The organism is Reinekea sp., from assembly GCF_046710285.1.
In the GTDB taxonomy this organism is placed as follows: domain Bacteria; phylum Pseudomonadota; class Gammaproteobacteria; order Pseudomonadales; family Natronospirillaceae; genus Reinekea.
This window is the reverse complement of record NZ_JBKEGY010000004.1, coordinates 1-115,343: the sequence shown is the minus strand read 5'-3', so window position 1 is coordinate 115,343 and position 115,343 is coordinate 1. Positions and strand designations below refer to the sequence as shown.

Here is a 115,343-nt window from a genome sequence, read left to right as displayed (position 1 = left end):
ATATTTTTTAGCCGTTTCTAAAATATCAGCTGCGGTTACCTTACCTTCGAGGTTTTGCTTGTCCCACAGTAGTATCTGAGGAGGTACAAAGCCAATATAACCAATTTTCACTACATGCTTATTTCCAGCTCGGTCGACTACTGTTTTTTCCTCGATAACATATGGAGTAAATAAATGCTCACCATTTTTAACACCATTCCAACAGCCATTAGCATCTGCGCAATAAACGTTGGCATTAATGTACTGAAAATCGGCACCAGAAATAGAATTTCTTAAAAAATCCAAACCATAGTTAAACTCGTGATTGCCAATATTACCAACGCTGTAACCAAGCTGATTCATGGCTTTATAGGCCGGATGAACCTGGCCTTCCGTTAGCCCAACTTTCGCCATATAGTCGCCCATTGGGCTACCTTGCAACAAATCACCATTGTCGACCAAAACATAGTTTTTACTTTGCGCTGCGGATTCATGGATAAGTGAGGCAGTACGAGCAAGACCAATCGTCGGGTCTACTTTTCCAGCGTAATAATTGTAATCCATAATATTGGTATGAAGGTCCGTGGTTTCCAACACCCGCAGGTCAACGGTAGCAGCAAAGCTGACAACGCTTACTGCAGTGGTCAAAACCGAGAACATAAAGATAGATTTTTTATACATGAGAGGTCCTATTTTTATAATTAATTAGTACTTTTTAGGCAATAAAGACTAGTTGAAGTATCGACCAGATACTTAACCATAAGGTCAGAATATGCCTAAAAACACCTAAAGTCACACTAAGTTTAATGAAAAATTTATTACAGTATTGGTTTGTTGAATTGACGGACAAAGCAAGGAAAATTAGTGTATAACTGGATTCTTCAAAAGGTTGGCTTCACAATGATGCACCAAGGCTCACAGTTAGATTTAACTACCTTCAATAACCAACTTGCCTGCATTACCAACGACTGTTTGGATGCAACCTCAACCTTCACGAACTATCTAAAAGTCGTGTTTACCTATGGGTCTGTAACTTAGCATGCTTTCTTCCAATCCAAACCCTTCACCCTATATCGGGCTAGTGAGCTCAATTATTGCGTCTTGTTTGTTCGCCCTACTGCCTTGGTACGTTCATTTATATCCGGTGACTGAATATAGCGGCAATGAATTTGCCGCTCATAGAATAATTTGGAGTACCGTGCTGATGGTTTTTGCCCTTAGCGTAGCTCGTCAACTGCCCTTACTGTTTTACCACTTAAAAGATTGGCGTGCATGGCCGCGCGTCATGCTCGGTTCAATGCTCGTCGGCTTACAGTTTTGGTTGTTTCTTTGGGCTCCGGCAAATGGGTTTACCCTTCCACTTGCACTTGGTTACTTTTCTCTTCCCTTAGTATTAGTACTCATAGGTCGTTTCTTTTACAGCGATTCTCTCAATACACTGCAATGGATAGCCGTTTGTCTAGCAGGGTTAGGTGTCGCCTACGCCTACATCATGACAGATGGTCTGTCATGGATAGTTTTAGTCGTTGCATTGGGATACCCGCTGTATTTTGTTTTACGACGGCATTACCCTTTGCCCAGCCATATCGCGTTTTCACTTGATAACTTCTTCTTACTGCCCATTGCCCTAGCTTATCTATATTTTGGCCCAAGCATTCCCGCAAATGTCGACTTTGTACAACCACCGTTAATTTTTTATATCGGTCTTGGCGTGGCAGGCGCAGTACCCATGCTACTGTTCCTATTGGCCTCACGCCGACTCACTATGAGTATGTTTGGCCTAATGAGCTATCTAGAACCGGTATTAGTCTTCATCGTCGGTTGGGCTTTAGGGGAGCGCCTGGAAGCCAATCAATTGCCAACTTATCTGTTTATTGTGATGGCCGTGGTTATGTTGGGGCTTGATGGGGTTAGGAGGGTTAGGAAAAAGACAGTTTAAAAAAGCTGCAAGCTTTCAGCGGCCAGCTGTCAGTGAGAGGTTCAAAGCGGTGCTGTGGTGAGCTTGGGTGGTTAATTTCTATTGCTCGGGAATCTGAGGCATGGATGCCGAAGTTTAGCGGTGCAAGGAGGCACGAAAAGCGACCGAGCAATAGGAATTGACCTCTCTAGCGTTGTTTGTGTGGGCTGCGGGCTGCGGGCTGCGGGCTGCGGGCTGCGGGCTGCGGGCTGCGGGCAAAAATCATAATCAGGAGAACTTATATATAAAACCACTACCAATACTTGCTTTGCACCTATTTTACTTACAACTGGCAGCAATAAACTTGCAGCTTTCCCCCCGCCCATTTTTTTGAACTTACCCAAAGCCCGCAGCCTAAAACCGCCCTAAAAATACCGTGCGGTATCAATTGTTTTTTTCTAGTACAATAGCCGAAAATTTTTTATGAGCAGTTGTTATGCCTTGGTTACAGATCAAAATTCCAACAATGCCGAAATATACCGAAGTACTTGAAGACGCGATGTTACTGGCGGGTTGTACGGCGGTAACGCTGATAGACACCGACGACCAGCCGGTTTTTGAGCCTATTCGGGGCACAACGCCGTTGTGGGAACATACCACACTGCAAGGGCTGTTTGAGGAAGATGTCGATGCGCAACAGCTCGTAGAAACACTTCAGCAACTTATAGAATCTGAACAGCTTAAAACCGGCGAGATCAGTACTGAGATACTGGAAGACAAAGATTGGGAACGCGAATGGATGGATAACTTCCAACCCATCGCCTGTGGCGATCGCTTGTGGATAGTCCCTTCTTGGCGTGATGCACCCGATCAAGAAGCAGTTAACTTACGGCTTGATCCAGGTTTAGCCTTTGGCACGGGTACACACCCTACTACTTTTTTATGCCTGCAATGGTTAAACGACCATATCAAAGGCGATGAGACTGTACTAGATTATGGCTGTGGCTCAGGCATTTTAGGGTTATCAGCGTTGTTGTTGGGCGCTAATCATATGGATGGCATTGATATTGACCCACAAGCCATTACTGCAACAGAAAATAACGCACAAACAAACAACTTAGCGACAGAGCTTTTCCGCGTAACCACCGAAATAAGCGAACTAGCCGAGCAATATGATGTCGTCGTAGCAAACATCTTAGCTGGGCCATTATGCGACATGGCCGAAGCCATTTGTCATCGCCTAAAACCCGATGCACCGCTAGTGCTCTCGGGCATTTTGTCACACCAAGCCGTGAGCGTGGTTGACGCCTACGAACGCTGGATTAGCTTTGATCCGATCAGTGAATTAGACGGCTGGGTGCGTTTAAGTGGCCGAAAACGCCAATCGAAAGGTTTTCAGCCTACCGACAATGGGTTAATCTTAGAGCTTTCTTAAAGTTCGTGCGCTAAGCTTCGGATTTTTATAGGATAATGTTCGTCATGGACGCGAAGGATACGATATAAAATGGCAGAATCATTCATAACCCAATGCCCACATTGTGGCACCTCATTTCGAGTGAGGACAGAACAGTTAGCCGTGGCTAATGGCTCTGTGCGTTGTGGTGCCTGCCTGCAAGTATTTAGCGCGCGCAACCATGTCGTCACCACCTCTATACCGTCACAAACGGCAGGAAAAGCAGCCCCGGTCGCAAAAAGAACAGCGCCTAAACCCGCTATTCCAAAACCGACAGCACCCAAATCGCCAGTACCAAGGCCGACTGCAAAACCTGCCGTTAAACCTAGGCCTAACCCAGCACCTATGCGCAAAGCGCCACCCAAACAAGACACCAGCCGGTTTCCTACCGATACCGATGATGACGCAGAATTCTTATTTGCTGCTGATGACGATGATGATGAATTCTTATTTGCCGCCGACAGTGACGATGACGAATTATTCGATGAAGATGAGCAAAACGACGGCCTCGGTGAGCTATCAGATAGCTTTTTAAATCTGAATAACTCAAACCCGCCACAAAAGAAAGTTGATCATTTTCAATCCGAAACGCATTCGTTAAATAAAGAACTATTCGCTGAAGACGAAGATGATGAAGACGAGAGCTGGGCTGAGTCCATGCTCGAAGAGATCGAAAAAGAAAATGTATCACTAAAGAAGCCTGCCGTTTTCGAATCGCGCAATGTTTCAACTAAACAGAGCCAATCAGAAGCACACAATGCAGCGATGAAACGCTCTGCCCTATTTGTCGACTTAGAGTCTGGCAATACTCAAAGGCCTACAAGCGCCTCACAAGTGGTCAATCAAGCCAGCCAAGAGCTCGACCTAGATTTTCACTTTGAGGAGCGCCTAAGTCGTTTACGCCCGCTTGGATGGCTTGTCGTTGCCCTATTCATTGTCATACTATTTGCGCAATTTGCATGGTTACAGCGAGATACCTACGCCCGAATGGATCAATGGCGGGGTCTATACGCCCAAGCATGCGATGTTATTGGGTGCGAATTACCTGATCAGGTCGATGTCGAGCAAATCCGGACCTCAGTAATTGTTCGAGATCATAAGAACACGGCACTTAAAGATATTAAAATGGTCGATATTGTGCTCACTAACCGTGCTCCGTTTAAGCAACCTTTCCCAGAAATCCTGCTACAGTACTCTGACGTGAACGGTAAAGTAGTCGCTGACCAAAGCTTTTTGCCAACTGATTATTTAAAAGGCGAAATGACCGGTGTAATGACAATGCCTTTGAACACTCGAGTTTATGTCTCTATCCCAATAAAAGCACCGGCTAAGAGCGCCGTTAACTACCAGTTAATTTTAAACCCAATTTCTCAGTAGGCACTAATAAAGTAGTGCTAAGCTATTGAAATTTAAATAATTCTACTGAAACACTGTTCACCGAAGCCTTGTGGCAACGGTGAACAAAAAAGCGCAAAAAAAACCACTCTTTCTGCTTCTCAAGCTTTCAATCAGGGCCAAGACTCGCTATTATTCCGCGCCCTTGAGTTGAGCAAAAAATAAACGATCATACGTGTTTAGCATTGGCCCTTATCAAATAAGTCAACCTACCGTATTAGCACCCATGGCGGGCGTGACGGATCAACCGTTTCGCAAGCTCTGCAAAGCTCAAGGTGCTGGTTTAGTCGTTTCAGAAATGGTTACCAGTGATACTCGGCTGTGGAAAACGAATAAATCTCGTTGGCGCTTAAACCATGACGGCGAGGCCGAGCCTATCAGCATTCAAATTGCCGGCGGCGAAGCGAGCATGCTTGCACATGCCGCGGCACAAAATGTCCAGATAGGTGCTCAGATTATTGACATTAATATGGGCTGTCCTGCTAAAAAGGTCTGCAATAGAGCCGCTGGCTCGGCCCTAATGAAAGATGAAGCGCTGGTTAAAGAAATTTTAACCGCTGTCGTTGCAGCGGTAGATGTACCGGTAACCTTAAAGATTAGAACTGGTTGGTGCACTCAGAGCAAAAACGCACTAACGATAGCAAGAATGGCAGAAGATCTGGGCATACAGATGCTGGCCATTCACGGTAGAACGCGTGACGAAGGCTATAAGGGTGATGCGGAATATAACACCATTGCACAAGTTAAAAGCGCCTTATCTATACCGGTGCTTGCGAATGGCGATATAGATTCGCCAGAAAAAGCCAAACAAGTGGTTACAGACACCAACGTAGACGGTGTCATGATTGGTCGAGCGGCTCAAGGTAACCCTTGGATATTCAACCGCATCAATCATTATTTAGAGTCAGGTATTCTTATTCCAGACCCTAAGCCAAGCGAAGTTTATACAATGTTAAGTGGTCACCTCACAGCATTGCATGAGTTTTATGGCGAATATATGGGCGTTCGAATCGCCCGAAAACATTTAGGTTGGTATTTAAAGGCTCATCAGGCCGACCCAAGTGCAATGAAACAACTTAATCGGTTAGAGACTGCGTCCGAGCAGTTGCTAGCCATCGATACAATTTTTGAACATCTAGAAACATCTAAGGATACTGCTGCATGACTATCGAAATTGTTGCGCCAACAACAGAAACACATGAATCACTTCAACTGCACGCTGCCAGCGAGAACCCACAAACTCTGCGTGACAGCGTAGAAATAGCGATGCGCAATTATTTCGCACATTTAGACGGTCAAGACGTTTGTAACGTGCACCAGATGGTATTAACGGAAGTTGAAGCCCCTATGCTTGAAGCGGTTATGCGTTACTGCCGGGACAATCAAACCAAAGCGTCTCATGTTTTGGGCCTCAATCGAGGCACACTGCGCAAAAAGCTAAAGCAATACGGCTTACTTTAAAGCACAGCACAAAGGCGACTTCGGTCGCCTTTGTTGTTTATAGCACCCTAACTTATTGACCGACTACTCAGAAACTATATTTCGAGGACAAAATGACCCAACCTGTTAACGTAGTGACCCCTAAGCGAGCGCTTATCAGCGTCTCAGATAAAGCCGGCATTGTTGATTTTGCACGTGAGTTACACCAGCGCGGTGTTCGCCTTATCTCAACTGGGGGTACGTTTAAGCTATTGAGCCAACATGATATTCCAGTCACCGAAGTTTCTGATATTACTGGTTTTCCTGAAATGATGGATGGCCGAGTTAAAACACTGCACCCGTTAATTCATGGCGGTATTCTAGGTCGCCGCGGTCAAGATGAAGATGTTATGACGCAGCATAATATTGAGCCGATCGATATGGTCATTGTTAATCTTTACCCTTTTGCAGAAACCATTGCAAAAGAAGACTGCATCTTGGCGGATGCAATTGAAAATATCGATATTGGAGGCCCAACCATGGTTCGTTCTGCAGCTAAGAACCATAAAGATGTCGCCATTGTCGTTAACTCGTCTTCCTACTCTGAATTATTGGCGCAATGGGACGAACTGGGTGGTTTAACTCAAGCAACCCGCTTCAATTTAGCGCGTTTAGCCTTTGAACACACAGCTAAATACGATGGTATGATCGCCAATTACTTAGGCACCATTCCTGCGGAAACCGAATCGAATGCCACTCCAGCACGACGTGAATTCCCCGACACGTTCAACAGCCAGTTTAAGTTAAAAGACATTATGCGCTACGGAGAAAATCCACACCAAAAAGCGGCATTCTATGTTGAAGAGGGTGTCGTTGAGCCGGGTATCTCAACTATTACAACCTTACAAGGCAAAGCCCTTAGCTTTAATAACATTGCCGATACCGATGCAGCTTTAGAGTGTGTAAAAAGCTTTGATGAGCCGGCATGCGTCATTGTTAAGCATGCTAATCCATGCGGCGTCGCAACCGGTAAAAACCTAACAGAAGCCTATCAACGTGCTCTTTCTGTTGATACGACATCGGCTTTCGGTGGCATAATTGCCTTTAACCGTGAGCTGGATACCGATGCTGCCAATGCAATTATAGGTAAGCAGTTTGTTGAAGTTATTATCGCTCCGTCTGTCAGTGCTGAAGCGGCCGCAATTGTGGCTCAAAAGCCCAATGTTCGACTACTCGCATGTGGCCAATGGACAAACCGAGTTCCTGCCTTAGATTACAAGCGCGTCAATGGCGGTTTATTACTGCAAGATCGTGACTTAGGTATGGTCACTGAATCAGATTTAAAAATTGTTACCAAGGTGCAGCCTACGGCCACTCAAATCCAAGATCTGATGTTTGCTTGGAAAGTCGCTAAATTTGTTAAATCGAATGCAATTGTGTATGCAAAAGATGGCCTCAGTACGGGCATCGGCGCAGGACAAATGAGCCGAGTTTACAGCGCCATAATTGCAAACATTAAAGCAAAAGATGAAAATATAGATATCGCAGGTTCTGCAATGGCATCTGAAGCCTTTTTACCGTTCCGCGACAGCTTAGATCAAGCTGCAGAGATAGGTGTTACCGCTGTCATTCAGCCAGGAGGTAGCATGCGTGACGATGAAGTCATTGCCGCTGCAGATGAGCACGGTATCGCCATGGTCTTTACCGGTATGCGTCATTTCCGTCATTAATAAGGAATGTAATAATGAATGTACTAATCTTAGGCAATGGCGGCCGTGAACACGCCCTTGCCTGGAAAACGATCCAATCTCCAAACGTCGATAAGGTGTTTGTTGCACCAGGTAATGCTGGCACTGAAAGCGAGCCCGGCGTGGTCAATGTCGATATCAGCGCAACTGATTTCCCTGCATTAATTGAGTTTGCACAGAAAAACCAAATTAATCTGACCATCGTTGGCCCTGAAGCACCCTTGGTAGAAGGCGTGGTTGATGCATTTGAAGAAGTAGGGCTCACCGTTTTCGGCCCAACTAAGGCTGCTGCGCAATTAGAAGGTTCTAAAGCCTTCACTAAAGACTTTTTGGCTCGTCATAATATACCAACAGCCTTCTACGGCGTATTTACCGAAGAACAGCCTGCTATTGCTTATATTGAAGAAAAAGGCGCGCCCATCGTTGTTAAAGCCGATGGCTTAGCAGCGGGCAAAGGCGTTATTTTGGCGCAAACCAATGCAGAAGCCATAACTGCAGTGAAAGATATGCTCTCGGGTAACAAATTCGGTGATGCCGGTGCCCGTGTTGTCGTTGAACAGTTTTTAACAGGCGAAGAAGCCAGCTTCATCGTCATGGTTGATGGTGAAGACGTGCTAACACTTGCTACCTCGCAAGATCACAAAGCTCGTGATAACGGTGATTTAGGTCCAAATACCGGAGGAATGGGTGCTTACTCCCCTGCTCCTGTTGTCACACCAGAAATTCACGACCGAATCATGAACGAAGTCATTCACCCAACCGTTAAAGGTATGAAAGCTGAAGGTAATCGCTATCGTGGCTTCTTATATGCCGGCATTATGGTTGGAGCAGACAACACACCTTATGTTTTGGAATATAATTGTCGCTTCGGCGACCCTGAAACCCAACCTATTATGATGCGTTTACAATCCGATTTAGCCGCCTTGTGTATTGCTGCTGTGAATGGTGAATTGTCAACAATGGATGCGCAGTGGGATGAACGGGCTGCCGTGGGTGTTGTTATGGCCGCGGGCGGTTATCCATTTGATTATGAAAACGGTAAGCGAATCACCGGCATTCCTGAAGCAGAATTAACCGGCGCTAAGGTTTTTCAAGCGGGAACGGCTAAAACTGACGCTGGTGTTACTGTAACCAATGGCGGTCGTGTTTTATGTGTAACTGCATTAGGAAATACAGTAGCCGAAGCTCAAGAGCGTGCTTACCAAGGCGTCAGTGCGATCCAATGGGATGAAGTCTACTTCAGAACCGATATAGGCCATAAAGCCATAAATCGCTAATTGGACTTAGGCACCATAAAATAGAGCTGTTGCAACACTGTGGCCTATTTTATGGTGTATTTTGCCCACCCATTTTTAGTTATACTGTCGGTTACTTTCTTCCGGTTAGTTTGTCATGATGCGTTCGATAGTTTTAGCATTGTTGTTATTTACGTACTTTGCACTGCCAACTTGGGCCAATACCTTCCAAATCAGTCAAGGGAACATTGATCACAATATATCTGAATATAGTGATTACTTTAGTGACCCGAACGAAGCCTTTTCTTATGTTCAGGTGCAGCAATCTACTTTCGAAAATAAATTCACACCCGTTCATAACGAATATTTGCGCCGAGGAATACTCCAAGAGCCGACTTGGTTACGAATCCGCCTAGCTAACAACACAGGAAAAATACAAAAACTTCATTTAACTTTAGATGGTCCACACATTGATAGGGCCGATCTTTATGTCAGCCATCCTTATGATGTTTTTAAGCGGCAAAGCACTGGTTCAAGCATTGCCTATGAAGACAGGCCCTTCCCTCTTGGCAACTATGTTTTTCCGATTGAACTTTACCCAGGGCACCACGAACTCATTTTATTCATAAAAAGTGCAGAGCCCGCCAATTTAAAACTTAAATTAAGCAATGAAAAAATTGCAATTACACACCTGTCTTCAACTTTATTGTTTCATATTTCAACCATCTCATTTTTATTCATCATGAGCATTGTCGCTCTTTTTAGCCTGATAAAATTTCGAACAATGGTGAGCTTTTGGGGTATGGCACTGAACGTTGGCTTTATACTGAGTATTTCAGGTTGGACAGGAATTATGTCAACTTGGTTTCCAAACTGGACGTTTATTGAAATTCGCGCTGAGAATGTCGGCGCCTTTATTATTCTCGGCACCTATGCTCGGCTCATCTCCGAAATTCGTAGTGAAAGGCATATTACTTGGATAAAAGACGCTCTAAAGTTGTTTGCCTATTTATTGGGCGTTTTTGCTGTATTTGCTGTGATATTACAAAATTTTTTAGCCGCACAAGCTATTGTTGCGCCTGTCGCGACAGTCATGATTGGGTTGTTTTGGATTATCAATCAGCCCAAGAGCCAAACTGAACGCATGCTAATTTTTGGATTTTTTAACCTAGCAATCTACTTTTCAACCACCACACTAGTGATGTCTGGGATATTTCTACTCAGTGAAACAACGTTTTTTATTCTCAGAATCACCTCTATGTTAGCCGTGGCCAGTACTTTGTGGTCGGCTTGGATAATTTCTAGCCATAGATTGGACCGAGTTGCGGTTGAAGGTATGAATATGCCTAATATGCACTGGCCGCTACTACGTAAAATCAACCACGATATTCGCGGTCCCATTAACGGCGTTTTGGGTATGACCGAACTATTACAAGACACTACGCTTTCCGCTCATCAACAGGAATACATTAATACGGTACAGGCTGCTGGCTACTCACTTTTGCGTGAAGCAGATCAGCTACAAAACTTGATACGCATTGGATTAAACCGCATACCTGACAGCGAAGGTGAATTTGATCTCTACGATTTAATTGAAGATACGTTACAGCCATTTTCTCGAGTAGCGCACAACAAAGGTGTGGAACTGGTTCTTGACATCATGCCTGAAATACCAACTTACTATCGTGGTAATGCCCACATTATCGGCCAAGTGCTTTCTAACGTTGTTGAAAATGCCATTCAATACACCGAGCATGGTGAAATCTTAATTCAGATAAAACCTTGGCAACAAAACCGTATTCGCTTTAGCATTACTGACACAGGGCCTGGTATTTCCAAAGATGCCAGAAGCCAGTTGTTTGTATTTCCGAATCAAGACAACATTAACCACTCCTCCGATGTACATATTGGTTTGCCAATTAGTAAATACTTAGTTGGTATTTTGGGTGGCCAACTTACCTTGAGCAGTGAGCTGCGTATGGGTACAACGGTTTGGCTAGACATTCCACTCACCGAGGTTCCGGCGTCTGAATCAACTATGCAACAACCCAGCTTACCGCTTGATAAGTTTCGTTTAATGGTAGTTGACGACAACTTAACCTGCCGCAAGGTGATTGAACATGTGGCACAAAGTTGGCGAATGACGGTACTAAGCATGAGCAATGGTCAATCAGCTCTGGCCAATTTACACAATGAATATCATAAGGGTGAGCCTATTGATATCCTCATTGTTGATCAAAATATGCCATCCATGTCAGGTGTCGAATTAGTTCAACGTATTCGCCAAGACTCTAGTTTAAATAGAGACATTGTTGTGGTGATGATGTCTGGCGCTGATGAAGTCGCCAGCCAAGTTAACGAGAAAGATACGGGTATTAAATACGTGCTCTCTAAACCCGTTTCTGCTCGAGCTTTAAGAGATACGCTCAACTTGGCACACGCTGAAATACTTAAAAACAAAGAGGCTAGAAATGTTAAGAAATCTCACTTTTTCTGATCGGTTCATAAGCCATTTAGATAACGCTCTGAAAACTCTTACGCCAGGGGCAGTGAATGCCAAAGCCCAGCGCCCAGGTCTTGATGAGATCAGCGATCTATCAGAGGATATGCGTAATCATATTGCGGGTTTAATGCGAATAAATCATACCGGAGAGGTTTGCGCCCAAGCGCTCTATCAAGGTCAATCACTAACCGCCAAGTTGCCCGATATTCGTGAAAAAATGGACTTAGCTGCAGAAGAAGAACTTGACCACCTAGCTTGGTGTGAAGCTCGACTTAAAGAGTTAAATGCGCGAACTAGCTTACTAAACCCATTATTTTATGGATTGTCTTATGGAATGGGTGCTGCGGCGGGCTTAGCGGGAGATAAATGGTCGCTGGGGTTTGTCGCTGCGACTGAAGATCAGGTTAGCATGCACTTAGAAGATCATTTGCATCAAATACAAGAACAAGACCCACGCTCTAGTTTGATTATTGAGCAAATGCTAGAAGATGAAGCTAGACATGCGCAATCGGCACTAGACGCTGGCGGCACTGTTTTTCCGAGTGCCGTTAAGTCTTTCATGACGGCTATTTCTCAAGTCATGACCAAAACAACCTACCGAATTTAGCGTGTATCTGGCGTAACTCTCAAAATCTCATCAGCCGTTGTTAAACCAGCGGCTATTTTTCGTGCACCAGAGAGCCTTAAGCTTAACATCCCTTCTTTAATGGCATGCTTACGAAGGGTTTGTGGGTCGCAACCATCATAAATTAGATCAGCCAAAGTGTCGCTCATTTCAAAACTTTCATAGACCCCTGAGCGGCCTAAAAACCCGGTATTTCTGCATTCTAAACAACCCACAGGCCCATACACTTTAGCCGGTTTTTTAGCACTCCAAGGCTTAACGAGTTGTTGCCATGTGCGGTCTTCGAGGGTTTCTTCGGCTTTGCAATGAGGACACAATGTACGAACTAAACGTTGTGCCATCACACCCAATAGCGTGGATTTAATTAAATAACCGGGTACGCCCAAGTCTAGCAGCCGTGTCACCGCCGAAGGCGCATCATTGGTGTGAACCGTAGACAACACTAAATGACCTGTCAACGCGGCTTGAATTGCCATTTGAGCGGTTTCAAGGTCACGTATCTCACCAATCATAATAATATCGGGGTCTTGCCGCATTAACGCTTTGATCCCCGAAGAAAACGTTAAATCTATATTGCCTTGGATTTGCATTTGGTTAAAGGCGGGTTCAATCATTTCAATTGGGTCTTCAATAGTGCAAACGTTGACCTCTGAAGTTGCTAAACTTTTTAACGTGGAATAAAGCGTTGTCGTTTTACCCGACCCGGTCGGCCCTGTGACCAAAATAATGCCATTGGGTTGCTTGATCATAGATTGCCAATGTTGCAAATCTTCATCAAGTAAGCCTAGCTGGTCAAAAGTCTTAAGCAGTACTTCAGGATCAAAAATACGCATAACCAACTTTTCACCAAACGCTGTCGGTAACGTTGATAAACGTAATTCAATTTCTTGCCCATCGGGGGTTTTAGTTTTTACTCGGCCATCTAGCGGCTTGCGCTTTTCGGCTATGTTCATTCGACCAAGAATTTTTAACCGGCTAACAACGGCCTGACCCACTTGAATGGGTAATTGATAGACCGTATGTAAAATGCCATCAATACGAAACCTTATATGAGAATGCTCTCGTCGAGGTTCAATGTGGATATCGGACGCTCTTTGATCAAAAGCATACTGAAACAACCAGTCAACAATATTAACAATGTGTTCATCATTGGCATCAGGTGACTTTAAACTACCTAACTCAATGAGTTGTTCGAAGTTTCCTATGCCTTGGCTACGCCCTTTGCCTTTAGCACCGCTCACTGAGCGATTTAAGGCATAAAACTCTAAACCATAACGTTCAATGTCTTGAGGAACCGCTAACACTTTTTCAATTTTGCGGCGGGTCACTTGCTCTATGGTTTCTTCCCAACCGGTAACCATAGGTTCACTGGTGGCAATTTGTACGGTGGTGTCAGTTTGCTTAAGTGGAAGTAAATGATAGCGCTTAGCGTATTCAAACGACATGATTGAGGCGATTGACTCGACATCAACTTTAAGTGGGTCGATATGAACATAAGGCATACCCAAAGACTCACCTAACCATTCGTAAATTGCAGCCGCGGTTAGTTTTTTACTGGGATCTTTAGCATCTTCTAACTGCATTGCATCTAGCTGATTAACACTGTGCAGATCTGCTGATCGAGATTTAGTCCGAGCCGATTCGAACGTTTTTTCGCTGATTCGGCCCGAAGTTAGTAAGTTATCGAGTAACTCATCTACACGTAACAACCCCGACAGTAACTTCAAGCATGAACCTCTATTTCATCTGCATTGCGAAATAGACGTCCCGCTAACTGCTTTATGTCGCGTAGCAAGACTGGTTTACTGCGAGCCCAACTATGCACACTGGCTTGCTCTTCTAGTGGCAAATCATTTATCCAATCTTTTAATCGAGCCATGACTTCCATCGCAGACAAGCGGGATAAATTATCTTCTAATGCTTCTAGTGGGGCACGTAACTCACCCAATTCTTTACCATAAAAGTGATCAAAATAACGACATAGCATTAATAAGCGATGAACCGCAGGTGTTTGCGCCAACGCATTGCTCACGCTGCCGGCAAAACAATCCATTTGCACTGCATTCATGGCTTTCGATAAATAACGATCTAATCCGTCGACTATGGCTAATTCTGCTTTAGCGCGTTGTTGAACTGTTTGTTCTTGGCGCCACTCACGCCGATGCAACCATGCCGTTAATGACAGCATTCTATGCCCCAACAGCGGGTTTTCTTGTAGCACGGTTATTGCCGATAAGGCTCTTTTGGCTTTGCTTTGCTGCAAGCTGATCGCAAGATTTGCAGGGTCTTCCAATGCATGTTGAGACAGTTCAAAGCAGGCTGGCCACCACGACAAAATGGGTTTCAATGACTGTTCAATCCAATGTATTTGGGCTTTTACGTAAAATTGCTGATCTTCTGGAATAAGATCTTGAAACCATTCAACCTGCGCATCTAAATTGCCTAATGTTAATAGCACATGATTTAAGTACTTCCATTCTCCTGTTGACCAGTAACCTTGCCAGTAACGTTGAATTTTTTCTAGTTCATAACCAAACAGCGCACAAAACGCACTTTCCATGCTTTGCTGTGGCACGATATTCGGTAAAGCCACTGCAACATCAGAATGATCTTGATATAAACGGTAACCTCGCTCTGCTTTAGAAATATCTGATGGCATGATCGCCACAGATTTACTAATTTCTAGTGATAACTCCAATAAATCATTTATATCACCATTTTTAAGCTCTAATTCTAACTCAGAAATTGTATCGGTTTTGTCGCCAACGCTGATGACACCCTGATCGAGCACCAGCTCTATCAGAGACTGACCAAAGTTCACCATCCAACGAGTGCGTTGGAAGTCTGTTTTAAACAGTGGAGTCAACATGGTTACATCGACGCTTTCAGGTAACGCTTTGGCAGGAAATAGACTTAAATCGAGGCTAGGTCCCTGTATCGGATATTCCCATTCATCACGCTTGTGCAATCCACCGACATTATGTCCCTTTGATTTCAAGGTTTGAACGTAGCCAACGGGTAGCTTACGGATGCGAAGTGCCGTGCCCTGGCTTGTCAGTGCTAATTCAGGCGTATCAAAATAGGTATTTTCTAGGGCCGATATATCACTGTCTATCCCTTGCAGCACCGGAACCGCTTTGAAATTGTTGATCGCGTCTGCAGTGATCGATAACTTTAATTCAATTTCTTGTGACATGACTACAGCTCTTTAAATGACGATTTTTATAATTATTGTCAAAACAGTCGATGGCTCAGTGCCACCTTCTATCTGACCACGGGTTATATCTATAAGTTAACCACATTCTACGTGGAAAACTGACATAAAAAAGCCCTCAAACGCACAGAAATCCGCATTAAATCCAACTTTAAGCTAAATTCAGTTGTTATGCCAATTCAATAATCGTATGACTGTGACTTATCTCAACGCCGCCACGTTCCAACATAATGGATGCACTGCAATACTTTTCAGCCGATAGTTTTACCGCTCGCTCAACTTGAACAGGCTTAAGGTTGTGACCAGAAACGGTGAAATGTAGATGTATCTTGGTAAAGACGGCTGGCACCGTTTCGGCTCGCTCTGCTTGTAATTCGGTTTTACAGTCGATTACGTCTTGGCGACTTTTCTTTAAAATATTAACCACGTCATAAGAGGAGCAGCCACCTAAGCCACAAAGAATCATCTCCATTGGACTTGGGCCCTTAGCGTTGTCGCCATCTTTGGCTGCGCCATCTAGAAATCCCTCGAAGCCGCTATTCGTCGTATACGAAAAGGCTTTGTCTCCGGCCCAATTAAGTTCTGCTTTCATGATTGCTCCTAAGAAAATTAATAACAGCCGTTTACTTGACGTAAATCTAGAGTCGCTCGGCTTTTTCACTGTATTAAAACATGCATTTATGTTAAACCTAACTACACTTGTATCTACTGGGTTTTTACGAACTTTCACTAAAAACGGGAAGTGCGTCAAACATCCAGTGATTGGGCATGGTCAGACTCTTTATTATGCCGCATAATGCTTTGAAATAACCGTTTTAGCACAAATCAGTCTTAATACATTAGTTTTATGGCTTGCTAATTAAAGAATTGGAATTCATTACGAATGGTCACTAATACTCTCGAACATAAACATTTAGATTATTTCTTATCTCAGTGTCACCGTCGTCGTTACCCATCTAAGACTACCTTGATTTACGCTGGCGATAAAAGCGATTCTCTTTACTATATTATTAAAGGGACTGTTTCCGTCATTATTGAAGAAGATGATGGTCGCGAAATGATCATGGCTTATCTGAATGCGGGGGATTTCTTTGGTGAGATGGGCCTCTTTGACTCAATGAATTCACGCTCTGCTTGGGTTAAAACCAAGACAGAATGCGAAGTTGCAGAAATATCTTATTCTAAATTCCGAGAAATCACCCATAACGATGGCCGAATGCTGTACTTTATTGGTGAACAAATGGCGACTCGCCTTCGAAACACCACTCGTAAGGTAGGCGATTTAGCCTTTTTAGACGTTACTGGTCGTGTAGCTCGCACCCTACTTGATCTCTGTAAACAGCCAGATGCGATGACTCACCCAGACGGCATGCAAATTAAGATCACGCGACAAGAAATTGGTCGTATTGTTGGCTGCTCACGTGAAATGGTTGGTCGAGTATTAAAGGGCTTAGAAGAGCAAGGTTTAGTCTCGGTTAAAGGTAAAACCATGGTCGTCTACGGGTCCCGCGAATTCTTTACCGACGGAAACTAAGCCGTTTTACTCCTTTGTAGGTAGCTAAGCCATTTAGCTACCACCTTTCTTTGCTTACCTTATATTGCATTGACCTGAATCAACCTCAAAAACAAAGCCTTCGTTAAAGTCCCTTAACATTAAAGCAGTGATACTGGAGACAACTGATGACACAACCAAATCAATGGTATGTGCCTTGGGATGAAGAGTTAATTCGCAAATACGATATAAACGCCCCCCGCTATACCTCATACCCAACGGCTGTACAATTTACTACATTGCAACCCATTGAGGTCGAAGGGCATTTAAGCCAGCAAATTACCAATGTCTCTGCGTTATCACTTTATATTCATATTCCGTTTTGTGAGCACATTTGTTTTTACTGCGCATGTAATAAAATCGCCACCAAAGATCGCGAGCGCCCTGATAAATACCTAGATATGCTTGAACGCGAGATGGCTATTCAAGCCCATAATTTCGGCCAAAGACCCATCACCCAGTTACATTTGGGTGGTGGAACACCAACTTTTTTAACCATTGCTCAAATGACTCGCCTACTCGATTTGATTTCAATCTATTTTGAGTGGGACCCTGAAGTACATCCGGGGGAATTTTCTATTGAGCTCGATCCTCGTGAAACCAGTGATGACATGCTGCTATTATTACGTAGTCGTGGCTTTAACCGAGTGAGCTTTGGCGTTCAAGATTTTAACCATGACACGCAAGTTGCAATTAACCGAGTACAGTCTTTTGAATTGGTTGAAGAAAAAGTAAATAGAGCTCGTGAACTTGGCTATACCTCAATTAACTTTGACTTAATTTGTGGACTGCCAAAACAAACATCAGCTAGCTTTATAGAATCATGGAAAAAAACTCTGCAGCTCAGCCCTGACCGCATTAGTCTCTATAACTATGCACACTTACCAGAGCGTTTTAAGCCACAACGTCGGATTGATCCAAAAACCGTTCCCATCGCAGATGAAAAACTCACTATTTTACGTGATAGCATCGAACTATTACAAAAAGAAGGCTACATTTACATCGGCATGGATCATTTTGCTAAACCAACCGATGAGCTCAGTAAGGCACTAGAAGCAGGCACTTTACAGCGTAATTTCCAAGGTTATTCCACTCATGCCGAAACCGATATGCTCGCATTAGGGGTCTCTGGTATTAGCCAAATTAATGGAGCTTACTTGCAGAACCATCACGAAGTCGCCCCATACGAAGCCCTCATTGAGAAAAAGCAACTCGCCATTAAACGCGGTATTTTCTTAAACGATGATGATAAAATTCGCCAATGGGTCATTGGCCAACTGGCATGCCAAGGCCGCTTGTCTTTAACGGAGTTATCAGAAAAATTTAATATTAACGCAGTTGAATATTTCGATGCAGAATGGCAACGCATGATCGAACTATCAAAAGATGACCTCGTTACCATTAATGAAGATGTAGTCACCGTTCGTCCGCTTGGGCGATTATTATTACGTCCTATTTTATTAGCCTTTGATGCTTACTTTAACGAGCAAACGTCCCAGCGTTTTTCTAAAGTTTTGTAATCATCCTTACCTTTTATCGTTTAAGCGTAGCTCCGTGTTACTAATTAAACGGTAAAGGGTAATAAAACCCTCCCGATTCCACAAAAAACCTCGCATTTGTTTCTACCTTTTAATACAGTCGTCATTGTTTCTATTATTGAACTTAAAGAGTATTAAATGGACTTCGTCACCAGCTTCAGACTCAGCGCACCTTATATCCATGCTTATCGCGGTAAGACCACTGTACTGTGGCTGCGCAGCAAGGTGTTAGATCAAGCTCGGTTGGCGGCGATTGTTAGTGATATGGCGCTTCTAAACAGTTTAGGCTTACGCCTAGTGGTCTTGTTTGATGCCCATCAGGAACAGTCGAATCCATCGCCTAATGTTCAAATAGACCCTGACGAAATGCGTAATATTACCGCTGAAATTGGCCAGCGTCGTTACACCATGGAAGCCATGTTCAGCCAAGGCTTGACCAACTCGCCCATGCACGGTGCTAATGTCAAAGTTGTTAGCGGTAATTTTATTTCTGCACGTCCAGCCGGTGTCGTCGATGGTATCGACTTAATGGCACAAGGCCGAGTTCGTCGTATTAATCATTTAGCCATTCGAGAGCACTTAGACAACCAGACCTTGGTGTTAATTCCCCCTATTGGATATAGTATTACAGGCGATGTTTTATTTTTATCACCTGAGTCATTGGTCGTCGATGTCGCCCAGCAACTCAATGCCGACAAAGTCGTTATCGTTGGCGATAATACCCATGACTTAACCGATGGACAAAAAGAAATCAGCATCGAGGCATTAGAAGAAGCCACCAGTAAGCTCGACCCTAACAGCAGAGGCGTATTGGAATTACAAGTTGCGCTTAAAGCCAGTCAAGCAGGAATTCCTCGCTGTCACCTTATCGACGGTAATGAAGATGGCGCTATACTTAGTGAGTTATTTACCCGTGACGGCGTGGGCACCTTAATTGCTCGTGACCATTACGACACGTTCCGTAAAGCACGCATTACCGACGTATCTGGCATCTCTGCGTTATTAAAGCCACTCGAAGACAAACAGATTTTGATCAAACGCGATCAAGAAAAAATAGAAAGCGATATTGAGCATTACTTAGTCAACGAACGTGATGGAATGATCATTGGCTGTGCTGCGTTTTTCCCGCTTTCCGACAATATTGCTGAAGTAGCGAGCATTGCCGTGCATCCCGACTACCAAAAAGGCGGTAGAGGGGACGCGCTTCTCAAAGCGGCAGAACGTGAAGCCAGAAAAGCAAAAATAGCTCAGATTTTTGTACTCACAACACAAACAGAACATTGGTTCTTAGAGCGAGGCTTTCGCTCAGCAACGGTTGCTGAATTACCTGAAAACAAACAACGTTTGTACAATATTCAGCGCAATTCAAAGGTCTACTTAAAATCGTTGACCAGTTGACAATATTGGCCTACAGCCCCATCATGCTGGGCGAATTTACGTTGGAGCTCTCATTTGAATTTTATCGATTCTATACGCCTACGTTGGCAGTCAGGCACCCAAGTTTGTGTCGGACTCGATCCTTTTATTGATCGCTTTCCAACATCATTCTCAGGTCAGCCTGACGCGATTTTCGAATTCAACAAAGCTATTATTGACGCCACAGCATCCTTTGCCTGTTGTTTCAAACCGCAGTTTGCTCACTACGCCGCAGAAGCAGCCGAGCAACAACTAAAACAAACGATAAACTACATTAAACAACAACACCCGAATGTCCCAGTGATTCTCGATTCTAAGCGTGGCGATATTGGCAGTACTGCGACCATGTACGCACGCGAAGCCTTTGAGCACTATGCAGCCGATGCCGTCACCGTAAACCCTTATATGGGCAGCGATACCGTATTGCCATTTGCTCAATACCAAGACCGAGGTGTTATTGTACTTTGCCGAACTTCAAACCCATCTGCGGGGGAGTTCCAAAACCAATTAATCGATGGCGAACCTCTGTTCATACATGTTGCACGAAAAGCCCAGCAGCTCTGGAATGAACATGGCAACATCAGCTTAGTCGTTGGCGCGACTGCAGCAGAAGAAATGGCGAGCATAAGAGCCGCCGCTCCTGACCTGCCGTTTTTAGTCCCCGGTATTGGTGCTCAAGGGGGTGATTTAGAGTCGACCGTTCAAAACGGTAGCTTTGCCAATGGCCAAGGTTTGATGATTAATTCTTCTCGACATATTTTATATGCATCACAAGCTGACAACTTTGCTGAAGCAGCTGCGCAAGAAGCAAAAACACTGCGTGACCGCATTAATCAAGTGAGCCTCAAGACTGTCTGATGTCGTGAATGAAGAAAAAAATAACCAAGCCACTGTGAGTATTCTTAAATTTTGGCAGCGTATCTTTCGCCGCCATCCACTATTGCTTGGTTTTATTTCTTTCTTGTTTACTATCGTGATTGGCTTTTTAATCACAGATACCATCGCACCTGTCCATTTACAACCAAAGCATGTTAGCCAAATAATTTTAGCTGACAACGGCACGCCATTGCGAGCCTTCCCAGATGCCTCTGGCGTTTGGCGCTACCCTGTCACAGTCAATGAGGTATCGCCGCTCTACATTGAAGCGCTGCTAAATTATGAAGACAGGTATTTCTATCATCACCCTGGTATCAACCCAGTTGCGCTCACGCGTGCGCTTTGGCAATGGCTAGCCAATGGTCGCATCGTCTCCGGTGGTTCAACGCTTACAATGCAAGTCGCGCGGATTCAATACCCAGAAAAACGCACACTTATTGGTAAATTCAAAGAAGTGGTTCGTGCACTGCAATTAGAATTGCATTTCAGCAAAGATGAAATCCTGACCTTCTATTTAAATCACGCGCCTTTCGGTGGCACCATCGAAGGGGTGCATGCGGCGTCGTTGTCTTATTTTGGCTACGATGCAAAAAGCCTAACCCATGCTCAGGCAGCTTTGTTAGCCGTTTTACCTCAAGCGCCATCACGCTACCGCCCAGATCGACATCCAGAAGCCGCAACCTTAGCGCGCGATAAACTGCTAGATAGACTGGAAACATTAGGCGTTTGGACAGCTGATACTGTACTTGATGCAAAAATGGAAACGATTCAGGCTGTTAATATCGAGCGCTATCAAAATGCGCCTATTCTAGCTCGGCGGTTAACATTAAATTCCGAGCAGCCGTTAATCAAAACCCATATTGATTTGAGCTGGCAAAGCGTCGCGCAGCAAAGGCTGTATGACTACGTACAAGGTATTGATGATGCAGCTTCAGCCGCCACACTCATCATGGATAACAAAACAGGTGCGGTAAAAGTTTACGTCGGCAGTGCTGATTTTAGTAACCCGCTGCGTGACGGCTATGTCGATATGGTTCAAGCCATTCGCTCACCTGGCTCGACACTCAAGCCATTTATTTATGGTCTAGCCATTGACCAAGGGCTCATCCACAGCCATAGCTTATTGATGGATGTTCCGTTGCAGTTTGCCGATTACCAGCCACAAAATTTTAACGGTGGATTTCGTGGTCCGGTCACCGTTGCCTTAGCCTTGCAGAAAAGCCTGAATATTCCAGTCGTTCAAGTACTTGAAAGGCTGGGTCCCGCTTACCTCTACTTAGCTCTACAACAATCAGGCGCCAACTTACAATTACCGACTGCCGAGCCACCTACTTTATCTATAGGTTTAGGTGGCTTAGGTACTAACTTGGAATCACTGGTTAGTCTTTATTCTGCGTTAGGCAATGATGGTGTTGCCGTAACGCCTGTTTATATTGATTCAGATCGCTCTGCAGCCTCAAGTCGCTTACTCAGCCCAGGTGCAGCATGGACGATCCGGAAAATACTTCTGACCGCAGACAACGCGCCAAAAGGCCTTGCCATCAAAACAGGAACCAGCTACGGTAATCGAGACTCTTGGGCCATAGGGGTTTCTGAACAATACACCCTAGGGGTTTGGGTCGGACGTCCAGATGGCCAACCCATCGCTGCCCATCACGGTCGTCAAACGGCGGTGCCGTTATTAATGCAACTAGCGAGTATGCTGCCTAGAACTTCGTTAACACCGCGTAAACCGGACTCGGTAAAAGAAGTTGAAATCTGTTGGCCAAGTGGTCGAGTCAAAACTGACTTACCTTGCGATGTTCAGCACTCTGCTTGGATAGTCAATGCAACCATTCCTCATACATGGATGACGACCCGTAAAGAAGACCAAGCCTTTAATGCCTCAGAACAAACCATTCGGGTTGCCATTGACTCTGGCCTTAGCGTACCTTTTGGTTGTGAAGTTCAAAGCGTTGATAAAGCGGTGTCATTATGGCCTTCTCAGCTACAGCCTTGGTTGCCGCCTGCTTTCCAATCTACGACAAAAATCCCAGCGTTTGACTCTCGTTGTCCGAATCAACTTATGGATGTTAACCGCTTACCATTAAGGCTCTCGGGCATTGAAGAGGGTGATGCCTTGATGATTTCAAGCCAAACTAAAAAAGCCGTCAAGGTTTTTGCCCAAGGCGGTCAAACACCGTACAATTGGTACCTAAATGGACAACTAGCCAACAACTCGGCGAGTTCGTTTACCTTTATTGCCCAAGCTCAAAATCAATATGAACTGATCGTGACTGACCGTAATGGACTTATGGCAAGGCGCACCCTAGACGTTTTTTCGCAAGCGTCGCCTTGAGGTTAATAATTCCGCTAAGGTCATAGAAAATTTATATTATACGGCTAAACTAACAGCCAGTTTTATAACGTTTAAAAGGAAACCACCATGTTGAAAAGGACTGCGCTGGCAGTTGTTACGCTCGTCGGCTTAATAATGGCAAGTTCGAGCTTTGCTGACTTTTATGCTTCAAAGGTTGCTGAGTCGAGTTATGACAATGCACCCGCCCTAATTATTCGTTTTACCGAAGCGGTCAATGAGTCAGTTGATTTAGCCAACTTCGTCAAGGTCATTCCTGAACTTGAGAACGGCAGCAATTGGTTAACCTTAGATGAAGGCTACAGCTGGACTTTACCCTTCGTTGAGCCTAATACAAAATATCGCGTCATTATTGATGACCGTGTTACCTCAAAAAACGGCAACCTATTTGATGTTAGAGACCTAACAATAGGCAATGTAAAGCTCCGCTCTAACAACTGGACAGTCAACACAAAGCAACTTATACCGTCCGCTTCTTTTGCGCAGTCAGGTCAGTACCTATCTGGCAAACAGCAAAATGAAATCCCCATCACTGCGGTCAACATGAATGCCGTTGAACTCGATGTTTTCCGAGTCCGCGATGAGCAACGTGACAAATTTTTAGCAGATACATTTTACAATGGCCGTATTTATTACGATGATTTAACTCGGTTAAATAGCTGGGCAGAGCTGGTGCACACAGCGCATTATGACTTTGATCTTCAAAAGCATACCCGCACGACACTTAACTTAGACCTAAGCCCTGCTCTAAACAAACATAGCGATGGCATCTACGTTGCGGTACTGCGTAAGCCAGGACAATACGATTATCAACACGACACGTTATTTTTCACCCGTTCTGATATCGGTTTACACGCGAGATTCTACAAAGATGAAATACAGGTCTTAAGTCATAACTTAACAACGGGTAAACCAACAAAAGATGTCGAGCTAACCTATTACTGGCGTGGCAATGGCAACAATACTCAGCAACATCAAAATGGTTTTACAGATGTATCAGGCGAACATCGCCTTAATTCGAACATGAAACCAAATCTAATTGTTGCCCAGTACAATGACCAAGTGAGCTTTATTCGAACCGAAAGCAATCAACTCGATTTATCTTCTTATGGCAACAGCCCTACACGCCATCAAGAACTGCAACCATTCATCTACGGCCCTAGAGACTTATATCGCCCAGGTGAAACCGTCGAGATCAACATGATCTTAAAAAACTATGACGGCATCACCACCAAAACTCCCCCTATGCCGGCTGCCTTGTATGACTCTCGTGGTTCAAAAGTTAAGAACTTCACTTGGCGCGCAAACAATGACGGCCATTATTTATTTGAATTCGAATTAGGTGACAGTGCCCCGACGGGTGATTGGTCATTTGTGTTACCGAACAGCCAATTGTATCAAGGCGATTACACTTTCAAAGTTGAAGAGTTTTTGCCTGAACGTCTTGCTCTTGAGTTTTATGATGGCGAATATGAAAAATATCGTTATCTTGAGCCAGATACAGCAACGGTGCCTATCCAAGCCGATTACCTATACGGCGCACCTGCTGATGGCAATCGAGCCAATGGTATTGTCACCGTTACCGCGGCCACTAATTTATTTGAGCAATGGCAAGACTACAGCTTTAGTGACCCGACTAAATCAATACAGCGTCAAACTCAACAACTTGGTGATATCAATCTCGATAAGCTTGGTTATGGTGAACTTGAAATTCCAGACTTATGGTCTGAGCTAGGCATTCCATTGAATTACCGCGTAACAGCTAGTGTGTTTGAGCAAGGCGGCCGCCCTATTACGCGCAGCCAATCTGTCATTCAATTACCCAATACGAATGCGCAGTACGTGGGTGTTAAACGGGCATTCAAAGAACGACCTAAAGCAGATCAAAAAGCTAAATTTAATCTGATCAGCGTTGATAGCGATGGCATAGCACAAGAAGATCAAGTTTCGATTTCGTTGGTGCGTAAATCGCGTGATTATTATTGGTTCTATGACAATGACAACGGTTGGAATTGGCGCTACAACGCCGATGTCTATGTTGCATTCTCGCAAAAGTTGACTATTCCAACAAACGGTATTGATATCGAATTGCCATTGCAATGGGGTGATTATGAGCTCGAAGTTACTTCAGCTTCAGGCATGAAGACCGTTCACCCTTTTAGAACTCAATACAGCTGGCAAAACTCTGGTACGGCTTCTATGCGTCCAGAAGTGATTGATATTGTTTTAGACCAAGATCACTACGAACCGGGCTCTACCGCTAAAATCCAATTTAACAGCGCAACCGCTGGCCAAGCTACGCTGCAAGTTGAAAACACCAATGGCATTGCTCATTCTCATAAGTTCACAGCCAACCAAGGTCTTAACCACATTGAACTAAATGTGGATCCTAACTGGGATCGACACGACTATTATGTATCGATCATGGTGATTTCTCCCGCCGACCAAGTCGATGAAGTGGCGCCTCAACGTGCGTTAGGTATTAGCCATTTACCCGTACAACGTAGCAATAGCGTATTTGATGTTTCCATCAATGCCGCTGAGAAAATTGAGCCTAATAAAATCGCGCGTGCAGAGTTAATCGTCAATAATGTTAGCGTGGCCGAAGGGCAAAAAGTTTGGGCGACTATGGCGCTAGTTGATTTAGGTGTTCTGAACATCACCCGATTTAAGCGACCAGAGCCTGAGTCATTTTTCTATTCAGCCAAACGTTTTGAAACTCAGTATTATGATATGTACGGTAACATCATCAATAACTTGGGTTATAAAACTTACGCACAAAGCTTTGGCGGCGGTTTTGATGATACCGATGATCAACTCAGTCGAGGTGGTGATAAACCTAAGACTGACGTACAAATTATTTCTTACTTCTCTAAGCCTGTTGAAGTGATCAATGGCAAAGCGGAGTTTGAATTTGATATCCCTGCATTCAACGGTCGCGTCAAATGGATGGCCGTCGTTTGGTCAGATGAAACCGTAGGCAGTGCAGAACAAGAAACTACTATTGCCGATAAACTCGTCACTCAATTATCCATGCCTCGATTCTTAGCCATGGGTGATTCTTCTGAACTCACATTAGACGTGCATAATTTATCGGGCAGCGAACAACAGCTAGACATCAACATTCATGTCACTGGCTCGGTTACCGCGAACGATTTCCATTTAACTCAATCATTCGACGATAAACAGAAACATAGCCTGCGAGTTCCTATCCAAGCGGTAGATTATAACGGTGTTGGTACCATTGCTATCGACATCAGCAACGGTGACGATATTCATACCACGAGGCAATGGACTATTGGCACGCGCGCACCTTATCCAATTCAGACCAACATTGTTCGTGAAGTTATCGACGCTCAACAATCATGGGCACCCAATATTGATATTTCTAATTTAATAGAAACAACTGTTTCCGCTCAGGTCACCTTATCTGATAGGCCAGCCATCAACTTTAGCAGTCATCTAGAGTACTTGTTAAGCTACCCTTATGGCTGCTTAGAGCAAACCACCAGTTCAACTTACCCGTGGATTTTGATTGATCAAGCCGCCTTTGACGCGCTTAATTTAGAAGCCGCTTTTAACACTCGTTTTAAAGAGCCTTTTTCTGAATCATTCCGCTTAGCACAAATTAAAAAAGGTGTTGATCAGATATTGACGAAGCAAAAAAATGATGGCGGTTTTGGCTATTGGAATAACAGCTCTCAAACTTCTATGTGGGGTTCGGTTTATGCAACCGAGTTGTTAGTCGATGCTCGTAATATTGGCTACAGTGTTGATACAGATAGAATCAACAATGCCCTTAAGTACTTAACTAAAATGCTCAAGGGCAACACCAATGATGACATTTGGTCAGACGATGCCAACTACTATCAGATAGCGTATCGGTCTTATGCCGCGATGGTATTAGCCAAAGCAAACCAAGCCAACTTAAGTGATGTTCGTCGCCTCTACGGCACGCTGCAAAGCGAAAAAGTAACTCAGTCGAGCTTACCTTGGATGCATTTAGCCGTCGCCTTAAAACTACTAGGAGATGATCAGCGTGCTGATGAAGCTGCCTTAGAGTCTTTGTCTCAGTCGCGAACTGGACAATTTTACTATGCAGATTATGGATCACCCGTGCGCGATACAGCTTTAACGTTAGCATTGGCTATGGAGCACGGCTTCGACTATGGCAACCAACCTTCTCAACTGGAAACAGCACTACAAACTCGACGCTGGTTCAGCACTCAAGAGCGAATAGCCTTGGCGAAAGTGGGTAAGTTTTATGCGGAATCTGGTGCAACTTGGCAGGCGTCGTTGGTCACCACTGATTTTAATCAGGCCATCAACCAAACAACCCCATTCAACACCTTAATCAACGGTACTCAGCTCAACTCGATTACGTCTATTGATGCCAAGGATAAAAAGGTTTACGCCAACATTGCTTGGAATGGCGTATCGGCAGAAGCCCCAGAAACGGCCTCAGCAGGCATGAGAATCAATAGAAATTTCTATGACCTAAATGGCAATCGAGTCGACTTTACTGATCCAGTGACCTCGGGCGATTTATTCATTGCCAAGATCACTTTACGCAGCGAAGAACTGCGTTACCCAGAAGCACTGTTGGTAGACTTGTTACCGGCTGGTTTTGAACTTGAAAACCAAAACCTACTCAATGCATCGGTTAATTTAGATGAAATAGAAATCGACGGCGACAACGTCGGGAACTACTTCCGCAGTTATCAAGTTGTTTATGAAGAGTATAGAGATGACCGCTACGTGGCTGGTGTGAACTTATCTACTTGGACAGACACCAAGCTGTTTTATTTAGTTAGAGCCGTTACGCCTGGCACCTATAGCTTTCCGAACAGCATGGTTGAAGACATGTACCGCCCAGAGTACTTTGCGATCAGCACAACGCCTGCAATATTAACCGTTGTGCCAGCTCTATAAACTTACTGGATCAGACCTTATCTATTGATAAGGTCTATACAACAAAAAAACCGCGTATATTCTACGCGGTTTTTTGTTTAATTCAGTCAAGCAACTGCATTAACTACCCTACTTGTTCGCCTTTAGCTTGCAAGTCAGCATGATAACTTGAACGAACCAGCGGCCCAGAGGCAACGTTTTCGAACCCAAGTTCCATACCAAATACTTCAAGCTCTTTAAACTCATCAGGATGAACAAAACGCTCTAACGCCAAGTGGTGCTTCGAAGGCTGCAAATATTGACCTATAGTAACCATATCGACTTTGTGTGCGTATAAATCACGCATCACATCTTTAACTTCTTCGATGGTTTCACCTACGCCGACCATTAAGCCAGATTTGGTTTTGATCTCAGGCTTGCGCTCTTTCATTGCTTTTAGCAGGTCAAGCGAATGTTGATAATCGGCGCCAGGACGTACTTTTTTATATAATGACGGTACGGTTTCTAAATTATGGTTAAAAACATCGGGTGAATCAGTCTCCATAATATCAACGGCAACTTCTAATCGGCCGCGGAAATCTGGCACCAAAGTTTCAATGACAATACCTGGAGAATGTTTACGTACAGCCGCGACACAATCGGCAATGTGTTGAGCGCCACCATCACGCAAATCATCGCGGTCTACAGAAGTAATAACGACATACTTTAAGCCCATTTCGCCAATGGCTTTAGCGAGTTCTTCAGGCTCTTTCTCATTAAGTGCATTTGGACGTCCATGTGCAACATCACAAAACGGACAACGGCGCGTGCAAATATCGCCCATGATCATAAACGTTGCGGTACCGTGGCTGAAACACTCACCAAGGTTTGGGCAATTCGCCTCTTCGCAAACCGAATGAAGGCTATGATCACGTAGTTTTTTCTTAATGTTGGCAACTTCAGGAGATGCCGGAATGCGAACTCGAATCCACTCTGGCTTTTTCAACATTTTTTCAGTAGGGATAATTTTAATCGGAATACGATCTGTTTTATCCGCGCCACGTAATTTAACGCCTTGCTGCTTTTTAGGCTTTGCCGGTTTTGATGCTGTATCAGTCATTGAGTATCCCACTTTGGTTGCATGGCAAGTACCTGGCAAAATTCATCGACCCATTGTTGTTTAATAAGAGCCATGTCAGGGGTTGCTGTAAATTCATTAAGTTGCGTCATTTCTAGTCCTGCGTAACCACAAGGGTTAATGCGTAGAAATGGCTCTAGATCCATATTGATATTGAGTGCCAGCCCGTGAAAACTTTTACCCTTTTTAATTCTTAAGCCAAGTGAGCATATTTTCCGCTCTTCCACATAAACACCAGGAGCATCGGCTTTCGGTGCTGACTTAACATCATAGTGAGCAAGTGTATTAACAATACTCGCCTCTAGCGCACTAACCAGCTTACGAACGTCAGAGCCAATTCGAGTCATATCTAACAGCACATAGGCAACTAATTGTCCTGGTCCGTGATAAGTCACTTGACCACCCCGATCGACTTTTACGATAGGGATATCTCCCGGGTTCAGTATATGCTCTGCTTTGCCCGCTTGGCCCTGAGTGAAAACAGGTTCATGCTCGAGCAACCAAATTTCATCAACTGTTGTTTCATCGCGCTCTAACGTGAAGTTTTGCATCTGCTGCCAGGTTTCAAGATATGAAACCTGGCCTAAATCTCGAATAATTACCGGTAACTCACTCACCGTTAAAGAACCATTTTTACCATAGAGTTGTTTTTTAGCTCTTCAAATAGGCTGGCAAGATCGGCTTCTTTTTCTATATGCATTCTAACGGTCAGACTCACGAAACGTCCGTTTTTACTAGGTTGCTCGGTAAAAGAACTCGGCGTTACTCGACTATCAAATTTCGTAAGCACACTGGCAACAAAACCTCGGTACAGTGGCGTTTCATCGCCGACGACCTTAATCATGTAATCGGCACAGGGAAATACTATCTTTGGTGCTTTATCGCTGTTGATATCAGTTACTTGCATTGTTTCAACCTGAAAATATGTTTGAGAAAAATAGTAATATTAGATCCCAAATACGAGCAAAGAAGCCCGCTTGCTTTATCTCTGTTAAGGCAACAACTTTGTGACGAGAAACCTCTTTACCGCCTACCGACACAATCATTTCACCCATGACTTGACCTTTTTCAATGGGGGCTTTGATCACAGATTCAATGTTAATCTCTGTTTTTAATGTCTCTTCTGCACCACGAGCGATGGTCAGCTTTAAATCATCGGCAAGACCCATAGAAATTTCTTTTTCTGCGCCACCCCAAATTCGAGAGGTATAGAGTGTTTCGCCTGCCTCATGAACATCGACAGTGCGGAAAAAGCGGAAACCATAAGTCAGTAACTTTTGTGTTTCTTGCGCCCGAGAGTCTTCTGAGCGCGCGCCCATGACCACACTAATTAAGCGCATCCCATCTCGCTTAGCTGATGCCGCCAAGCAATAGCCAGCTGCATCTGTATGGCCTGTTTTCAACCCATCAACATCAGGATTAGTGCCTAACAACCGATTACGGTTTGGCTGGGGTGCGACTGGGCCATATTTAAAACTGCGTTCAGAATACAGAGGATAGAATTCGGCGTTATCGTAAATAATGGCTCGTGATAACTGCGCTAAGTCATAGGCGGTAGAATGGTGCGGCATACCATCTTTTGGCGGCAAACCAGATGAGTTTGCAAATATGGTATTTTGCATCCCCAATTTCTGCGCATATTTGTTCATTAATTGAACAAACAGATCTTCAGTACCGGCTACATGCTCTGCCATAGCGACAGATGCATCATTACCAGATGGAATAATAATTCCGCGCAACAAGTCTTCTAAACTGACAAGCTTACCTTCTTGAATAAACATTCGAGAGCCTGGCATACGCCATGCTTTTTCACTGACCAGAGTTTCATCTGTCAGCGACATACGACCTTCAATAATTTCACGTTCAGCGATATAACTCGTCATTAGCTTAGTTAAGCTCGCTGGCGGCAACTGCTCATGTTCGTTCACTGCAACCAAAATTTGCTTAGTTTCAGCATCCATCAAAATATAGGATGTAGCAGCCAACTGAGGGGCAGCGGGAATTAGGGGTTCAGCGATAACCATAGATAATACTGAACACAAACCCACTAGACCAATACGCTTCATTCGAAGATGAAAACTCACAAATACTCCTTAACTTCACCAATTAAAAAACGAAGCTAATAATGCCTTCGCTTGAATACAAAAATCGCAGCTATTGTAGCAGCGATATTAAATTTTACACCCTACCAGTGGTAGGGATATGACTGACTGTCTTATGCTATTTTTAAGGCTTGGCAACTAATAATGGTTTACCGAACTCTTGCCCCGTATATTTTTGCTGCAAGGTGATCGCTTGGTCATATTTTACCGGCCCAATACGAACACGATAATAGGCATCTTTGTATACCCCTACCTTTTCATTCACTTCAGATTTAAGCCGTTGCTGTAAATTTTGAGCAGAATCTTTCGAGCTAAAAGCACCCACTTGCACGAAATAGACAGATTGATCGAGAGACTCACCTTCTAAAACCTCAACCTTCACTCGAGCAGTACCCTTATCGACATAGCCTAATTTTACTGCTCCAGCGTAAGAGAGATCGATAACACGTCCACCGTGGAAAGGTCCACGGTCATTCACTCGAACATCAATAGAAATGCCGTTATCTAAATTCGTAACTCGCACCCAGGTAGGTAAAGGTAAGGTTTTGTGTGCCGCACTAATTTTATACATATCGAAGGTTTCACCATTCGACGTGCTGTGTCCGTGGAATTTTTGCCCATACCAAGAAGCTAAGCCTTCTTCTTCAAAGCCAACCGAACTGGCCATAATACTATATTGCTTACCGTTTACCGTATAAGGGCTTTTATTACCGTGTCTGCTAAGGGGTTCTTTACGTGGCGTCGTCGTATTAATATCACTTGCGGCCATTGGACTATCGGGGCCTTTGTCTTGTTTTAGACTATAACGGCCTGCATTGCTGACCTCGCTCATAGCATCATGAGACACATACTGACTAGAACACCCCACCAAAAACAGCGTGGCGACAAACATTGAAAACGGGAGGAACCTATTCACACTCACCTCAATTTACTCACTAGTTGATATTGCGTCGGCCAATTGAACCACCGCCATTGTATAAGAAAACGAACGATTATAACGCGATACCACCCAAAAGTTTTTATAGCCTAGCCAATATTCTGGGCCATCGACACCTTCGAGGCGCACAGGAAAAACTAAATCATCATCTTTGCCTCTGAATTTTGGCGTCCACCCTTGCGCTTCAAGCTGCTTGAGTGTTCTGTCGCGGTCAAAGTTATTCAACTTAATCTGATCCGACTCCTGGGCTGAAATGACCGCTGTATAGATGGCTCCATTGCGTTGCCAGCCATTTTCTTTTAAGTAGTTGGCGACTGAACCAATGGAATCAATAACATCATTCCAAATATCAATATCACCATCGCCATCATGGTCTACCGCATAGGCGACGTAGCTAGTTGGCATAAATTGAGGATAGCCCATGGCACCCGCGTAAGAGCCTTTGGTTTCTAACGGGTCCATTTTTTGATCACGCATAATCAACAAATAGCGAATCCACTCTCGCTGAAAATAATCTGCCCGACGGCCTTCCGTCACGGCTAAACTACCGAGGGAGTCAAAGGTTCGGTATCGACCACGAGATTCGCCATATCGCGTTTCAATACCAATGATGGCCGTTATAATACTACTGGGAACACCATATTTTTCTTCGGCACTCTTAAGGTCGCTCTGATATTTTTTAGCAAATGCTTGACCATTGCGAACCATTTCTTTGGTTACAAACATCGGCTTGTATTGCGTATAGCTTTTTTGCTTCTCAGCAGGTGCAGATAGATTTGTCACAGAAGCCTGTCGATACTTGCCTTCACTCATCCAGCGTTCGACTTCGCTACGCTCAAAGCCATGCTCATCGACTAAGATATCGGAAATTATTTCAGTACGTGGAAAGCCATTAAAGTTTTCTGCATGCGCCACACTAATGACAAAAACTAATCCTAAAAACACTGTTTTCATTGTTAAAATACCCTGATACAAAATAAATATTACAATGACCATACCATAGCCCCTGTATTACTGAATGGCGATAATCTTTACCGTTACTAAAAACAACTATTTATGGTGATGCGTGCTAATTGACATCAAAATTCCAAAACTCGCCAACAAGGTCACAATTGAGGTTCCGCCGTAACTCACCAGCGGCAGTGGTACACCCACTACCGGCAATAGACCACTTACCATACCAATATTGACGAAGATGTAGATAAAAAATGTTAATGACAGAGAGCCCGCTAACAAACGTGAAAAGTTATCTCTAGCATTCATTGAGATCACCATACAGCGAAAAATGATAAAGGCATAAACTAGCATCAACACTAAAACACCTATAAAACCAAACTCTTCACTTAATACCGCAATTATAAAATCTGTGTGACTCTCAGGTAAAAAATCTAACTGCGACTGGGTGCCTGACAAAAAACCTTTACCTTGCAGGCCACCCGATCCTATCGCTGTTTTAGACTGAATGATATTCCACCCTGCTCCGAGTGGATCGGACTCTGGGTTTAAGAAAGTGAGCACTCGTTGCTTTTGATAGTCTCGCATAACGAATAGCCACATTGCAGGTAGAGATCCTAATGCGAGCACACCCGCACCGGCTATAATTTTCCAGCTCAAGCCCGCTAAAAAAATCACAAAAACGCCCGAAGCCGCTATGAGTAAGGAGGTGCCCAAGTCAGGCTGTTTTAATATCAGCAATACAGGTAAAAAGAGAATAATGGCCGAACCAAGAATATGTTTAAACTTAGGCGGGACGCCATAACGAGAAATGTACCAAGACATAATAATTGGCACAGCTAGTTTCATCAACTCTGACGGTTGAAATCGAAACAGCCCCGGAATTTCAAGCCAACGCTGAGCACCTTTTGCACCTGCGCCCATCACCAATACGGCTACCAGTAATCCCAAACCAAAAACGAATGCAACGCCACCCCATTGCTGAAAAAACCTTGGGTCAAATTGGGCAATAATGACCATCCCAGTAACGCCAACAAGCAATCGCACACCCTGTCGAATCACCGCACCCATATCGCCACCTGATGCGCTATACAGTATGAACAAGCCAAGAAAAGATAAAACACTTAGGCCTAGCAGTAACATAGGGTCGATATGCATCCGATACCAAAACGACGCTTTTCTTGAGAAAGTTTTATCTGCATCATGCCTAACAAAATCATTGAGCATTAGGTTTCTCTCTTAAAAGATATTCATCCATGAGCTGCCTAACCATCGGCGCTGCAACCGAACTACCGCCACCGCCGTTTTCGACGACGACCGCAATAGCAATTTTTGGATCTTCAACGGGCGCAAAGGCAATGAATAATGCGTGATCTTTCAAGTGGTCCGGCACATCGCCCAATGCTTCGCCATTTTCATCGCGCTGAATTTGTGCGAGCTGAGCGGTTCCTGACTTGCCAGCTATGTTATAAGCCGATTGGTAGCCCGCACGCCTTGCCGTACCTTTGGTACCGTACATAACTTCCATCATAGCTTTATTCATTTTATCCCAATGTGCTTCATCGTTAAGTGTAATATCAGGTAATGCCTGTTCAGGTAACTCCATTAATGATTCATTGTTACTGTGTAGAATTAATCGTGGAAGTGTCCACTTCCCCTTTTCGGCAAGAACCGCTGTTGCAATAGCGAGTTGCATCGGGGTTGCTAGCATATAGCCCTGACCAATACCTAAGTTAACCGTATCCCCGGCATACCATGAAAAACGATGTCGATCTTTTTTCCAGTCTCGAGTTGGATTAATCCCTGTAAACGGGTTATACACATCCCAACTTGTTTCCTGACCGAAGCCAAACTTTGCCAACATATCGTGAATTGGCTCAAGTGTGAGTCGATAGGCAATATCATAAAAATAAGTATCAACAGATTCTGCAATAGCATCCTCCATATCCACTAAACCATGACCGCCGGTTTTCCAATCTCGATACAATCGTTCATCATTTGGCAGCTGAAAAGAGCCGGTAGATTTATACTTGGTGTTCCAGTTAATAACACCTTCGTTAACCGCGGCTAGGCCAATAAAAGGCTTAAGCGTAGACGCAGGCGGGTATTGACCTCGAATGGTGCGATTCAAAAACGGCTTATCAGGTGAATCACGCAATTCGTTATATAGGGCAGTTGGGAAGCCAGTCACATATAAGTTCGGATCATAGCTAGGTCGACTCACCATCGCTAAAATTCCGCCAGTCTCTGGCTCGATGGCAACAATGGCACCTTTCTTCCCCTCTAACAGCTCATAAGCATAACGCTGCAATTCACTGTCTAAATGCAAATGAATATTTGCCCCGGGCACTGGCGCTTTCTTTTCGATGATATTAATTATACGACCACGTGCGTTGGTTTCTACGCGTTGATAGCCAGCCTGACCTAATAACTCAGCCTCATATTCTCGTTCAACGCCCTGCTTACCAATAAAACGAATACCCGCATAAGCACCTGAATCTAAATTTTCGAGTTCGTCGGTATTTATTCGTCCAACAAAGCCAATGACATGAGCAAACGCCTCAGATTCAGGATACTGTCGGATTAATTCAGCTTCGACCTGCACGCCTTCTAAGAAAAAACGCTCTGCCGCTAAAACCGCTATTTCATGCTCAGTGAGTTTTATCTTTAATGGTACAGGGTCGAATGGTCTGCGTTGCTGGGTTAAGCGTTGATAAAACCGCAAAACTTGATCGTCTGTGAGATTAACCAGTGTCTTCAGCTTATCAATAAGCTCATCAACATCATCTGTTCGTTCGATTACAATGCTTAAAGTATGACTGGGTAAATTTTTAGCGAGCAACTCACCATTTCGGTCATAAATTAGCCCTCTAATGGGTGCAATAGGTAAAACCTCTAAGCGGTTTCTATCAGAAAGCGAGTCATACTTTTCATGATCTAATATTTGTAAGTAAAAAAAACGTGATAGCAATAAGAGCAACACGAATGAAACAATAAAGAAGGCGAAATTCATCCGCCCCCTAAACAAACGTTGCTCGACTTCTTTATTATTTAACGAAGCAAATGTAGGCATAGTTATTTATGATACGGATGATTTTGAGTGATGCTCCAAGCGCGATATAGTTGCTCAGATAACAACACTCTAACCAAAGGGTGAGGCAGGGTTAAATTTGATAAACACCACTTTTGATTTGCTCTCGCTAAACAGCGAGGATCCAAACCATCAGGCCCCCCTATAAGAAGCACCAAATTGCGAGCCTGCTCACGCCATTGTTGTAATTGCTCAGATAATTCTACAGTTGACCATGCTTTACCTGCTAAATCTAGGGCGACGACATGGTCTTCAGGCTTTATATGGGCCAGCATAGTATCGCCTTCTTGCGCGATTGCTATTTCGGTACTCGCACTTTTCCCGCGTGCCCCCAGCGCTAAAGCCACAAACTCAATGGGAATGTCTCGTGGCATACGTTTTAAATAGTCGCCAGCGCCATCACTTACCCATTTAGGCATTTTTGGACCAACCGCCAATACACGAATCTTCATACCTTAAACCGAGTCAGGTGTAAGTCCAGACCAAAGTGCCTCAAGATCATAGGCTTTACGGGCTTCAGGTAACATTACGTGTAAAACCAAGTCGGTAAAGTCGAGTAATACCCAGTCTGAACCTGCTTGACCTTCTTGGTGATGGCTGACGTAACCTTGCTTTTTTAAGCTTTCAGCTACTGTTGTAACAACGGCAGCGATGTGTCGAGTAGAGGTACCAGAGGCAATGACAAGCGTGTCCATCAAATCGGTTTTATCACGTACATCTATGACTTGGATTTCGGTAGCTTTAATATTTTCTAACGCTTCAACGACGCTATTTAATAGGTCACTGTCGTGTGCATTTTTCATGTTTTATTTCCGTAAATTAGAACCAGGCCTAAGCCATATAAAGTTCGTGTTTTTCAATATAGTCAGCAATGACCTTAGGAACGGGTACAGGCTGCCGATTAATGTTCTGCCGTATAGCCGAAGAGGCCACTGGCATATCTATCGTTTGATCAAACCAAAATGAACCCGAGGCTGCGCTCCATAATTGCGAATGACTCGCCAGCTTCGTCAACCCCAGTTTGTTGTTTAATTCTTTCTCTCCAGCCCGATTGATAACCCAAAAGTTCAGTGTTGATACTAAAGTGCTCACCTGATGCCATTGACTCAATGAGTTAAACGCATCGGTACCCAAAACCCAGATCCGTTTAACTGGCACCACATCTTGTTTTTTTAACTCAATGATTGTTTCAGCAGTATAACTGATCCGGTCACTAATCATTTCTATATCATCAATTAGTATTCTGCTCGCAGCTGGCTGAGTATCTCGCCACTTCTCCAGCATAGCCAACCTATCTAAATTTGACGCCTGAGCTTGTTGCTTCAAGGCTGGTTGCGAACAGGGAATGATACGCAACACAGACTCCCTTGACTTTGTTTTTGCTAATATATGATGACATATTGCTTCATGGCCATTGTGAAACGGATCGAAGGTACCGCCATACAAGCACTCAGCAGAGCTAGGATTCACGAATATGCCCATCACCAAATACGACGTATTTTTGTGACGTTAAGCCAATTAGGCCGACCGGTCCACGAGCATGTAACTTATCTGTTGAAATGCCAATTTCAGCACCAAGACCGTATTCAAAACCATCTGCAAAGGCCGTTGAGGTGTTAATCATCACCGATGATGAATCGACAGCACGCAGAAACTTGCGAGCCGAGGTATAGTTTTCAGTGACGATAGAATCTGTATGGTGACTGCCGTATTGGTTGATATGTGCGACCGCAGCATCAAAAGATTCAACCACCTTTATGGCCAAAACTGGCGCGATATACTCTAAAAACCAATCTTCTTCTGTAGCGGCGTTACAGTCGATCAAGTCTTGCGTCAACTCACAACCCCGTAGTTCTACGCCTTTTTCTGAGAATAATCTGGCTAATATTGGCAAGCACTCTTGCGCTTTATCAACATGAACAAGCAAAGTCTCCATCGCGTTACACACCCCATAACGACGTGTCTTGGCATTTACGGCGATTGGGTAAGCTTTGTCGAGATCGGCATCGATATCAATATAGACATGGCAGTTACCGTCTAAGTGTTTAATCACTGGAACTTTTGCATCTGCACTGATTCGTTCAATGAGGCTTTTACCGCCGCGAGGCACAATAACATCGACAAATTCAGGCATAGTAATCAGCTGATGAACGGCTTCGCGATCGGTTATTTCAACCACCTGTACTGACGTTGCTGGGAGCATGGCGGCATCTAAACCGGTACGAATACACAAGGCTAAGGCAGTGTTTGAGTGAATCGCTTCGCTGCCGCCTCGTAGAATAACCGCATTACCAGATTTCAAGCATAAACTAGCGGCTTCTATGGTCACATTCGGACGCGATTCATAAATGATTCCGATCACCCCTAATGGGACTCGCATTTTACCAATTTGAATCCCACTTGGACGATATTCCATTTCTGTAATGCCACCAACAGGGTCTGCTAAGCCAGCAACCTGTTTTAAACCCTCAATCATGGAGTCGATACGAGCATCCGTCAGTGCCAATCGGTCTAGCATTGCAGGTGTTAAACCCTTTGCTTCCCCTGCATCTAAATCGAGTTGGTTGGCTTGTTTTAACTGCTCGCGGCTCTCATCGATGGCTTGAGCCATCGCGACAAGTGCGCTATTTTTTTGCGCAGTTTCACAATTGGCTAAATGCCGTGACGCATCTCGGGCTTGTTGTCCGAGCTTGGTCATATATTCAGAAACATTCATGGTCATAAATCTACTACACTCATAAGAAGCTCCAGTATACCTGCACACGAATGCAGACTCCACGTTGCTATAGAGGATAAAAAGGAGTAAAACACCGCCAGTTACGAATTTGACCAATTTTTTACCCACTTTAGGGTCTATTTTATGGTTCTTACTTAATGGAATGGCTTACAAACTCTCCTTGGCTCATTTTAGCTGGCATCGCCTTGGCTGCGTTTTTAGAGTCCTTAGCTGTGGTTGGCATTATTGTGCCAGGCATCGTATTGCTATTTTCTTTAGCTGCGCTCGCTAACAACGCAAACATCCACATTGCATTGGTTTTATTTTATGGTGGAATAGGTGCCGCAACAGGCGACCTATTAAGCTATGCCATTGGCAACAAACTGAAGTTTCATCTATTTGAAGGTACATGGTTCGCTAAGCATAAAAACTGGATAGACCAAGGTGCTTGGTTTATTGAAAAGTGGGGCTGGCTCAGCGTTATAATTGGACGTTTTTTAGGGCCTTTACGACCTATAATTCCGCTACTAACGGGCGCGCTAGGTATGGCGCCCAGTCGCTTTATTCCGTTAAGCTTACTTACTGTATTTATGTGGGCCCCCGTTTACTTACTACCGGGCTACTATACTGGCGAATTAGCCGATTTGTGGCAGCTACAACCGCTCGCGGATCGCTCACTGATGATCTTTGTCCTGTCAATTATGAGCATAGCCACCGCCGCCCTTGTGATTTACCACCACACCCACCCCGAGCAGATGTTAATTAGGGGCTGGCTGACCCGAGACCAAGCTGACCGCTGGCCCATTCAATCGAGCAACCTTGCTCTTCTGTCAGTCATTATATTCACCATAATTTATTTTCAGGCACCCCTTGAAAGAGATTTGGAGTTTCACCAGTGGTCAATTGATTGGCAAACATATCAGATGACTCAGTTTTGGAGCTATATCGCAAAAATGAACCACGAAAGCTTAGTCCTTATCTTAATCAGCTCAATTACATTTTGGTTGATTCTAAGCAAAAAAGTGAGCTTAGCTTTTATTACAATGTCAGTATTCGCAGTTTTATCGCTAGCCGCAGCCGCCATAGAAGCATATGCACCAATAGAAAAAGAGTTCACACACTTAGGTGCAACGTCCTCCCTCATCTATTTAATTGCGTTTATTGCTAACCTTTACAGCAACAGCTTACATGGCCTTAAACGCTGGCCAGGTTATTTGGTGTCTTTCGGCTTTATGCTGACGTTTATTATAAGCCTAATATGGACTGACCAAGTCAGTGCCTCTGCTGGAATAGCGAGCCTATGCCTAGGGCTCTTATGTAGCGCCCTAGTTCGCATCCTATGGAAAGCACTACAGCTAAGCCTTTATGTGCCAAGACCTGGCGGCATTACCTGCTTGCTATTTACGATCACGGTCGCGTTTGCGGCTATTGCATAACTTAATTTGCATTATTTGAGCGCACATTGACTACTGGACCAAATTGCGACTGTCGATACACCTCTGTCGCGGAGCTGCTGATCCATTGCCCTATGCGCCTATCACTTAATGAGATCGATTCCGGTAACAAGAACCACTGCTCATAAACTCGACCATGAGCAATCCAGTGTTTATCGCCACAAACGATTGAAAGCTCCGACACCAAGGCTGGGTGCAACGCACGTATTCCAACCTCGCCTTCTAAATTTACCACCAGACACATCTGTGCATTGACACGCAGAACGTGCTCGCCAAAATACACACCTACTTTAGGGTCGAGCTCTGTAGGAACAAATTGAGCCAAGAAATGAATGCGCCGAGAACGGTTAACTTTATCCATTGAATCTTATCCTTGATATTAATGCATTACGCACAACTGCCTTGATGTGCGCTCCAACCTGGAACCATTATCTTAGCAAATATCGCTTCGATTACTAGGAGACTAATGTCTAAGCGTGCGCTGAGTCACTTTAACTTTCAGCCACCTATTTGTGACTATCAAAAAAAAAGGAGTGATCAATAGATCACTCCTGTCAAAAAATACAACGCACAACCATGCTTACAGGTTTTCACCTGGTTCCAAGGGGAACAGCAATAAGATACATCAACCTCCCCTGCAAATCCACCCTTTATTGCGTACTTCTTTAATTAGCGTAATTTCGCTATTAGAGTAAATTCGCTAATTGGACTTCAAGAAATCGAATGGAACTTACGTTTAGAGGTATTTATCTCAACAATGCTCAGTTTAAAAGCTTATTTCGATTGTCATTAGCGATCAAGCTAACTAAAATTCATTCGCTACTGGCGAAACTAGGTTTGTAATGGAAATTAATAGCGAAAGTCTAAGATTTATACTTGGTGTCAAACTAAAGCAGTTTAGACTGACCGAGGGTTACTCTTTAAAGCAATTGGCTGAACGGACCAATATGTCTGTGTCTTATCTAAGTGAAATCGAAAAAGGTAAGAAATACCCCAAGCCAGAAAAAATCATTCAATTAGCACAAGGCCTAAATAGGACCTTTGATGAACTGGTGTCATTGCAACTTGATGACGAGCTTAACCCATTGTCTGCGTTATTAAACTCGCCAATTCTGAAAGATTTCCCTCTGCAACAATTCGGCATTGGCTTGTCTGATGTATTTGACCTCGTCAACGACTCTCCAAGCAAAGCCGGTGCATTTGTGCGCACTTTATTAGAAATCAGTCGTGGTTACGATATGAACGTTGAGCATTTTTTACTGGCTTCACTACGTTCCTACCAAAAAATGCATCTAAATTACTTTGAAGAGCTTGAAGCGGTCGCTAATGACTTTCGCAACCAAAATCGTATTCCACTCACCAGTGGCGTCAGTCAATCTTGGTTAGAATCGATACTTCGTGATGAGTTTCAATGCACCGTCGAATATGACGATTTTTCCAAACATCCAGATTTACAATCTTTGCGCTCTATCAATCCAAGTCCGCGTAAGCTTTGGATTAACTCTCAACTAATGCAACAACAAAAGAAATTTGTCTTGGCCCGTGAAATTGGATACCGCATTTTACGCCTAAAAGAGCGAGCTAAAACATCATCTTGGATAAAAGTAGAAACCTTTGATCAGGTCATCAATCACTTCAAGGTGTCTTACTTTGCAGGTGCACTATTAATACCTGAAAAGCGTATAATTAAAGACATCGGCATGTGGCTTGAAAACAGCCGTTTCGATGGCCCTGCGCTAGCCAAGCTGATGGGTGAATATGACGCAACACCCGAGATGTTCTTGTATCGGCTCTCACAGGTTATGCCGACACACTTTGGCGTCACTAAAATGCATTATATGCGTATCAATCACCCGGTTGGCTCCGACGTATTCCGAATTACCAAAGAATTAAACCTAACCAATGTATTTATACCACGAGGTATTGGCCCTGGTGAGCACCATTGTCGCCGCTGGGCTGCAATAGCCGGTTTACAACAACTAGATACTGAAGCAATTGGCGAAGGCAACGTAAGTGTTTTAGCCCAGCGCAGTACATTTACACACCAAACTAAGACCTTTTTTAACGTAGCGGTAGTCCGTGAAAAATCGCTCGGTGACAGTACAAATACCGGTATGACCCTTGGCTTTCTCATCGACGACAACTTTAAATCTAAAGCAAAGTTTTGGGCTGATGAAGCGGTGCCTAGCGTGCACGTTAATGAAACCTGTGAGCGCTGCCCAATTGAAGACTGTGAAAGCCGCGCCAAAGAACCTACTATTTATGATGAAAAGAACAAGCAAAAAAAGCGTGAAATCGCGCTTGTTAAATTTATGGAAGAGCATAAATGAGCCAAGCAGCAAAACCCAAACAACCATTGAAATTGCGCTCTCGGTTAGTCAGTAGCCATCAAATCAATGTAACTAATGACACCATAGATGCATTTTCAACTCAACTTGATACAGCCATTGCTCAAGCACCGGCACTTTTTAAGTCCGCGCCGAGCATTTTGGATATCAGCGAATGCCCTGCAGATTTTTCAGATCAATTACTGCAAGATCGTATCAATGTTTGCCGTGAAAAAGGCTTAGTCCCATTCGCACTGACCAGCACCTCCACTGAGCATCAAGCACTTGCGAACACGGCCGGGTTTGCCTGGGTTGAAGCAAAAGCGACTAGAAAAACTTCATCACCAAAAGAAACACAACCCGCTATTGTACAAACCAAAGTCATTTCAACACCGATACGCTCAGGGCAACAAGTTTATGCGAAGGATGCTAACTTGTTAATCACCAGCCAAGTCAGTGCTGGTGCTGAAGTCATCGCTGACGGCAACATCCATATTATGGGCGCATTACGTGGCCGCGCCATCGCCGGCGCTCAAGGTCTGACCAGCAGTGAAATCGTTTGCCAAGTCATGCAAGCAGAATTGATTGCCATCGCCGGCAATTATTTAGTACAGGATGACTTCCCGAAGGGAGATGGGGGGGCTCGTTGTTATCTCGACGAGCAAAAGCTAAACATTGATTATATTTAGTACGCATTTGAACAGGTCGCTTAGTTGCTTTAATCTAAGACCTATTATTTAGTTTTCACATTAAAAGGATATTCTTTTGGCTAAGATCATTGTGGTTACCTCGGGTAAAGGCGGTGTTGGCAAAACCACTACTAGCGCAGCTATTAGCATGGGTTTAGCACTTAAAGGTCATAAAACCGCTGTATTAGATTTTGATATCGGCTTACGCAACCTCGATATTATTATGAATTGTGAGCGCCGAGTCGTTTACGATTTTGTAAACGTGGTACAAGGTGACGCAACTCTTAAACAGGCGCTCATTAAAGACAAGCGCTGTGAAAACCTGTTTATTTTACCAGCTTCGCAAACACGCGACAAAGACGCACTCACCAAAGAAGGCGTTAAAAAAGTCCTCGACGACCTCAGTAAAGACTTCGAATACATCATCTGCGATTCTCCAGCTGGGATCGAACACGGCGCTCAAATGGCTATGCATTTTGCTGATACCGCCATTGTTGTGACCAACCCCGAGGTTTCTTCAGTGCGAGATAGCGATCGTATTCTGGGTATCCTGCAATCAAAGAGTCATCGTGCAGAACAAAACCTTGACCCGATTACTGAACATCTATTAATTACCCGCTTTGATCCAGTACGTGTTGAGCGCGGCGAAATGTTAAACATAGCCGATATCGAAGAGATTTTGGCTGTAAAACTACTAGGTGTCATTCCCGAAAGCCAAGCGGTTCTAAATGCATCAAACAAAGGTGTTCCTGTTATCCTGGACGACAAAAGTGATGCAGGCCAGGCCTATGAAGACACTGTTGCTCGCTTACTTGGCGAAGATAGACCACACCGATTCCTTGAAGCTCAGCGTAAAGGGTTTTTAAAGCGAGTATTTGGAGGCTAACATGATGGCACTAAAAGATTTTTTCAGCCGAGATAAAAAAGAAAATACCGCTTCATTTGCGAAAGAGCGCTTAAAGGTCATCGTCGCGCATGAGCGTAATGCTCGTAACGCGCCAGACTACTTGCCTGCCCTGCAAAATGAAATTTTAGATGTAATCCGTAAATACGTTGAGATCGAACACGATCAATTACAAATTGATCTAAACGATGATGGAAACTACTCTATACTGGAGGTTAACGTAAATTTGCCAAAGTAATGTACAACCACCGTCACATCTGCGCGTACTAACTTGGGGGCTAAAATGAAATCATTATTGTTAACTCTGTTGTTCGTGGCGTTCAGCTCATTGGCGGGCGGTAACTCTCTGCCCGACAAAGTCGTCTATGCAAACAGCGACCAGGAATGGTTTCCAATCTTTTATCAAGACTCAAACGGAGAGTATAAAGGCATCTGGCAGGAACTAGTCGAAGAGCTTTTCATTGACATTCTTGATACTGAGCTGATTATTACGCGCCAACCTTGGAAAAGAGCCCAATCGGATGTTCGTTTGGGCAAAGCCGACATCCTGATAACCTTAGGCACTGAAGATCGCCTTACCTACTCCACTCCGGTCACTGGCAAGTTTTTCAGTATCACCTTTAATTTAATGTACTCTAAAAACCATCCGCAAAGCGCGCAAATACGAAAAATAGAAACACTCAATGATATTAAGCAGCTCGGCTTAACCTTGGTATCTACTCATGGTAATGGCTGGTATGAAGAGAATGTTAGCTCAATTGGTATACCGACTGAATACGTCAAAACGGATGAGCAACAAATCCGGTTTTTGCTTGCGAATCGAGCAGACGGCCTAATAGATTTTCCACTCACTCTGATGCCTATTCTGGACAAACTAAAGGCTCGTGACGAGTTCTTATTTAGTGAAACAACATTTTTAGAAACCAAGTTTCAAATTTTCGTCAGTCACAAAAGTGAATGGATTAACCATCTCGATGCAATCGAAGCTGGCCTTGAAACATTAAATCAAAAGCCTAAGTAAAAAGAAATGCTAGACCCATGTCTAGCACTGTCTAGTTTGCCACTATTGTACGTCGGCTAAATTATCCAAATACTTTTCAGCATCAAGTGCAGCCATACAGCCAGTGCCCGCGGATGTTATTGCTTGGCGATAAATATGATCCATGACGTCGCCTGCGGCAAATACACCTTCAACACTGGTCGAGGTTGCGCCACCCTCTGTGCCTGATTTCACCTTAATATAGCCATCTTTCATTTCTAGTTGATCTGCAAAGATACCGGTATTGGGTGAATGTCCAATGGCAATAAAGCAACCGTGCAAGTCGATTTCTTTTTTGCTACCATCTTCAGTGCTTTCTATGCGTACACCGGTAACGCCCATGTTATCACCTAAAACTTCATCAAGCGTGCTGTTCCAGTGCAATTCGACCTTACCTTCAGCAGCTTTGGCCATCAATCGGTCTGCTAATATCTTTTCACTGCGGAAACTATCACGGCGATGAATGACATGTACTTTGCTTGCGATGTTGGCTAAATATAATGCTTCTTCAACCGCAGTATTCCCGCCACCGACAACACAAACCTCTTTATTGCGATAGAAAAAACCATCGCATGTTGCACAGGCAGAAACACCCTTGCCTTTAAAAGCTTCTTCACTCTCTAGCCCAAGGTATCGAGCACTCGCACCCGTACAAATAATTAATGCATCACAGGTATAGGTACCTTGATCACCGGTTAAGGTATAAGGCTTTTTAGATAAATCGGTGGTGTTTATATGATCAAAGATAATATTAGTATCGAAACGCTCTGCATGCGCCTTCATGTCTTCCATAAGCTCTGGACCTTGAAGTTCGGCATGGCCACCAGGCCAGTTCTCGACTTCAGTTGTGGTCGTCAGCTGACCACCCATTTCCATCCCAGTGATAACCACCGGCTTTAAGTTGGCGCGCGCGGCATAAATTGCGGCCGTGTAACCCGCAGGTCCCGAACCGAGAATAATTAACGAATGATGTTGATTGCTCATAATGAGAACCCCTGAACAGGTGATTTTTAATTTGTGTATAGAATGGCGACTGTTGAAAAAGAATCAAGCCATAGTTTGCCTATAGACTTGATATTTTCAGGCTATGATCGCTATCAAAACGTATTCATTACTCTACAAACGGTTGCTTTTTCTTCTTTATGGTTCCAAAGCCATCGCTTTGAGCTGCACGCTCTGGTTGCTTGTCTTTACTTTGCTGTGGGGTTTTTGGGCCCTTACCTTTTGGCTTAGCCTTCAACTTTGCCTTTTCTTTCAGTTTAAGCTTTTTCGGGCTTAGTTTAACTTTTTTCTTGGTGCTGGCCGCTTTACCACTGGCTTTCACTTTTTTAGGGCCTTTGTAAGTACCCTCAACTTCTTTTATTTTACGATGCTCTAATTCCACTTTGATGTACTTTGAAATACCTGCTTTCAAATTCCACTCATTGTGAGAAATCAAAGAAATTGCCAAACCCGTTGCCCCAGCTCGGCCTGTTCGGCCAATGCGGTGAACATAATCATCGCCGTTACGTGCCATATGGAAGTTAATCACTAAATCAACACCCGATATATCAAGCCCACGTGAAGCAACATCGGTAGCAACCAACACTTTGGTATTTCCCGTGCGGAATGATTGCATAATAGAAGTACGTTCCTTCTGATCTAGCTCGCCATGAATAAAGGCGGAGTTTCCGGTGTGCCCACTGATAAACTGCCCTAACCGTGCGGTAGACTCTCGACTATTAGTGAATACTAGGGCCTTTTCAAAGCTTTCGTTGGCTAACAACCACAACAAAATACGTTCTTTATGGCGATCATCATCAGCCAACACATATTGTTGGTGAATGGCTTTATTTTCGTCACGAACGGTCTCAAGAATAATTTTCTCAGGGTTAGTAAGCACCTGCTCGCCTACTTTAATGATTTGGCGTTGCTTAAGGGTGGCCGAGAAAAATAGAGTTTGTCGTTCGATATCGCATTGCTCGACAATACTAAGCACGTCTTCCGTAAAGCCCATATCTAACATACGGTCGGCTTCGTCTAACACCAGTACTTCAAGATCAGCGAAATCGGTTGCGCCTTTATCCATATGCTCAATGATACGGCCTGGTGTGCCAATAATGATTTCTGGGTTATCTCTTAAAATAACTTTTTGGTAGTTATAGTCTTCACCACCAATAATTAAGCCGGTCTGCAACTTAGTATAAGACGATAGCATCTTGATCTGTTTAAAAACCTGCTTCGCCAGCTCACGAGTTGGCACCAAAATTAAGGCTCTTGTGCCCGTATTACGAGGAGATTTCTGCAATAGTCGGTCAAGTATAGGCAATACAAACGCAGCCGTTTTGCCACTTCCGGTTTTAGCACTCACCATTAAATCTTGCCCATATAAGGCAGGTGGAATAGTCGCTACCTGAACAGGCATGGGCGTGGTGAAATCGTTTTTATCGAGTGCTTTTAATAAGCGCTCATTTAAGCCTAAATCGGCAAAAGATACTGGTTCAGTCAAGATCGTCTCAAAATTTACATTATAATGGGCTATTTTAGCACAGCCCGCAGAGGAACGACTCTATTTTAGCTGCAAAACTGAACACAGATTCCTTGATTCTCGCCTGATCTACGATAAAGTAAGGCGAACATGGAATACTCTCTAATCCATCTTACCTAAGGAATGAATCATGGATTTACAAAATCTCGTTACTGGTATCGCTAATACGGCGATTGAATGGCTACAAACTAACATTTTAAGCTTAGTACTCGCCCTGGCCATATTTTATATCGGTCGCATGATCGCTCGATTTATTGCCACCTTAGTACAAAAGGTCATGATTCGCGCGAGCGTTGAAGCCATTTTAATCGACTTTGTCGTCGGCATCGTTCGATCGGTGCTGATTTTATTCGTCATTATTGCTGCCTTAGGTCAATTAGGTGTCGATACAACGTCACTAGTTGCCTTACTCGGTGCCGCAGGTATCGCTGTAGGTTTAGCATTAAAAGACTCACTGCAAAACTTTGCGTCAGGCGTGATGTTAATTTTATTCCGCCCTTTCAAAGCAGGCGACTTCGTAGAAGCTGGCGGCGCTACAGGTGTGATTGAAAAGATCTCTATCTTCTCTACTCTCATGCGAACAGGTGATAACAAAGAGGTTATTATCCCAAATGGCAACATCTATGGTGGCAACATTACTAACTTCTCAGCGCGCGCGACACGTCGTGTAGATATGGTTTTTGGTATTGGCTATGACAGTGATCTAAAGAAAGCGAAAGAGCTACTACAAGATATCATCAGCAAGGATGAGCGCGTACTTAGTGAACCGGCACCGGTTATTGCTGTTTCTGAGTTGGCTGATAGCTCTGTAAATTTCATAGTTCGCCCGTGGGTAAACTCCGCTGATTACTGGGGCCTATATTGGGACATGCAAGAGAAGGTTAAACTAAGCTTTGATGAAGCCGGCATCTCAATTCCATTCCCGCAAATGGATGTACATATCGCTAAATCAGAGTAAGTAGTTTTAGCAAATGGCTCGAGGGCGTATTCATCCAATACGCCCTTTTTTTTGACTCAAGAAGAGAACCACATGGCTAGTATTGTATTTAGATTAAATAACGTTCCAGAGCATGAAGCAGATTTAGTTCGTGCATTACTGTTAGAAAACGATATTGATTTTTATGAAACAGATGCTGGACGCTGGGGCATTTCTATTGCGGCCTTATGGGTAAAAGAAGATCAAGACAAGCTAAAAGCACGAGCGCTAATTGATGACTTTCAAGTGTTGCATAGCCAAAATATGCGAGCACAATTTCAGGAAGATCTTGATGCAGGAAGAGTGCCTAGCTTTTGGCAGTTGTTAAGTAAAAGCCCTGTTATGGTCATCACCTATTGGGCACTGATAGCAGTTGTCCTGTTAATCACTATCGTGCCCATTTATCGGTTTTTTAACAGTTAGGTTCTAAAACGAGTCAATTGTGCTTGCACTGCTAGACCCAAAGCATCGAGTTCCTCAGCTTGTTGGTGCGCTGCGGTTACGTTAGAAGCTAACTCATGTGCTGCTTCTTGGATTGCTTGGGTAATACGATTAATTTCATCTGTTGCTAAATTCTGCTCTTGTGAAGAAGAAGATATGCTCAAGGCTTGATCTTTAATTCCTTGGATCACTAAATTAATATTCGCTTGACTGACAGAAACCTTATTTGCCGCTTCCATTGTGTTCTCTACCAATGATTTAGCTCGACCCATTTGAGAAACTGCAGCTTGCGTTTGAGTTTTCAGAGCTTCTATCATAGTTTGTATTTCACCCGTAGCCTCATGGGTGCGCCCAGATAGCGCCCTCACTTCATCCGCAACCACCGCAAAACCTCTACCTTGCTCTCCCGCACGCGCAGCTTCGATTGCAGCGTTTAATGCCAATAAATTCGTTTGCTCCGCAATACCTTGAATTGTCGCTAAAATGGTCGCAATTTGTTGTGCATGTTGATTTAACTTATCAATTACGTCAGTTGTCGTATCTATCTCATGCGTAAGCTCACCCATTTGGGCTTTGTTTTGATTAGCATTATTTTCGCTGGCTTGGGTTTCTTTTTGAGCGTTTTCTGCAGCCTCGGCGGTATGAGCAGCATTCTCTGCTACTGAAGCAGCAATAGCAGACATTTCGTGAATGGCGGCGGCTACTTGAGCGATCTCACTTTGCTGCTGATGAACTTGATTGTTATTCTCTGTTGAAACCTGATGAGATTCTTTTGACAATACTTGCATTTGTGCAGCCGAATCAATGACTTGAATGACCATCGAATGAATCGACTCGATGAAGTTATTAAAATAGCGACTTAACTGACCTAATTCATCTTCACTTGTCACAGGTATGCGCCGAGTTAAATCTGCATCGCCCGAGGCTATATCACGCATAGATTTCGCTAAATTAGCAAGTGGAGCGAGTGATACTTTAATCATAATAATTAACACGACTGCAACTACAACCAACGTAATAACGGATAGCAATAAGGTTTGTACAATGAGCTGGCTTAGTCCAGACAATGCATCAGATTTCTGAATGCTTATTATAACTCGCCATGGAGTGTCTTTAATCGCATAGCCCGCTACCAGCATAGCCTGCCCAGAATTAGTGACCTCTGAAATCTCATCCGTTACCTTACCTCCTTGGAAAATTTCATCGATACTTTTGCCTATTAACTCAATATTTTTATGAACAAGAACATTATTGCTAGCGTCCACAAGCATCGCTTGCCCGGTTTCACCAAACTCAAGATTAACAACACTGTTTACCACGTCTGTCATGGCAATATCTGAAGCGATAACACCGTTGCTTACCGCTTGTGCAAAAGACATTACCAACTCACCGCTCGCGGCATCGACATAAGGTGCAGTAAGGATAGGATCACTCGATTTTACTGCATCTTGATACCATGGCCGGGTCCTTGGGTCGTAATCTGCGGGTAGGTCTACAAAAGGCTGAATGATCATCTTGCCTTGTTCAGAGCCTAGATACATATAAAGAAAGCCACCAGCCTGGGCGCCTTGAAGTAAAACATCATTTAGCTGGGAGGAAGTTGTAAACTGTCCTGTAGAATTTAGGACAGCAAGTTTTGAAGACTGCCAAGCGTCGATCGAACGTACCAGGGTCTGGCCCGCTGTGTTAATTTCATATTGGACGGTATTTTCTAGTAACGTTTTAGATTGTTGGAAGCCAATCACACCGGTGATCACTTGCATAATAAGTACGGCAAATACCGTACCTATCGTTAATTTCAATTGGATGGTTAATTTTTTCATGACCGCTAGCTCTATTAACATGATTACGAATAAGCATAGCGGTTAGATTTGAAACTTCCTGTTATTTTAAAAAAACCTAGCTGTTCAGTATGATCACTTGAACGAAGTTCTAGTTAAGAACTCTCGCTTTTCACCATCGCTTTTAGTGCCGTTTTTAAGCGCTATCATTTGGTTCTTGCGACCTAAAAGTCGTAACTGTACGAGTCGCTCCCATAACAATGCTGAGCGCTCACCTTTTTTCCAAGTTTTCTTGAACAAGTACTTGGCTGCCGCTACCGCGTCTGGGCTTTGCTGTGCAATAAGACCAGCTAATTCAGTGGCCGTTGCTACCGGGTCATTGCTAATTTTACTAACAAGATTGTACTCTTTGCCTTCATCGGCGCTAAACACTCGGCCAGTCATGGTCAGCTCTTGTGCGATATCTAAAGAGGTTAAGCGTGAAAGATGCACCATACCGCTCATATCAGGAATTAAACCCCATTTCATTTCCATAATTGAAAACTTCGCGTCTGGCGTCGAAATACGGTAATCACAAGCTAAGGCTATTTGCATGGCGCCGCCAAAACAGTTGCCATGTATCGCCGCGATAACAGGGATAGGTAATTGCTGCCAAACTAATGCCGCACGCTGAAACATGTTCTCTTTGCGCCACGGTAGTTTCAAAAAGAACCTCGGGATCATGCTTGGGTTTTTCGTCAGATAGGCAAAATCAAGGCCCGCACTAAATGAAGGCCCTGCGCCTGATAAGATGACCGCTCGGATTGATCGATTTGTTCTAATGGACTTAGCCGTGCTCACTAACGCTTCAAACATATCACGGTTCAAACCGTTATGCTTTTCGGGACGGTTTAAGGAGACAAAAGCAAGTGCGCCCTTGTATTCAACTTTCACACTGAGATTTTCTGACATTCTGTTTCTACTTATTATTAATGTATAGAATTCATAGTACCAAGAGTATGTCATTAAACCGAACGAGTTTTAATGCGCTAGCTAAATACCCAATATTCGGCATCAATATCCAAGGTTTCGTTTTCAACTATTTGATATACAGGTGACTCTGCTAACTTAGGATATTTAGCGATATAAGCTTGGGTATTTATAATTAAATCACCTTCGTCTTCTTGCAGCGCAATACTGTCATCGTTAATAGCTTTTAAAAGGCTTTTCTTTTGTCCGTTACTCACGGCGATATCTTGAATACTCATAACGATCCTATTGTGGTTGTGTTGCTTACTTTGTAAAGGCCATACTAACACGGACTGTTAAACCCTATGTACAACTTAATAGCGATTATGCCTCACCAAAGACTTCAGCCGGTTTACACTGTTAAATCAAAGATTGTTTTAGCAACGTTACTAATGCCTCAATGCTGCGCATACGAGTGTAATTTGGCCGAATAATGAAGGCCAAACGCCGATGCGGACCAGGTTCATTTAAGTGAATTGCTGACAATTCGCTATTCTGAGCGATGAGTGATTTAAGCGCCATCTCAGGTATTAAAGTGGTGCCCATTCGACCAAGGACCATTTGCACCAAGGTGTTTAAACTGGTCGCACCAAAACCATGATTAGCCGATTGAGGGGGTAAACGACAAGCCGCCAAAGCGTGATCTTTCAAACAATGCCCTTCTTTGAGCAACATCAAATGACTTGAGCTCAACTCATAACTGGTAACCTCCGCCTGGTCGGTAAACTGCTCTCCCTTTAATGCCACCCAGTAAAAGTCCTCTTGCCAGAACTCCATACTCAGTAACCCATCGCACGGGTAAGGCATGGCAATAATCGCAGTGTCTATTTCGCCGCGCCTGACCATCTCCACTAAGACATGCGATTGTTCCTCGACAATATTGAGTTTGGCTGCTGGGTATTGTTCATTTAAATGAGGAAAGACCTTAGGTAATAAAAATGGTGCAATGGTCGGTATAACACCGATAGTTATAGGGTAAGTCAGCGGCATCTGCTGATTTTCAGCAATAAATTCTAATTCATCTAATTCAGCCATGATGCGCTGCGCTCTGACCAGCACGTCTTTACCCTGCGGAGTCACCAGTACTTTTTTATTATCGCGTTCAAAAATATTGAAGCCAAGCTGCTGCTCCAGTGTGGCGAGGGCCGTACTGAGTGCTGACTGACTGATATTACAAGCTTCTGCGGCTCTTTTAAAATGCAGAGTTTTTTCCACGGCCAATGCGTAATAGAGCTGTTTCGTTGAAATCATGAAAATTCCTCCATCAATCTACGATCTATTTATTAGATCATTATCTTCCACTCAATCAATTTTAACAAACTTCCTACTTCGCTTAAACTGGCTTCAGTCAGTAAGACAAACCCAAATTAGAAACAACGGAGGCCACCATGGCACTTATTAATACTCAGATTAAACCTTTCAACGCAACTGCATTCAAAAACGGCGAATTCATTGAAGTGTCAGAAAAAGACACTCAAGGTAAGTGGTCAGTATTCTTCTTCTACCCAGCAGATTTCACATTTGTGTGCCCAACAGAGCTTGGTGATTTAGCAGATCACTATGAGGAATTCCAAAAGCGTGGTGTTGAAATTTATTCGGTATCAACCGACACCCATTTCACCCACAAAGCATGGCATGGCTCGTCAGATACTATTGGTAAAATTGAATACACCATGATTGGCGACCCTACCGGTGACATTACTCGTAACTTTGAAGTTATGCGTCCTGGCCAAGGCTTAGCAGATCGCGCCACCTTTATCGTTGACCCAGAAGGCACCATTCAAGCCATGGAAATCACTGCTGAAGGTATTGGCCGAGATGCACAAGACGTATTGCGCAAAATTAAAGCTGCACAATATGTTGCCGATCACCCAGGTGAAGTTTGCCCAGCAGCGTGGAAAGAAGGTGAAGCCACTCTGGCTCCGTCTCTTGACCTAGTTGGAAAAATCTAAGCAACCTAGCAAATACAAAAACGGGGGCACCCTTGGTGCCATTGCTGTCCCATAGTTTAGAAGCGGTCCATTGCTTGGAATTCGGGTGTTTGAAACATGAATGTTTCAACCAAGCCCCCATGGATGGGTTTATGGCGACCGAAATTTCAAGCGATGGGCCGCTGAACGCGGCTAAGCTGTGAAATATTTATGAGACAGCTGTACCTTGATGCCTCTCGTTAATGACTTAATAAATTAAGGAGCACTGTTGTGTTAACAAATGATATTTTACAAGCGGTAAAAAGTTATACCGCTACCATGAAAAAGCGCGTCAACTTTGTTCTTCAAACAGGCAAGCATGATAAGCGCGATGAGCTGGTTAAATTCCTATCGGAAATAGCCAGTGTCAGTAATAACCTAGAACTCATTGAACAAGAAACCGATGGCCTTTTACGCAGCCCCCTTAGCTTTTTAATAGAAGCAGACGGAGTTGATACGGGTATCCGCTTTTCGGGTATCCCAAGTGGCCATGAATTTAACTCATTAATTTTGGCCGTTTTACATGCCTCAGGTACCGATTTAAAACTCGATGACAGTATTAAAAGTATTGTTGCTCACGTCACGGGTGAATTCAAATTTGAAGTATTTGTGAGCTTAAGTTGCCACAACTGCCCAGACGTTGTGCAAGCCCTCAACCAATTTGCCATTATCAACCCAAACATTAGCAGTGAGATGATTGACGGCGGCCTTTACCCTGAGCTGATTGCCGAGCGCGATATTCAAGGCGTACCGAGTGTGTATTTAAATGGCGAGTTATTTGCTAACGGCAAAGTCGATGCGGCACAACTTATTGAAAAATTAATGCAGCATAGTGAAGCACCCGTAAAAAGTGAATCGACGTTACCCCTGCAAGATGTAACCGTTATTGGCGGTGGCCCTGCCGGCGTTAGCGCGGCAATTTACAGCGCCCGTAAAGGCTTAAAAGTAACCTTGATCGCAGACCGAATTGGTGGTCAGGTAAAAGACACTATGGGCATTGAAAACTTTATTTCTACGATCCAAACAACAGGGCCTGAGCTTTCGAAATCACTACACGCCCACATGAAAGAATACGACATTACCGTTAAAGAATTTTTAACGGTATCCGAGGTTATTCCAGGTGACATAAAAACCATCATGCTCAGCTCAGGTGAGGTAATACAAACCAAAGTCGTCATAGTGGCTACAGGAGCCAAATGGCGTGAACTTGGTATTCCTGGCGAAAAGGAAAACATTGGTAATGGCGTGGCTTATTGTCCTCATTGCGACGGGCCTTTTTTCAAGGGCAAAGACATTGCTGTAGTCGGCGGTGGTAACTCCGGTATAGAGGCCGCTTTAGATTTGGCCGGCATAGTAAAGTCGGTGACAGTATTTGAATTTATGCCAGGATTAAAAGCAGACAAAGTACTGGTCGATAAAGCTCAAGCGAAAGACAACATTACTATATTAAAGAACGTTGCAACTAAAGAAGTCATAGCATCATCAGGTAAGGTGTCTGCGATAGATTATATTGATCGAGCAACCGATGAAACCAAACGCGTTAACTTAGCAGGTGTGTTCGTGCAAATTGGCTTGGTTCCAAACAGTGGTTTCTTAGGTGACCTAGTCGATAAAACACCTTTTGGTGAAATCATCATCGATGAAAAATGCCATACCTCAACCGAAGGTATCTACGCGTGCGGCGATGTAACAACCGTCCCTTATAAACAGATCATTGTTTCTATGGGTGAAGGCGCCAAAGCAAGTTTAGCGGCCTTTGAATATTTACTAACGCAAGGTGACGAGCTTGAAGCGAAGCACAAGGAACAACTAGCCGCAGCCTAGTTAAATAGGAATTACCGAGCGCCCTTATAGCGGCGCTCAGGACGACCCACTTGGCCATAGCTAATTTCAGCAATGGCCTCATTAGTGCCAACTAAAAACTCTAAGTAACGTCTTGCAGTGGTGCGCGACGCGCCAATATTCTGGCCAACTTCTTCAGCATTAAAATCTTGATTTAAATTCAAAATATCTCTGACTTTATCGAGCGTCAGTGCGTCTATGCCCTTTGGTAACCGGGTGGTCGATTTCGGTTTTCTTTCAGCGTTAGAGATCAAAGAGTCGAGTTGATCTTGCTGCAAAGAATTTAAACTATTTAAACGTTCTAAGTGGTGTTGATAGTTTTTAATCGCCTCTTCTAAACGCTCAAACACCAGTGGTTTCAAGATGTATTCAAACACGCCTGAACGCAGTGCACTACGCAGAGTATCTACTTCTTTTGCTGCGGTAATTAAAATAACATCGAGCGGTGAGTTTTCTGCTCGCCATTGGCGCAGCAGTTCGAGCCCGTTACCATCAGGTAAATAGACATCTAGTAAGACTAAATGCGGCTGAAATACCTCTATAATGGTAGTTGCATCTTCAACACTGTGTGCAATGCCGACTAGCTCGACGTTTTCAATGCGCTCCAAAAATCTTTTTTGAATTTCGGCAATTTTGGGGTCATCTTCAATGATGGCAATTTTCAATAGAATCATGACTGCTTCGCGCCCATTATTTTTGGTAAGTATAAGATGAATCGAGAACCATTTGAATCAAGGTTTTCTATATCGATATGACCTTGACACTGCTGGATGATATTTGCAATTAAATACAAACCAATGCCATGCTCTCGACCCGACTTACTGCTGTAACCCTTGGTGAATATTAAGTCTTTAATATCTGCCGGAACACCAGGCCCTTCGTCTTGAACCTCAATAATTACGTCTTGACCAATATCAGTAAAGCTAACTCTCACTTCACCACCAGGCCCTCTAAAACCTAGTGTTGCTTCTAACGCATTATCAATTATGTTACCCAGAATGGATGCCAACTGATCTTGGGTAATATTTTTTGGTAAGTCTGCAAGCTCGCTTTCGTTGTCTATACGCAGACTTAGACCCATCTCTTTAGCACGGTTAAATTTGCCCAATAGGCAACCGGCGATCACAGGGTTAGGTGTGGCTCTCACCAATAAGGTAATAAGCGCTTGATGATCTTGAGCTTCGCGGCCAATTAAGGCTAAGGCGTCTTGCTTCGCATCTAACTGTATAAGCCCCGCGATGGTGTGCAATTTATTAGAATATTCATGCGCTTGGCTGCGTAAGGTGTCGGCATATTGTTCAATTTTGGTCAATTGCTGACTGATCGCATCAACTTCATCGCGCGACCTAAAACTCGATACCGCGCCTATGATTTGACCTTCAAAGGTAACCGGTAAGCGGTTAACAACAAGCTGTTTATCTTGCAACCAAACTTCTAAATCAAATTGTGGGACACCTTGGGTCATCAACTCGACCAACTTGGTATCTGGAAGTACTTGCTCAATATGCAAGCCTTCTAGTTGCGTGCCTCTATCTAGGCCTAAGGTTTCGATCGCGCGCCGGTTAAATGTCGTGATGATACCATCGCGGTTTATCGCAATAATACCTTCAACCACAGATTGTAACGTGGCTTCTTGCTCTTGAAATTTGCGCGCTATTTCTTCAGGTTCTAAACCAAAAATTTCTCGTTTCAAGCGCCGTGCAATAACGATTGCCGCAACGACACTGCCTAAAATAGCGGCCACTAAAACCAACGTTAGCCAAGTAGAATAGGTCCGAATTGTCGACTGCACCTGCGATAACGAATACCCGACCGACACAATACCAATAATATTCTCACCAATCTGATCATAAATGGGTGCTTTACCGCGCGTTGAGTACCCTAAACTGCCCTGGGCTTTATCAATATAGGCTCGGCCTTGCAGCAAGGCAACTTCCCCAGTATCGCCATCATCATCAGCCATCGACAATCCCAGTTTTGCAGGATTGGGGTGCGCCAATCGAATACTGTTTTTATCACCTAATACAATGAACAAGGCATCATTGGTTTCTGCTAAGTCTTTAGCCAGTTGATTCAACAATACTAAGTTGTTGCCTTCGATGCCATGGATAATGGAAGGCGCAGAAGCTATGGTTTTAGCCACACTTAAGGCACGCTGACCAATCTCACGATCTAAAGAAACAGATAAATTCACCCAAGCAAAACCGCCGATCAGTGCCGCTTGCAACAAGGAGATAAAACTCATAGACCACATGAGACGGGTACCCAACTGCAGCTTGCGTACCTTAAATAGACTAAAGCCGTTCATTGATTCACTTTTTATTGTTATTTGACTTATTAACTAGCTTACCAAAAACCACCTCAAAATACCCCGTGAACTTTATGAACAAAATGGACAATTGGTTCTTAAAGCCCACTAAGCCCATAAGCTTTGGATCGTAGTTTTCTCGAAGTAATCTTTACCAACCTGATCAACAGGCAATTATAAAAATAATGAGGAACTACAATGAAAAAGAAACGTACACTCAAAGTAGCATTAGCAACCGTTCTAGGTTTATCGGCAACGCTTGCCTCTGCTTGGGAACCTTCAGGTAAAGTTGACTGTATCGCACCGGCAAACCCAGGTGGCGGTTGGGATTTTACCTGTCGTAGCGTGGGTAACGTACTGGAAGAATTAAACTTAGTCCCTGCAGCAGTACAAACGACTAACATGGCAGGCGCAGGCGGCGGTGTTGCTTTTGCTCACGTTCTTGGCAAGCGCGGCAGCGACGATCAGCTATTAGTTGCGGCTTCTACAGCAACCACAACTCGATTAGCTCAACAGCAGTTCGCGGGTATGGACGCAAGCATGGTTAAGTGGGTCGGTGCTTTAGGCGCTGACTACGGTGTTATTGCCGTCAGCAAAAACTCTAAATACCAAGATCTAAAAAGCTTAATGGCAGCAGCAGCTGCAGACCCACGTTCAGTTAAGTTTTCTGGCGGTTCTGCAAACGGCGGTTGGGATCACTTGAAAGTATTGATTGCAGCGAAAGCAGCAGGCGTATCAAACCTTCCACAAATCCCTTACTTGTCATACAACAATGGCGGTGAAGCAATCACTCAAGTAGTTGGTGGTCACGTTGATGCTTTTACTGGCGACATCTCTGAAGCAGCAGGTTTCTGGGAATCAGGTGATTTACGCATTATTGCAGTGTTAGCAGAAGAGCGTTTACCGGGTAAATTCAGCACCATTCCGACTGCTCGTGAGCAAGGTATTGAAGCACTTGGGCCAAACTGGCGCGGATTCTACATGCCTAAAGGTGCCGATAAAGCCGCTCAGAAATACTGGGTAGATGCAATCGATACACTCTATTCTTCTGATGAGTGGAAAGCTGTTATGGCGAAAAACGGCCTAATACCTTTCCACCCTAAGGCGGATGAATTTGAAGCGTTTGTTACACAGCAAGTAGCAGACATTGAGCAACTTTCACGTGAAATCGGTTTATTAAAATGACTTTAAACGGGGATCGGCTCTTTGGCCTGTTCCTGTTCGTGATCGCCCTAGCCTATGGCTGGGCGTCACAACAGTGGCCAGAACCATTTGGCAGCCATGAAGCAGTAGGACCAGATACTTTTCCAATGATACTTTCAGTAGCGTTATTGCTTTCAAGTATCGCATTGATGTTTAAACCTGAGCCAAATAGTGTTTGGCCTAAAGGTAAAACTTTATTAGAAATTGGTTATGCCATCATTGCGCTGATTGCTTACGCAGTATTGTTGGAGCCACTGGGCTTTATTCTCAGCACTTTGGCTACGGTGACCTTTTTAGCTTGGCGCATGGGCGGTAGCGTTAAAATGTCCGCACTGATTGCGCTTTGCGCAGCCATAGGCGTTTTTCTACTATTTAACAATTTACTCGATTTACCCTTACCGTTAGGTTTGTTGGAGATGAGCTAGTGGAAACTTTTCAATTTTTACTCGATGGCTTTGCTGTCGCGTTAACCCCGACCAACCTGATGTATGCCCTCATTGGTGCATTCGTCGGTACGTTAATCGGGGCATTACCGGGCTTAGGTCCTGCCAACGGTGTCGCAATTTTAATACCGTTAGCCTTTTCATTGGCATTGCCAGTTGAAACAGCCCTTATTCTTCTGACATCTGTTTACGCAGGTGCGATGTACGGTGGACGTATTTCGTCTATTTTGCTTAACATTCCTGGTGATGAACCGGCAATGATGACCTGCTTAGATGGTTATCCCATGGCCCAGCAAGGTAAGGCGGCAGAAGCTTTAGCGATTTCGGCCATCGCCTCATTTGTAGGTGGTTTATTAGGCACCATCGGCTTAATCTTTTTAGCTCCCGTGTTGGCTCGGTTTGCATTAACCTTTGGTCCTGCGGAATATTTTGCTTTGTTCGTGCTTGCCTTTGCAACCTTAGGTGGCATTACCGGTAAAAACCCGACAAAGACAATAATTGCTGCGGTAATTGGCCTGATGATTTCGACAGTCGGCATGGATATCTCAACAGGTATTCAACGCTATACTTTTGGGCAGTTAAAACTCTTTGAAGGTATCGACTTCATATTAGCGATCGTAGGCTTATTCGCTATTTCTGAGCTGCTCTTGTTTATTGAAAATAAAGCAAAAGGCCCCGGTAAAAAGATTATTGTCGGTAAGCTTAACCTAACCTTTAAACAAATATTTAAGCTCATTCCAACAACCATTCGTGGCGGCTTTATTGGCTTTATTGCCGGTGTATTGCCTGGCGCGGGTGCTTCATTGGGTAGCTTTGTTAGTTATACCATTGAGAAAAAAGTTGTCGGTAAAGATGGCAAGTTTGGCGAAGGTGATGAACGCGGGGTAGCAGCCCCTGAAGCCGGTAACAACGGTGCCTCATCGGGTGCTTTAGTTCCAATGTTGACGTTAGGCGTGCCTGGAAGTGGGACTACCGCTGTTTTGCTGGCTATGTTGATCTCATTAAACATAACACCCGGCCCACTCATGTTTACGCAACACGCTGATGTGGTTTGGGGGGTAATTGCTGCTTTGTTGATCGGTAACTTTTTACTGCTAGTGTTAAACATTCCACTGATCGGTGTGTTTGTTAAGCTACTCTCTGTGCCGACTCACTTCCTATTACCTATTGTCACCATGGTGGCGTTTGTTGGTATTTATTCGATAAGCCACAGCCCGTTTGACTTAAAGTTCATGGTCGCCTTTGGTATAGCGGGATACTTATTCCGTAAGCTAGAGATTCCATTGGTGCCTATTATCTTAGGGATGCTACTTGGACCTGAAATGGAAAAGAACCTAGCACACGCCATGGTTATTTCAGATGGCAACTGGTTAGTTTTCTGGCAGAGCCCATTAGCCATTAGCATTTGGATCATCGCAGCAGCAGGTTTAATACTGCCAATGATATTCGGGCGAAGAATTCGCACCAAAATGCAGAACCCGACGATCGACTAGTTAATAAAAAATGTTGTTTTATTAATTAGAGTTAAAGCCATCGTAGTAATACGGTGGCTTTTTTATTGGCTGGGTTATTTAAGCCTCGACCACGTTCAGCTGATATGTCTCGTTAAGCATCAACCCAACGGGCTTTAAATGACTCACCAATAACAATAACTTTGTTTGGCTTAAGCTAGTTAGCTTTATCACTAACCGTTGACTGGTTGCCTCATCTAACCCTTCGAAGGGCTCATCGAGTAATAGAATCGGCGCTGTTGATAAATAAGCGCGCGCTAGGAAGAGGCGCTTTTTTTCGCCACCTGACACAGGCAAGCCTTGGGTGCCTAGCCAAGTATTCAAGCGCTCTGGTTTGGCCCAGTGCGAAAGTTCGGCCCATTCTAATGCTTGAAGTAAATCGTCGTTGCTAACCTCTGGGCTAGCCAATTTTAAGTTCTCGGCTAATGTAGCTGAAAACACATGTTCGTGTTGCTGCACATAATGAAACAAAGACTGTCGTTGTGATGTGGTCAATAATTCTAGGCTTTGATCGTTGACGGTTATTTGCCCGCTGTAGCTTAGCTCACCTGTCATTGCGTCGAACAGGCTTGATTTTCCGACGCCGGTTGGTGCATCAATTCGGAACAATCCTGTTGCTGGAAAACTCGCGGTGAGCGCTGGCCCTTCATGCTTACCCCGTGTCCAGGCAAAGCTTTGTAGTTTTAGGGAGCTAAAAATAAAATCAAACTTACTTTGCGTTTCAATTTTTGGCTTCGCGAGTTCAGATGTACTTGCAAATAAATGCTGAGAGGTTTGCGTGAGCCTATTCTGAGCAAATTGTGCTTGCATCAGCGGTTGTAACCAATCTCGTGCTGATAATAAAATCATGAAGGCAACCACCCAATACGATGCATTTTCAATAGCCTCAAGCTGGAAGAATAATACTGAGGTGAACACCAACGCAACCAATGTAATTGCATGTTCCGCTGCTCGTTCGACAGTGTCAGCCTGAATACGTTGGCGCGCTGTGATCTTCGCTTGTGTTTGAATAGCCTGGTGTGAAAAAGCTGATTGCGTGAAGTGCCACAAAGTAGAAACATGCAGCCACTGCCGTTGCTGATTCAAATAGGTGTGTTGTTGATTGAACTCTCGCACTATTGCATTTTTGTGCAACCATGAAAACCCGACCAATAACACGGCAGAAACTAAGCATAGGGCTACCCAGCTAACTAATAGCTTGGGCCACCAAAGTGCAAACAATAAGCCGATGGCCATGGCAACCGATAACGCGCTGACCGTGGGTGAGGTAACTGTACTCCAGCGTGCCGCTATTTGTTCAGTTTGCTGCTGCAGTGCTTGCCCTGTTTCACTTTGGGTTAAGTTCTTTTGTTTATAGAAAATAGCACCTAATACATTCGCGCGAAGGTTTTTTAGGATGCGTAGCAACAACAGATGAGACAAGTACTTTTCAAAATAGCCTGAAGAGATACGTGCCAAGGCAAAAAAACGAATAACTGCCGCAGGCACCATGTAGTTGAAGCCCGCTAACACCCCTGCGTGACCCGCTATAGCACAGGCTGCAATGAACCAGCCAGAGAAAAAAAGCAATGACAATTGCGAAAGCATATTGATTATAAACAATAGGAGACTCAAAAATTTTTGTTGCCACATTTTCATAACTCAGTCTCGCTTAAATGCCCTTGTTCAGACAACCACCATTGCTTATTGAATGCTTGAGTAGGCATTGCCCGATGGCTAATCCAAATAGAGGTACGGGGTTGAGTCACCTTAACTAACACTTCGAACAGTTCATCTTGTTCATGCTCGGTTAAATGTGCAAAGGGTTCATCGAGTAATACGAGAGGTACATCAAAAATAATAATGCGCGCTAAGGCCAGCTTTTGTTTTTGGCCACCAGACAAATTGGTGTGTTCATCCAAAGGCGTATTAAGCCCCGCGGGCTGACTTTTTAACCATTGCCCTAAACCAATGTCATTAATGGCTTGGATAATTTTAGTGTCATCAACTTCGCCTAAGCTCAAGTTATCACGTACCGTTCCGGCGAAAAACACCGGCTGTTGTTCTAAGTAGAAAACGCTTGTTTGCAATGCACTGAGTGATGCCACCGTTTGACTGTTTAATACGATATTTCCTGAAGTCTGTCGCAACCCTGCTAGCGCATCAAACAACACCGTTTTACCGCTGCCCGATGCACCATTAAGTTGTACCCTATCACCCTGTTGTAAATTTAAGCTGTCAGCGCTAACCAGTGTATCCCCTTCAAAACCTTGAACTTCAACGTTCGTCAGCTGAAGTTGCTGAAAATTTATTCGGCTTTTTTGGCTCCCATTCTCACTTGGTTGCCATTGCAAGGCATGGTGCCATTGCTCGCTACTTGCACTCGCTTCTGCTTTCACGTGATAGAGTTTGCCCAACACTTTAAATTCGTTAAAAAAAGCCGGTGCTATTAACAGTAAGAATAAGCCATGATGCAAGCTTGGGGTTCCGCCTTGAAATCCAAAGGTAATTTCACCTAACAGTGCAAAGCCAATAAACACCGCAACAATGGCAACGGACACTGTTGCAAAAAAATCTAGAACCGATCCCGACAAAAAAGCAATGCGAATGACTTCTGCCATTCGTTTGTTGTGCTGCTCGCTAACTTTTTCAAAAGCGGTTAATTGTGAAGATTGTGCCGATGCAAGGCGCACGGTTCGTTGGCCTTGAATGCGATCCGCAAAAAAAGAACCCAATCTATTCAGCGCCAGCATATGCTTGCTTTGCATTGTTGCGGTACCGGTTCCGACCAGCCACATAAACAGTGGAATAAGCGGTAACGTCACTAAGAGCGTGAGGCCTGTTAGCCAACTAAAAGGAAAGACTGCGACTAAGACACTGAACGGAATCACTACTAAAAGCTGCATTTGTGCGCGGTAATCTATTAAGTATTTTTCTATAGCGGGTAAGTGACGAAAAGTGACATCTTGCCATGCCGTCAACGGCTTGCTACGTATTAACGCCCATCGCTTAGCCATTAGTTCATCAAAGAATCGGTCATAAAATAGATTAGCCACTTGCTGAGCTAAGCCAACTCGCTGCCGCACAGCCCAAAAACGCAACACCGCATGAGCCAGCATCAATACTAAGCTCATTTTAAAGTAGTGGGCATTTGTAACATCATCAATAACATAAGCCACCAGCCAGCCAGAGGCAAAATAAAACCAAACCCAAAGGCAAACAGTTGCGGCTATATTAAAAAAGACGTAAAAGCTGCGAGATAAACGCAGCTTAGGTTCAAAGGCTGACAGTAGGTTCAGCGTTGAGTCGCGAGATTCAGACATTATCCGTCGATATCATCGGCGTCTTTTGCTCGATCAAGGTCTTCTGTCATCTCTAGCCACATGGCATTGATAATGCCAAAACTACACGCCAGAAGTACGCCTAAAATCCAAGTGAAATACCACATACGTTGGCTCCTTTAATAAATTGCGTGGCTACTGCCAGCTTCTATGTGTTTTGCTTTTATGCGTCCGCGCATTGTCCAGAACCCCCAAAGGGTATAGCCAAGAACTATCGGGACAAATAACATGGCAACGTAAAACATAATATTTAACGTAAGCTGACTGCTCGATGAATCCCAAATTGTGAGCGACATCGCAGGGAAGCTTGAGCTTGGCACCAAAAATGGAAACATGGCGAAGCCTGCGGTTAAAATTATTCCTGCAAGACTTAATGCGCTGGCAACAAATGCCCAACCACCGCGCTTGCGAAAACTCAGCAAGGCAACAATAAGAGGCGATACCACACCGACGACCGGTGCGAGTATCATCCATGGGTATAATTGGTAGTTAAGCAGCCAGCCACCCGCACTAACACTGACATTTTTAGTCAGAGGGTTTGATGCACCATCGGTGATAACGGTTGAAGTAATGTGGTAACCATCAATTCCAAAGGCTATCCAAAGCCCACCAATAACAAACAGTACAGAAGTTACAATACCTAATTTCGTTGCTACTTTCTCAGCACGCTCATGAATGACGCTATCGGTTTTCAACTGCAACCAAACAGAACCATGCATGAGTAACATCGCGACACTAACCAAACCTGTTAAGATGGCGAATGGGTTAAGCAAGGTAAAAAAGTTACCCGTATAAGTGACCTTTAGCATGTCGTCAAACTGGAATGGCATACCCTGCAGTAAGTTGCCAAAGGCAATACCAAAAACAAGCGCCGGTACGATGCCTCCAAAAAATAACGCCCAGTCCCAACTCTTACGCCACTTTGGATTTTCCAGTTTACTGCGGAAATCAAACCCTAAGGGGCGCATCCATAAAGCCGCTAAGGTCAGCATTAACGCCAGATAAAAGCTGGAAAAAGCGGTTGCATAAATCATTGGGAAGGCTGCAAAAATAGCGCCGCCTGCGGTGACCAACCAAACTTGGTTGCCATCCCAATGGGGTCCAATGGTGTTTATCATGATTCGACGGTCGTTATCGGTTTTACCAACTAAGGTCAGTAACGCCCCAACACCTAAATCAAAACCATCTGTAATGGCAAAGCCAATCAGTAAAACACCAATGAGCAGCCACCAAATAATGCGAAGGGTTTCATAATCTAACATTAGAGTATCTCCTGTTCAGTGATTGCTTCTGCTGCTTTAGTTTCGTTGTCGCTATAGGGTCCTTTTTTAGAGAATCGAATCATCAGATACATACCGAGAATAAACATCACGGTATAAAATAATGTAATGGCGGTGAGAGAAATAACCACATCGGAGACTGACAAATTCGACACAGCGGTATGCACTGGCAATATTTCAGCAATCGCCCAAGGCTGACGACCGTATTCAGCAATAAACCAGCCCGCTTCTGAAGCAATCCAAGGCAATGGTAAGGTAAATAACACAACTTTTAAGAACCAGCGCGGTTTGGTAATTCTATGCCGAGCACTCACCCAAAACGCATATGCAAACACCGCTAACATAAAGAAGCCACTGCCTACCATAATTCGGAAGCTCCAAAACAACGGCGCGACAGGCGGAATACTATAGTCTGCGGCTCTGTCTATTGCAGCTTCAGTTGGCGCAGTCATATCGTTCGTAAAAGGCTCTAACAACAAGGCATAGCCTAAGTCATCTATGTGCTGGTTAAACAGTGTCACTTCTGCTTCACTGGCTAGGTCTGCGCGAACTTTGTCTAGCAAGTTGTAAGCGACTAACCCAGAGACAATGCTCTCTCGGTTTTCTGTCCGTAAATCTTTTAGGCCAATTACGGGCTCTGTGATTGAACGAGTAGCAATAAGTCCCATCATCCACGGCACTTTTATGGCGTAGTCGGTGGTTTGTTCTTCTTGATTTGGGATGCCAACAATCGTAAACGATGTCGGAGGCTCGTGCGTTTCCCATTCCGATTCTATAGCGGCCAGTTTGATTTTTTGAACATCGCCTAGTTCGTAACCACTTTCATCGCCCAAAACGATCACGGATAAAACCGAAGCTAAACCAAAGCTGGCTGCAATAGCAAAAGAGCGTCGTGCAAATGCAACGTGTCGGCCCTTTAATAAATACCACGAGGAGATTGCTAAAACAAAAACCGCCGCAGTGGTGGTACCAGCCGAGACCGTATGAACAAACTTCACTTGGGCCACTGGGTTGAAGATTACCTCTGCAAAGTTAGTCATTTCCATACGCATTGTTTCAAGGTTCAACGTTGAGCCAACTGGGTGTTGCATCCAGCCATTGGCAATTAATATCCACAGCGCAGATAAACTTGAGCCAATCGCCACCAGCCAAGTCACAATTAAGTGTTTTACTTGTGATAGCCGATCCCAACCGAAGAAAAACAAACCAACCATCGTCGATTCTAAGAAAAACGCCATTAATGCTTCAATGGCAAGCGGCGCTCCAAAAATATCGCCGACATAATGCGAATAATAGGACCAGTTCATACCGAACTGGAATTCCATCGTTAAGCCCGTGGCAACACCAAGGGCAAAGTTAATACCAAACAACTTACCCCAAAACTGAGTCATGTCTTTGTAGACTTGCTTTTGGGTCATGACATACAGCGATTCCATAATCGCCAACATAAAGGTCATGCCAATGGTTAATGGAACAAATATAAAGTGGTACATCGCGGTGAGAGCAAATTGCAATCGGGAGAGTTCGAGCAGGGTATCGGACACAGGCAGCTCCTAGTTGGGCTAGAGAATGCCTAAGATATCAATAACATTCTCATATTAGAAAAAGCTAAAGTATAGAATACCCCTTGAAGTGTCAACGGGTATTTCGGTAGCAATTCTACTTTGATCTGTAATTGATTCTAGTCATATCGTGTAAATATCTACTTTCATTGCATGCTATATTCCCGAATCTTGCTTCTTAACAATTTTATGCTCTTCTTCGTTAATGCCTTGCTTCCAATAGCTGGAAATGTAGAGTAAGTCTTTAGGTGTTTCACGCTCTACTTTAAAGTAGTCTCGAAGTGCGCGCATAGAGGTAAATTCACAAGCCACCCAAACGGATGCAGTGCCGGATCGCCAAGGTTGATGTTTCACCACGGACACTAGATTATCAGGGTCCACCACCCAAACAACATCAATCCCTTCGGGTTTTTGTAAGTCGAGTTTATCTGCAGCACATTTTACTTGTATAACCGCGACACCCTTGGCCGTGTTAGCTAATTGTTCTAAATTGGCAGCAATTGCAGGCAACGCCGTCATGTCTCCTACTAAAAACACCCAATCTGCATTGGTATTCACAAACTTGGCTGGGCCAGGACCGCCCATCAAAATTGAATCGCCGACCTGAGAGCCGTTCGCCCAGCTGGACGCTGGACCGGAGTTCGCTCCTTCACCATGAATAACAAAATCAACATCCATACGTAAATTACTGGCATCAAAATGTCGTACCGTATAGGTTCTTAACGTTGGGCGCTTGCCGTCTAACTCGTTAAGCTCTTGAGTTTGGCGAATTGCCTTGCCCGTTTCAGGGTGGAATAGCAGTTTAAAATATCGACCGTCTGCATCAATTGGAAAATCTGCAAGACTGGGGTTTTCAAACGTCACCCGATGCATGTTTTCTGTGAGTCTTTGAGACTGAACGACGGTTAATTCTCTAAAGGAAGGTTGTGACATGTATCATCCATTATAAATCTAAAGTATAGACTTATAATCTCACAAATGATAATGATTATCAAACGCAATTTAGATGGTATACCACACACCCACTATATAATAGAGAGCGAGGTAACCCGTTAAGGCAAAATAGGCACTAAAAAGACTTGAAACCCAAAGCCGTTGCGCCTTTTGGGCAATGACCTTCCTTGTAAAGAACCAAATAAGACCTATTGAAATAAGAGGCCCAATAAACCCCCAACCCAATAAATCGGCAAGGCCTGGGATGTTAGGGGCCTTCGGCAAGCTCAAAAAACCAATAAAGGTGTACAGTCCAGACAGAAGAAAAAGGATGAGAAGATATTTTTTAGTCATGTATGCAACCCTTATTGGGTGAGTATTCACAAATTTTTGTCACTATTTGAACTTATCGTCTAATTGCACAATGCTACTATGCTTCGCACGTTAAGTTACTGCCAACCAAAGACCCAAACGTCATCATTTTTTAGATCTTGCCACGTTAAAGGTATTACACGCTTAGTCAATACTGCTTCGATAGAACAGAAAACCACCACGCCTTCTTCATCGAACTCTATATCATTAACGATAAAGTGTTTTTCTTTATTGTGAGGGTTTTTCGCAGTCCACTTACTATGGAGTAGTTTTTTAGGATTAATACTATTCATCGAGACTCCTTAAAATAAAAAACCCGCCTTAAAAGCGGGTCTTTCTATATGTTGTAAGTTTATGCCGCCATTGGCGCGTCAAAACGTTTTTCTAAATAAGCGATTATGTCAGAAGACTCATACATCCAAGTTTCTGTTCCGTTGCTTTCAACTATTTTCAAACAAGGCACTTTTAATAAGCCACCACCGGCCATAAGCTCTTCACGAGCACTTTCGCTGCGCTTAGCATCACGAGTTTCGACGTTCAATGACTGGCGTTTCATCGCTAAACGTACCTTCAAGCAAAATGGACATGCTTTATATTGGTACAAGATCAAACCTTTCGCTTCTTCATCTATCTGCGCTTGGTGAGCTTCGTCTCGCTGTACACCTTTTGGGCTTGCAAGCTTTTCGTAAGCCAAAATAATTAAGCCCAAAAACCAACGTATTACTGCCATGCTGTGAATCCTAGATTTTTATGAGGCCGCCATTGTAAACCATTCTGCAGACATTGATTACTGTTGTGTAGCAACAAGTCATCAAGAGCATGTAAACGTTACAGACTCGTCAAAAACGATAGCCCGTAACATTCAATAGCGACAGCCTTGAACTAGCTCTCCCCTAAGGCCAATAACGAAGCGTTTCCGCCTGCGGCTGTGGTATCTGTGCTAATCACTCGTTCAATGGTGAGCATTTCATCACCTGTGGTTGAGCTTTCTAATGCGACTCGGGCACCGGCACGTGCAGCGAGTATTTTACGCCACGCTGTCCGTGTGGCTAAATCACCATCGAATAACACTAAACTCATGTCTGATTCTGCTAGGGCTTGTTCAGCTTTTTGCTCAGTAACAGAAATTAAGCCTTTCACGTTTGCTTTGCTAAGTGCATAGAGTATTGCTTGGATCGACGTTAGGTTGCTTAAACCAGTCACTTCAACGAGATTACCTAAGTTTAAGCTACGGAATACCTGAGTCACAAAGGCATGGTCGTCTTCTCCACCACCAAGACACAATACCTTGCCACGACCATAATTAGACAGCTGATTCGTTTCACCTGTTGGGCCGACTAACATTTCCGGTTCAAAAGACACCTCTGCATCTGTATTAAGTGCTTGCTGTGCTACAACGGCCAACGATTCAGGCAAATACCCTAAAACCGCACCCAGTATATTGTGTCGTAGCTCAACATCTTGCCACTGTTTCAATACAGCCTGACTACTGCTGGCATTACGCAAGCGCTTAAGCGCACTACTTTCAACTAGTGCTGAACTATTAACAACTGCAAACGCACTAGGTGGCTGCTGTGCATGCTGATAAAAACGACGCAAGTAATTCGGGCCTCCGGCTTTTGGTCCGGTACCTGAAAGGCCTTCACCACCAAAGGGTTGTACCCCCACGACCGCGCCAATTTGGTTGCGGTTAACATACATATTACCCACATGAGCAGCTTTGCAAACACGCGCAACGCGAGAGTTAACTCGACTATAAACGCCCATGGTCAAACCATAACCACTGGCGTTAATGTCTTGCACTAATTTATCAAGATGCTTGGCTTTGAAGCTATAAACATGCAGCACCGGGCCAAATATTTCTTGTTTAAGCTCGTCTAATGTATTCAATTTAAATGCAATAGGTGAAACAAAGCTTCCGCCCGCTAATTCATCTGGCACCTGAACTTTAAACAACAGCCGACCCTTTTCTGTCATCTGTTCGCAGTGCGTATCAATGGTATGTTTAGCGGCTTCGTCTATCACAGGGCCAACGTCCGTGGCTTCATGCCATGGGTCACCAATTACCAATTCATTAGCAGCGCCTTCAAGCATTTCTAATAAAGACGCTTCTATTTCTTCTTGTACGCATAATATTCTTAATGCAGAACAACGCTGGCCTGCACTTTGAAAGGCTGAGGCAACTATGTCTCGCACTGCCTGCTCTAATAGCGCGGTTGAATCAACAATCATGGTATTTAAACCGCCAGTCTCAGCGATTAAACGGCAATCGGGGCCAGCATTGGCGGCCACAGTTTGGTCTATTAGTTTGGCAGTGGCCGTTGAACCGGTAAAGCAAACGCCTTTAATATTTTCGTTGCTCGTCAGAGCAGAACCCACCGTTGAACCTTTACCGATCACTAGCTGTAAAACGCCTTTAGGTACACCGGCCTGATACATTAATTCAACGGCTCGCGCAGCGATTAATGCCGTTTGCTCCGCAGGTTTTGCCAGTACCGGATTACCACAAACCAACGCCGCAACAACTTGCCCCGTGAAAATGGCGACTGGGAAATTCCAAGGAGAAATACACACCACAGGGCCAATGCCCTTTGTGCTTTGTCCGCCTAACTGTCTTCTGGCTTCTGCTGCATAAAAACGGCAAAAATCGACAGCCTCACGAACTTCCAACAGCCCATCTAAGCGTGACTTACCCGCTTCTAAAGTTGCCATTGCCATCAATTCGAGTTCATACTCTTCATATAGGTCAGCAATTTTTTCTAAAATATTCGCACGCTCATTAACACCCATATCTGACCAAGCTTGAATACTGTCTTGCGCATGGCTAAATGCTTTTTGAATCATATCTGCATCGGCTTCTATCACCTCACCTACCTGAACTGTATGATCCGCGGGAGAGAATACCAGCTGAGCAGGTGCAATGCTGCTTGTACCCACAATAGTAGACTGAGCATGCCACTGGTTATGTTTGAATTTATTCATCTCTACATCTACTGCAGTCGCGTGTAGCGGTAAATTTAAATTTAAACCTTTGGAGTTTAACCGGCTGTCACCATAAAGCTGGGGTGGTAATGGAATATTAGCGTTGGCGATGTTTTTCAACGCTGCCAATGCATCCATCGGATCTAATATTAAATCTGCTATCGGAGTTTTCTCATCTAACAGCTTATTAACAAAAGAACTATTCGCGCCGTTTTCGAGCAAGCGTCTTACCAAGTATGCTAGCAAGTCTTTATGTACACCAACGGGGGCATAAATTCTGCAAGGTACATTGCTGTCTTCCAATATTAATCGATGCAGTGCTTCACCCATGCCATGCAATCGTTGAAATTCAAATGCTTGCCCCGGTTGCGCCATTTCTAGAATCGCGGCCGTGGTGTGGGCATTATGCGTGGCAAACTGTGGGTAAATGACATCGGTTGAATTTAGCAATAACTGCGCGCAACATAAATATGAAACATCTGTTGATACTTTACGGGTATAAACGGGGTAATTCTCTAGCCCTAAAATTTGCGCTTGTTTTATTTCGTAATCCCAATAAGCGCCTTTCACTAGCCGCACGGTAATTCGACGATTTAAACTCTTGGCCAGTTCCGCTAAAAATTCAATGACTAAGGGTGCTTGCTTTGAATAGCCTTGTACTACAATGCCAAAGCCGTCCCAACCTTCGAATATTGGGTCACTTAACACGGCTTCAATGACATCAAGAGATAATTCAAGGCGGTCTGCTTCTTCCGCGTCAATAGTAAAACCAATATTGGCTTCGCACGCCTGAACGGCTAGTTTTTTAACGCTGGCCACTAGCTCTACCATCACTTGATGACGCTGAACATATTCATACCGAGGGTGTAAAGCGGAAAGTTTTACCGAGATGCCCGAGTTATCGTGAATAGAATCTGACTTGGCTTGTTTTGCAATCGCGGTGATGGCTTTTTCGTAGGCTTTAAAGTATTTGTCAGCATCGTTTGCTGTTCTGGCTGCTTCACCGAGCATGTCAAATGAATAGCGATATTTTGCTTGGTTACCTTTTTTCGATTGCGTTAGGGCTTCGTCGATATCGCGGCCCAATACAAACTGCTTACCCAGTATTTTCATGGCTTCTTTGATAGCTTTTTGAGTGACAGATTCACCCAAACGGCTAATAGTATCGAGCATAATATCTGACAATGCTCTATCGCCTACTTTTTGATCTTTAAAAACGCGGCCCGTCAACATGAGCGCCCAAGTGGACGCATTAACCAGCATCGAACTAGACGTCCCGCGATGACCGGTCCAATTACCGGTGCCAATTTTATCTCGTATCAATGCATCTAATGATAATGTATCGGGTGTACGTAAGTAGGCTTCTGCTAAACACATCAACGCCACACCTTCATTGGTCGACAAACCATATTCGGCTAAAAACAATTCCATCAAACCTGGTTTTGCATCCGCTCTTATCGCCTGAACATAACCCGACGCCCTTTCAAAGGCTTTCTTGCGTTGCACAGCATCAAAGGTATTTGCTTGCATAAGATGCGAAATGGCATCGGTTTCTGAGTTGAATCGTTTGGTGGATATTTGCTGTTTTAGTTCAACAAGGTTCATCGTCGTCACCTGAATATAAATTTTCACTAGGCGAAAAAGTCCTGAGGCCCAAATTCATGTCCTAAAGACTTAACGCGTTTACTGTTACTGCAATGGGTATTGCTATAGATACTTCAAATCAATCGCTGAATGCACAATCTAGGTCGGCTGTGCATTCAGTAGGTTTTTAAAACAGATGTGCTAGATTTTCAACTTATTCAAAAGTGCTTCACTTGGCTTCGCTGTTGCTTTACTCACTACAACAATCGCGATGAATGCAATAATGAAACTTGGCAATAACTCATACAAGTAATGGCCTTCAAAAGAGACATAGTTTTTGAAGATAAAAGTAGACAATGCACCAATCACAATACCTGCAACGGCACCCGCTTTTGTCGTATCTCTCCAGACCACAGACAAGATCACTAATGGGCCAAATGCTGCACCAAAGCCGCTCCATGCATAGCCCACCATACCTAAAATAGTACCGGTATCATTTGCTGCAATGATATAAGCCAATAAAGCGAAACCAACAACACCAAAACGGCTAATCCAAGCTTTCTTCTCTTCAGACGTATCTTCAAATAATGGGATATCTTCCGTTAATGCAGAGCTCAAAACTAACAACTGAGAATCTGCCGTTGACATTACTGCTGCCAATACGGCAGCAAGTACGATACCACTGATCCAGGGGCTGAATAACGCACTGGTGAGTGCTAAGAAAATACGCTCGCTGCTGCCACCTTCACCCGTGACACCAGGTAAAGAATGTAATTCAGCATAGCCAATACCAATAAGCCCAATGCAAGTAGACAAAATCAATACGACAACCATCCACGACATACCAATTCTACGTGCAGCAGGTACGTCATTAACACTCTTGATACCGAAGAATCGAGCTAGGATATGTGGTTGGCCAAAATAGCCGAAGCCCCATGCCATGAGAGAAATACCGGTGAGCAATGACCCTGTTTTCCATTCAAATGCTTTAGGATTAACTGCGGCAATATCAACCGGTGAACCGGCAATGGCGAAGTAGCCTAATAACGCACAAAAAGTGAGTGCAAAAAACATTAAAATACCTTGGACTAAGTCAGTCCAAGAAACCGCTAAGTAGCCGCCTAAGAATGTATAAGACACAACCACTAACGTCGTCACAAGCAAAGATACTTGTTCACTGGCACCAAATGAATGGGCGAACAACAAAGTTCCGCCTTTCAAGCCTGAAGCCACATAAAGCGTAAAGAAAAATAGAATAACTATGGCAGAAACCAATTTAAGCATTCCAGATTTATCTTCAAAACGATTACCTAAATAAGTAGGCAGTGTCACCGCACCCAGTTGCTCACTAAAGGTTCTAAGTTTTGCAGCAACAACGATCCAGTTAGTATAAGCACCAATGGCAAGACCCAGTGAAATCCACAAGCCTTCACTTAGGCCACCGGCAAATACGGCACCCGGCAAACCTAATAGTAACCAACCACTCATATCTGAAGCACCGGCACTTATGGCCGTCGTAGCGGGCCCTAAAGATCGACCGCCGATAATGAATCCGGCATTGTCCTTGGTTTTGGACATCGCGTAATAGCCGATCCCCAGCATCATAATTAAATATATTCCGAACTGGCTGTACATCAACATAGACTGTTCTCTCCGATTTTTATTTTTGTTCTGACATTTATTTTATAATAGTTGTCAGCGTTTTTATTGGAACCTTTAAATCACCCAAGCTGTGGAAAGCACCCGCGCTTTTGTTCCAAAAAAACCTACCTAAAAAGTGATAGATAATTTTGTATTGTGACTTAGGTCAATATTCACCTATTTATTAAAGGAAATGGCACTTATTTTTTAGATAATGTAGTCTATTTGCCTGTAGGGACACCCTTTAATAGGAAATAAGACTAGCCATGGCGTACCAACCTGATCGCATAGATTTAAAAATCTTGGAAGAGTTACAAGCAAACAGCCGTTTAACCATTGTAGAGTTGGCGAAACGCGTAAGTCTCACCAAAACGCCTTGCTCAGAAAGAGTTAAGCAACTTGAAAAAGCTGGCATTATTCGTGGTTACCATGCTGAGCTTGATCTAGTTGCGATGGGCTCTGACCACATCACCTTTGTTCAAGTACTCCTTACGAGCACAACAGACGCAGATCTCGCAGAATTTAATAGCCGTATTCAAAAAATACCTGAGGTATTTGGCTGTCACATGGTTGCCGGTAACTTTGATTACTTATTAAAGGTACACACAAAAGACATTTACCACTTTCGTAGTGTACTAGGGAATAAAATATCGAACTTGCCGGGCGTACAGCAAACGCACAGCTTTGTGGTGATGGAGAGCGTGAAAGACGGCCTTGATGTACCCGTTGTAGGACCTTAAGGCGTACGAGTCTCTGAACCTCAAATAACCTTGAGACCGTTAAATTGTCGAATAACTCATTTACTGTCTATTTTTTGTGCTAGATTATTAATTCTAGTCCCACTTTTACTGGCCGTATAATGGTATTTAATTTTATATCGTCCCTAACTATTACTGAATTGATGCTATTCATACCCGTGCTCGTAACACTAAATGTTGCGTTTCTCGGCTTATATCACCTAACTGTGCTAGATAGACGAATAAAGAAAGTTAACAATACACTGCTTATCCAAGCTCGCAACGCAATGTTACTGTCATTGCTAGTGACCACTACCATCGCATTATCAGGAATAACCACCGGCACATCTGCTTTAGTTTTTTCAATTATTAGCAATGCATTAACAACCTGCTTTATCTATCAAATTTATGAATCTAACTTTTCTGACAATAAAAGTGCTATTCGTTTAAATAGAAATATATTTATCACACTAATATTGATAATTGCACTGACCAGCCTGCTTATATTTAATGAACCTGAAACTAAATGGCTACGAGGCCGATCTTCTCAAATTTTACTCATGTACTTTTCTCTAGCTTCCATTTTTGTGGGGATTAGAAATTGGCAGGAAAATAATAGCGCTCAAAGGTCATTAACTGTCATCTGGGTAATAACTGTACTACTATTTATTGTCTATGTTGTCATGTACACACCAGAGATCCCTGCTGCCTTCGTCGCTTTGTCTTTTCTAGTTTTGACAACCACCTTGTTACTTGGTTTTCTCTTAGCCTCTGTTTCATCATTAAACTTACAGCTCATTCAAAGTATTTCAGATTTATCAGAAATTGATTGGCTCACCGGGCTAAAGAACAGACGTTTCTTTTTTAAGCATGTTCATTCTTTAATTTCTTTGGCCAATCGACAAAACTTACCCTGTACAGTCGCTATTTTTGATTTGGATGATTTTAAAATAGTAAATGACACCTACGGCCACGACGCTGGAGATAATGTGCTCAAGGCTTTCGCATTATCCATGAAAGAAACTTTTAGAAATCACACTTTACTGGCGCGCTGGGGAGGCGAGGAATTTCTTGCGTTCTTTCCAATGACAAGCGTCGCTGATGCAGAAGAAGCCATTGCTCGATTTCAGGCCATGGGCCAAGACCCTCAGATAGAATATGAGGGCTCACCTGTACCAATCTCGTTTAGTGTCGGTGTTGCTGATTGTTCATCAAGAGAGAGTCTTGAAGATTCAATTAAAGAAGCAGATCGTGCACTGTATCAAGCAAAATCCAATGGTAAAAATCAAATCAAACTATCCCCAGACCAGCATGAACGACTTTAGATTCTGCTAAACGCTATGCAAGAGCCCATCTATTATTCAGGTAAAGCCCGGTTCGATGCTCGAAATGAATGCGCAGGGTATGCACCCAATATACGCAGTTCTTGGGTAAAAAAGCCCAATTCTTGTAACGCATATTGCATCATTCGTTCATCAGGATGACCTTCTATATCTAAGTGAAACGCACTGCCATTGGGTGCGCCGCTGCCCATGTAGCTTTCAAGTTTCACCATGTTGATACCATTCGTCGCAAAGCCACCTAGGGCCTTATACAAAGCCGCTGGTATATTACGCACGGTAAAAAAAAGCGATGTAATGTAGCTAACATTTTCTTGGTAGTCGGCCAAACCTACTTCTTTTGAAAGGATAAGAAAACGTGTGGTATTACCGGTTACATCTTGGAAGTTTTCTTGCAGTATATCTAAATTGTATAGCTCGGCAGCTAGGCTAGAGGCTATCGCCCCTCGGCTGACATCATCACTTTTTGAAACCTCACTGGCAATGCCTGCGGTGTCGTATCCGGCCACCGGGGTTAAGTTTAATTGTTTGATATTTTGGTCGCATTGGGCGAGTGCTTGTGGGTGAGAGGTCACGGTTGTTAGCTGTTCAAGGCAAGTGCCTTTAATGGCCAGCAAGCAATGATTCACCGCTTCATAATGTTCACCAATAATATGCAGGTGAGTTTTTGGCATAAGCCGATACATTTCTTCTACTCGGCCAGCAGTTGAGTTTTCTAACGGGATCATGGCAAGTTTGGCGTCGCCCCGTTCAACCATAAACATGGCTTCGGCAAAGGTAGCACAAGCCACTGCTTGCATATTTGGGTACACATGACGACAAGATAAATGCGAATAAGCACCTTCTAGCCCTTGGTAAGCAATAATATTGTTTGTTTCAAGCATAAGTTATCCAATGAAGTTTTGCTGGCAATATGGTGTTGATTGCACAAACCGTTAAGCTCACTGCTTTGCCATAACGGGCGAGTTTGTCGAATATATTTTGAAAGGCAAATCAATCATTTGACACAGCTCTTGAGATGTTTCTTGCATGCCTCTTGCCACCCAAGTTTGCAACGTTGACGTAATAATACCACTCAAAATGGTGTGTAAATATTCGTCAAATCTAGGGTCATGCTTGATATGCATTGAGAGTTCAATGATAGGGCCTTGTGCCTCCGCATTAAATTTAGACGTAAAAATACTCCATTTATCGGCTTTAATCAGAATCTGCAAAATTTCTGAGTTGTTGATCCAAAATGCAAAAAAAGGCTCCAGGTTAACTAATGAGTTGTGGCGTGAGGGTTCTACCTGCGTACTCAAGGCTATAAACTCTTCATCTAACCTAAGCTTTAGGACATCCTCAACGTAATCAAAGTTACGGTAAAAAGTCGCCCGGCCAATACCCGCCAACGCACTAATCTCTTTAATGCCAATATCATCGAACTTTTTTGACTCAAGCAAGTGACCTATAGAGTCAAAAAGCTTGGCGGAGGTTTGCTTTACACGCTTATCTGTACTGTTCCGATACAAAATTGGGCCCTGTGTCTCATTTCTAAAATTGGTCATTGATTGAGCCGATTATATCATTACATTGCCACTTCCAATACATATGTATCGTAATTTCAACACAATTTAGCCTCTGGAGAGCGACTAGATGAAAAACTTAAAACCCATCCTTACAATGGCTATGCCCATACTGATTAGCTTAGCAATCAGCGCCTGTGGTCCAGAGCCTGAGTCTGTCGCCGTGCAACCACAGCCTGTTAAGGTGTATGAAGTCAGTGCCGTTGATACCGAGAACGTGCGCCGTTTTCCTGCGGTGATAGAAGCCTCTGAAGTTGCTAACATTTCGGCTAAGGTATCTGGACAGGTTACGCAACGTTTGGTCCACCCTGGTGATGAGGTTACTGCTGGTGATTTGCTCTTCACCATTGACGATATCGACTTTAAGCTCAATGTAGCCCAAGCCCAAGCCAACTTCACCCTCGCTAAGGTATCGTTTGATCGCGTTGAGTCTTCTAGGCAAAAAAATATTGCCACGCAAGCCGACTATGACAACGCAAAATCAAACCTAGATAAAGCCAAGGTTGCTTTGCAGCAAAGCCAGAATCAATTAGATAATACCCGTATTTTTGCTCCCATCAGCGGAACCGTCGTTCGCGTCAATGCCGATAGATACGACTTTATCAATGCCGCTCATACGGTGGTCACCTTGCACTCAACTGACAACTTTGATGTTAAGTTCCAAGTGCCCAGTGATCTTATTCGACGTTATAACGGTGACCCTTCCGATATTAAGGCAAAAGTCAGTGTTAATACTCTAACAGACCAGCTTTTTGATGCGCAGTTCAAGAGTTTCAGTGCCGATTCTGATCGCTCAACTCGCAGTTTTAATCTCACTCTCACCATGGCGACGCCACAGCAAAACAAAGGCAATTTATTCCCGGGTATGGACGCAAATGTCTTCGTGAATTTATCTGACCTTAATAAAGACGTCACTATATTGGTCCCTAGCCATGCGGTCTTTCAAAGCAATAATCAAAACTGGGTCTGGAAGGTTCAAGGTGACAAGGTGAGCAAAACTGCAATCATCATGGGCGAGTTATATGATGGTTTTATTAGCATTTCCGAAGGCCTACAGCCAGGTAACATAATTGTAGAAGCCGGCGTACAACAACTCTCTGATGGCCAGGCGATTAAAGTCTGGACTGGAGAATAACCATGGATATCGCACGTTATTTTATCGAAAAACATGTCACCAGCTGGATGGTCACGCTCATACTCTTGGTCGGTGGGGTATTAGCGTTTTTAAACTTAGGCCGCTTAGAAGACCCAGAGTTCTCTATTAAACAAGTTAACATTATTACCCAGTACCCCGGCGCGACTCCAGAGCAGGTAGAAAACGAAGTAACCTACTTGCTTGAAAAAGAAATGCAGAATTTGCCTTATGTAAAACACATTATGTCGACTTCAAATGCAGGCCTTTCTAAGCTGCAAGTGGAGATGAAAGATACCATACGGGCTGAAAAACTCGGTCAAGTTTGGGATGAGGTACGGAAAAAGTTAAAGGACATTGAAGTACAGTTACCACCAGGCGCAGAAGCCCCGATGGTTATTGATGACTTCAGCGATGTTTACGGCGTTCTTTATGCATTAACCTCTGCCGTGCCTGGCGACTATGATTATCGCGAACTCAATACCATCGCCAATGATTTAAGTAAACAACTCGCTTTGGTTGAAGGCATTTCAAAAGTGGCTATTTCAGGTGTGCAGCAAGAGCAGGTTCACATTGAAATACCCAGTAAGAATATAATTTCAATGGGCATCCCTGTTGAACAAATTGCGGGTTTACTCAGCGAACAAAACATCGTTTCTAACTCCGGCTTTGTGAATGTAGGCGATGAATTAATTCGTTTAACACCTACAGGTGAGTTTAGTTCGATAGAAGCACTGGGTCTATTGACCATCACCAGTGCACAAACCGGCCAAACCGTAAAACTAAAAGATATTGCGACCATTCGCCGTGCTTACAACGAACCTTCTAATCACATTATTCACTATAACGGCAAACCTTCTATTGCTCTGGGCCTGTCTTTCTTACCCGGAGAGAACGTCGTTGAAATAGGCAAAAATGTTCGCGCTAAACTGCAAGAATCAATGAGCTTTGTGCCCGTTGGTGTTGATATTGAATCAATCTATTTCCAAGGCGATGAAGTTGAACAAGCTGTAAACGGATTTATGTACAGCCTGCTGCAAGCGGTGGTAATTGTTATATTAGTTTTGCTGGTATTTATGGGCATTAAATCTGGCATCCTCATTGGCATGATCTTAGCCATTACCATTCTAGGAACCTTTATTGTCATGGACCTAGTGGGCATTACCCTTCAGCGTATTTCCTTGGGCGGCTTAATCATTGCTCTGGGGATGCTGGTCGACAACGCTATAGTGGTCACCGAAGGGATTCTAATTGGCCTTAAACAAGGTAAAACACGCCTTCAAGCCGCCAGCGCCGTTGTAAAGCAAACTCAGTGGCCGCTATTAGGCGCTACCGTCATTGCCATTACCGCATTCGCGCCCATGGGTTTATCACCTGACAGCATTGGTGAATTTGTTGGCTCTCTGTTTTGGGTGCTGCTCATTAGTTTATCAATCAGTTGGTTTACCGCTGTTTCTCTAACACCTTTCTTTTGCCATCTGTTTTTTAAAGATGAAATTACTCAAGAAGGTGAAGAACCTACAGACCCTTATCGCGGTGTAATATTTACTGTTTACAAGCGCATACTATTGATTGCCATGCGCCACCGCTGGGTCACTGTCACCGTTTTAGTGCTTGCACTTAGTACGGCAGGTGTCGCATTCACGCAGGTAAAGCAAGCCTTTTTCCCTTCATCAGCGGCACCTATGTTTTTTATTGATGTTCGTTACCCAGTTGCAACCAAGATCGAATCGACCGCACAGCAAATAAAAATATTAGAAGATCGTTTAACCGCCGACAATCGAGTGGAATTCGTTACCACGACCATCAACCAAGGGTTACCGCGTTTTATATTAACCTACCAAGCATTGGAAACCGGCTACGCCAATGCTCAAATGGTCGTACGGTTACAACAGCGTGAAGACATTGATCCGATCATGGTCGAGATAGATCAGTACATGCGCAAAGAGCAACCCAATGCAGAGTTTGCCTTGCGTAAAATGCAACTCGGACCTGGTGGCGCTAAACTAGCGATTCGTGTCTCAGGACCCGATGCAAAAGTACTGCGTGAGCTAACCGAACAGGTTAAAACAGTTTGGCGATCTGATCCAAATATTGACTCGATACGTGACGATTGGAAAAACCCCGTCAAGGTATTGCAACCTATTTTCAATGCTGAAAAAGCATCGGAGCTGGGCATATCTAAAAAGGAATACGACAAAGCTTTACTGACGCATTTACAAGGCCAAACCGTCGGATCATTCCGTGATGGCCATAAGTTATTACCTATTGTGATGACCGTACCTGAAAATGAACGCAGCAGTGTCGATCACTTAAAGGATATACAAATATTCAGTAACGGTCGATATGTATACCTAACAGAGGTCACCCTTGGTTTTGATATTATTTGGGAGAATCCATCGATAGAAAGGCGTGACCGTCAGCGAACCATTACGGTACAAGCAGACCCTCATTTACACAGTCCGTTTAACACCGACGATTTGTTTAAACGAGCCCAACCAGCAATAGATGCCATTGAAGTTCCACCTGGCTATTCACTTGAGTACGCGGGCGAATATGAAATTTCGAATGATGCACAAAACAACATGATCAAAATAATGCCGATGGGTTATTTGTTTATGTTTATCATTACGTTATTGCTGTTTAACTCGGTTAAAGAAACACTGGTGGTTTGGTTGTGCATTCCGTTAACGATGATTGGTATTGCCATGGGCTTATTGCTGCTGAATGTACCCTTCGGCTTTATGGGCTTTTTAGGGTTCTTGAGTTTATCGGGCATGGTGATAAAAAATGGTATCGTGTTGATCGATCAGGTGAATGTAGAAATACGAGAAGGCAAAGAACATTTCCGCGCCGTCTTCGATGCCGCCGTTAGCCGTTTGCGCCCTGTTTTTATGGCCGCTCTCACCACCATACTGGGTTTAGCACCGTTGTTATTCGATCCGTTCTTTAAAGACATGGCCGTTGTAATTAGCTTTGGTTTAGGCTTTGCAACATTACTGACCTTAATCGCGGTTCCAGTGTTCTATATTATTTTCTTTAAAGCGAAGGAAGTTCCACTGCACGACTAGCTAATTCCTTCGGATAGATAAACCGCCTCTGTGGCGGTTTTTTTATTTAATCTAGGTGGCTAATTGTGAATTCAAAGCAATAACTGCTGTCAAAATAGTTAGCCTTCAAACTCCCATCTTAATTCCGTCTCTATTAATTTATTTGCAGTGAACCCAGTTAAAACGAGCCTAATGCCGTCATTTGAGGTTAACTCCATCGTTTCAAATGGACGCATATCATCAACTAGGTCATGGCTAAAGCGCTCTAGCCCTTGAGTAGTAATCGCGTTAGGTAAAGACGTTATCAGTTGCCAAGATACTGTGTGCTGTACGCTTGAACCATCTAAGACAATTGATTCGATCTTAAGTGCCCATTGACCTTGATATTCAACGCCAGTGGTCGTTATAAAACTAAACTCGCCTTGCGTTGAATTATTAACTTTAGAGGCATCGTTTCTTAGCTTTAAGCTCGGCAACGATAGCTCGGTAAAGTCGGGCTTTATTATGGTTTGTCCTTTGCCTACCTCTACCGTCGCCATGTAAGCAAGTTGACTCGAGCTTTTGTAACTCAATTGGTAAACGCCTGGCGCTATTTCGTTTTCAACAGTACGGTTTCCTTTGTCATTGGCCGTAGATAAATTCAATAACTCGCCATTCAAATATAAATTCTGTGTAACCGCCGTATTAATTAATAACGACTCGCCTTTTAAGAAAGAAAAACCCAAATACCCAACAACAAGTATCAATAAGGCTAGGTTGACCCATTTCATTAACGGTGAGCGACTTTTCACCTTACCTTTTGCAGGTGCCGCAGGCTTTGTGAGTTCCGGCAAATAAATTTCAAAAATTTCAATTGCCTCTGGTATACCCTTTAATAGATAGCCACCGTGACTGATACACTTAATATCATCAGACGCATCAAGCCAACCTTTTGCACTGTCCCAAACGGGGTAAGTTGCTAAAATTTGCCCGCCTGTCGCTAAAGATTCCACTCGAGCCGCGCGATTAACATGCCGACCAAAAATATCTAATTGAACATCATCTTCAACGGCTATTTGCCCAACATGCAAGCCAATGCGGACAGAAATATCTTCGAATTCTGCATGCTCTCTATTGAACTTTTCTAAAGCGAGTTGAATATCGACCGCTCTTTTCACCCCCGTTGATGGCTCAGAAAAAACAGCCATAACGGCATCACCGATAAACTTCACGACCATGCCTGAGCCGTTTTCCTCGATGATTGTTTTCAAGAGTTCATCATGATATTGCCGGAGTTTGGCGACGTAAGAATCCCCTTTACGCTCTGTCAGCTCGGTATAACCTTCAATATCGGTAAACATAACAGTCAGCATGGCGGTACGGTGCTTCTGTATGTAGGCGTTTAGCTTGCCTTTCTCTTCACCGATCATATCGGCATTAATTTCTGTAAAATCCATTATTTTAAGTCATTACCAAGTTCATATAATGTATGCAGTGTATGCTGTTCAAGGCAATTATCAACGTTGAAATATAAGTGAATATCTGGAATTTATCTAAAGTTAAAGGCTTCCCACTGAAAGCAATCTCTGTAAACTACAGAGACTTGTTCAATGCATTGACCCATTCATCTACTTTAACGGACACTACATGACAGCTTTAAAGAGGATCCTTCAGATTAGTCTCACTTTTACGATGATGGTGAGCATTGTTACTGCAGAAGAAATTAAGCTAGAAAACTACGGTGTATACGTAAAAACCGATCAAGGCTACATTGCAGCCGATGTATATAACCATTACCGGATGGACTTTGAATACTATGGGGAGCTGACAGTGTTGACCCCAAGCTCTGATGGCTTGGAACTTATTGTGTATCAGCCAGACATTCTGCCCAATTATATAAATATTGAAACTCGCCCACTGGCCTCACCAGGCCAAACCTTTAGAGTTAGCCCTCAAATTTCACCTCTGAGCGATGATCAAACTAAGATTACATTCAAAGAGGCTATACCAGCAGATAGAATTTTACTAATTGATACGGGTTGGGGTAATAACTCTCTACATGCGGTCGCACTTTCAAGCCCACTTGCGGGCTTTATTGCCGGCTACAAGGTTGGATCAGACATTACCGCCACCAATGCCACTTGGTCTATCGAGAAAGTACTCACCGCATACCCTGGCAACCCAGAGTTATTGGCGCTTCTTGCCCATTGGACTCAAAAAGAAATTGAAACCAAAGCTAGGGAGCAGTATGACTGGGTGATACAAGCTTGGGATGACTACGAAAAAGCGGAAACAACGGAGACTAAGTTGTTAGAGCTGGAAAACGTTAAAGGCCGCATTGAGTATTACTTTGAAGAATACCCAGGCGGCCTAGATACCGCTGAACTAAAAACCCTTTTAAGAACCGTCACGGATAAGCTGGACTTTTAATCATTCACGCAGATGCCCGAATAACTTTATAACCGTGCTTTGCTATCGGTAAGTTTCGAATTCGCTCACCGTTAGCTTGGTAAATTGCATTGGTTATTGCGGCCGCGATAGGCGGTGTTCCTGGTTCACCAATACCCGATGGTGCTTCTGCCGAAGGTATTATTTCCACCACTATCTCTGGTATTTGGTCGAGCGTTAACATTTGATAATCGTGAAAATTACTTTGCATCACCCGTCCACGGTCGATGGTGATATCGCCATTGGCTACGGCGGTTAGTCCAAAAATAATGCCGCCTTCTATTTGTGCTTTTACGGTATCTGGGTTAACCACAACGCCACAATCGAGAACGCTGGTAATTTTATGCAGCGTAATTTCTTTGTTCTCAGCAACGCTAAGTTCAACAACTTGAGCGATATAAGTGCCGAAAGATTTATGAATAGAAATACCTTGCACTCGCCCATTGGTTACATTGCCCCAGCTAGCTAAAGATTTAATTTTTTCTGCCACGGCAATTTCACGTGGATCGGTTAAATGATCACGCCGGAACTGGTATGGGTCTGCGCCAGCGGCTATCGCAACTTCATCCATGGCGCTCTCTACAAAAAAACCATTACTGGAATGACCGACCGATCGCCAGAACCCTACTGGAACAGGCAGTGGCACTATTTTATTTTCATAGTCGGGCTCTTCAACGTAGCTTACATGCTTCATGCCCTCTTCGGCGACCGGATCTCCGATAATTTTAGTAACCGGTACCCAACGTAAGAAGCCGGGCATGCCTGCTTTAATGAGGCGTTTCAAAATTGAGCTCGATGCACTCTGCGCACCCCAATGCATGATATGGTTGTTATCATCTAAACCAATTTGGAAACGTGCTACGGTGGCGGGTCGATAAAAATCATGCTGAGTATCTTCTTCACGAGACCAAATAACTTTCACTGGCTTTCCTACCGCTTGCGATAAAATAACCGCCTGTGCGACAAAGTCGGATTCGCCACGGCGGCCAAAGCCTCCGCCTAAGTATGTGGTGTGGACAAAAATATTGTCTTGCTTTAAGCCGGTTAAGTCCTCGGCAATGGCGCCGGTTTGGCTTTGGCTTTGCGAAGGAACCCAAATATCACAGCTGTCAGCTTGTACGTGTGCAGTACAGGTCATCGGTTCCATGGTCGCGTGCGCTAAATAAGGAACCTCATAAGCAAGTTCAACTAGCTTTTTTGCTTCTTTCGGGCGCTTTACTTTAATATCGTCTAGTTCTTCGTTGAGTCGCTGGCTAATGTCTGCATTTGACATAAGCGGTTCATCACCTTCATTAAACTGCGGTGCCAATGCGGCCAAGCCTTTCTTCGCTTGCCAGTAAGAAGTGGCAACAACCGCAACACCATTGGGCACTTCAACAATATTGGTTACGCCGTTAACCGCCATGGCGGCATCTGCGTTCATTGAGACCAGTTGGCCACCAAACACCGGCGCTTGGGCAACGGTGCCAATCAACATATTGGGAACATTAACATCAATGCCAAATTCAGCTTGGCCAGTTACTTTTTCAACGCCGTCTATTCTTGGTACTGCCTTGCCTATGAGTCTGAACTGGTCTGCTTGCTTAAGCGTCACATCATCGACATCGATACTCAGGGTTGCGGCTACTTCCGCCAATTCGCTGTAACTAATAGATTCTGCGCCATTGATCACCTGACCATTTTCTGTGCGTAATTGCTCCACAGCAACATTCCACTTGCTTGCAGCCGCGGCCAACATCGCGTGACGTGCAACAGCGCCGACTTGTCGCATGGGTAACCAAAAACTAGAAATACTGGTACTGCCACCTGTTATCTGCATGCGCATGGCACTGTTATTAAACTGTGCATTCCAAGGAGCGATCAGCACTTTTACAGATTCCCAATCGGCATCCATTTCATCAGCAATGAGCATGGCCATACTGGTTTTAACACCCTGGCCCATTTCAACGCTTGGTACGGTGATGGTGACAGTGCCTTCCGCTGCAATGTGCACCCAAGCGTTCAGCTGAGTATCGGGTGCTTCATTAGAATGCAGCATCACTACTTCATTTTTAGAGGAGCAGCCCACAATTAAACCTACGCCGGCAACGGCGACTGAGGTTTGGATGAACTGACGACGACTAAGATTAACATCACTCATGAATTAGCCTCCTGCATTAATTGTGCAGCGCGGTGTACAGCTGTTCGTATTCTAGGATAAGTACCACATCGACAAATATTGATCATCGCATTTTCAATATCTTCTTCGGATGGCTGTGGGTTTTTATTTAACAACGCCACGGCCGTTAATATTTGCCCTGACTGACAATAGCCACACTGTGGCACTTGTTCATCTAGCCACGCCTGCTGTACCGGGTGCCAATGTTGCACGCCGGTCTCGCCAGCGGGTGCCTCAGTTAACTCGGTAACCCCTTCAATGGTGGTCACTTCTGCCCCGGCGGGTAATGCAGACACAGGATAAACACAGGTGCGTGTTGGCTCGCCATTGATCAACATAGTGCACGCACCACACTGCGCTAAGCCACAGCCGAATTTAGTGCCGGTTAAGCCTAAGGATTCTCTTATGACCCAGAGTAGTGGTGTATCGGCTTCAACATCGGCTTGATACGCTTTGGCATTGACGGTGAGATTAAACATTAGTTTTGCACCCCAGGGTTAGGTCGTTGAAAGTAATGTTTCAATGCTAGCAAGTCATCCACTGTGTCTACATCAAAACGTAATTCTTGGTTTTCTAGTTCGATAACTAAATGTGGGCTTTCAGCCTGAACTTGGCGAATCATTCGCCCTGCCCCTTGATCACCGGTTAAATTATTCAGCTCATTTTTATAGTACGAAGGAATAAGTGCCGGTACACCTATGATTGAATCATAGACCGAGGCAACAATAGTAGTTGTAGTTTCGCGACCCTGCCAATGACCGATCATGCGGTTCAAATGCTGAGTATCGAGCCGGTATTGATCGACTGTTAGCAACAGCCAGGCATCTGCTTGAACATTATTAACCACGCACTTTATTGACGACGCCATTCCACTAGCCCAACGCTGGTTGGTTAAGGTGGGTACAGTAAGCTGTTCACGCATTTGCATGGCTTCATCTTGATCAGATAAGACAACCGTTACCGGCAACCCAGTGGCAACCGCTGTGTTCACTTGCCGTTGCAATAAACTGATGCCACCGGCGTTTACCAGTTGTTTAGCGCGACCTAAGCGTTTAGAGCAGCCTGCTGCCAATATGCCGATGGCAAGTTTAGCCATGAATACTGCCCTGCTTTTCTCGTAAAGGCAGACCACTGCGGTTATTTAAGGTTGCCATCATTTCTGCTAGTACCGACAACACAATTTGATCGGATGAATCTGCCCCTATATCTAACCCAGCAGGGCTAAACAAGCGGTCTGCGAATTGATCATGGCTGAGTTCGGCTTTTGCTAACAATCGATTACGCCTATCTGCAGGGCCTAATAAACCTATGTAGTCAGCATTGCTTGATAAAGCGATCGGCAATGCCTTAATATCGCGATCAAAATCATGGCTCATGATCACAATGGCATCGCTACTAGAAACCGTAAATGCAGCCTGCTCAAAGTTTGAGACTAACAAGCCTTTAGCTTGTCCTTCCGTGATATAAACATCACGTTCATCGAGCAACTGCACATAAAAACCCATTTGCCGAGCCATAACCGCTAATAACCGCGCATCGGAGGAGGCACCGAGTAACGTCAGCCGTTTTGCAGGGCGAATATGTTCTAGTAAGTAATCTCGACCCTCTAAGTTAAGCAATGCTGGCTGGCTTTGTGCATCTGCCAACAGGCTATCGACTTGTTTTGGCAAAGTGCCTTGTGAGTGCAAAGCATCACCACAACGAATTGCGTAATCGCCACTGTCATCAATTGCCGTTAACAGCTGCACGGCATCGGGGAAATGGTTTTGCATTTGCGCGAGGACACCGTAGTTATTCTCTGGGTGTAGGCAATTAATACGCACGCGCACTCGACCATTGCAACCCGGACCAAATACGCACAGGTTAGGGTCCATGGTACGCATATCATATTCAAGTACTTGGCTTTTTTTAGTGCGCAATAACTCAGGTGCAATGGATGTAAGCTCGCCTTCTAAGCAACCTCCGGTGACTAAACCGGTCATTTCACCATTCGCACTGATCAACATTCGTGCACCAGATTTACGATAGCTAGAGCCATCGGTATCGGTAATGCAGACTTCTAACATAGACTCCCCTAACGCTTTGGCTTTGTTCAGCGTTGCGAAGAAATCTTGATAATTATTCATAAAGGTTCCCTGATTAATCGTTAAGCTCGAGTACTTATTCTGCGTTTTTTAACACCGCCCACCAGTTTTAATGCAAACCAAGTTACACAGGCAAATACAAATGCCAACAAGTATTCGATAAACGGAATGCGAACGATTTCATTAATCATGCCAAAACCTCGGTCAGAATATATGACCACCATGGCGATTAGATAAACCGCTAAGAAAAACCACTTGGTGTGTTCTTTTAAACCCAGACCATGCATTTGAGTAATGATAAACATGCCAAAGAACCCGAAAAAGAACATGGGCCAAATTTCTTGACCCAACATAAACGCCACCGCCGTACCATGGAACAGCACAAACACTTCTAGCGTGGCTTTCCAGTATTTATTGACGTGCATATTGGTAAACATCAACGCACCTTGCGTCATCAGCAAAAACATATAGAAAAAACCAACTAAATGGCCGGAAGAATTTTCCATCGGGTGGAACCAAAAGGTATAAATAGTCGCCCAAGCAAAAACATAACCGTGATAGCGTTTAAAGACACGCCCAGGTTCATCCATCATCGGTATTTTTTTGCCCCAGAACAGACCACGCCGGTTGTTCTCCATGACCAACACCATCACCAACAACACAATGACCGAACCCTGCGAACTGAAGACCGAGGTGTCTTGTGCTAAGCCGTCGTACCAAATAGCGCTCTGCACCCAATGCAAGATAATAAAACCTAGGGTACCTAGCAAAGCTAGGTAGTTAAGCGGGTGTAATTTCTTAGAGTACTTTAAACCGCTACGCTGGGCATAGAGAATAAGCCCCCACATGAAGACCTGATGCAATATATAACCACCCCAAGCGGTAAAGCGGCTCATAAAATCGGGGTTGGGTAACTTCCAGTAATACCATGCAGCACCCGCATCAGGCAATAACGCCGGTGAAACAGCAAATGGCCGTAACAGGTGGATAGCCAAGGTCAACAACCCTGCACTGACAATGGCAACAATCAGCGCGTGCTTGGCGCTGGGAAGATTTTGCATAGGATTCATCATCGTTCACTATTCCCTTTTTCTTGTTATACGTAAGGCAAAGTCATTTAGATGACAGCAATTAAGTCACATAGTTTGTAGCTGGCTCGCAATAGAGAGCACGTTTAAGAAGCGCCTAACCCTAAATTAAGCTTTTTCATATAATCGGCTAATGCCTGCTGATCTAAACCAGTAGAGTTTGAAAGCGCACTGTAGACGCCCTGCTGATCTTCATTCGAGCGCTGTTGGCCGAGTTTTAATTTGCCTTCTATTTTTGTCAGCTCAATTTTAAAACCCACTATGGCACCCAATAATTTATCTCTATAGTCATCGGTTATAATATCTCGCTCAACCAACAAGCCCGGTTCATACTTTTCAACCACTTCTTCTACTGTATCGAGTGTTTCTTTATTGTTTAACAAAGAGACTATTCCGTAGCCATGTACCGCCGCGTAATTCCAAGTAGGGACGCCGGGCGCCTTGGCATACCAGCTAGGCGAGATATAACTGTGCGGACCACTGAAAACAATTAGAACTTCAGATTGATCAAGTTCTTTCCAATGCGGGTTTGCTTTCGCGCAATGCGCGTATAGTGTGCCATATTCACCCTCTTCTCGATGCAGAACAAAGGGGATATGCGTGCCATTAAGCGAAGACGATATAATTAACCCAAAGCCAAATTCATCTATAAAGTCATGCTGTTCTTTTATGTCATTCATTTTTAAACTGTTTGGTGTGTACATTCACATTCTCTAATTTTGCTCAATGAAGTAAGGACAAATACTTGTGTTGCTGTTCACAATAACAAAGCAACTTAGTCATCTTGACAGCATGGAGTGTTACAATACCGCGAGCTAAACCAAAAAGGAACTTAAGTGAACTCACATTTGGCAGAAACATCAAACACCCGCATTCAAAGCCTAGACATCATACGGGGTTTCGCCCTGCTGGGTATTCTTGTAATGAACATTCAATCTTTTGCAATGCCTGAAGCGGCCTACACCAACCCAACAGCTTATGGCGATTTCAACGGCATTAATAAGTTGGTTTGGATGGTCTCGCATTTACTATTTGATTCAAAATTTATGGCGTTGTTTTCCATGCTTTTTGGCGTGGGTATCTTAGTATTCAGTGACAACCTTGTCGCCCGTGGCAACAAAGCGTTCGCTACCCATGCACGGCGCATGTTTTGGCTTTTGCTGTTTGGTTTTATTCATGGCCATTTAATTTGGTCAGGTGATATTCTCTTTATGTATGCGGCCTGCGGCTTTGTGTTTTACTCATTTCGCAACAGAACCATCAAAACACTTTGGATTGTTGGCATTATTTTTCTAACAATTGGCTGGGGCTTCACTGAGTTAATCCAAGTTAGCTTAAACTACATGACCCCTGATGAAGTTGCCGACATGGCAACCGACTGGGCACCCACTCGCGAAGAAACAAGCAGTAAACTGTTATCAATGACGGGGGTTTGGTCGCAACAGTTCTCACTGAGAACTGAAAATGCATGGTTCATGCAAACCTTTGGCGTACTTTATTATGGTTTGGGGCGCGTAGGCGGGTTAATGCTGATTGGCATGGCACTCTATAAGCAAGGGTTATTTACTGGGCGCTATGCACCGAGTGATTTATTAAAAAAAGGTTTAGTTAACTTGCTGATTGGTTTTTCATTTACCATCTATGGGTTATTTTTTAACTTCCAGCATGACTGGGCATTTTCTTACTCTCAATTCAGAGGCATGCAATTTAACTATATTGGCAGTGTGTTTGTAGCAATTGGCTATGCCCAACTGCTTGCACTGGTTGTTCAAAAACAATGGTTTGCTGCCGTCACTAAACGCTTAGCCTATGTTGGCCGAATGGCATTTACCAACTATATAAGCCAATCAATAATTTGTACCTTTATATTTTATGGTTTTGGCTTAGGCTTATTCGGCTCAGTTGAGCGTTGGCAACAACTACTCATTGTCTTATGCATTTGGGCATTACAGCTTACATGGTCACCCTTATGGTTGGAGAGTTTTCGCTATGGACCACTAGAGTGGCTTTGGCGAACACTTACCTATTGGCAAAAACCTAATGGCCGATAGTTTTAAAAATAACACATGAATTCATTTGTACCTCCGACCTTATAACGCAGTTTAAAAAAAGCAGCCCTGTTGGCTGCTTTGATTGAAACTATGCTTATGTCACGCCACGTTTTAAGATTTAGGGTGTAATTAAATGTACAAACCCAGCATCGCTATCACCGTTGTTATCCCATCTTGGCGCAGCGAGCAAGTAGAAACTGCCGTCATCTGGAGCGGTTACATTTGGATCAACACTACCGGATGCTAAATCCGAGAAAGTAGAACCTGCCAAATTATTTATTTGCGTTCCGGTGACGCCATTCATTAGGCGTGCGGTACCTGCATTTATAATGCCGCCTTCGTCGTCAAATCGCGATAAAATTACGTAGTTGCTATTACCTAAAGCAACAATGCCTGAACCCCCTCGCAATAAGTTATCGGCAAGGCGATCATCCATTTGATCACCTAACAACTCACTGATTTGCACGCCCGTGCTACCGTTAACTAAACGCACGGAACCTGCATCCTCTATTACGCCATTATCGTCTTCGGGAGACGCAACCACGTAATTATTGTTAGCTAAGGCAACAATGGCATCACTGGCGACATGATCTTCTGCTTGATCACCGTAGAGTACCGTACCAATAGCATCGCCAGTAGAGCCGTTCATGAGCCGTACTGAGCCTACATCGACAGTAACGCCATCATCATCTAGTGCGGAGCCAACTACATAATGACCATTAGGTAAGGCTGTCACGCCTTCACTGCCGAGTTGGTCTTCAGTTTGATCTCCGTATAAAACATTAATTTGTACGCCTGTATCGCCATTAAACAACCGTACCGAACCAGAATCGTCATTCAATCCATCGTCATCAAATGTTGAAACAACGACGAAGTTATTATTACTCAATGCAGTGCCTGCCTTTTTTTGCGCTAACGTAATTCCAGTTCGACGCAAGCCTAGGGAATCTTCGCTGGCATTACCCATAAAGTCATTAATGAGAACACCCGTCGTACCATTTACTAGGCCGATAGAGCCGACATTGTTGAGAGCTCCGTCATTGTCATCAGGCGAAAGAATGACGTAATTATCATTTGTGAGTGTAAAAACTTCACTACCAAATCGATCGCCTGTTTCATCACCCAATAGCGCATTAATTTGCGCACCTGTGCTGCCGTTAAATAGCCGGACGGAACCGGATGATATCAAACCACCCGCCGAATCATTGGGTGAAGCGACAACGTAATTGTTATTGCTCAGAGCTTTAACACCACTACCTCCCAAAGCAAGGTTAGCTGCATCGCCTTCCAGTACGCTAATTTGTACACCGGTGATGCCGTTCATTAGTCGGACTGAGCCGGCATTGCTTATCAGTCCATTATTATCTGCGGATGACACGACAACGTAGTTGCCATTATCTAAAACTGTGACGCCGTCAGACCCAATGGCATCATTGGATTGGTCGCCAAATAGAGCGCTAGTTTGCAAGCCAGTACTGCCATCGATTAACCGGACTGAGCCAGCATTGGCAAGCCCACTGTTACGCTCGGCCGGTGATATTATTACGTAATTATCATTGGCCAATAAGGTGACACCATCTGAACCAAGTTGATCGCTTGCATCATTTCCAACCACTGCATTAATCTGCTCGCCGGTTATACCATTTATTAAGCGAACTGAACCGACGTTTAATTCAGTGCCGTTATCGTCCTGCGGTGAAATAATAATAAAGTTATTGCCTAATGCCGATATACCACCGGATCCTAGTCGGTCATTATTGGAGTCCCCGTAAATACTGCCGATCAATGCATGGGTTTCTGTTTCATATAGATGAACAGCACCATTATTACCGTCGTCTACTGAAGAGTCACCTGGATCGGTAATCACAATATTGCCATTACCAAGAATCACAACCTGAGATCCGAAACTATCATCATCTCCGGGGGTTGGATCGGTTAAAATAAAGGAGGAGGATGGTGGGCTACCGCCATCGTCATCGGCACCTCCGCCGCCAGAACAGGCAAGTAAAATGGCCGTTATCATAAACAGTAGACCCGTTATTAATTTACTTTGATGAGTTAACATTCCTTGTCTCCTTTAAATAAATTTATTTTTAATTTCTGTTACATATTTTTTTAATAAAAAATATTATGAATTATGGAACAACCATACGAACCATTCCGGCATCTACCTGACCGCTTTTATCCGCAAATGGCTGGGCCACGATATAATATGCATCGTGTTCGGGGTGAGTGATGTGAACGTTTCTCATATCACTTACAAAGGTGCCGGTGATGGCGTTGCCTAATTGCGCACCTGTATTGCCATCCACCAGCAACACTGAACCAGCACTAGAGATTCCGTTATGGCTATCAACTGCTGAAGCAATGACATAATTGCCATTCGGCAGTGCCGTAATACCACTGAAGCCCAAATTATCAAAGTCATCATCCCCGGCTAATGTACTGCCAATTTGCAAACCACTGTCACCATCTACTAACCGAACGGAGCCTGCATCTGTAATGCCGTTTTCATCATCGTATTCTGTTGAGGCGATCACATAATGGCCATTGGAGAGCAACGTAACGCCACCAAAGCCAAAACGATCATCCGTTACATCCCCAGCCAATGCACTGCCTATCTGTAAGCCCGTATTTCCATCAACCAACCGAACTGTGCCAGCGTTAACAATGCCATTTTCATCTTCGTATGCAGAAGCGATAACATAATGATTATTGGGCAAGGCTATAATGTCGCTAAACCCTAAGTAATCATCTTCGGTATCCCCTGCTAATGTACTGCCTATTTGGATTCCGGTACTACCATTAACCAAACGAACTGATCCTGCATCGACGACACCGTTTTCATCATCATACCTAGAGGCAACTACATAATTGCCATTGGGTAAAGCTGTGACACCGCTAGCCCCTAGATAATCATTTTCAACATCCCCCGATATCGCATTGCCTATTTGCTCTCCTGTACTGCCATCGAACAAACGCACTGAACCCGCATTGACAACACCGTTTTCGTCATCACTACTAGAGGCAACTACATAATTACTATTGGGCAAGGCTGTGACACCGCTAGCCCCTATAGCATCCCCTTCAACATTCCCCACTAACGCATTGCCTATTTGCTCTCCTGTACTACCGTTAACCAAACGAACTGATCCTGCATCGACGACACCGTTTTCATCATCACGCCTAGAGGCAATCACATAATGGCCATTGGGCAAGGCTGTAATACTACTTCCCCCTAAACGGTCAGCAAGCGCATCACCCGTTAACATACTTCCTATTTGTTCTCCAGTAAGGCCATCTACCAAGCGCACAGAACCTGCATCAACGATGCCGTTTTCATCATCATATGCGGAGGCGATAACATAGTTGCCATTTGGGAGTTCGGTTACACTGTCAAAACCTAAAGAATCGTTGGTTGTATTCCCTGCGATTATGCTTCCTATTTGAATACCGGTATTGCCATTCATCAACCGAACCGAGCCTGCATTGGCGATACCATTTACGTCTTCGTCTGCTGAGGCAACAACGTAATAATTATTACTCAGCGCAGTAATACTACTAGAGCCTAAATAGTCATATGCTACATGCCCTGCTAACGTGCTACCAATTTGCATTCCTGAACGGCCATCAACTAACCGTACTGAGCCAACGTCGACGACACCGTTTTCGTTATCAATTGCTGAAGTAACAACATAATGGCTATTAGGCAGCGCAGTAATACGGGTAGATCCGAGCTGATCCCCTCCTGCGTCACCATAAACACTGCCAATGGGCGTGGATGACAATGGACTGTACAAATGAACAGCGCCATTATTGGCAAATCGACTGGAATCCTGCGAATCACTGACAACAATATTGCCATTACCTAGTATGACCACCTGATAACCGAATTTATCATTCGCGCCAGGTGTGGGGTCGAGTAGCTCTAACGAGATAACCCGAGCTAATATGACGGTATAAACTTGGCTGCTGGTTCCATCTGGCGCGGTGACAGTCACAGTGACTTCTGTTTCACCTGCATCGAGTTCAATTGGGCTGCTTGCTGGCCCAGAGGATGGGGTTTCGTTAATCGTAACCGTGGCGTTAGCTTGAGTGGGTGTTGCGGTCAATGTGCTGAAGGCTTTTCCCGTAATAACGGTATAGTCAGTAGTATCCGGTGCAAACTCAGGGCTGATCATACCAGCGGAGAAAGTTAGCTGCGCTAAGGTTGCATCATTGCTTGCGGAGGAACTATCTTCATTGCCGCTACCGCCACAAGCCAAAAGGCCGAACAATGCTGTGGCCATCAATAGCGGTCTAATTAGCACTTTAAGTCTATACATAATTTATTTCCTTTAAATGTTACGACGTCCTTCGTCAGCGTTAGTCAGGCTTGAAACCGATGTCTATTCAGTTAAGGCGCATAACGTACAATGATGCGCAGTTCAGTTTCACCTTCTTCCACATCTAGGTAACTTTTGGTACTACTGGAGAGGCTAAAATAATCACCCTCTCCGCGTTTGGCTGCAAAGCTAATTCGACTTTCTTTATCGGTTCTACTAAAAATGTGAAAGCCAGCTGCTTCAAGTTCTTCCTGATAAAATTTTAAGACGTTCCTAGCAGTATCTTTGGTAGCAAGTGACCCATTCGCCTCTTGTATATCGCCAACAGAGTATTGGGCAACATCGACAACGCGGGTATTGGGTGCCATCGGTAAATTGAAAGGCATTTCAAATTCAGGAGGCGTTGCCGCGAAAGTCAGTCCACTGACTGTGACTACGATTAGGAGTAGGAGGTTATTTAAAATAGCCTCTAATTTAATGGAATTACCAGAAAGCGAGTTAATCATAATCGTCATTCCTTAATGATCCGTTGCTGATCTGCTGTTTATTTGATTAACGACGACTGACGACTATGACCAAATATCTAGGCTATAGATGACGTTTAATAGTCCGACTTGGTCACAATTATTCACTTTGATCTGATATTGAACGTGTTAATCATATAAAATCTGATTGTTTGTTATCTTGTTTAATATTTTTAGTACCTTTAGAGAATAAGGCGCTAACGGCAGCCGGACAATACGTCTTAATACGTATGCTCAAGCATTTTCAACACTCAATATTCAGAGGTAAGGTTTTGCAAAGCACACTGACTGCAACTCAACTTCAGCAAGTTTTGCTGCTAATTGAAGAAGCCCATAACGCACCAAACGCTCAGGCTCTTAGGCAATGCGTTGTATATGGTGTAGGGGCAATGGTGGAGTCGTCATCCTGTGCTTGGACAGAACTGAAGTCGGATTTATTTACCACTACAACCGCGACCGCCACAGTGGTTGATATCAGTGACAAAGACGTAGACGTTAACGAATCTATCCAACTATTTAACCGATATGCATCTCAGCACCCAGTCATCGCTAGGGCGGTTCATTCCGGTAACGCGAATGCACAAAGCATATCTGACTTTCTTACCCGGTCGGAATTCCAGAACCTTGAGCTCTACCAGTATTTGTACAAACACCTACACACTGAGGATCAACTTTCCGTCGGTTTCGTCGAGAATGGCTACGTTACCGGCCTGTCTGTTAACCGCGCAACATGGGGTTTTACAGAAAACGAACGGAGTCTGTTAAATCATGTCGCACGCTGCGTATTCCCTTTTTACAGGATATTGCAAAAGGACAACCATAGCGAAACAGAGAATCGACCCATGGTAGAAACTTACATGGGTATCATTACAGAACAATATCAAGTGCTTGGCATTACACCGAGAGAAGGCGATGTATTGGCGTTAATTGCACGCGGAAAGTCAAATAAACAAATTGCATTGGCCTTCAATATCAGTGAGGGAACGGTAAAAAAACACGTAGAAAATTTATTTAGAAGGATGGAAGTTAATAATCGAGTCAGCCTAACCATTAAAGCAATGACAATGATCCAAATAGGTCGCCATCTTTAAACCACGCAGATGCTTTAGGCCACCCGCGCTTTCAACCAGAGCTTAAATCGCTCTACTCTTACAAGTCCACTCTCGATGTAAGTCAGCAAACAAGGAATCACAAGTAATACCAACACAGTGCCGTAGGTAATACCAAAGGCCAAAGATGCCGCCATGCTTTGAACAAGTTGCGCTTGAATAGAGTTAGATAACAACAAAGGGATAAGCCCGCCAACGGTGGTAATTGATGTCAGCAGTACAGCCCGCAAACGTTGGCAACTAGCATCAATTATTGCTGCATTAACATCTAATCCTTCCTCTCGTAACTCTTGATAACGATTAATCAAAATGATTGAGTCATTAATAATGATACCCGAAAGACCGAACAGTCCGAAAAAAGACAAGAAGGTCAAATTCATACCTAAAAACCAATGCCCCAAAATAGCACCGGTTAAGCCAAATGGTATTGCGGCCATAACGGCTAACGGCCAGGTATAACTACTAAAAACCCAAACAAGGATAAAGTAGATGAGCCCAATACTCGCCAGCGCGGCTAGTTGAAGGTTACCGATCATTTCATCGATGTCACGTGCGCTGCCTTGAATTTCAGCCTGTAGACCGTACTGCCTTAGTAGCGGAGTAACATCATCTTGCAATATTTGTTTAGATAACTTACTGGCATTGGCATTTTCATCAAGCAAGGCGGCACTGACGCGCACACCCAACTGTCCATTATCGTGGAAAAGCGTACCGACCCCTTTGCGGCTTTGAATGTCAGCAATATCACCAAAGCGGATCAGCTCATTGTTTGGTGTTTTAATAGGGATATCTTGTAAGCCTGCACTTGACTGGTATAAATTTTGAGTTAAACGAACAACAACATTAATGTTGGCATCGTTCTGATTAATTTGTTCTGCTTGACTACCCACTAATGCCTGTCGCAGCTGATTAGCCACCATTGCTTCGGTTAACCCTGTTCGTTTTCCGATGGCATTAAGGTGAAAAATAATTTCATCATTGCCACTTGGTAAATCATCCTTAACGTCGCTTAAGTAGTCATAAGACTGTAATTTCCGTTTCAATGCCTCAGTTGCCTGAACTAGGTTATCTAACTCTCGCCCCGCCAAAAAGAAACTAATTCGACTACCTTGCGAAGCGGATGAACTGTCTTGATTAATAGAGACTTTTTTGACTTCTGGACCCGAGTCAATATGAGACCCCCACTCTTTCAAAAAGTCTGAATTTGAAACAGCTCTATCATCTCGATCAATTAATCTTGCTTGTACTTGAGTAAACCCTTCTTCTGCACTAAAAATCTCGTAAACTTGCAGCACAATTGGGTTACCTTCACTAGAAAACACGATATTTGTTTTTTCCAGCGATTCTTTTAATTCGCGAGTATAGTCATCAATAACGGTTGAGCTCGTGCCCTCATGGAATTCAACCCATGCCGTCACCATATTATCTTCGATCTCTAACTCTGGGGAAAACGGTACGGTTCCCATGATTGGCATCGCATAAGCAATCACACACAGTGCTACCGCGAGAGATACCGATATGGCGCGATTATGAATAGCTTTGGTCACAAATGGACGGTAGTAATTTTCTTTGAAACTGTTAAAGCCGTTATCCATTTTTATTCGAAATACACTTCTCACTTTCGAACGTTTAGACAAGCTGTGATTCAAATGAGCTGGTAAGACAAGAAAGCACTCTATAAGTGAAGCGATAATAACGGCAATAATCACCACCGGAACAGGACGTAGCATTTCACCAAAAGGACCAGGCAACAACAGCAAAGGGAAAAATGCTGCAATAGTTGTCAATGAGCTAGCAATAATCGGGGCAAACATTCGTTTTGCTGCAATCAAAGAGGCTTCTCTTGCTGACTTACCTTTTTCTATTTGAGTTACGGTTTCCTCACCCACCACAATGGCATCATCAACAATGATTCCTAGCGCCATTAAAAACGCAAACACAGATAAAAAGTTAATTGTGCCGCCGCTCCCAAAGAGCAGCATAAATGTTCCGGCAATAGAAACAGGAATTCCCACAGCACTCCACCAAGCTACTTGCCTATTTAGAAACAAAAATAAAATAACAACGACTAGAAGTAATCCAACTAACCCATTACTTATTAACATATCGAGGTTACCTTGGACAATTTCAGATAAATCCCACCATACGGTTAATTCGACACCTTTGGGTAAGTTAGGCTCTATTTCGGCAATCCATTGCCTAATAATATCACTGGTATTCAAGCTATCTATTTCATCAGACCTATAAATCATAAGGCGGACTGCGGATTTTTCTTCTAATACATACTCCCGTATGCCGTCTGTATTTTCGCGAACGACTGAACTAAAACTATCCACAGGTGCGTAATTATTGAGGCTAATCGCTCCATATGCATCAATCGAATCAATATCATTCTCAGTCGATACGGCAATAGACGTGGTATTTGATCGAAGTACTCCACCGCGGCTATTTTGATTTGCGAGCGCGATACCTTGCGCAAGCTCATCAATGGTAAGATTACGTTGAACAAGTTCATAACTCTGTGTTTCAACTTTAATTTCTTCAATCGGAAAACCTGCAACATCTATTGAAGCAATGCCTCGGCCAAGTAAATCATTTTTAAATTGCTGAACTAATGGACGTAGTTCGGTGACCGGCCCTTCCGTAGACAACAAAATAGAAAAAACTTCTTCAGAAAATTCGTCGGCTTTCGCTTTTGGTTTCTCGGCACCTTCCGGAAGCCTAAAATTGGCCACAAACCGATTGACCTCTTCGAGTGCATCTTCAGGGTTTACATTCATCTTATAACGCAGGTAGATTGAACTAGAGCCTGCGCTTGACCAACTCCATGCCTCTTCCACACCTTTTAGATTACGCAAACCCGACTCAAGAGGGGTTGTTAAAGATTTTTCCACAGTACGAACACTGGTTTCCGGCCAACTCGTATCAACCTGTACAGCGGGTATGGTTAAATCTGGCATAAGTTGGGTATGAAGTTGTTTTAACGCAACGAGGCCAGCCAAAAGAACCATTATCATCACTAAATTGGATGCCACACGATGTTGGCTAAAATAGGCAAGTAAGCCACGATCATTAATTGTTCTCATTGGTCAGACTCACTATCTTGCTGTGCTTGGGTTTCTTCTACTTCTTTACTTTCGTCCTCGGGCGCTGGGTCAATACCTCGTTCAAATATTTTTAGCCCTGACGTTGGATTTTTTAACCGAGTTACTAATATTCTCGATTCAGGAAACTCACTTACTGACGGCGCAACAATTAACCAATCTTTATTGTCTTCACGAACTCGACCAAGAAGCGCTACCTCAATAGAGGATAACCGTTGTTCCTCATCAACGGAATAAATCCATTTATCTTGAAACAATGCGCTCACTGGAATTTTTAGCGTATTCACTTGAGATGGAGTTTCTAGGACAAGCTCTACTATTTCTCCAGTAATCCATTGCTCGTCATCTTCCAAACTAAACCAACTGTTTAAACCTGCAGTACCAGGAAGTAACTGTGCGTCACCGTAACTGAATGCAACCTTGGATTTTTTAAACTGTTGACCGGCAAAGCCCACAAGTCCTTTTCGTACGGACGCCAAATGTAACGGCAAAGACGTTTTAACACGCATATTTTCATTCGAGACCAGAGTCATTAGAGCACTGCCTGGATTGACTGTTTGGCCTTCACTAGTCTCCAATGAGGCCACTTGCCCGGCAAAGGGTGCAAATACTGACGCTTTGGACAGCTGATTTTCTGCACTGCTTAATGCCAACTCTAACTTCTCTCGTTGTAACTGAAGTTGCTTTAACGTCAGAGGTGCTGAGGTTAGTGAAACCTTTGCCTGCATGACCGCTAAGTTTTGACGCGCTATTTGCTGTTCTAAATCAGCTAAGGTTTGTTGTGAAGCATTGACAGCGCGTTGTTGTTTTAACCGCTCTACTAGTAACGCCAACTGGGAGCTTTCTACCTTTATTGCTTGAGTAGTTAAGTTTTGCTGAGCGTTATGTAGAGCAATGCGAGTTTCTATGTCTGCGATATCTGCTTTGGCTTGCGCCACAGAAAGCGTTACATGGAAAGCATCGAGTGTGAGCAGCAAATCCCCGTGCTCAAAATAATCCCCTGCCTTTACATTCACAGAAATCACTTCAGCTGAGAGCTCAGAAGCTACATTTCTAGTTTGCTCGGGCTCAACTTTCCCCAATAATCGTATTTCTGCCTGATGCGGCTGCAAACTAAGGCGCAGTGTTTGCACGGGTGTGGTTGATTCAATTCTAGTTTCTGTTAAACCTGTATCAGAGCTACTTTTCATAAGCGCGATTGCGCCCGAAGTTGCAAGAAAAATTATCACAATCGCAACCGATTTTTGCCAAAATTTCATATTAATGCCTTTTATTTTTGATATAAGAAAGACCCATTGACAATATCGGAAGATCTGAAATGACCGTAGATCGAAAGTTTATTGATCCATTGTCCTTGGTAAATAAGGTTTCTTAAAGTTAATTTTCATAAGCGAAGATCGTGCCAATGTTAAACTGGCTTGAAATGGCGCGCTATGAGCAACATAGACATAAAATTAGCCAGAATAACCAAATTATTTAGCAAGATTGATTAGAAGAACCTAGATTGATACTTTTCGCTTCTTTGGCACAACAAGAGCCTAAAAACGGCTAGTAAATAGCCGCAAAAGAAAGTGTGAATGCATATTCATTAAAATTTAAGGCTTTTCACCCGAAGCAAGACGCAGCTCAATACTTTCAAGCACGGGCACAACATCGGCAATAGTATCAACAACATAATGAGCTCCGGCAGAACGAAAACGCTGATGCGCCTTTAAACGAAGTTCAGATTGCTTCGCTTCATTCAGGCTATTCCAATCATCCATGCTCATGCCGACTTCATTACCGCTGATCGCAACTCCGATAGTCCACATACCTGCGTTTAAACCTTCATCTATACCTGTTAAGGTATCATCTATTTTTACGCAAGCGCAGAGATTCTCAACACCCAATTCTATGGCATTCATCATTGCCATATACGGGTATGGTCGGCCTTTAGGTACTTGAGTTGCGCAAACATTTGAGTCTGGTGTGTAACCTTGTGACGCCGCACGCTCAAGTAAGCCTTCAATCATTATATCAGCGTAACCTGTATTCGCCCCTACATTGATGCCTTTGTTATTTGCCCACGCCAAGGTGTCTAAAAGGCCAGGGATCAATACCGCTGTTTCTGCAATAGCTGCAATCTGTAATGGCACAAATTCATCGTACATCGAGTCGATATCGTCTTGGGTTGTCGCACTATTCTTTGCGTCAAGCCATGCGGATTGAATACGAGGCATGGCGCAAAGCTGGCGAATATGCTCGCGTTTTTCAACACCCATTGGCTCACGAGCCTCTTGCTCAGAAATGGGCACCCCATGGCTGGCAAACAAAGCTTGAAAAGCACGAATCGGCGCCATTGACCCAAAGTCGACGGTGGTGCCGGCCCAGTCCATAATTATCGCTTGCAATGGACCTACATATTGTCGTTCATAACGGTACATAATTTTCCCTTAGCAGCGTGAAAATCGCTGGTTACTTGTCGTTAACGGTTTGGATTACCATCTGGAATATTCATTTCTTTTAAAACAGCTGACATTGCTTCGAGGAGTCCATCTATTTGCTCGTCAAACAATTGCCCAATACACCCAACTCTAAAGCTTTCTGCCTGGGTCAATTTACCTGGATAGATAATAAAGTTATGTGCTTTTAATAAATCGTAAAAGCGTTGAAAGTTAAAGTTTGCATGATTGGGTGAGAAGAACGTGACGATGATGGGAGATAACCATTGATCCGCCAGTAAGGTTTTAAAACCAATCGCACGCATACCCGTGACAAGTCGTTGCTGATTTCGACTATAGCGCGCGAACCGACCAGCGATGCCTCCTTCTTCTTTATGTTCCTTTAATGCTTGATTAAAGGCTGCAACAATATGTGTGGGCGGCGTAAAGCGCCATTGTCCTGTTTTTTCTAAATATTGCCATTGATCATATAAATCTAGACTCAACGAATGCGCGTTGCCTTTGCATTCATCCAGCATGGTCTTACGTACGAGCACAAAGCCGAATCCGGGTACGCCTTCAAAACACTTATTGGCCGAAGATATCACGGCATCAAAACGAGCAGTTTTGCAATTTAATTCAACCGCACCGAAGGCACTCATTGAATCAATAATTAAACGTCGACCTTTACGCTCAACAACTTCGGCTATTTCAGCCAATGGATTCAAAATCCCAGAACTGGTTTCACAATGAACTACCAGTACTTGGTCAATATCTGGGTTCTGCTCCAAAATGCCAGCGACCTCTTCACCGCGCGGTGGTTCATAATCACCTTTATCTAGAGTCACATAGCGACGACCCATATAGTCGAGTATCTTGGTCATACGTTGACCATAAGCACCATTAATCAGCACCAAAGAATTGCTGTTCGGATCTATTAATGTGCCTAACGTTGCTTCAACAGCAAAAGTGCCACTGCCTTGCATGGGTATACACACAAACGCATCCTGATCATCTACAAAACGTACCAATTGATCACAGACTATTTTGGTTAACACTTTAAAATCATCATCCCAAGAGCCCCAATCATGTAGCATTTCTTGTTTCACACTCATGCTGGTATTAATAGGCCCTGGGGTTAACAACCAAGGTTGTACTGCTGTCTCAATTTGTTTCATTTTGGCTCCTGTTGACCTTTTGAAAGTTACATATTTTTTCTTTTGATAACATTACGCTACGCTGCTCTAACGCGAACATAATAAATTCACGAATGCCCGGCAGCGTACGACGGTTTTTCATCCAAACAACATGCTCTATCACTTCATCGATTGCTTCGGAAATGGGGAGTTTAATTAGCCGAGGATCAGGGCGAAGATCTTGCTCCAACGCAAACCCTAAGCCCAACCCATTAAACACCGCCTCTGACATATCTAAACGTGAATCTACGATGACATTGCTGGTTATTTTAAGTTGATGACGAACAAGCATTTCTTCTAACAATTGTTGTGTGCGGGATTCTGGCTTATAGAAAATTAAAGTGTGAGCTGATAATTCCTTTAACGAGATACAACGTCGGCTTGCCAAGACGTGATCTGGACGCAGTAAAGCAACCAATTTATGCGAAGAAAATGCCAGCTGTGAAAGCTGACTACTCTCATGAGTTAACGGAAACAGACCAATATCTGCCTCTCGATTAAGGACTAAAGATTGGCATTCAGAGGTCGTAACCGAACGAATTTTAAGTGTCGCCAATGGATACCTTCGACTGAATTCTGCAATGAGTGGCATAAAAATAATTGATGAAGCGTTGGCAATTTTCAGTGTAATATTATCTGGACTCAAGGTGGGATTAGATAAAACCTCTATCGCCATGTCTAAGTCGTGATACTGACGGGTAATTTGGTGCAGCTGATTACCAAGGTCTGTTGCTCGAACCCCTCGACTAAACCGCTCTAATAATGGATCGTCAAAACGAGATTCCAGCTTACGGATTTGAGCAGTTATGGCGGGTTGACTTACACCCAACAATTCAGCTGCGCGGGTAAAGCTGCCTGCCTGTAACGTTGCATTAAATGACCGTATTTCAGCCATCGAATAATCCATACTGTTTAGTTTCATAGCGATACGAGAACTTTAATAATAAGCTCACACATTACCCAACCGCAGCTGCTTTCATTTGAAGCCGCCCCTGCGTCGAATTAAGTAAAGGGATCGACGATACGAGTTTCTGCGTATAAGGCTGCTGGGGATCAAGAAATATTTGTCTTACCGTTCCTTGCTCTAACAACTCACCTGTTCGCATGACACAAACCCAATCACATAGGTTTGCAATAACACTAAGATCATGAGAAATGAATAAAATAGTCAATCCAAGTTCATTTTTTAGTTCTTTTAATAAGTTCAGAATTTCCGCTTGAATTGATACATCTAATGCAGCGACCGACTCATCGGCAACAATGAATTTCGGTTCACAAACCAATGCTCTCGCAATGCTAATTCGTTGCCGCTGTCCACCAGAAAACGCATGAGGAAAACGGCGTAAATGAGTCACATCAAGATGACATCGTTTAGCAACTTCAATTACTCTTTGATCAGTTTCTGCACGAGACTTGGTTAGTTTCATTGCTTCAAGTGGCTCGGCAATAATATCTCTAACCGTCATACGAGGGTTTAACGAACTGTATGGGTCTTGGAATACCAACTGAGCTGTACGTGCTAAACGTTTACGTTTAACCGCTTTCGTTGCCCCAAACTTCACTTTTTTCTTAGTGTGATAATATTCAACTTCACCAGAACTAATAGGCGCAGCCCCGAGTATTGCCTTGCCTAAAGACGTTTTACCCGAACCACTTTCACCCACCAAGCCAATAATCTGCCCTTCGGGTAAATCTAAACTGACATTATTGACAGCTTTAAAGCATTCCGCTTTCCGATTGTTAGCCGAGCTAGGGTAACTAATTGATAAATCTCGAATAGACAATAACGGGGCTGGCGTATGTTCAGGCGCCTCGGGTAAATTTTCAAGGTGCGGTAACGCATCCAGTAGTCGTTTTGTATAACTGTGTTGAGGGCTGAACAGAACCTGCTCGGATGAACCAGCTTCAACAACCTTACCCCGCTGCATCACCGTGACATTATCAGCAATTTTAGACACCACACCTAAGTCATGCGTGATAAAGAGCATAGACATGCCCATTTGTTCACGCAGTTCCATCATGAGCTCTAAAACTTGCGCTTGAATAGTGACATCTAATGCGGTGGTAGGTTCATCGGCTATCAATAATTTCGGTTTGGTCGACAGCGCCATGGCAATCATGGCGCGTTGACGCATCCCGCCTGAAAGCTCAAAAACATACTGTTCAAAACGCTTAGCAGGATCAACAATACCTACACGCTCAAATAACTCGATACCCGCGCGACGCGCTTGCTGCTTGTCATAGCCCAAGTGAATCTGCATGGTTTGAATAATTTGATCACTGATCCTAATAGCCGGTGCAAAGCTAGCCATCGGTTCTTGAAAGATCATAGATACTGCGCCACCTCGGACCAACCCTAGATCTTTATTTTTTAATTTGAGCACTTGCACATGTTGATCATTGTGATTCAAGATAATTTGACTAGGACTTTGAACAACGGCGTTGCCTGGCGCAAGGCGCATAATACTTTTAGCCGTTATTGATTTTCCGGAACCGCTTTCTCCTACTAAACCCATTACCTCACCTGGACGAATGCTCAGGTTTAGGTTGTCCACTGCACGCAACATACCTTCATCGGTATGAAAATCTATCGTTAGGTTTCGAAGTTCTAATAAATTAGGAGTCGTCGACATTATTTCTTCTCCGAGTAAGGGTCTGCGGCATCACGTAGCGCATCACCTATAAATACAAACGCCATAATTAGGAATACAAAAACCAACACTGGGAAAAATTGCCAAACCATATTTTGTTGAATATCCGGGTCTTGTGCCTTCTGAAGTAAAACACCTAAACTGTTTACGGGTTCAGTTAACCCTAAACCAAGAAAACTGAGGCTCGTTTCCGCTAAAATAACGTAGGGAAAATTAATCAAGGTATCAACAATGATATAGCTGGTAAAACTCGGAATCATATGGCGCCAAATAATGCGAGTTGTGCTTGAACCGCAAAGTTGTGCAGCTAACACGTAATCTTGATTCCGCTCAGTCAGAATGTGTGTACGTAACCGTCGGGCAAGGGCAGCAAAATCAAGCGCGCCAATGACGACGGCGATGGCAAAGTACCGTTGCACGGCAGTTAAATCGATCTGAGCAAGGGCTACTGCGCAGGCAAGGTAAATAGGAATAGGCGGAATCACTCGTACCGCCTCGGTTAAGCTCATTAGAATTGTGTCCACTCGGCCACCAAAATAACCACTGGTGCCACCGACCAGCAAAGACACAAACAGTTTCACAATCAACGCAACTATGGCAATGCTTATGGTGACCCAAATAGCATGCAGTGTGCGACTAAAAATATCTTTGCCATCTTCATCCGTACCCATCAAATGTATCTGGCCTTGCTCAACTCCAAATAAGTGTCGATCCCAGCGTATATCTAATTTCAAACCAACGGTATTTAGATTAATGACACTATAATCCCAACCTTTAATAAAAAACTTAATATAACGTCGCTCTGTTTCGTTCACCTCGAACTTGTTTTGATTAGATGATGATAATGCACCGCTGGCAGTTAACGCATCTAAAGCAGCAAGACCGCCTCCTGCGAGAGATTTAAGATCTATTTTGCTATCCACTTTTTTATAGGTATAAGTAAACGGCCTTATTGAGAATCCGTTTTCATCCCAAAAATAAACACCTTGTGGCGAGCCGCGTCGGTATTCACTGTCTATGCCGCGAATCGTTGGATCTGAAGGCGAGAAAAACGGCGCAAAGAAACCCATCAATAATAAGACTCCGAGAATCCACGCGGCAGCCACACCTGAAGTTTTTTTCTTAAAACGCGATTTAATCAGCGCGAGTTGACCTGCAGTGTAGTAAGACTCATCATTATCTTGATTTTTTGGTTTGCGTCTAAAGCGTTCAATTAACACGTTCATCACCCATTCCCCAGTACACTTTTACGCACTCGAGGATCGACTGCTGCTAGTATAATATCGGTTATAAAATTCATACTGACGACAACTAAAGCAACTAAAAATAAAATGCCCGCAGCTAACTCCTGATCATTAGTCATAGATAAGGCTTCAATTAATAGGGCTGCAGAATCTGTAAGGCCAATAACAATCGCTACAATAGGTAAGTCGTTAAAAATTCGCTGAAAATCGAATCCGACCGAGTTAAATAAAGGGCTGATCGAATGGCGTACCGGGTATCCGGCCCAAAGCGCGACACCATCAACCCCTCTTGCACGGGCAGCATCGACATAGAGTTTATTTGATTCATCGACCACCAATGCTCGCACCGTTTGCAACTGCAAAGCCGTTGCCGACCAACCAATGACAAATATAGGCAACCAAATATGGCTCAAAAAGTCATACAGCTTTCCGAGTTCAAAGCCATGCGTACTAAACCAAGGAACATTTGCCCATTGGTCAGAAAACAAACCAGTGGGCATAGGCTTTCCGGCAAATACGTAAAGTAAAATAATGGTCAATGCCAATAAAAAGTTAGGCAGCGCTAACCCAAGATAACTGACAATACGCAGTAGCAAATCGAGAGATTTTTGCAAACTCAAAAGAGCAGTACTTCTAAACTGTTGAAACTTGGTATGTTGCGGATTTTTGTCAATCCAAGGTTTGTTGATCGTAAAGGCAGATAAGATCCCGAACGGGACGGCTATGACATAAGAAAAAATTAACGCCGCGATGCAGAACATAAAGCTCATCCAAAACCGATCGCCTAATGCCAAATTAACCGATTGGCGCTTAGCACAACTAAAACCCATATCGCCCCGTAAGGTAAGATTAGTTACCCATCGCCCCCAACGTTCAGGGAGCGACTTATCTAACCCCATTCGAACTCGTTCAGCTTGAATATCGGCTTCGGTAATCATTTCGCCTTGGGTGTTTTTGTAGGCAATGTACTTTTCAGCACAATCGCCCGGCAGAACTTCCATTAGAGAAAACACAATGGCGCTAACCAGAAATAAAGCCACCAGAGCCAACAAGTAACGATTAAGCACATATCTAAAGTACTGGCTGTCGCGTCCATTCCACCAGAGCACACCACCAATACTGAGCAGGACCCATAGCAACCAAGTGTTTGATAAAAACTGAAAGACCACGATAAATCTCCGATTTTAAACTTATTGAATAAGTTGATTTACTAATCGAATGCCCAAAATGAGTATTTGATTAGTAAACTGAAACCAAAAATAGAGGAGGACAAATGCCCTCCTCCTTAAGCCTTCAATCAATACTAATTTTTGAAATACCATTGTGCTGGTAGGTATGGATACATACGATAGAACTCATAAGAAGATGTTTTTGGCACTTCGAAGTTTGCGAGCGCATTGCTACGGTAGACAGGAGATACCGCCTTCACGGTGCCCATAATAAACAAGTCATCAATCACTCTATCGGCTATTTTTACGCCAAGCTTATTAGACTCATCACTACCCGCTTTTAACGTAACAAAACGATCAGTTAACTTTTTCATTTCAGCAACCGTAGCAGGCGGCGCTACACCTTCGGCGCCATTGCTATCAAGATATTGTGACCACAACATACCGGTACGAAGGTCAAAGAAACTACCGTACGGAGGGACTAAGGTTTCAATATTACTTGCAATGTTAGTTAACGGACGACCCATTACCCAACTTAGAACACTTAAATCATTCGCGCTTTGAGAGTTACGGTATTCATCAGAGGTCACTTCTTTAATCGTGGTTTTAACACCAACATCGGTCCAACTTTTAGCAATAATTTCTACCACTTCAGAAGGTGTACCCTGCGTCGCATACTGAATGTTAAGTTCGAACTTTTTACCCGAAGGTAAATCTCGGAAACCATCACCGTCTTGATCTTTAACGCCTGCTTTATCTAATAACTTACGAGCTGCTTTTTGATCGAATTGAATCCAACTGGTTTTTTGTTTTTCTGTAATAAATGGCGTTGTGTCTGCATCAAAGCCAGTATATTGAGTGGGTGCACCCAGTCCGAAATAAGCTATTTCGTTAATCTGATCACGATCCATGGCAATTGACATAGCACGGCGGAACTTAACGTCATTAAATATCGCACGCTTCTCTAAGTCTTTATCCGTTAAGTTAAATGCAATGGTGGTCTGTGCAATGGTTGGACGCAAATACACTTCATATTTACCTAAGTCTTTGTTTTCCAATAAAACAGGGGCTTGCGGTAAGTTCACAGCTTGTGCTTTGTAGTCAACTTCACCAGCAATTAACTTAGCCGTTTGAATGTCTTCATCACCGATATACACTTCATTAATTTCGTTGATATAGGGTAGCTGATTACCCGCCGTATCTGTTTGGTAGAAATATGGGTTAGCAACTAAACGACGTTTCTCTAGCGACTCCTCAACAACCAAGTAAGATTCAAGAGTCGGCATAATTGCGGTAAAGCCCGCTTCAACTAAACGTTCTGCCGCAGCGGCATCCTTCAACAATGGCGTTGGAATATCTTTCCAGTCAGATTGACCGTAATAGAAATTTATAAGGGCATAACCGTTATCAAAGCCTAAGGACTTCGCTAGCTTATCGGCATCGGCATTGAACTCTGGGTGAAAATTCTCTAACAGATGCTTAGGAAGAAATGGTTGAGCATAATCTTGAGCAAAATTATCAAGATAACCTGGCGCCGGTTCATTCATAGTAAACTGAACCGTTGTGTCACTTAACGCTTCAACTTTAACGGCTTTACCAGCAGATAAAAATCGATCTTTCGGCTTTTCAATGACATTGTTATCCATCAAAATATTGTTGTACCAAAAAGCAATATCTTCAGCGGTGAAAGCAGACCCATCCGACCATTTATGGCCTTTTCGTAGATTCACCTTTAACACGGTAAAGTCAGCATTCCAGCCCCAAGACTTCGCAACATTTGGAACGACTGTTGCTAAGTCATCACTAAAACGCACTAAGTTCACGTGACGAACAGACAATAAATCAGATGTGCCTGACTCTGTAGCCTTTGATATACCGTTTAAAACCCCGCCATATTGACCAATGCTTTCATAAGGCGCGATGATCAATGGCTCTTGTGGCAAACGTTGCGCTAAGGGCAGTAATGCTGGGTTACCGGCAATTAAGCTATTTAATTGACCGATGGCAGGGTTTTCACTGAAGCTCAATGTACAGCTTTGCAAATTCTCAAATTCTGTTTTTTCAAACAAATGAGGGTAAGCACCGCCTTGATCAGGTCCAGTTAAAGCCGGACATGCTGCCATTGCGTTACCCGCTACCAGTGCGATTGCACCTGCGATGATGTATTTAGACATGTATTGCTCCTATCGTTCTAAGGTTGACTTTAAGTTCACTGTACGTCGTTAACATTTGGCGCAGTCCATTGGACTACTGGCCAATTACGCTTAATCGCAATTTCTATAAGCGGTTGATCGGGATTTGTAGCTATTGGAAATTCTATTTTTTCGAGTAAAGGTAGGTCGTTGATCGAATCGCTGTAAAACAGCGCTCCCTCTAATGTTTCTCGTTGCTCTGCCATCCAATTCATTAGACGTTCGACTTTACCTTCTCGAAAGGTTGGTATACCGGACACTTCACCGGTGTACCGTTGATTATTCACGTGAAGCTGAATCGCTAGAACATCATCAATACCTAATTGCTTGGCAATAGTATTGACAATAAATTCAACGGTCGCAGAAATAATCACCTGGCGTAAACCTTGCTGCTTATGTTGCACAAGCATCTGGATGGCTTCCGGATATAAGTTAGGAACAATATACTGGTCAAGAAACCTCGGCATTAGTAGATCAATATCTGTGGTTTTTAGTTGCAGTACGGGTTCAACTAAGAAGCGGATATAGTCATTTAGGTCTAAGGTTTGTTCTTCATAGCGCGTCATCATTTGAGCATCACGCTGTATAAAGTCGTCATCGGCTAAACCAATCTCAACTAAATATTCACAGAATAACGTGCAACTATCACCCGCCAATAACGTCTCATCTAAATCATAAATGGCTAACGTCATAAGCTGATCTCATCGACTAGTAATTTGTCAGCGATAGGTTTTCCATGATTTTTTATACCCAGCAGCTCACACACAGTTCCACAGATTTCAAGCTGGCCAGGCACGGCACTCTCATCGTGAGTAAAGCCGTCGCCAATGACATACAAGGGGACATCACGCTCTTCAATCAACGTGCCGCCGTGACTTTTATCGTTATTCATTCCGTGATCAGCCGTCACCATTACTTGGTAGTCTGCCTCAATCCACGGCAATAAATAGTTAGATAAATGGAAGTCTGAATGGCGGGCTGTATTTCGGTAATGCGCACTGTCTAAACCAGCACGGTGACCTGCGTCATCGATATTCATCGGATGTACGAGAAGAAAATCAGGGTCATAAGTACGCCGAAGCCATTCGGCATCGAGATACAAATGACTATCGGGATAAGTGTCTTGAGAATAGAAAATGGCGTTCTGAATCATCTGAGTTGAGTCGTTCGTAAAACGATCTCGTACCGCATCGTAAGGGCTGCGATTATAGAGCTCACTAAACCAATGATAAGCGGCGGCCGCAGTGGTCAGCCCTGAATCTCGGGCCAAGCTAAAAACACTGTGCTGATTAGAATTGCGAACAATATGATTATTTACAATACCGCTATGTACTGGCGCCACTCCGGTCAAGATGGCTTCATAAAGCGGCCTAGACATAGAAGGTAACTCACAAGGTACACGGTATAGCGTTGCTATTTTTTGCTCAATTAAGCCAGACAAAAAACCCATGCAGTTTTTTGCTGTTACATAATTAAGGCCATCTAGCACCACCAAAATCACTTTTTTCGACATATCAATTACAAAACTCTAATCTCTAAGTTGTGCTAAAGACTATGGTTAAGAATTGTGAATCAAATAAGTCAATCAAAAGAATTATTTATGACAGCCATGCAATATTGGTTATTAAGCAAAGTTTTAGTTATGGGAGGTAGTCATCTGTTTTTCTTTCGAATTGACGAGTTAAATCTCAAACCATTCAGACAAATTTTGTGAAACAACCCTTGCAGCAGATTGGCTAGGTTCTGACTTTCGAACCAGTGCAGACCAACCCAAAACAAGCTTATGCTCACCTAAACTCATCACACTAATACGCTGGTTTTTAACCGCAGACTGAACAGCCCACTTAGAAAGAATACTGACGCCAAACCCCGCAGCGATTAACTCGATAATAGCGTCTGTTACTTCAACAACCGTCACCAAATGAGGCACTACCTCTGAAGGCCGAATAAAACGTTCATATTCGAACCCAGGTTGCGCCGATTTACTATATGTTAGGTAATCTTCACCTTCTAGGTCTCGGGCTTCAATAAATTTTTTGTTCGTCAGTTTATGCTTAATCGGCGTTACTAGAACCAGTTCATCATCAAAAACGGGAATGGCGTCAATTCCCGGCACAGGTAAATGCCCAGGCGCTAGGACAACATCGACCGTACCATCTTGAAGGCTCTGTAAAGGATATTGAGTGGCAGATGCCACCAATTCCAATTGAATGCCCGGCTCTTGTTTAGACAATTGATTCAAAAAAGCCGGCAACCAGTAATAACAACTGTAGGCTGCGACACCAAAACGAACAACGGTCGTTTTATTCGCCGTCAACTGCTGAAAATCAAACTCAGCACGTTGCAGTGTAGGGATAATTTGATTGGCTGTTTGCGTTAATGCTCTTCCGGCGGGCGTTTGTCTTAACCTGCGGCCTTCCCTTTCAAATATTAACCCCCCTAAGCGCTTTTCAGCTTCAGCTAAACGATGGCTTAATGCCGATTGCGTAATATTCAGCAGATAGGCTGCTTGACGCAACGTTTCTGTTTCATCAATGGCCTTGAGCATGGCCCAGTGCTTTATATCTAACTGCATGTAAGAGCCTCATATTGTTAAAGTTACTAAAATTCAAGTTCTATCGCCAATAGATGAAGAGTATTAATCAA

At 43.8% G+C, this 115,343-nt stretch carries 96 protein-coding genes (1 of these 96 running past the window's edge); 36 read left to right on the top strand and 60 right to left on the bottom strand.

What is annotated here, in order from left to right; translation table 11 throughout:
- A protein-coding gene (locus tag ACI882_RS04610; RefSeq protein ID WP_411742912.1) for a bifunctional 2',3'-cyclic-nucleotide 2'-phosphodiesterase/3'-nucleotidase crosses the window boundary here: on the bottom strand, positions 1-660 show its beginning. The gene continues 1,368 nt to the left of window position 1, outside the view; the window shows 660 of its 2,028 coding nt (coding positions 1-660); the start codon lies at positions 658-660; its stop codon lies off the left edge, out of view.
- A 183-nt stretch (positions 661-843) separates the two neighbouring features.
- Here ACI882_RS04610 and ACI882_RS04605 point away from each other — a divergent pair, with 183 nt between their 5' ends.
- The 10 genes from ACI882_RS04605 to coq7 all read left to right on the top strand — a co-directional run bounded on the left by ACI882_RS04605 (position 844) and on the right by coq7 (position 12,236).
- Positions 844-1,017: a hypothetical protein gene (locus tag ACI882_RS04605; RefSeq protein WP_411748439.1), complete on the top strand. Its 174-nt coding sequence runs from the start codon at positions 844-846 to the stop codon at positions 1,015-1,017.
- A gap of 1 nt (position 1,018) precedes the next feature.
- A complete protein-coding gene (rarD, locus tag ACI882_RS04600; RefSeq protein ID WP_411742911.1) occupies positions 1,019-1,918 on the top strand; it encodes an EamA family transporter RarD in 900 nt (299 codons plus the stop codon).
- A gap of 454 nt (positions 1,919-2,372) precedes the next feature.
- Positions 2,373-3,311 (top strand): 50S ribosomal protein L11 methyltransferase, encoded by a 939-nt coding sequence (gene prmA / locus ACI882_RS04595; RefSeq protein ID WP_411742910.1) that lies wholly within the window; start codon positions 2,373-2,375, stop codon positions 3,309-3,311.
- 69 nt (positions 3,312-3,380) lie between these two features.
- Positions 3,381-4,706 carry a DUF3426 domain-containing protein gene (locus ACI882_RS04590; protein ID WP_411742909.1) on the top strand — a complete coding sequence of 442 codons (1,326 nt, stop codon included), beginning with the start codon at positions 3,381-3,383 and terminating at the stop codon, positions 4,704-4,706.
- Positions 4,707-4,950: 244 nt separating this feature from the next.
- Positions 4,951-5,889, top strand: coding sequence for a tRNA dihydrouridine synthase DusB (dusB, locus tag ACI882_RS04585; RefSeq protein ID WP_411742940.1), 939 nt, complete (start codon positions 4,951-4,953; stop codon positions 5,887-5,889).
- On the top strand, positions 5,886-6,185 hold the full coding sequence (gene fis, locus ACI882_RS04580; protein WP_411742908.1) for a DNA-binding transcriptional regulator Fis: 300 nt from the start codon (positions 5,886-5,888) through the stop codon (positions 6,183-6,185). Before dusB ends, fis begins: the two co-directional genes overlap by 4 nt.
- A gap of 92 nt (positions 6,186-6,277) precedes the next feature.
- On the top strand, positions 6,278-7,873 hold the full coding sequence (purH, locus tag ACI882_RS04575) for a bifunctional phosphoribosylaminoimidazolecarboxamide formyltransferase/IMP cyclohydrolase (protein WP_411742907.1): 1,596 nt from the start codon (positions 6,278-6,280) through the stop codon (positions 7,871-7,873).
- Between the two features lie 14 nt (positions 7,874-7,887).
- Positions 7,888-9,168, top strand: coding sequence for a phosphoribosylamine--glycine ligase (gene purD, locus ACI882_RS04570; protein WP_411742906.1), 1,281 nt, complete (start codon positions 7,888-7,890; stop codon positions 9,166-9,168).
- A gap of 115 nt (positions 9,169-9,283) precedes the next feature.
- Entirely contained in the window at positions 9,284-11,623 is a 2,340-nt protein-coding gene (locus tag ACI882_RS04565) for a 7TM-DISM domain-containing protein (protein WP_411742905.1), read from the top strand.
- Positions 11,598-12,236: a 2-polyprenyl-3-methyl-6-methoxy-1,4-benzoquinone monooxygenase gene (coq7, locus tag ACI882_RS04560; RefSeq protein WP_411742904.1), complete on the top strand. Its 639-nt coding sequence runs from the start codon at positions 11,598-11,600 to the stop codon at positions 12,234-12,236. Before ACI882_RS04565 ends, coq7 begins: the two co-directional genes overlap by 26 nt.
- Here the strand turns inward: coq7 and ACI882_RS04555 are convergent.
- From ACI882_RS04555 to ACI882_RS04545, 3 genes are all read right to left on the bottom strand, one after another.
- Positions 12,233-13,981 (bottom strand): GspE/PulE family protein, encoded by a 1,749-nt coding sequence (locus ACI882_RS04555; protein ID WP_411742903.1) that lies wholly within the window; start codon positions 13,979-13,981, stop codon positions 12,233-12,235. The two genes, coq7 and ACI882_RS04555, sit on opposite strands and share 4 nt — an antisense overlap.
- On the bottom strand, positions 13,978-15,450 hold the full coding sequence (locus ACI882_RS04550; protein ID WP_411742902.1) for an inorganic triphosphatase: 1,473 nt from the start codon (positions 15,448-15,450) through the stop codon (positions 13,978-13,980). Before ACI882_RS04550 ends, ACI882_RS04555 begins: the two co-directional genes overlap by 4 nt.
- 187 nt (positions 15,451-15,637) lie before the next feature.
- The gene (locus tag ACI882_RS04545) at positions 15,638-16,060 is read right to left on the bottom strand and encodes an OsmC family protein (protein WP_411742901.1); all 423 of its coding nucleotides are present in this window, start codon (positions 16,058-16,060) and stop codon (positions 15,638-15,640) included.
- 291 nt (positions 16,061-16,351) lie between these two features.
- Here ACI882_RS04545 and crp point away from each other — a divergent pair, with 291 nt between their 5' ends.
- From crp to ACI882_RS04515, 6 genes are all read left to right on the top strand, one after another.
- The gene (gene crp, locus ACI882_RS04540) at positions 16,352-17,002 is read left to right on the top strand and encodes a cAMP-activated global transcriptional regulator CRP (protein ID WP_411742900.1); all 651 of its coding nucleotides are present in this window, start codon (positions 16,352-16,354) and stop codon (positions 17,000-17,002) included.
- Between the two features lie 146 nt (positions 17,003-17,148).
- Positions 17,149-18,540 carry an oxygen-independent coproporphyrinogen III oxidase gene (gene hemN, locus ACI882_RS04535; protein ID WP_411742899.1) on the top strand — a complete coding sequence of 464 codons (1,392 nt, stop codon included), beginning with the start codon at positions 17,149-17,151 and terminating at the stop codon, positions 18,538-18,540.
- Positions 18,541-18,696: 156 nt separating this feature from the next.
- A complete protein-coding gene (gene argA / locus ACI882_RS04530; RefSeq protein WP_411742898.1) occupies positions 18,697-19,956 on the top strand; it encodes an amino-acid N-acetyltransferase in 1,260 nt (419 codons plus the stop codon).
- A 54-nt stretch (positions 19,957-20,010) separates the two neighbouring features.
- The gene (gene pyrF, locus ACI882_RS04525) at positions 20,011-20,832 is read left to right on the top strand and encodes an orotidine-5'-phosphate decarboxylase (protein ID WP_411742897.1); all 822 of its coding nucleotides are present in this window, start codon (positions 20,011-20,013) and stop codon (positions 20,830-20,832) included.
- A gap of 4 nt (positions 20,833-20,836) precedes the next feature.
- Positions 20,837-23,188 carry a penicillin-binding protein 1C gene (pbpC, locus tag ACI882_RS04520; protein ID WP_411746239.1) on the top strand — a complete coding sequence of 784 codons (2,352 nt, stop codon included), beginning with the start codon at positions 20,837-20,839 and terminating at the stop codon, positions 23,186-23,188.
- A gap of 87 nt (positions 23,189-23,275) precedes the next feature.
- Complete coding sequence (locus tag ACI882_RS04515; RefSeq protein ID WP_411744688.1) at positions 23,276-28,138, top strand: alpha-2-macroglobulin family protein; 4,863 nt, start codon at positions 23,276-23,278, stop codon at positions 28,136-28,138.
- A 103-nt stretch (positions 28,139-28,241) separates the two neighbouring features.
- On the opposite strand, the gene lipA is transcribed toward ACI882_RS04515, so the two are convergent.
- The 12 genes from lipA to ACI882_RS04455 form a co-directional block, all read right to left on the bottom strand.
- Positions 28,242-29,216: a lipoyl synthase gene (gene lipA, locus ACI882_RS04510; RefSeq protein WP_411744689.1), complete on the bottom strand. Its 975-nt coding sequence runs from the start codon at positions 29,214-29,216 to the stop codon at positions 28,242-28,244.
- A complete protein-coding gene (gene lipB, locus ACI882_RS04505; RefSeq protein ID WP_411744690.1) occupies positions 29,213-29,851 on the bottom strand; it encodes a lipoyl(octanoyl) transferase LipB in 639 nt (212 codons plus the stop codon). Before lipB ends, lipA begins: the two co-directional genes overlap by 4 nt.
- Before the next feature lie 2 nt (positions 29,852-29,853).
- Complete coding sequence (locus tag ACI882_RS04500) at positions 29,854-30,141, bottom strand: YbeD family protein (RefSeq protein WP_411744691.1); 288 nt, start codon at positions 30,139-30,141, stop codon at positions 29,854-29,856.
- 4 nt (positions 30,142-30,145) lie between these two features.
- Positions 30,146-31,318, bottom strand: a complete 1,173-nt coding sequence (locus ACI882_RS04495) for a D-alanyl-D-alanine carboxypeptidase family protein (RefSeq protein WP_411744692.1) — start codon at positions 31,316-31,318, stop codon at positions 30,146-30,148.
- A gap of 142 nt (positions 31,319-31,460) precedes the next feature.
- Positions 31,461-32,252, bottom strand: coding sequence for a septal ring lytic transglycosylase RlpA family protein (locus ACI882_RS04490; protein WP_411744693.1), 792 nt, complete (start codon positions 32,250-32,252; stop codon positions 31,461-31,463).
- 12 nt (positions 32,253-32,264) lie between these two features.
- Complete coding sequence (gene mltB, locus ACI882_RS04485) at positions 32,265-33,269, bottom strand: lytic murein transglycosylase B (protein WP_411744694.1); 1,005 nt, start codon at positions 33,267-33,269, stop codon at positions 32,265-32,267.
- A gap of 54 nt (positions 33,270-33,323) precedes the next feature.
- Positions 33,324-34,454 carry a rod shape-determining protein RodA gene (gene rodA / locus ACI882_RS04480; RefSeq protein WP_411744695.1) on the bottom strand — a complete coding sequence of 377 codons (1,131 nt, stop codon included), beginning with the start codon at positions 34,452-34,454 and terminating at the stop codon, positions 33,324-33,326.
- Positions 34,444-36,240 (bottom strand): penicillin-binding protein 2, encoded by a 1,797-nt coding sequence (mrdA, locus tag ACI882_RS04475; RefSeq protein WP_411744696.1) that lies wholly within the window; start codon positions 36,238-36,240, stop codon positions 34,444-34,446. The genes rodA and mrdA overlap by 11 nt, the downstream gene beginning before the upstream one ends.
- Positions 36,241-36,302: 62 nt before the next feature.
- On the bottom strand, positions 36,303-36,770 hold the full coding sequence (gene rlmH, locus ACI882_RS04470) for a 23S rRNA (pseudouridine(1915)-N(3))-methyltransferase RlmH (protein WP_411744697.1): 468 nt from the start codon (positions 36,768-36,770) through the stop codon (positions 36,303-36,305).
- A 3-nt stretch (positions 36,771-36,773) separates the two neighbouring features.
- Positions 36,774-37,121, bottom strand: coding sequence for a ribosome silencing factor (gene rsfS, locus ACI882_RS04465; protein ID WP_411744698.1), 348 nt, complete (start codon positions 37,119-37,121; stop codon positions 36,774-36,776).
- A 28-nt stretch (positions 37,122-37,149) separates the two neighbouring features.
- On the bottom strand, positions 37,150-37,788 hold the full coding sequence (locus tag ACI882_RS04460) for a nicotinate-nicotinamide nucleotide adenylyltransferase (protein ID WP_411746240.1): 639 nt from the start codon (positions 37,786-37,788) through the stop codon (positions 37,150-37,152).
- Positions 37,778-39,034 (bottom strand): glutamate-5-semialdehyde dehydrogenase, encoded by a 1,257-nt coding sequence (locus ACI882_RS04455; protein WP_411745003.1) that lies wholly within the window; start codon positions 39,032-39,034, stop codon positions 37,778-37,780. Before ACI882_RS04455 ends, ACI882_RS04460 begins: the two co-directional genes overlap by 11 nt.
- Positions 39,035-39,192: 158 nt before the next feature.
- Between ACI882_RS04455 and ACI882_RS04450 the strand changes: the two genes are divergently transcribed.
- The gene (locus ACI882_RS04450; protein ID WP_411744994.1) at positions 39,193-40,470 is read left to right on the top strand and encodes a DedA family protein; all 1,278 of its coding nucleotides are present in this window, start codon (positions 39,193-39,195) and stop codon (positions 40,468-40,470) included.
- A gap of 1 nt (position 40,471) precedes the next feature.
- Here the strand turns inward: ACI882_RS04450 and ACI882_RS04445 are convergent, their stop codons facing one another.
- Positions 40,472-40,849, bottom strand: a complete 378-nt coding sequence (locus tag ACI882_RS04445) for a hypothetical protein (protein ID WP_411744995.1) — start codon at positions 40,847-40,849, stop codon at positions 40,472-40,474.
- A 481-nt stretch (positions 40,850-41,330) separates the two neighbouring features.
- Here ACI882_RS04445 and ACI882_RS04440 point away from each other — a divergent pair, with 481 nt between their 5' ends.
- The 5 genes from ACI882_RS04440 (at position 41,331) to ACI882_RS04420 (ending at position 45,429) form a co-directional block, all read left to right on the top strand.
- Entirely contained in the window at positions 41,331-42,818 is a 1,488-nt protein-coding gene (locus ACI882_RS04440) for a helix-turn-helix domain-containing protein (RefSeq protein ID WP_411744996.1), read from the top strand.
- On the top strand, positions 42,815-43,504 hold the full coding sequence (gene minC / locus ACI882_RS04435; protein WP_411744997.1) for a septum site-determining protein MinC: 690 nt from the start codon (positions 42,815-42,817) through the stop codon (positions 43,502-43,504). Before ACI882_RS04440 ends, minC begins: the two co-directional genes overlap by 4 nt.
- 76 nt (positions 43,505-43,580) lie before the next feature.
- Positions 43,581-44,390, top strand: a complete 810-nt coding sequence (gene minD / locus ACI882_RS04430) for a septum site-determining protein MinD (RefSeq protein WP_411744998.1) — start codon at positions 43,581-43,583, stop codon at positions 44,388-44,390.
- A 4-nt stretch (positions 44,391-44,394) separates the two neighbouring features.
- On the top strand, positions 44,395-44,646 hold the full coding sequence (gene minE, locus ACI882_RS04425; protein ID WP_411745004.1) for a cell division topological specificity factor MinE: 252 nt from the start codon (positions 44,395-44,397) through the stop codon (positions 44,644-44,646).
- A gap of 45 nt (positions 44,647-44,691) precedes the next feature.
- Positions 44,692-45,429 (top strand): substrate-binding periplasmic protein, encoded by a 738-nt coding sequence (locus ACI882_RS04420; RefSeq protein WP_411744999.1) that lies wholly within the window; start codon positions 44,692-44,694, stop codon positions 45,427-45,429.
- A 42-nt stretch (positions 45,430-45,471) separates the two neighbouring features.
- Here ACI882_RS04420 and trxB read toward each other — a convergent pair whose 3' ends face one another.
- Together trxB and ACI882_RS04410 are read right to left on the bottom strand one after the other, a co-directional pair.
- Positions 45,472-46,431: a thioredoxin-disulfide reductase gene (trxB, locus tag ACI882_RS04415; protein WP_411745000.1), complete on the bottom strand. Its 960-nt coding sequence runs from the start codon at positions 46,429-46,431 to the stop codon at positions 45,472-45,474.
- Between the two features lie 127 nt (positions 46,432-46,558).
- Positions 46,559-47,935 (bottom strand): DEAD/DEAH box helicase, encoded by a 1,377-nt coding sequence (locus tag ACI882_RS04410; RefSeq protein WP_411745001.1) that lies wholly within the window; start codon positions 47,933-47,935, stop codon positions 46,559-46,561.
- 169 nt (positions 47,936-48,104) lie between these two features.
- Here ACI882_RS04410 and ACI882_RS04405 point away from each other — a divergent pair, with 169 nt between their 5' ends.
- Positions 48,105-48,932, top strand: coding sequence for a mechanosensitive ion channel family protein (locus ACI882_RS04405; RefSeq protein ID WP_411745002.1), 828 nt, complete (start codon positions 48,105-48,107; stop codon positions 48,930-48,932).
- A 72-nt stretch (positions 48,933-49,004) separates the two neighbouring features.
- Positions 49,005-49,373, top strand: a complete 369-nt coding sequence (locus tag ACI882_RS04400) for a DUF6164 family protein (RefSeq protein WP_411746241.1) — start codon at positions 49,005-49,007, stop codon at positions 49,371-49,373.
- On the opposite strand, the gene ACI882_RS04395 is transcribed toward ACI882_RS04400, so the two are convergent.
- The 4 genes from ACI882_RS04395 to ACI882_RS04380 all read right to left on the bottom strand — a co-directional run bounded on the left by ACI882_RS04395 (position 49,370) and on the right by ACI882_RS04380 (position 53,431).
- Positions 49,370-51,214, bottom strand: coding sequence for a methyl-accepting chemotaxis protein (locus ACI882_RS04395; RefSeq protein ID WP_411744397.1), 1,845 nt, complete (start codon positions 51,212-51,214; stop codon positions 49,370-49,372). The two genes, ACI882_RS04400 and ACI882_RS04395, sit on opposite strands and share 4 nt — an antisense overlap.
- 93 nt (positions 51,215-51,307) lie before the next feature.
- Entirely contained in the window at positions 51,308-52,123 is an 816-nt protein-coding gene (locus ACI882_RS04390) for a crotonase/enoyl-CoA hydratase family protein (protein ID WP_411744398.1), read from the bottom strand.
- Between the two features lie 77 nt (positions 52,124-52,200).
- Positions 52,201-52,419 (bottom strand): hypothetical protein, encoded by a 219-nt coding sequence (locus ACI882_RS04385; RefSeq protein ID WP_411744399.1) that lies wholly within the window; start codon positions 52,417-52,419, stop codon positions 52,201-52,203.
- 121 nt (positions 52,420-52,540) lie between these two features.
- Positions 52,541-53,431: a LysR substrate-binding domain-containing protein gene (locus ACI882_RS04380; RefSeq protein ID WP_411744400.1), complete on the bottom strand. Its 891-nt coding sequence runs from the start codon at positions 53,429-53,431 to the stop codon at positions 52,541-52,543.
- A gap of 137 nt (positions 53,432-53,568) precedes the next feature.
- Here ACI882_RS04380 and ahpC point away from each other — a divergent pair, with 137 nt between their 5' ends.
- Both ahpC and ahpF read left to right on the top strand, forming a co-directional pair.
- The gene (ahpC, locus tag ACI882_RS04375; protein WP_411744401.1) at positions 53,569-54,132 is read left to right on the top strand and encodes an alkyl hydroperoxide reductase subunit C; all 564 of its coding nucleotides are present in this window, start codon (positions 53,569-53,571) and stop codon (positions 54,130-54,132) included.
- Between the two features lie 249 nt (positions 54,133-54,381).
- The gene (ahpF, locus tag ACI882_RS04370; protein WP_411744402.1) at positions 54,382-55,974 is read left to right on the top strand and encodes an alkyl hydroperoxide reductase subunit F; all 1,593 of its coding nucleotides are present in this window, start codon (positions 54,382-54,384) and stop codon (positions 55,972-55,974) included.
- 11 nt (positions 55,975-55,985) lie between these two features.
- On the opposite strand, the gene ACI882_RS04365 is transcribed toward ahpF, so the two are convergent.
- Positions 55,986-56,666 (bottom strand): response regulator, encoded by a 681-nt coding sequence (locus ACI882_RS04365; RefSeq protein WP_411744403.1) that lies wholly within the window; start codon positions 56,664-56,666, stop codon positions 55,986-55,988.
- Complete coding sequence (locus tag ACI882_RS04360; RefSeq protein WP_411744404.1) at positions 56,663-58,300, bottom strand: ATP-binding protein; 1,638 nt, start codon at positions 58,298-58,300, stop codon at positions 56,663-56,665. The genes ACI882_RS04365 and ACI882_RS04360 overlap by 4 nt, the downstream gene beginning before the upstream one ends.
- Positions 58,301-58,498: 198 nt before the next feature.
- On the opposite strand from ACI882_RS04360, the gene ACI882_RS04355 reads away from it, so the two are divergent.
- From ACI882_RS04355 to ACI882_RS04345, 3 genes are read left to right on the top strand one after another with little or no spacing between them, the layout of a single operon-like run.
- Positions 58,499-59,485: a Bug family tripartite tricarboxylate transporter substrate binding protein gene (locus ACI882_RS04355; protein ID WP_411744405.1), complete on the top strand. Its 987-nt coding sequence runs from the start codon at positions 58,499-58,501 to the stop codon at positions 59,483-59,485.
- The gene (locus ACI882_RS04350) at positions 59,482-59,928 is read left to right on the top strand and encodes a tripartite tricarboxylate transporter TctB family protein (protein ID WP_411744406.1); all 447 of its coding nucleotides are present in this window, start codon (positions 59,482-59,484) and stop codon (positions 59,926-59,928) included. The genes ACI882_RS04355 and ACI882_RS04350 overlap by 4 nt, the downstream gene beginning before the upstream one ends.
- Positions 59,928-61,439 carry a tripartite tricarboxylate transporter permease gene (locus ACI882_RS04345; protein ID WP_411744407.1) on the top strand — a complete coding sequence of 504 codons (1,512 nt, stop codon included), beginning with the start codon at positions 59,928-59,930 and terminating at the stop codon, positions 61,437-61,439. Before ACI882_RS04350 ends, ACI882_RS04345 begins: the two co-directional genes overlap by 1 nt.
- A 78-nt stretch (positions 61,440-61,517) precedes the next feature.
- Here ACI882_RS04345 and ACI882_RS04340 read toward each other — a convergent pair whose 3' ends face one another.
- The 11 genes from ACI882_RS04340 to putP form a co-directional block, all read right to left on the bottom strand.
- Positions 61,518-63,089, bottom strand: coding sequence for an ATP-binding cassette domain-containing protein (locus tag ACI882_RS04340; RefSeq protein ID WP_411746242.1), 1,572 nt, complete (start codon positions 63,087-63,089; stop codon positions 61,518-61,520).
- A gap of 2 nt (positions 63,090-63,091) precedes the next feature.
- Positions 63,092-64,759 carry an ABC transporter ATP-binding protein/permease gene (locus tag ACI882_RS04335; protein ID WP_411744409.1) on the bottom strand — a complete coding sequence of 556 codons (1,668 nt, stop codon included), beginning with the start codon at positions 64,757-64,759 and terminating at the stop codon, positions 63,092-63,094.
- Entirely contained in the window at positions 64,759-64,884 is a 126-nt protein-coding gene (gene cydX / locus ACI882_RS04330) for a cytochrome bd-I oxidase subunit CydX (protein WP_411744410.1), read from the bottom strand. Before cydX ends, ACI882_RS04335 begins: the two co-directional genes overlap by 1 nt.
- Positions 64,885-64,896: 12 nt before the next feature.
- Positions 64,897-66,039 (bottom strand): cytochrome d ubiquinol oxidase subunit II, encoded by a 1,143-nt coding sequence (cydB, locus tag ACI882_RS04325; RefSeq protein WP_411744411.1) that lies wholly within the window; start codon positions 66,037-66,039, stop codon positions 64,897-64,899.
- Complete coding sequence (locus tag ACI882_RS04320) at positions 66,039-67,601, bottom strand: cytochrome ubiquinol oxidase subunit I (protein ID WP_411748438.1); 1,563 nt, start codon at positions 67,599-67,601, stop codon at positions 66,039-66,041. Before ACI882_RS04320 ends, cydB begins: the two co-directional genes overlap by 1 nt.
- A 174-nt stretch (positions 67,602-67,775) precedes the next feature.
- The gene (locus ACI882_RS04315) at positions 67,776-68,552 is read right to left on the bottom strand and encodes a siderophore-interacting protein (protein WP_411744427.1); all 777 of its coding nucleotides are present in this window, start codon (positions 68,550-68,552) and stop codon (positions 67,776-67,778) included.
- 69 nt (positions 68,553-68,621) lie between these two features.
- On the bottom strand, positions 68,622-68,906 hold the full coding sequence (locus tag ACI882_RS04310) for a hypothetical protein (RefSeq protein WP_411744428.1): 285 nt from the start codon (positions 68,904-68,906) through the stop codon (positions 68,622-68,624).
- Between the two features lie 95 nt (positions 68,907-69,001).
- Positions 69,002-69,217 carry a TIGR02450 family Trp-rich protein gene (locus ACI882_RS04305; protein WP_411744429.1) on the bottom strand — a complete coding sequence of 72 codons (216 nt, stop codon included), beginning with the start codon at positions 69,215-69,217 and terminating at the stop codon, positions 69,002-69,004.
- 59 nt (positions 69,218-69,276) lie between these two features.
- Positions 69,277-69,654: a glutathione S-transferase N-terminal domain-containing protein gene (locus ACI882_RS04300; RefSeq protein WP_411744430.1), complete on the bottom strand. Its 378-nt coding sequence runs from the start codon at positions 69,652-69,654 to the stop codon at positions 69,277-69,279.
- A gap of 152 nt (positions 69,655-69,806) precedes the next feature.
- A complete protein-coding gene (gene putA, locus ACI882_RS04295; RefSeq protein ID WP_411744431.1) occupies positions 69,807-73,511 on the bottom strand; it encodes a bifunctional proline dehydrogenase/L-glutamate gamma-semialdehyde dehydrogenase PutA in 3,705 nt (1,234 codons plus the stop codon).
- A 180-nt stretch (positions 73,512-73,691) separates the two neighbouring features.
- Entirely contained in the window at positions 73,692-75,125 is a 1,434-nt protein-coding gene (gene putP / locus ACI882_RS04290; protein WP_411748441.1) for a sodium/proline symporter PutP, read from the bottom strand.
- A 272-nt stretch (positions 75,126-75,397) separates the two neighbouring features.
- Here putP and ACI882_RS04285 point away from each other — a divergent pair, with 272 nt between their 5' ends.
- Both ACI882_RS04285 and ACI882_RS04280 read left to right on the top strand, forming a co-directional pair.
- A complete protein-coding gene (locus ACI882_RS04285) occupies positions 75,398-75,871 on the top strand; it encodes an Lrp/AsnC family transcriptional regulator (RefSeq protein ID WP_411744433.1) in 474 nt (157 codons plus the stop codon).
- A gap of 119 nt (positions 75,872-75,990) precedes the next feature.
- Positions 75,991-77,193 (top strand): GGDEF domain-containing protein, encoded by a 1,203-nt coding sequence (locus ACI882_RS04280; RefSeq protein WP_411744434.1) that lies wholly within the window; start codon positions 75,991-75,993, stop codon positions 77,191-77,193.
- 32 nt (positions 77,194-77,225) lie between these two features.
- On the opposite strand, the gene ACI882_RS04275 is transcribed toward ACI882_RS04280, so the two are convergent.
- Both ACI882_RS04275 and ACI882_RS04270 read right to left on the bottom strand, forming a co-directional pair.
- Positions 77,226-78,092: a prephenate dehydratase gene (locus ACI882_RS04275; protein WP_411744435.1), complete on the bottom strand. Its 867-nt coding sequence runs from the start codon at positions 78,090-78,092 to the stop codon at positions 77,226-77,228.
- A 57-nt stretch (positions 78,093-78,149) separates the two neighbouring features.
- Positions 78,150-78,755, bottom strand: coding sequence for a TetR/AcrR family transcriptional regulator (locus tag ACI882_RS04270; protein WP_411744436.1), 606 nt, complete (start codon positions 78,753-78,755; stop codon positions 78,150-78,152).
- Positions 78,756-78,843: 88 nt separating this feature from the next.
- Between ACI882_RS04270 and ACI882_RS04265 the strand changes: the two genes are divergently transcribed.
- A complete protein-coding gene (locus tag ACI882_RS04265; protein ID WP_411744437.1) occupies positions 78,844-79,908 on the top strand; it encodes an efflux RND transporter periplasmic adaptor subunit in 1,065 nt (354 codons plus the stop codon).
- Positions 79,909-79,910: 2 nt separating this feature from the next.
- Positions 79,911-82,976, top strand: coding sequence for an efflux RND transporter permease subunit (locus ACI882_RS04260; protein WP_411744438.1), 3,066 nt, complete (start codon positions 79,911-79,913; stop codon positions 82,974-82,976).
- 98 nt (positions 82,977-83,074) lie between these two features.
- Here ACI882_RS04260 and ACI882_RS04255 read toward each other — a convergent pair whose 3' ends face one another.
- Positions 83,075-84,391: an adenylate/guanylate cyclase domain-containing protein gene (locus tag ACI882_RS04255; RefSeq protein ID WP_411746608.1), complete on the bottom strand. Its 1,317-nt coding sequence runs from the start codon at positions 84,389-84,391 to the stop codon at positions 83,075-83,077.
- Positions 84,392-84,581: 190 nt separating this feature from the next.
- Here ACI882_RS04255 and ACI882_RS04250 point away from each other — a divergent pair, with 190 nt between their 5' ends.
- On the top strand, positions 84,582-85,364 hold the full coding sequence (locus ACI882_RS04250; RefSeq protein WP_411746041.1) for a hypothetical protein: 783 nt from the start codon (positions 84,582-84,584) through the stop codon (positions 85,362-85,364).
- 4 nt (positions 85,365-85,368) lie between these two features.
- Here ACI882_RS04250 and ACI882_RS04245 read toward each other — a convergent pair whose 3' ends face one another.
- The 6 genes from ACI882_RS04245 to ACI882_RS04220 form a co-directional block, all read right to left on the bottom strand.
- On the bottom strand, positions 85,369-87,522 hold the full coding sequence (locus ACI882_RS04245; protein ID WP_411746609.1) for a molybdopterin cofactor-binding domain-containing protein: 2,154 nt from the start codon (positions 87,520-87,522) through the stop codon (positions 85,369-85,371).
- On the bottom strand, positions 87,519-88,019 hold the full coding sequence (locus ACI882_RS04240) for a (2Fe-2S)-binding protein (RefSeq protein WP_411743961.1): 501 nt from the start codon (positions 88,017-88,019) through the stop codon (positions 87,519-87,521). Before ACI882_RS04240 ends, ACI882_RS04245 begins: the two co-directional genes overlap by 4 nt.
- Positions 88,019-88,636 carry an NTP transferase domain-containing protein gene (locus ACI882_RS04235; protein ID WP_411743962.1) on the bottom strand — a complete coding sequence of 206 codons (618 nt, stop codon included), beginning with the start codon at positions 88,634-88,636 and terminating at the stop codon, positions 88,019-88,021. Before ACI882_RS04235 ends, ACI882_RS04240 begins: the two co-directional genes overlap by 1 nt.
- Positions 88,629-89,666: an XdhC family protein gene (locus ACI882_RS04230; RefSeq protein WP_411743963.1), complete on the bottom strand. Its 1,038-nt coding sequence runs from the start codon at positions 89,664-89,666 to the stop codon at positions 88,629-88,631. Before ACI882_RS04230 ends, ACI882_RS04235 begins: the two co-directional genes overlap by 8 nt.
- 20 nt (positions 89,667-89,686) lie before the next feature.
- A complete protein-coding gene (locus ACI882_RS04225; RefSeq protein ID WP_411743964.1) occupies positions 89,687-90,685 on the bottom strand; it encodes a hypothetical protein in 999 nt (332 codons plus the stop codon).
- 113 nt (positions 90,686-90,798) lie between these two features.
- Complete coding sequence (locus ACI882_RS04220) at positions 90,799-91,416, bottom strand: FMN-binding negative transcriptional regulator (RefSeq protein ID WP_411743965.1); 618 nt, start codon at positions 91,414-91,416, stop codon at positions 90,799-90,801.
- A 132-nt stretch (positions 91,417-91,548) separates the two neighbouring features.
- Here ACI882_RS04220 and ACI882_RS04215 point away from each other — a divergent pair, with 132 nt between their 5' ends.
- Complete coding sequence (locus tag ACI882_RS04215) at positions 91,549-92,763, top strand: DUF418 domain-containing protein (protein ID WP_411743966.1); 1,215 nt, start codon at positions 91,549-91,551, stop codon at positions 92,761-92,763.
- 118 nt (positions 92,764-92,881) lie between these two features.
- On the opposite strand, the gene ACI882_RS04210 is transcribed toward ACI882_RS04215, so the two are convergent.
- From ACI882_RS04210 to ACI882_RS04200, 3 genes are all read right to left on the bottom strand, one after another.
- Positions 92,882-94,828: a beta strand repeat-containing protein gene (locus ACI882_RS04210; RefSeq protein WP_411743967.1), complete on the bottom strand. Its 1,947-nt coding sequence runs from the start codon at positions 94,826-94,828 to the stop codon at positions 92,882-92,884.
- Positions 94,829-94,898: 70 nt separating this feature from the next.
- The gene (locus tag ACI882_RS04205) at positions 94,899-97,088 is read right to left on the bottom strand and encodes a WD40 repeat domain-containing protein (protein WP_411743968.1); all 2,190 of its coding nucleotides are present in this window, start codon (positions 97,086-97,088) and stop codon (positions 94,899-94,901) included.
- A 71-nt stretch (positions 97,089-97,159) separates the two neighbouring features.
- Positions 97,160-97,594: a hypothetical protein gene (locus ACI882_RS04200; protein ID WP_411743969.1), complete on the bottom strand. Its 435-nt coding sequence runs from the start codon at positions 97,592-97,594 to the stop codon at positions 97,160-97,162.
- Positions 97,595-97,884: 290 nt separating this feature from the next.
- Here ACI882_RS04200 and ACI882_RS04195 point away from each other — a divergent pair, with 290 nt between their 5' ends.
- Positions 97,885-98,703 (top strand): LuxR C-terminal-related transcriptional regulator, encoded by an 819-nt coding sequence (locus tag ACI882_RS04195; protein WP_411743970.1) that lies wholly within the window; start codon positions 97,885-97,887, stop codon positions 98,701-98,703.
- Positions 98,704-98,717: 14 nt separating this feature from the next.
- Here ACI882_RS04195 and ACI882_RS04190 read toward each other — a convergent pair whose 3' ends face one another.
- From ACI882_RS04190 to ACI882_RS04135, 12 genes are all read right to left on the bottom strand, one after another.
- Entirely contained in the window at positions 98,718-101,807 is a 3,090-nt protein-coding gene (locus ACI882_RS04190) for an efflux RND transporter permease subunit (RefSeq protein WP_411743971.1), read from the bottom strand.
- Positions 101,804-103,084, bottom strand: a complete 1,281-nt coding sequence (locus tag ACI882_RS04185) for an efflux RND transporter periplasmic adaptor subunit (RefSeq protein ID WP_411743972.1) — start codon at positions 103,082-103,084, stop codon at positions 101,804-101,806. The genes ACI882_RS04190 and ACI882_RS04185 overlap by 4 nt, the downstream gene beginning before the upstream one ends.
- Before the next feature lie 336 nt (positions 103,085-103,420).
- The gene (gene phnX / locus ACI882_RS04180) at positions 103,421-104,248 is read right to left on the bottom strand and encodes a phosphonoacetaldehyde hydrolase (protein ID WP_411743973.1); all 828 of its coding nucleotides are present in this window, start codon (positions 104,246-104,248) and stop codon (positions 103,421-103,423) included.
- Positions 104,249-104,289: 41 nt separating this feature from the next.
- A complete protein-coding gene (locus ACI882_RS04175) occupies positions 104,290-105,423 on the bottom strand; it encodes a 2-aminoethylphosphonate--pyruvate transaminase (RefSeq protein ID WP_411743974.1) in 1,134 nt (377 codons plus the stop codon).
- On the bottom strand, positions 105,410-106,336 hold the full coding sequence (locus ACI882_RS04170) for a LysR family transcriptional regulator (protein WP_411743975.1): 927 nt from the start codon (positions 106,334-106,336) through the stop codon (positions 105,410-105,412). Before ACI882_RS04170 ends, ACI882_RS04175 begins: the two co-directional genes overlap by 14 nt.
- 61 nt (positions 106,337-106,397) lie before the next feature.
- Complete coding sequence (locus ACI882_RS04165) at positions 106,398-108,074, bottom strand: dipeptide ABC transporter ATP-binding protein (RefSeq protein ID WP_411743976.1); 1,677 nt, start codon at positions 108,072-108,074, stop codon at positions 106,398-106,400.
- Positions 108,074-109,318 carry an ABC transporter permease gene (locus ACI882_RS04160; RefSeq protein WP_411746458.1) on the bottom strand — a complete coding sequence of 415 codons (1,245 nt, stop codon included), beginning with the start codon at positions 109,316-109,318 and terminating at the stop codon, positions 108,074-108,076. Before ACI882_RS04160 ends, ACI882_RS04165 begins: the two co-directional genes overlap by 1 nt.
- Positions 109,318-110,505, bottom strand: coding sequence for an ABC transporter permease (locus ACI882_RS04155; protein WP_411746459.1), 1,188 nt, complete (start codon positions 110,503-110,505; stop codon positions 109,318-109,320). Before ACI882_RS04155 ends, ACI882_RS04160 begins: the two co-directional genes overlap by 1 nt.
- Positions 110,506-110,639: 134 nt before the next feature.
- Positions 110,640-112,679, bottom strand: coding sequence for an ABC transporter substrate-binding protein (locus tag ACI882_RS04150; protein WP_411744563.1), 2,040 nt, complete (start codon positions 112,677-112,679; stop codon positions 110,640-110,642).
- Positions 112,680-112,714: 35 nt separating this feature from the next.
- Positions 112,715-113,389, bottom strand: coding sequence for an HAD family hydrolase (locus ACI882_RS04145; protein WP_411744562.1), 675 nt, complete (start codon positions 113,387-113,389; stop codon positions 112,715-112,717).
- Positions 113,386-114,210 carry an alkaline phosphatase family protein gene (locus tag ACI882_RS04140; RefSeq protein ID WP_411744561.1) on the bottom strand — a complete coding sequence of 275 codons (825 nt, stop codon included), beginning with the start codon at positions 114,208-114,210 and terminating at the stop codon, positions 113,386-113,388. Before ACI882_RS04140 ends, ACI882_RS04145 begins: the two co-directional genes overlap by 4 nt.
- A 168-nt stretch (positions 114,211-114,378) precedes the next feature.
- Complete coding sequence (locus ACI882_RS04135) at positions 114,379-115,272, bottom strand: LysR family transcriptional regulator (protein WP_411744560.1); 894 nt, start codon at positions 115,270-115,272, stop codon at positions 114,379-114,381.
- Positions 115,273-115,343 lie beyond the last annotated feature (71 nt).

Bases quoted from the DNA above. Each gene is read 5' to 3' on its own strand.
- mrdA (WP_411744696.1), bottom strand. From the start codon at position 36,240: ATGAATTTCGCCTTCTTTATTGTTTCATTCGTGTTGCTCTTATTGCTA.
- cydB (WP_411744411.1), bottom strand. From the start codon at position 66,039: ATGTTAGATTATGAAACCCTTCGCATTATTTGGTGGCTGCTCATTGGT.
- rlmH (WP_411744697.1), bottom strand. From the start codon at position 36,770: ATGAAGATTCGTGTATTGGCGGTTGGTCCAAAAATGCCTAAATGGGTA.
- ACI882_RS04165 (WP_411743976.1), bottom strand. From the start codon at position 108,074: ATGTCGACGACTCCTAATTTATTAGAACTTCGAAACCTAACGATAGAT.
- ACI882_RS04240 (WP_411743961.1), bottom strand. From the start codon at position 88,019: ATGTTTAATCTCACCGTCAATGCCAAAGCGTATCAAGCCGATGTTGAA.
- ACI882_RS04445 (WP_411744995.1), bottom strand. From the start codon at position 40,849: ATGGATAAAGTTAACCGTTCTCGGCGCATTCATTTCTTGGCTCAATTT.
- trxB (WP_411745000.1), bottom strand. From the start codon at position 46,431: ATGAGCAATCAACATCATTCGTTAATTATTCTCGGTTCGGGACCTGCG.
- ACI882_RS04310 (WP_411744428.1), bottom strand. From the start codon at position 68,906: ATGACTAAAAAATATCTTCTCATCCTTTTTCTTCTGTCTGGACTGTAC.
- rarD (WP_411742911.1), top strand. From the start codon at position 1,019: ATGCTTTCTTCCAATCCAAACCCTTCACCCTATATCGGGCTAGTGAGC.
- ACI882_RS04405 (WP_411745002.1), top strand. From the start codon at position 48,105: ATGGATTTACAAAATCTCGTTACTGGTATCGCTAATACGGCGATTGAA.
- ACI882_RS04500 (WP_411744691.1), bottom strand. From the start codon at position 30,141: ATGCAAGTAACTGATATCAACAGCGATAAAGCACCAAAGATAGTATTT.
- ACI882_RS04140 (WP_411744561.1), bottom strand. From the start codon at position 114,210: ATGTCGAAAAAAGTGATTTTGGTGGTGCTAGATGGCCTTAATTATGTA.
- purD (WP_411742906.1), top strand. From the start codon at position 7,888: ATGAATGTACTAATCTTAGGCAATGGCGGCCGTGAACACGCCCTTGCC.
- fis (WP_411742908.1), top strand. From the start codon at position 5,886: ATGACTATCGAAATTGTTGCGCCAACAACAGAAACACATGAATCACTT.
- ACI882_RS04420 (WP_411744999.1), top strand. From the start codon at position 44,692: ATGAAATCATTATTGTTAACTCTGTTGTTCGTGGCGTTCAGCTCATTG.
- ACI882_RS04315 (WP_411744427.1), bottom strand. From the start codon at position 68,552: ATGTCACAACCTTCCTTTAGAGAATTAACCGTCGTTCAGTCTCAAAGA.
- ACI882_RS04190 (WP_411743971.1), bottom strand. From the start codon at position 101,807: ATGAGAACAATTAATGATCGTGGCTTACTTGCCTATTTTAGCCAACAT.
- rodA (WP_411744695.1), bottom strand. From the start codon at position 34,454: ATGCTCAATGATTTTGTTAGGCATGATGCAGATAAAACTTTCTCAAGA.
- ACI882_RS04230 (WP_411743963.1), bottom strand. From the start codon at position 89,666: ATGAATAATTATCAAGATTTCTTCGCAACGCTGAACAAAGCCAAAGCG.
- ACI882_RS04365 (WP_411744403.1), bottom strand. From the start codon at position 56,666: ATGATTCTATTGAAAATTGCCATCATTGAAGATGACCCCAAAATTGCC.
- ACI882_RS04205 (WP_411743968.1), bottom strand. From the start codon at position 97,088: ATGTATAGACTTAAAGTGCTAATTAGACCGCTATTGATGGCCACAGCA.
- minE (WP_411745004.1), top strand. From the start codon at position 44,395: ATGGCACTAAAAGATTTTTTCAGCCGAGATAAAAAAGAAAATACCGCT.
- purH (WP_411742907.1), top strand. From the start codon at position 6,278: ATGACCCAACCTGTTAACGTAGTGACCCCTAAGCGAGCGCTTATCAGC.
- ACI882_RS04565 (WP_411742905.1), top strand. From the start codon at position 9,284: ATGATGCGTTCGATAGTTTTAGCATTGTTGTTATTTACGTACTTTGCA.
- ACI882_RS04200 (WP_411743969.1), bottom strand. From the start codon at position 97,594: ATGATTAACTCGCTTTCTGGTAATTCCATTAAATTAGAGGCTATTTTA.
- ACI882_RS04220 (WP_411743965.1), bottom strand. From the start codon at position 91,416: ATGTACACACCAAACAGTTTAAAAATGAATGACATAAAAGAACAGCAT.
- ACI882_RS04395 (WP_411744397.1), bottom strand. From the start codon at position 51,214: ATGAAAAAATTAACCATCCAATTGAAATTAACGATAGGTACGGTATTT.
- ACI882_RS04455 (WP_411745003.1), bottom strand. From the start codon at position 39,034: ATGAATGTTTCTGAATATATGACCAAGCTCGGACAACAAGCCCGAGAT.
- ACI882_RS04250 (WP_411746041.1), top strand. From the start codon at position 84,582: ATGACAGCTTTAAAGAGGATCCTTCAGATTAGTCTCACTTTTACGATG.
- ACI882_RS04225 (WP_411743964.1), bottom strand. From the start codon at position 90,685: ATGCAAAATCTTCCCAGCGCCAAGCACGCGCTGATTGTTGCCATTGTC.
- crp (WP_411742900.1), top strand. From the start codon at position 16,352: ATGGTCACTAATACTCTCGAACATAAACATTTAGATTATTTCTTATCT.
- coq7 (WP_411742904.1), top strand. From the start codon at position 11,598: ATGTTAAGAAATCTCACTTTTTCTGATCGGTTCATAAGCCATTTAGAT.
- ACI882_RS04350 (WP_411744406.1), top strand. From the start codon at position 59,482: ATGACTTTAAACGGGGATCGGCTCTTTGGCCTGTTCCTGTTCGTGATC.
- rsfS (WP_411744698.1), bottom strand. From the start codon at position 37,121: ATGAAAAATGCACACGACAGTGACCTATTAAATAGCGTCGTTGAAGCG.
- ACI882_RS04170 (WP_411743975.1), bottom strand. From the start codon at position 106,336: ATGGCTGAAATACGGTCATTTAATGCAACGTTACAGGCAGGCAGCTTT.
- ACI882_RS04255 (WP_411746608.1), bottom strand. From the start codon at position 84,391: ATGGATTTTACAGAAATTAATGCCGATATGATCGGTGAAGAGAAAGGC.
- ACI882_RS04440 (WP_411744996.1), top strand. From the start codon at position 41,331: ATGGAAATTAATAGCGAAAGTCTAAGATTTATACTTGGTGTCAAACTA.
- ACI882_RS04390 (WP_411744398.1), bottom strand. From the start codon at position 52,123: ATGTCAGAAAATCTCAGTGTGAAAGTTGAATACAAGGGCGCACTTGCT.
- ACI882_RS04150 (WP_411744563.1), bottom strand. From the start codon at position 112,679: ATGTCTAAATACATCATCGCAGGTGCAATCGCACTGGTAGCGGGTAAC.
- ACI882_RS04160 (WP_411746458.1), bottom strand. From the start codon at position 109,318: ATGAACGTGTTAATTGAACGCTTTAGACGCAAACCAAAAAATCAAGAT.
- ACI882_RS04515 (WP_411744688.1), top strand. From the start codon at position 23,276: ATGTTGAAAAGGACTGCGCTGGCAGTTGTTACGCTCGTCGGCTTAATA.
- putA (WP_411744431.1), bottom strand. From the start codon at position 73,511: ATGAACCTTGTTGAACTAAAACAGCAAATATCCACCAAACGATTCAAC.
- ACI882_RS04260 (WP_411744438.1), top strand. From the start codon at position 79,911: ATGGATATCGCACGTTATTTTATCGAAAAACATGTCACCAGCTGGATG.
- dusB (WP_411742940.1), top strand. From the start codon at position 4,951: ATGGCGGGCGTGACGGATCAACCGTTTCGCAAGCTCTGCAAAGCTCAA.
- phnX (WP_411743973.1), bottom strand. From the start codon at position 104,248: ATGTACCGTTATGAACGACAATATGTAGGTCCATTGCAAGCGATAATT.
- putP (WP_411748441.1), bottom strand. From the start codon at position 75,125: ATGTACAGCCAGTTCGGAATATATTTAATTATGATGCTGGGGATCGGC.
- ACI882_RS04135 (WP_411744560.1), bottom strand. From the start codon at position 115,272: ATGCAGTTAGATATAAAGCACTGGGCCATGCTCAAGGCCATTGATGAA.
- ACI882_RS04360 (WP_411744404.1), bottom strand. From the start codon at position 58,300: ATGAACGGCTTTAGTCTATTTAAGGTACGCAAGCTGCAGTTGGGTACC.
- ACI882_RS04450 (WP_411744994.1), top strand. From the start codon at position 39,193: ATGGAATGGCTTACAAACTCTCCTTGGCTCATTTTAGCTGGCATCGCC.
- ACI882_RS04270 (WP_411744436.1), bottom strand. From the start codon at position 78,755: ATGACCAATTTTAGAAATGAGACACAGGGCCCAATTTTGTATCGGAAC.
- ACI882_RS04355 (WP_411744405.1), top strand. From the start codon at position 58,499: ATGAAAAAGAAACGTACACTCAAAGTAGCATTAGCAACCGTTCTAGGT.
- ACI882_RS04285 (WP_411744433.1), top strand. From the start codon at position 75,398: ATGGCGTACCAACCTGATCGCATAGATTTAAAAATCTTGGAAGAGTTA.
- ACI882_RS04340 (WP_411746242.1), bottom strand. From the start codon at position 63,089: ATGTGGCAACAAAAATTTTTGAGTCTCCTATTGTTTATAATCAATATG.
- ACI882_RS04300 (WP_411744430.1), bottom strand. From the start codon at position 69,654: ATGGCAGTAATACGTTGGTTTTTGGGCTTAATTATTTTGGCTTACGAA.
- ACI882_RS04385 (WP_411744399.1), bottom strand. From the start codon at position 52,419: ATGAGTATTCAAGATATCGCCGTGAGTAACGGACAAAAGAAAAGCCTT.
- ACI882_RS04235 (WP_411743962.1), bottom strand. From the start codon at position 88,636: ATGGCTAAACTTGCCATCGGCATATTGGCAGCAGGCTGCTCTAAACGC.
- ACI882_RS04280 (WP_411744434.1), top strand. From the start codon at position 75,991: ATGGTATTTAATTTTATATCGTCCCTAACTATTACTGAATTGATGCTA.
- argA (WP_411742898.1), top strand. From the start codon at position 18,697: ATGGACTTCGTCACCAGCTTCAGACTCAGCGCACCTTATATCCATGCT.
- ahpC (WP_411744401.1), top strand. From the start codon at position 53,569: ATGGCACTTATTAATACTCAGATTAAACCTTTCAACGCAACTGCATTC.
- ACI882_RS04380 (WP_411744400.1), bottom strand. From the start codon at position 53,431: ATGATTTCAACGAAACAGCTCTATTACGCATTGGCCGTGGAAAAAACT.
- ACI882_RS04185 (WP_411743972.1), bottom strand. From the start codon at position 103,084: ATGAAATTTTGGCAAAAATCGGTTGCGATTGTGATAATTTTTCTTGCA.
- ACI882_RS04145 (WP_411744562.1), bottom strand. From the start codon at position 113,389: ATGACGTTAGCCATTTATGATTTAGATGAGACGTTATTGGCGGGTGAT.
- ACI882_RS04400 (WP_411746241.1), top strand. From the start codon at position 49,005: ATGGCTAGTATTGTATTTAGATTAAATAACGTTCCAGAGCATGAAGCA.
- ACI882_RS04265 (WP_411744437.1), top strand. From the start codon at position 78,844: ATGAAAAACTTAAAACCCATCCTTACAATGGCTATGCCCATACTGATT.
- lipA (WP_411744689.1), bottom strand. From the start codon at position 29,216: ATGACTGATACAGCATCAAAACCGGCAAAGCCTAAAAAGCAGCAAGGC.
- ACI882_RS04545 (WP_411742901.1), bottom strand. From the start codon at position 16,060: ATGAAAGCAGAACTTAATTGGGCCGGAGACAAAGCCTTTTCGTATACG.
- ACI882_RS04245 (WP_411746609.1), bottom strand. From the start codon at position 87,522: ATGAGTGATGTTAATCTTAGTCGTCGTCAGTTCATCCAAACCTCAGTC.
- ACI882_RS04590 (WP_411742909.1), top strand. From the start codon at position 3,381: ATGGCAGAATCATTCATAACCCAATGCCCACATTGTGGCACCTCATTT.
- prmA (WP_411742910.1), top strand. From the start codon at position 2,373: ATGCCTTGGTTACAGATCAAAATTCCAACAATGCCGAAATATACCGAA.
- ACI882_RS04175 (WP_411743974.1), bottom strand. From the start codon at position 105,423: ATGAAACAAATTGAGACAGCAGTACAACCTTGGTTGTTAACCCCAGGG.
- ACI882_RS04275 (WP_411744435.1), bottom strand. From the start codon at position 78,092: ATGCTTGAAACAAACAATATTATTGCTTACCAAGGGCTAGAAGGTGCT.
- cydX (WP_411744410.1), bottom strand. From the start codon at position 64,884: ATGTGGTATTTCACTTGGATTTTAGGCGTACTTCTGGCGTGTAGTTTT.
- ACI882_RS04305 (WP_411744429.1), bottom strand. From the start codon at position 69,217: ATGAATAGTATTAATCCTAAAAAACTACTCCATAGTAAGTGGACTGCG.
- ACI882_RS04210 (WP_411743967.1), bottom strand. From the start codon at position 94,828: ATGTTAACTCATCAAAGTAAATTAATAACGGGTCTACTGTTTATGATA.
- hemN (WP_411742899.1), top strand. From the start codon at position 17,149: ATGACACAACCAAATCAATGGTATGTGCCTTGGGATGAAGAGTTAATT.
- mltB (WP_411744694.1), bottom strand. From the start codon at position 33,269: ATGGTCATTGTAATATTTATTTTGTATCAGGGTATTTTAACAATGAAA.
- ACI882_RS04335 (WP_411744409.1), bottom strand. From the start codon at position 64,759: ATGTCTGAATCTCGCGACTCAACGCTGAACCTACTGTCAGCCTTTGAA.
- ACI882_RS04550 (WP_411742902.1), bottom strand. From the start codon at position 15,450: ATGTCACAAGAAATTGAATTAAAGTTATCGATCACTGCAGACGCGATC.
- minC (WP_411744997.1), top strand. From the start codon at position 42,815: ATGAGCCAAGCAGCAAAACCCAAACAACCATTGAAATTGCGCTCTCGG.